Here is a 111,106-nt window from a genome sequence, read left to right on the forward strand (position 1 = left end):
TCGTCGGGCTTCGCCGCCGCGATCGCTGCGCGCCAGCCGGGGCCGGCCGCGGCCAGCACGGCGGGGGCCAGCGCCGCAACGGCGATCGACCCGCGCGAGATTCTGGCGTCGTCGCACAGCTTGGCGAAATGCTCGGCGGCGCGGCCCGAATGGAGCAGCGCCACCGCCTCGCCTTCCCGAAGCGCGGTCAGCGCCTTCTCACCCAGGCGGCCGATCGCGGCGCTGCGATAGACGATGCGCCGATCGATCGTGATCGCGTCATGCCCGACGTCGCGATAATCCTCGCCGGCGAGGTGCAATGCGCGCGCAACGCCATTCTCCGCCGCCGCATCGAGCATCATCGCCGCATCGCCGCGGCCGGTGCGGATATCGGTGAAGCCCGCCGCCTTCAGAGCGCGCGCGGTCGCGGCACCGACGGCATAGGCGGGCATCGCGGTGAAGTGCTTGAGGCCCTTGCCGGCCTGGCGCACGGCATTGGCGCTGGTGACGAACAGCGCGTCATAGTCCTGCGGACCGGGCGTTGCCCAGGCGATCGGTTCGATCTGGAAGATCGGCGATATGATCGGCCGCCAGCCTTCGTCGAAGGCGCTCTTGGCGGTCAGGCTGGCCGCGGGCTCGGGGCGCAGCACGAGGAGCGGGCGGCGGCTCATGCGCCGGTGAACAGCGCGCGCAGGCGCGGCGAGGCTGCGTCGAGCAAGCGGTGGGCCAGCGTCGCCGCATCGGCGGTGCGCAGCAGCAGCGCTTCGCCCGAGCGACATTCGCTGCCGTCCTCGGTCAGGATCTCCGCCCGCAAGTGCAGGCCCGCGCCCGAACGAACCGCGAGCGCGGCAACCGGGGAGCGGCAGTCCGCGCCGAGCGCGGCGAGCAGCGCGCGTTCCGCGGTGACGCAGGCGTCGGTCGTCTCGTCGTCGATACAGCCGAGCAGCGCCCGGATCTCGCTGCTGCGGGCCAGCGTCTCGATTCCGACCGCGCCCTGGGCGGGCGCCGGGAGCATCTCGTCGGTCGAGATCGGATGGCCGATCTCGCTGCGCCCCAGCCGGTCGAGTCCGGCGCCTGCCAGCAGCGTCGCTTCGGCCTCGCCGGCCGCCAGCTTGGCCAGCCGCGTGTCGACATTGCCGCGGAACAGCACGATCTCGGCATCGGGCCGCGCGCGCCGTACCTGCGCCGAGCGCCTCGGCGACGATGTCCCGACCCGCGCGCCGCCGGGCAGCGCGCCGAGCGAGTCCGCACCGATCAGCCTGTCGCGGACATCGGCGCGGGGCAGCATCGCGGCGATGACGATCTCGGCCGGCCGGATCGTCTCGACATCCTTCATCGAGTGGACCGCGAAATCGATGTCTCCGTCGGTCAGGGCGCGGTCCAACTCCTTGGTCCACAAGGCCTTGCCGCCGACCTCGGCCAGCGGCCGGTCCTGGATCCGGTCGCCGCTGGTCTTGATGGTGACGATCTCGATCGCCTCCTCGCCCCAGCCATGCGCCGATCGCAGCGCCGCGATCACCATGCGGGCCTGGGTCAGCGCCAGCGGCGATCCGCGGGTGCCGAGGCGCAAGGGGCGGGAAGGGGCAGGGGTCGTCATTCGCTGTCCTTAGAGAAGAGGCCGGTCGAGCAAAAGCTCTTCCCTGTCATTTGCTTTCAGCGGGTCGAAGCAGCCCCAGCCGCTCGCGCCGCATCCAGCGCCAGACCAGCAGCACCGCCACCACGCCCAGCCCGGAGGCAAGGCCGAGCCAGATCCCCACGCCGCCCATGCCGAGCGGGAAGGCGAGCAGCGTGCCGACGCCGATGCCGATCACCCAATAGCCGACGGCGGCGAAGATCATCGGCACGCGCGTGTCCTGCAGCCCGCGCAGGATTCCCGAGCCGACCGCCTGCGCGCAGTCGACCAGCTGGAACAGCGCGGCCACCGCCAGGAAAGAAACCGCGAGCCGGGTGACCTCGGCATTGGCGGGCGCATGGACATCGATGAAGCCGCTTATCAACAGCCGCGGCGCGCCGATCAGCAGCGCCGCCGAGAGCAGGGCGAAGGCCGTGCCGAGGATCAGTGCCAGCCAGCCGGCGCGGCCCGCCGCCGCGCCGTCGCCCCGGCCATGGGCATAGCCGACGCGCACCGTTGCCGCCTGGCCGATCCCCATCGGCACCATGAAGCACAGGGCGGCGATCTGGATCGCGATGGCATGTGCGGCAAGCGACGCCCGGCCGATCAGTCCCATCAGGAACACCGCGGCGTTGAACACCGTGACTTCGAGCGCGAGTGTCACCGCGATCGGCAGGCCGACCCGCCACACCGTGCGGAACCGGTTCCAGTCGGGAACCCAGAAGCGGCCGAACAGCTGATAGCGGCGGAAACGGCGATCGAGACTGACCACGGCAATCATGCCCAGCGCCATGAACACCGCCGACAGGAAGCTGGCGAGGCCGGCGCCGCGCAGGCCCATCGCGGGCAGCCCGAAATGGCCGAAGATCAGGACCCAGCCTGCCAGTGCATTGAATGGCACGGTTGCCAGCGTGACGATCACGCCCCAGATCGGTCGCTCGAGCGCCGCGACATAATTGCGCAGGACCAGGAACAGCAGATAGGGCAGCAGCGCCCATTGCAGGCTGAGCATCAGCCGGGCGGCGCCTGCGGCTAGCGCGGGATCCTGGCCGAGCAGGACGAGTATTTCCTCGCTGTGCCAGAGCAGCCCCCAGCTCGGCAGGCAGATCAGCGCGCCGGCCCAGATGGTCTGGCGCACGCTGCGGCGGATGTCGCGCACCGAATGGAGCCGCCGCCCGCGTTCGCTGGCGATCAGCGGCGAGGCGGCGGTGGTGAGCCCGATCCCGAAGATGAGGAAGGCCGTATAGAGATTGAGGCCGAGCGCGCCGGCCGCCACCGCGTCGGCACCGAGGTGGCCGAGCAGCAGCAGATCGGTGGCGGCAATGGCCGACCAGCCGAGATTGCCGATGATCAGCGGCACGCTCAGCGACAGGAGCGCGCGCGCCTCGGTACGCCAGGGCGTCTCGGAAGTCACGATTGCGGACATGCCGCGCTCCTTAGCCTTGCCGGCGCAGCGCGGGAACCCTGCCGGCAGTTAACATTCCGGTCCCGCTCGCCTACAGGCGCTGGATGGCCATCATCCTGGGTATCGAATCGAGCTGCGACGAGACCGCTGCCGCGCTGGTGACGAGCGACGGCCGCGTGCTCGCGCATCGCCTCGCCGGACAGGAAGAGGCACACCGGCCGTTCGGCGGCGTCGTGCCCGAACTGGCGGCGCGCGCGCATGTCGAGATGGCGGTGCCGCTGGTTGAGGCGGTGCTGGCCGATGCCGGGCTGAGGCTCGACCAGGTCGATGCGATCGCCGCCACGGCGGGGCCGGGGCTGATCGGCGGGGTCATGGTCGGGCTGATGACCGGCAAGGCGCTCGCCCATGCCGCGGGCAAGCCTCTGATCGCGGTCAACCATCTCGAAGGCCATGCGCTGTCGCCGCGCCTCGCCGATCGCGATCTTGCCTTTCCCTATCTGCTGCTGCTGGTTTCGGGCGGGCATTGCCAGTTGTTGCTGGTCAACGGCGTCGGCGATTATCGCCGGCTCGCCACGACCATCGACGATGCCGCCGGGGAGGCCTTCGACAAGACCGCGAAGCTGCTGGGCCTGGGCTTTCCGGGCGGCCCTGCGGTCGAGGCGGCGGCCCGGCTCGGGGACGCGAAGGCCGTGCCGCTGCCGCGCCCGCTGCTCGGCAGCGCCGAACCCCATTTCTCCTTCGCGGGCCTGAAGAGCGCGGTGTTGCGGGCACGCGATGCCGGCATCCACAGGCCAGAGGATGTCGCCGCGTCCTTCCAGCAGGCGGTGGTCGACTGCCTGATTGATCGCACCACGCGCGCGATCGGCGCTGCCGACGGCGCGATGGCGCTGGTGCTGGCTGGCGGTGTCGCCGCCAATCAGGCGGTGCGTGGTGCGCTCGCGGCGCTCGCCGAGCGATCGGGCCTCGCATTCGCCGCGCCGCCGCTGTGGCTTTGCACAGACAATGGCGCGATGATCGCCTGGGCCGGGGCGGAACGCTTCGCGGCCGGACTGATCGACGATATGGAGGTCCCGGCCCGTGCGCGCTGGCCGCTCGATCCCGGAGCCGAGAAGGCGCGCGGCGCCGGAGTGAAAGCCTGATGATATCTGGAGAGACGATGAAGCTGCAGAGGCTGGGTGTGATCGGCGGCGGCGCCTGGGGCACCGCAATGGCCCAAGTCGTCGCGAGCGACGGGTCGGATGTGCTGCTATGGGCGCGCGAGCCCGAGGTGGTCGACGCGATCAACGAGACGCACTGCAATCCGATCTTCCTGCCGGTGCTGCCGCTCAGCAAGCGGGTGAAGGCGACCGACGATCTCGCGGCTATGGCCCACTGCGATGCGCTGGTCGTCGTCGTCCCGGCGCAGTTCGTGCGCCACCTGCTCGCCGCCCTGCCCGCCGGCGCGCGCCCGCTGGTGCTGTGCGCCAAAGGTATCGAGGCAGGCACGCGGATGCTGATGTCCGAGGTCGCCGAAGCGGTCGTGCCCGGCGCGCCGATCGCCGTGCTGTCGGGGCCGACCTTCGCGCATGAGGTGGCGGCAGGGCATCCGACCGCGATAACGCTGGCCTGTGCCGACGAGGCGGTGGGGCTGGCGCTTGCGGAACGGCTGCGGCGGCCCGGATTCCGTCCTTATCTGTCGGATGACGTGGTTGGCGCCGAGATTGGCGGTGCGGTCAAGAATGTGCTCGCGATCGCCTGTGGCGTGGTCGACGGCGCAGGGCTTGGGCAGAACGCCCGCGCCGCGCTGATCAGTCGCGGCTTTGCCGAGATGGCGCGCTTCGGCCTGGCCCGCGGCGCCAAGGCCGAGACACTGGCCGGGCTGTCGGGATTGGGCGACCTCGTGCTTACCTGCTCGTCGGTCAGCTCGCGCAATTTTTCGCTGGGCAAGGGCCTGGGCCAGGGCATCCCGGCTGCGGAGCTGCTCAGCGACCGCCGCACGGTGGCGGAAGGCGCCTCGACCGCGCCGGTCCTCGCCGAGGCCGCGCGTGCGGCCGGGGTCGACATGCCGATCGTCGATGCGGTCTGCGCGCTGCTGACCGGGGGCGCCAAGGTTGATGATGTCGTGAAGGCGCTGCTGGCGCGGCCGTTGAAGCAAGAGGGAAAGTAGGTGAGGTCCGCCCGGGGTACAGGCGGAATGTGCGCCACGCCAACGTGGTTCGAAGAGACAAGCGCGTGCAGCGCGTCCGAGCGATAGCGAGGATAGCCAAGGCCGACGGACGTCGGCCGCCCGGCGCCTGAGGGCTATATCGAAAAATCCTTAGTTAGGATTATCCGCCGTGCCGCCTGCCTCGCCGACCGACCCGACCCGGCCGATATTGCCGAACAGCTCGCGGAAGAAGCCGCGCTTGCTGCCCAGAGTCGGGGTCTTGTCGCCGTAGAGCGAGACGCTGGCCACCTTTTCGAGACCGGTGCGCTCGACGGAGGCGACGTTGCCGCGCTCGTCGAAATGAATCGCGAGCACCGTCTGGCCGACTGGCTTGGGTGTACGGAAACCGATCTGCTTGGTGTCGCGGGCGACATAATACCAGGTCTTGTCCTTGTCGAACTGCCCCGCGAACGTCGGGCGACCCAGGGTGCGGCCAACCGATTCGCGATTGTCGATGCCGGGCTGGACGGTGCCGATCAGCGTGGAATCGACCACATAGCCCTTATGATCGCGGGTGCGGGCGCACCCTGCGGTCAGGCCCAATATGGCGAGCGCGCCGAGCAGAGCGGCCGTTCGCGACAGGGTCCGGGGCATCAACATCTCCTTGAAACACGCAGTAGCAGCGCCGACCCTTGCGGCGCGCCCGATCCGCCTCAATATGCGCGGGAGCTACCCAGTGGCAAGATGGGCTCGCGCAAGATAGAGGGCGGGGCTTGATGCCCGCTGAACGGGCTGAGGAACAAGACGTGAATTTCCTGAAGACATTGTTCGGGTTCGGGCCTGACCCGCGCGAGGCGTTGATCCCGCTCTACAACTCGGTCGTCGCCGAGGCGCGCCAGCCCGCCTGGTATGCCGAGATGGGCGTGCCCGACACGCTGGACGGCCGCTTCGACATGGTGTCGGCGATATTGTCGCTGGTGCTGGTCCGGATCGAGGCCGAGGGCGATGCAGGCCGCGGTGCGAGCGCGCGGCTCACCGAAGTGTTCATCGACGACATGGACGGACAGCTGCGCCAACTTGGCATCGGCGATGTGATCGTCGGCAAGCATATCGGCAAGATGATGGCGGCGATGGGCGGGCGGCTCTCGGCCTATCGGGCAGCGATCGGCGACCGGATCGCGCTCGAGGAGGCGCTGGTCCGCAACCTGTGGCGCGGCGAGCCCGCCGCGGACGCGAAGCCGGCGCTGGTCGCTGCGCGGATGCAGGCGATCGCCGCGCGGCTGGAGACGCTGCGCTGGGATGATCTTCTCGCGAATGGCCTGCCCCGATGACGCCCGAATTCTCACGGCCGGTGCGGATCGACACGCTCGGCGAAGGCGGACGGACGCTGACGGTGGAAGCGGATCCCGCCGAGCGGGCGGCACTGGCGCGGCGCTTCGAGCTGATCTCGCTCGAGGCATTGTCGGCGGATGCGGCGCTGCGCCGCGAGGCGGACAGCATCTTCGTGGAGGGGCGCATCCGCGCGTCGGTGGAGCAGGCGTGCGTCGCCACCGGCGCGGCGGTCCCGGCGGCGATCGACGAGCCGTTCAGCCTGCGCTTCGTGCCTGCGGGACAGGCGGCGGGCGAGGAGATCGAACTCGATGCGGAGGATGTCGACACGATCGATTATGAAGGCGGCGCGATCGACCTGGGCGAGGCGGTCGCCGAGACGCTGGCGCTGAGCCTCGATCCGTTCCCCCGCGCGGCCGATGCCGATGCGGTGCTCAGGGAAGCGGGGGTGCTGTCGGAGGACGAGGTGGTGGCCGGCCCGTTCGCGGCGCTGCAGGCGCTGAAGGACAAGCTGGGCTAGCTGGGGCTTGTTCCGCCTTTACTCAGCCTCGCGCCACTGAGTGGCGGTTTACGCCCCTCCGTCATGCTGAACTTGTTTCAGCATCCACTCTGCCCCTCGGGAACGCTCCCGCGCCGGAAAGTGGATCCTGAAACAAGTTCAGGATGACGGCGACGGGTGGACGAGGAGGAGCGGAGAATGAATCGATCGAATCGAAATCAACTCTACGCCCTTCGTCCGACCCACCACAGCACGGCATAGCCGCAGACTGCGGACAGCAGCGAACCACCCAGCACGCCGATCCTGACCTCGTCGCCCAGCATTGGACCGTCGAAGGCGAGCCCGCCGATGAACAGGCTCATCGTGAAGCCGATGCCGCAGAGCAGCGCGACGCCGTAAATTTGCACCCAACTCGCACCCTCGGGCGGCGCGGCCAGTCCCAGCGCTGCCGCGAGGCGGATGCTGCCGAAGATGCCGACCTGCTTGCCGACGAACAGCCCCACTGCGATCCCCATCGGTAGTGGCGCGAGCAGATCTTTCAAGCCGATGCCGCCCAGCGACACGCCTGCATTTGCAAAGCCGAACAGCGGCACGATCCCGAATGCCACCCACGGATGGAGCGCCGCTTCGAGCCGCTCGAGCGGGGAGCGATCATCCTCGCCCAGCGGTATCGCCAGCGCGGCCAGCACGCCGGCGATGGTCGCATGCACCCCCGACAGCAGCACGGCCAGCCAGAGCGCAGCCGCGAGCAGCAGATAGGGCCAGAGCACCGCGACGCCGAGCCGCCCGAGCGCGAACATCGCGGCGAGGAGCAGCGCCGCAGCCAGCAGCGCGGGACCGCTGATCGCCGGGGTGTAGGCGAGCGCGATGATCGCGACCGCGCCCATGTCGTCGACGATGGCGACGGTGGTCAGGAACAGCTTGAGCGAGGTCGGGGCGCGCGACCCGAGCAGCGCGAGCACGCCGATGGCGAAGGCGATGTCGGTCGCGGTCGGGATCGCCCAGCCGCGCCACAGCCCCCCCGTCCCGCCGGTCCACAGCGTGTAGAGCAGCGCCGGCATTGCCATGCCCGCTGCGGCGGCGATGAAGGGTAGGGTGCGATCCGACCAGCGCGCCAGATGACCGCAGACGAACTCGCGCTTGATCTCCAGGCCGACCAGCAGGAAGAATAGCGCCATCAGCGCATCGTTGATCCAGTGGAGCAGGCTGAGCGGCCCGATGGACGCCTGGAGCAGGTCGACATATCCGGCGGCGAGCGGGCTGTTCGCCACCAGCATGGCAGCGGCAGCGGCGAAGATCAGGACGACCCCGCCGGCGGCCTCGGTTCCCAGGAATCGGCGGATCATCGACTTCATCGCGGCACGCTAGACGTGCGAACGCGGAAAGTCGAAGCGAGGAGATGTGCCCGTCCGCGGCCCATTCAGGGCACCAGCACCGTGTCCTTCGCCTCATCGAGCAGTTCGGGATAATCCAGCGTATAATGCAGTCCGCGGCTTTCCTTGCGGTGCAGCGCGGAACGCACGATCAGGTCGGCGACATCGACGAGGTTGCGAAGTTCGATCAGGTCCGGCGTGACGCGGAAATTGCCGTAATAGTCGGCAACTTCCTGGCGGAGCAGCGCCACCCTGTGCGCCGCCCGTTCCAGGCGCTTGGTCGTGCGGACGATGCCGACATAGTCCCACATGAACCGCCGTATCTCGCGCCAGTTGTGCTGGACGATGACTTCCTCGTCGGAGTCGGTGACGCGGCTCTCGTCCCAGGGACGGATTGGCGGCGGTGTCGGCATCTCGTCGAAATGGCGCTTGATATGCTCGGCGGCGGCGTCGCCGAACACGAAGCATTCGAGCAGTGAATTGGACGCCAGCCGGTTCGCGCCGTGAAGGCCGGACTGGGTCACCTCGCCGGCCGCGTACAGGCCGGGCAGGTCGGTGCGGCCCTTGAGGTCGATGAGGACGCCGCCGCAGGTATAATGGGCGGCCGGCACGATCGGGATCGGCTGGGTGGTGATGTCGATGCCGAGCTTCAGCAGCTTGGCGTGGATCGTCGGAAAATGCCCGGTGACGAAGTCGGCGGGTTTGTGGCTGATGTCGAGATGGACATAGTCGAGGCCCAGCCGCTTGATCTCATGGTCGATCGCCCGGGCGACGATGTCGCGCGGCGCCAGTTCTGCGCGCTTGTCGAACCGCGACATGAACCGGCGGCCGGTGGTGGGCAGCTTCAGTTGCCCGCCCTCGCCGCGCATCGCCTCGGTGATCAGGAAATTCTTGACCTCGAGATTGTACAGGCAGGTCGGGTGGAACTGCATGAACTCCATGTTGGAGACACGGCAGCCCGCGCGCCACGCCATCGCGATGCCGTCGCCGGTGGCGCCGCGCGGCGATGTCGAGAACAGATAGGCCCGGCTGGCGCCGCCAGTGGCAAGGATGGTGGCGCGGCCGGTGAAGGTCTCGATCGTGCCGGTCGACCGGTCGACCGCGTAGACGCCCCAGATATGGCCATCCCCGGAATAGCGCTCGCCATGCCGGCTGGTGATCAGGTCGATCGCCGCCCGATCGGGGAAGAGGGTGATGTTCGGGTGCGCTTCGGCGGCCTTCTCGAGCGCGAGCTGGACGGCTTGGCCCGTGGCGTCGTCGACATGGACGATGCGGCGGTGGCTGTGCCCGCCCTCGCGGGTCAGGTGCCAGCGGTCGTCGCGTCCGCCGCCGGGATTGAAAGGCACGCCCAGCTTTGCCAGCTTCTCGATCGCCACCGGCGCATTTTCCACGACGAATTCGACGGCGGTGCGGTTGTTGAGTCCCGCGCCGGCAATCATCGTGTCTTCGATGTGCGATTCGAACGTATCGCCCGGCTCGAGCACCGCGGCGATGCCACCCTGGGCCCATGCGGTCGAGCCGTCGGAGATGCCCGCCTTCGCAAGCACCCCGACCTTGAAGCGATCGGCAAGGTTGAGCGCCGCGGTCAATCCCGCAGCACCCGAGCCGATCACTACGATGTCGAAATTATAGGCGGCCATCGCCCGCGCCAGGATTCTGAACGGAGGCGGCGTTGTTCTGGCGCGTGAGATTCAGGAAAACATCCTCCAGATCGGCTTCCTGGGTCGAAACGTCGACGATGCCGAGCCCCTCCCGCTGTACCGCCGCCAGCACCTCGCCGGCGTTCACCTTGTCTTTGGAATAGGTTATGACGAGTGTTCGGCTGCCCTGCAACTCGACCTTGTCGAAGCACACCGCATCGGGCGCCTTGTCGAGATCGCGGTCGACCGTCACCGATACCGCCTTCTCCTGCGCCATGCCGACCAGTTCGCGGGTCGGCTGGTTGGCGATGACGCGGCCATGGTTGATGATCGCGATGCGATCGCACAGCTGCTCGGCTTCCTCGAGATAATGGGTGGTCAGCACGACGGTCACGCCGTCGGCATTGAGCGCGCGCACATATTCCCACAGCTGCTGGCGCAATTCGACGTCGACGCCCGCCGTCGGCTCGTCGAGGATCAGCACCGGCGGCGAATGGACCATGGCCTTGGCGACGAGCAGCCGCCGCTTCATGCCGCCCGACAGCGACCGGGCATAGGCATCCGCCTTGTCGTGGAGATGGACGGCGCGCAGCAGCGCGTCGGTCTGCCGCCTGGCCTTGGGCACGCCATAGAAGCCGGCCTGGTTTTCGAGCGTCTCGCGCGGGGTGAAGAAGGGATCGAACACGATCTCCTGCGGCACGATCCCGATCGACGCCTTGGCGTTGCGCGGGTCCCTGTCGATGTCGAAGCCCCATATGTCGACATGGCCGGCGGTCTTGTTGACCAGCCCGGCGAGGATGTTGATCGTCGTCGACTTGCCGGCGCCATTGGGTCCGAGCAACCCGAAGATTTGCCCGCGCGGAATGTCCAGGTCGACATCGAACAGCGCCTGCTTGCCGCCCTTATAGACCTTGGACAGGCCCCTTATGCTGATCGCCGCGTCACTCATGGCGCGCGGCATAGCGGGTGCGGCGCGCAGGTGCAAAGGGGGAAGGGCTAGTTCCTTTCCGAAGGATCAAGCCCTGGGCGGCACCGGCAGGCAGTCGAGCCCCGCGCCCGCCGCCGCCGCGCAGAGCGCGATCGCGGTCGAGCGGTCGGTCACCGGGCCGATACGCACGCGCACCAGCTGGCCGTCGGGCGTCTCTTCATAAGCCGGCTCGAAATCGGCGGCTCGCCTCATCCGGCTGCGGATCCGGCCCCAGGCGTCGCGCGCGGCGCGGTCGCCCGAATAGGCGCCGAGCTGGATGCGCCAGGGCGGGCCCGCCGCGGGCGGCGCGGCTGCGCTGGTCAGTGCGACTGCCGCACGCTGGGTGATCGGACCGCCCCTCTGCCAGGCGGCCAGCTCGGTCTGGTAGCGCGCATAGGCGCGGTAGAAATCGAGGAACGGCGCCATCAACCGGTCGAGCGCGACCGGGGCGAACGCTTCGAGCCCTTCGGCGGGCAGGGCCGCGGCCTCCGCGGCCACCGCGCCCGCCACTGCGCAGAAGCGCGCCTGAACCGGTGGCTGCGCGAAGAAATTATAGACCTGGGTGACGTGCGCGTCGGTCGCGGCGGCACTGCCGAGGCGCTGGCCTTCGGCGCGATAGGCGGCGGCGAGCAGCTTGCGCTGGCGACCGAGCAGGCGGTTGTAGTTGCGGGCGATGCTCATCGTCCCCGGTCGATCGCAGGTCAGCGCCGCGACGTTAAGCGCCGCGCGCAGGTGCCACATCACCTCGCTGGGCGAGAGATCCGAGTTGATCGTCCGATAGCCGCCCTTGCCGTCGGCGGGTGGCAGCTTCAGGCTGTCGATCGCGCCCGCGGGCGGTGCCGGTCGTGCCGGGGCGTGGAGCTTCGGCGACGGTGCCGGCTCGACGGTCTTCCTGCCGCAACCGCTCGCCAGCAGGGCCGCTGCTCCGGCCGCCGTCCAAAGCCCGATGTTCGATCGCACAGCCGATCCTCCCGCACGGACCATGCGCGAGCCCCATCGCCGTGTCAGGAGCCGCTGCGCCCATCCGAGTCCGTTCCGGGCCGGGTCGAATCGCCGGGCCGCCAGCGCGCGCGCTCCAGCGCGATGCCGGCCAGATTCTGCGCCCGGCCGGCATGACGGAGCCGAACCCGATCGAAGCTTTGCGCGGCTGATCGAAAGCGTTCGAGACAACGCCGCGCTTCGGTCGACGCTGCACGCTGCACGCCGTTCGCCTGCCGGATCACCGACAGCGAGTCCCCGACCAGGATGATGTCGCGCAGGCCATGGGCGGCGGCGATCTCCAGCGCGTGCAGCAAGGCCAGCCATTCGGCCTGCCCATTGTCGCCGTGGCCCAAGTCGCGCCGGATAACGGCGAGGCCCCGCAGCACGACGGCGCTTTCCATCGGCCCGGGATTGGGGCGGCAGCCGCCGTCAAAATATAATTTTACCGCACGGCCGTGCTTTTCGTTCACCTGCGCTTCACTCGTCGGCTAGCATCGTCGCGCCATGACAGCATATCGCCCGCGCATACGCCATGGCCTCGCCTTCGTCGCGCTGCTCGCCGCTTCCGTCGCCGGCGCGGCGGAGACCGTGGTGGCGCTCAGCCCCGAGGCCAAGGCGAAGATCCTCAACGATGCAGCGGCGAAGCCGTCGACCTCGCTGGGCGAATCGGCGGTCAATGCGCCCGACCGGCAGGTTCATGGCGAAGTCGGGATGATGATCGGCACCAACGGCGCGCGCGGCGTGTTCGGATCGGCCGTCGCGCCGCTGGGCGACAGCGGCGCGGTGGCGGTCGCCGTCGAAAATAGCCGCTTCGGGCGGCTGCGCTAGATTGCGCGACTCCGGCGCGCTTGCTAATCGCCGGGCATGAGCACGCAGCCCGCCCCCGAAACCATTCAAGTCGATTCCAGCCGCGTCGTCTGTGATGGCGCCAGCGACATTCCGGGCGGCGGCGCGCTCGGCCACCCGCGCGTGTTTCTTGAGATCGACCCGGACGAGGGCTATGTCGATTGTGGCTATTGTGACCGTCGTTTCGTGCTGAAGGATGGCGCCGGAGCCGGCGGGCACCACTGAGGGGGAGCCTAAAAGCCGTCATGCTGAACTCGTTTCAGCATCCACTCTTCCGTTCGCGAGCGCTCTCCTGCTGTCGGGTGGATCCTGAAACAAGTTCAGGATGACGACAGACGAGATGGCAGCCGCCAAGGCAATTTCGCTCTTGGGGTTCCGCGCCGAGTCCTTATATCGGGCGCATGACGATCCTTCCCGCAGACCCCCGCCACTTCCTCTATCGCGATACGCTCGACCCCGATGCGGCATTGCGGCTGACCGCGCAGACCCTGCAGGGCTGCGATGATGGCGAGCTCTATCTCCAATATATGACCTCGGAGAGCTTCGGCTTCGACGATGGCCGGCTCAAGACCGCCGACTACAACACCCAGGCGGGCTTCGGCCTGCGCGGGGTCTCGGGCGAGACCACCGCCTTCGCCCATGCCAATGAGCTGAGCGAGGCTGCGATCATCCGCGCCGGCGAGACGATGACGCTGCTCGATCCCGCCAAGGGGAGCCGCGCCGCGCCGCCGCGCCGCACCAACAGCCGGCTCTATACCGGCGAAGACCCGCTTGGGCTGATCCCGTTCGCCCGGAAGGTGGCGCTCTGCCAGGAGGTCGACGCCGCCGCCCGCGCCCGCGATCCACGCGTCCAGCAGGTCTCGGTCGGCCTGTCGGGTTCGTGGAGCGTGGTCGAGATCGTCCGTCCCGATGGCTTCACCGCCTTCGACGTGCGCCCGCTGGTCCGCCTCAACGTATCGATCGTGGTCGAGCAGAATGGCCGGCGCGAAACCGGCTTCTTCGGCCTTGGCGGCCGTTATCTCTATGACCGGCTGTTCGAGCCGGCGACCTGGAATCGCGCGATCGACGAGGCACTGCACCAGGCGATCGTCAACCTCGATGCGGTGGCGGCGCCCGCCGGCGAGATGACCGTGGTTTGCGGCCCCGGCTGGCCCGGCGTGCTGCTTCACGAGGCGATCGGCCATGGCCTCGAAGGCGACTTCAACCGCAAGGGTACATCGGCTTTTTCCGGACGGATCGGCGAGCGGGTCGCGTCGCCGGGCGTCACGGTCGTCGACGACGGTTCGATCGCCGACCGGCGCGGCTCGCTGACGATCGACGATGAGGGCACGCCGACCCAGTGCAACGTCCTGATCGAGGACGGGATCCTCAAGGGCTATATCCACGACCGGCTGAACGCCCGCCTGATGGGCGTCGAGCCGACGGGCAACGGCCGTCGCGAAAGCTATGCCCATGCGCCGATGCCGCGAATGACCAATACTTTCATGTATGGCGGCAATGACGATCCTGGCGAGATCATCGCCCGGGCGAAGAACGGCATCTATGCCAAGAGCTTCGGGGGGGGCCAGGTCGATATCACCAGCGGCAAGTTCGTCTTCTCCTGCACCGAGGCGTACAAGATCGAGAACGGCAAGCTGACCGTGCCGATCAAGGGCGCGACGCTGATCGGCGACGGTCCCTCGGTGCTGACCAAGGTCACCGCGATCGGCAACGACATGGCGCTCGACGAAGGCGTCGGCATCTGCGGCAAGGGCGGCCAGTCCGTCCCGGCAGGGGTCGGCCAGCCGACCGTGATGATCTCCGCCCTCACCGTTGGCGGCACGGCAGCGTAGCTGTCGAGATGCCTGTTCGTGCTTTCACGTCCGTCATGCTGAACTCGTTTCAGCATCCACCAGGCGGCGGGGGAACGTCAGAGGCTCTTGCGACGAGCTTTACGCACTCTCTTGGACGTCCCCGAGCGGAAGAGTGGATGCTGAAACAAGTTCAGCATGACGGTATGTCCTTAAGTCCGATGGCGGCCTGAGCCATGGGCATCGCGGTCGCGCTGGGAGGTGGGGCCGCGCTCGGGTGGGCGCATATCGGTGTCCTGCGCGAGCTGAAGGACCAGGGCATAGCCGTGCGCGCGGCGGCCGGCACCTCGATCGGCGCGCTCGCGGCGGTCTGCTTCGCGGCCGGCAAGCTCGACGCGCTCGAAAGCATAGCCCGCTCGACCAACTGGCTGCGCGTCCTGTCCTATCTCGATCTCCACATGCGGCCGGGGGCGATGCTGGGCGGCCGCGGCATCCTGCGCGATCTCGAACTCCACCTCGGGCGGCTGCAGTTCCAGGAGCTGTGGATTCCGTCCGCGGCGGTCGCGACGGATCTTGTCACGGGAAAGCCGCTGGTCATCGATCGCGGGCCGGTCAACCCGGCGATCATGGCCTCGATCGCCATTCCGGGCCTGTTCCGGCCGGTGCAATATGACGGCCATGTGCTGGTAGACGGCGGCGTGGTGATGCCGGTGCCGGTCGCCGCCGCGCGACAGATCGCTCCGGACCTGCCGGTGCTTTCGGTCAACCTGCAGGGCGATTATCATGGCCGTCGCGTCACCGCGGGAATCCGTGCGCAGCCGAAGCGCAGCCATCCTTCGCTGGCGGTGGTGCGGGCCTCGACGATGCTGCTGATGGCCGAATTGGCGCGCCATTCGCTGGCGCTCGATCCGCCCGATCTGGGGCTGACCCTGCCGGTCGGCCATGTCGAGATCCATGATTTCACCCGCGCCGATGAACTTATCGCGATCGGCCGCCGTTCGGTGATCGAGAAGATCGAGGACATCCGCGCGCTGGCGGCGCGCGCTTCGGGGATGAGGGCTGCGCGATGACCGACACGGCAGAGGGCACCGCCCTGGTCCACGATTTCTGGTTCGGCGAGATCGGTTCCGATCGCTGGTGGGTGCGTTCGGCCGACACCGATGCTGCGATCGTCGAGCGTTTCGCGGCGCTCTGGGAGGAATGGCGCAGCCGTGCCCCCGAAAGCTTCCTCGGATCGGCGCGCGAGGCGGTCGCCGGCGTGATCCTGTTCGATCAGTTTCCCCGCAACATGTTCCGCGGCCATGCCGATGCCTTCTCGACCGATCCGCTTGCGCTCGCGATTGCCAGGGGCGCGCTCGATCGCGGCCTCGACAAGGCGATGAGCGAGGATGAGCTCAGCTTCCTCTACATGCCGCTCCAGCACAGCGAGTCGATGGCGGATCAGGAGCGGTCGCTGATCCTGTTCACCGCGCTCGGGAATGCCAATTCGCTCGATTTCGCACGCAAGCACCATGACATGATCGCGCGCTATGGCCGCTTTCCCGCGCGCAATGCGGCGCTCGGCCGCGCAGACCGCCCCGGCGAGGATGTCGCGATCGCGCTGAGCAGGGGCTGGTAAGCGAGCGGGGCCCGGCGCGAACCCATTGCCCGGGCAAGGCGCTGCCCAAAAAAAGGGCACGGCTTAACTTTTAATCAAAGCGCTCCGAGTCGTTTGCGCGGCTTTGCCGCACCCGCGAGGATTGGACCTGTGAATCCAGGCGCGCTCGTGGTTGGCACGCTTATTGCTAAGCACAATCGGGCTAAATAGGGAGGCAGAATGAAACTCGTCATTGCCATCATCAAGCCGTTCAAGCTGGACGAGGTGCGCGAAGCACTGTCCGCGCTGGGCGTGCAGGGCATGACCGTTACCGAGGTCAAGGGCTTCGGGCGGCAGAAGGGCCAGACGGAAATCTACCGCGGCGCCGAATACAGCACCAATATGGTTCCGAAGATCAAGGTCGAGGTGGCCACCACCGACGACCTGGCGGGCCGGGTCGTCGAAGCGATCCAGCAGTCCGCTAACACCGGCGCCATCGGCGACGGCAAGATCTTCGTCCTCGAGGTCGCGCAGGCGGTGCGGATCCGCACCGGCGAAACCGACGACGTCGCGCTCTGATAGAAGGGGGACACATGAAGTTTTCAACCAAGATCGGGGCGGGCCTAAGCGGCCTTGTCCTGTCCGCGCTGACTGCAGCACCGGCCTTCGCGGACCTCGTCAAGGCTCCGACCACCGAACAGATGGCCACCATGGTCAACAAGGGTGACACCACCTGGATGCTGATCTCCTCGGCGCTCGTGCTGATGATGTCGGTTCCCGCACTGGCGCTGTTCTACGGCGGTCTCGTCCGCACCAAGAACATGCTCTCGGTGCTCATGCAGGTGCTGATGATCGTATCGATCGCGGCGCTCGTCTGGGTGGGCTGGGGCTATTCGATGGCCTTCACCTCGGGCGGCGAAAACCATTATTTCGGCGGCTTCTCCAAGGCCTTCCTGGCCGGCGTGAACGCGTCGACCTATGCCGCCACCTTCTCGAACAACGTCTACATCCCGGAATATACGTACGTCGTGTTCCAGATGACCTTCGCCTGCATCACGCCGGCGCTGATCGTCGGCGCCTTCGCCGAGCGCGTGAAGTTCTGGCCGTTGATGCTGTTCATGGTCCTGTGGCTCACCATCGTCTATTTCCCGATGGCGCACATGGTCTGGTACTGGGCCGGCCCGGACTTCCTGGCTGATACGGTGGTCAAGGACGGCGCGGGTAACATCACCTTCCAAGATGTTGGCCTGATTTATGGCTGGGGCGGTCTGGACTTTGCCGGCGGCACCGTCGTGCATATCAACGCAGGCATCGCTGGCCTTGCCGGCGCCCTCGTTCTCGGCAAGCGCACCGGCTACAAGAAGGAGCCGATGCCTCCGCACTCGCTGACCATGACCATGATCGGCGCCTCGCTGCTGTGGGTAGGCTGGTTCGGTTTCAACGCCGGTTCCAACCTGGAATCGAACGGTGTCACCGCGGTCGCCTTCATCAACACCTTTGTTGCAACCGCTGCCGCGGCCGTCGCCTGGGCGGTGATCGAGCAGCTCATCCACGGCAAGCCTTCGCTGCTGGGCGCTGCCTCGGGTGCCGTTGCCGGCCTCGTCGCCATCACCCCGGCTTCGGGCTTTGCCGCGCCGGTCACGTCGATCCTGCTCGGTGTCGTCGTCTCGATCGTCTGCTTCTTCTTCGTCACCACGGTGAAGAACAAGCTCGGCTATGACGACTCGCTCGACGTGTTCGGCGTCCACTGCATCGGCGGTATCGTCGGTGCGCTCGGCACGGCGATTGTCGCCGATCCGGCGCTGGGTGGCCAGGGCTGGTTCGACTACACCGTGTTCCCGGCCGTTGCCGGCACCTATGACATGGCAGGTCAGTTCATCACCCAGCTCAAGGCGGTGGCCCTCACTCTCGTCCTGTCGGGCGGCGTGTCGGCAGTCCTCTTCTTCGTCATCGACAAGACCATCGGGCTGCGCCCTTCGGTCGAAGTCGAGCTGGAAGGCCTCGACATCGCCGAGCATGGCGAGCGGGCCTACAACTACTGATGCAATTGGGGCCGCTCCATCCGGGGCGGCTCCTCCGGGCGTTCCTCCTGCGAACGCACTGGGGCCGGTGGGGCAACCCTCCGGCCCTTTTTTTGTTCATGCCTCTTTCCGCGGCGGTGCCGTTTCACGTGTGAAAGCGTAATGACCGGACTATGATCACCGTCGCGAGCTACAATATCCGCAAGGGCCTCGGCACAGACCGCAGGCGCAGGCCCGATCGCATCCTCGACGTGCTGCACGAGGTGCATGCCGACATCGTCGCGCTGCAGGAGGCCGATCGCCGCTTCGGGGCGAAGCAGAGCGCCTTGCCGACCGAACTGATCAAGCAGGGCGAATATAAGGCCGTGCCGTTCGACATCCGCCCCGGCGGGATCGGCTGGCATGGCAACGCCATCCTGGTGCGCAACGCGGTCGAGATCGGCGATTACCAGCCGATCGAGCTGCCCATGCTGGAGCCGCGCGGCGCCGTGATGGCCGAGCTGAACATCGGCGGCAATGACCTGCGCGTGATCGGCATGCATCTCGACCTGTCGGGGCTGTGGCGGCGGCGCCAGGTCCGCGCGATCATCGACCATATCCGCCGCCGCAAGCGCAAGATGCCGACCGTGATGATGGGAGACCTCAACGAATGGTCGCTCCAGGGTGGCTGCATCCGCGAGTTCGCCGCGGACCATCATATCGCGCCGACCGGACGCAGCTATCACAGCCGCCGCCCGGTCGGTTGCCTCGACCGGATCATCCTGACCCGCGACCTGCACTTGGTCGCCTGCGGAGTGCATGTCAGCGAGCGGGCGCGGCTGGCGTCCGATCACCTGCCGGTATGGGCACGGCTGAAGCACCAGTAGCGGCGGCACCCTCCTTCGAAACGGCGCGGCTTATGAGCTTCGCCCACTGGCGCTCGTCAAACCACGCCGCTACATCGCCGAACCATGGCAAAGCTCAAGATCGCCTCCTGGAACATCAACTCGGTTCGCGCGCGGATCGATATCGTGCGTCAGTTCCTGCTCGAGCAGCAGATCGATATCCTGTGCCTGCAGGAAACCAAGGTTCGCGACGATACCTTCCCGTTCCAGATGTTCCGCGACATCGGCTATTCCCATTTCGAGATCAACGGCCAGCCGATGCACCACGGCGTCGCGATCATCTCCAAGCTGCCGCTCCGCGATCATGGCCGCCACGACTGGCAGGACAATGGCGAGGCACGGCATGTCGGGGTGCGCCTCGATTGCGGCATCCGGCTCGAGAATGTCTATGTGCCGGCCGGCGGCGACATTCCCGATCGGGAGGCCAATCCGAAGTTCGGGCAGAAGCTCGATTTCCTCGGCCGGATGATCCGCTGGTCGGAGGAGCTTGCCGAGCCGACGCTGCTGGTCGGCGACTTCAACATCGCGCCGCTCGAATGCGACGTTTGGAGCCACAAGCAACTGCTCGACGTGGTCAGCCACACCCCGATCGAGGTCGAGACGCTCAACCGCCTTCAGGCCAGCCACGACTGGGTCGATCTCGGCCGCCGCTTCGTGCCGCCGCCGGCGCGGCTCTACACCTGGTGGAGCTATCGCGCGCAGGATTGGGCGGCATCGGATCGCGGCCGCCGGCTCGATCATATGTGGGCGAGCCCGGAGGTCGCGAAGCTCGCCACAGATCATTATATCTGCGAGCCCTGCCGCTCCTGGATCAAGCCCTCCGATCATATCCCGCTCATCACCGAGCTCGACGTGTGAGCGCCGCCCGATCCGCGGCGCGCGCGATCGACGCGCTCAAGCGGGGCTGGCCCGTGGCCGTGAGGTCGGACGGCGGCCGGGTGGTGGTGCTCGCGATCGAGACCGCCAATGACGTGACCCTTGCCGAATTCGATGCCGACAGCCCCGCCGACGTGCTGCTGTCGGCGGCGCGTGCGGCGACGCTGCACCTCGCCAATCAGCGCGAGGCGGCAAGCCCGGCCTGCCCGGCGCTGGTCGAGCGGGTGCCCTGGCTCGACTTGCCGACCGCGACCGCGCTGGCCGATCCGGTCCAGGATCTCGCGACGCCGTTGAAAGGTCCGTTCCGCGCAAAGGCGGTGGCTGCGCCGGAGGCCGCTGCCGCCGCGCTTCGGCTCGCACGGCTGGCCGGGCTGCTGCCCGCCCTGTTTGTGCGATCCGACGGGCCGGTCGAGGCGGAGGTCGAGGCCGGCGCGCTCGACGATTACGAAGATCCCGCCCATCTCGTCATCGCGTCGCAGGCGCGGCTGCCGGTGGCGGTGGCCGACAAGGCCGAGATCGTCGCCTTCCGTCACGTCGCCGATGCGGCCGAGCATGTCGCGCTGATCATCGGCAAGCCCGATGGCACGCCGCCGCTGGTGCGGCTGCACAGCGAATGCCTGACCGGTGACGTGCTCGGCTCGCTCAAATGCGACTGCGGCCCCCAGCTGGCGGGCGCGCTCCAGGCCATGACCGAGGCGAACTGGGGCATCCTGCTCTATCTGCGCCAGGAAGGGCGCGGCATCGGGCTGATCAACAAGCTCAGGGCCTATGCGCTGCAGGACCAGGGCTTCGACACCGTCGATGCCAATCTGCGCCTGGGGTTCGGCGTCGACGAGCGTGATTTTCGGGTGGCGGCACGGATGCTGGCGCTGCTCGGCCAACTCAGCGTGCGGCTGATGACGAACAACCCGCTCAAGGTGTCTGGGCTGGAAGCGGCTGGGGTGGCGGTGGTCGAGCGGGTACCGCACAAGCTGGGGGAAAACCCCCATAACAGCGCCTATCTCGCCACCAAGCGCGATCGAACCGGCCATGTCCTGTGAGCGTCGTCCGCGTCGATAGCGTCGCGCTGACTCTCACCGGTCCGGCCGGCATGACGGTCGCCTGCACGATCGGCCGCTCGGGGGCGTGCCCGGCTGCGGACAAGCGCGAGGGCGACGGCATGACGCCGCTCGGGACATGGCCGATCCGGGCGGTGCTGTTCGGGCCGGGCCGGGCAACGCCCCCGGATGGCATGCGGCTGCCGTGGCGCTGGGTGCGTGAGGATGACGGCTGGTCGGACGGGGTCGGGGATCCGCAATATAACCGGCCGGTGCGGCACCCGCACAGCTTCTCGGCGGAGCGGCTCGTGCGGGAGGATGGGCTCTACGATGTGATCATGGTGCTCGGCCATAACGACGCCCCGCCGGTCGACGGGCGGGGCAGCGCGATCTTCCTGCATTGCGGGGAGGGGCGGCCGACCGAAGGCTGCGTGGCGATCGACAAGGCGGAATTGCTGGCGCTGGTTGCGCGGCTGGGGCCGGGGGATGCCGTCGAGATTGCCTGACTGCCAGTCCTTTCCATCGTCGCCCCGCAGCGCCTCCCGATGATGCGATCGATGGCGACCATTTCGCCGCCCTCACATGGCGGCGAGCATCCTGGTCGTCATGGCAATCGCCCTGGTATCGGATCAGTGTGCGGAAATGATTTTGCCGTCGTCGGCCTTGGGCGCCTCGCGGTTGCGCAATTGCGCCACCTCGGCCGCAGCGACCGGCGCGGCCTTGTTGCCCCAGCTGGTGCGGACATGGCTCAGGACGGCAGCGATCTGCGCGTCGGTCAGGTCGGCCTTGAAGGAGGGCATGCCGCCCCGCCCCTCCAATATGACATGGATCGGCGCGGCGGCCGGCCCGAGCACGAAGGCGTCGCCCGCCAGCGCCGGGAAGGCGCCTTCGATGCCCTTGCCGTCTTCCTGATGGCATGCGGCGCAATTATCGCTGAAGCTCTGCGTCGGATCGAGTGCGGCGGCCGGGAGCGCCGCCACTGTCGGTTCGTGGCTGGTCTGGGCGATGGCGGCCGCTGCGATGGTGGCCATGAACAGCGGCAGGCAAATCCCATAACGCATCGGCATCATCATCCCTTGGTCGCCCCTGCGCGGGGCCGTTCGACCTGCTGCCACGCGTTTTCGAAGGCGTCCGCCCGCCAGCCGCGATATAGCGCATATCCTCGCCGGCAAGATAGATGCGGCCATCCGGTTCGGTCAGCACCGGATTCAATCCGCCTGGGCGATGCGCTCCCGGCATTCGCTGGCAATGTCCCGCAGCTCGCCGAGCGTCTGGTCGAGCGCCTCGCGCTGCGCTTCGAGCGCCTCCATGCGCTCGCTTACCCGCGCCAGCAGCCGACGCGTCTGCTCAAGATGCCGGCTGTCGACCTCGTACAGGTCGAGAAACTCCTTGATCTGGCGCAGGCTGAAGCCGAGCCGCTTGCCACGCAGGATCAGCTGGAGCCGCCCCACCTCGCGCCGCGAATAGACCCGCATCGTACCGATCCGCTGGGGTTCCAGCAGGCCCTTGTCTTCGTAGAAGCGGATTGTCCGGGTCGTTATGCCGAGCTCGGTCGCGACATCCTGGATGGCGCGAAGCTGCCGGCCGTCGTCGTCGCCGGACGATTCCCCCTTTGCCATCGTCTCAGCCTGTCGTTCGGGCGCCGGCGGCCCTGGCGGCTTCCTCGGCCACCAGTTCCTTCTTGGACAGCTTGCCGATCAGCGTCTTGGGCAGGCTCTGGCGGATTTCGATCTCGCGCGGCATTTCGATCTTCGAAAGGCGCGTCGTAAGGAAATCGTGCAAGGCCTCGGCCGTCTCCTGCCGGCCGGGGCGCAGCACGACGAACGCCTTGGGCGCCTGGCCGCGATATTCGTCGGGCACGCCGATCGCCACCGCCTCGAGTATGGCGGGATGATCGTAGAGCGCTTCCTCGATCATCCGCGGATAGACATTATAGCCGCCGCAGATGATGACGTCCTTGATCCGGTCGACCAGGAACAGATAGCCGTCGGCGTCGAGATAGCCGATGTCGCCGGTGCGCAGCGCACCGTCGACGAAGACCTTCGCGGTCTCTTCGGGTTTGTTCCAGTAGCCCTTCATCACCTGCGGCCCGCGTGCGCAGACCTCGCCGCGCTCGCCGGTCGGCATCAGCCGGTGCGGGTCTTCGAGGCTACGGATCTCGATGACGGTGGCCGGGAAGGGGATGCCGGCGCTGTTGTCCTTGACGACGCCATCGGCGGGATTGCAGGTGAGGATCGGCGAGGTCTCCGACAGGCCATAGCCTTCGACGACGCGCGCGCCGGTCAGCCGCTCGAACTCCGTGCGGACGTCGAACGGCAGCGGGGCGCCGCCCGAGACGCAATAATCGAGATCCTCGAAATGGACGGGCTGTTCCGCCGCTGCCTTGTTGATCGCGGTCAGCATGGTCGGCACGGCCAGCAGCTTGGTGGGGCGGGTCCGTTTCACCGTCTTGAGGAACTGCTTCAATTCGAAGCGCGGCAGCAGGATCATCTCGGCGGCGGTGTCGACGCCGAAGTTGAGCACCGTCGTCAGCGCGAAGACATGGAACATGGGAAGCACGCCCATGATCCGGTCCTGCCGCTCGGTGTCGTCGTGGACATGGAGCACCATCTGGCGGCTGTTCGCGGTCAGGTTGGCGTGGGTGAGCATCGCCGCCTTGGGCACGCCGGTGGTGCCGCCGGTATATTGAAGCACGGCGACGTCATCGGCGGCAATCGGCACCGGCCGGAATGTGGCGCGGCTGGTTGCCAGGCTTGAGAACGCGACATGGCGGGCGTCACGGGGCCAGCGCGCAATGTCGCGGCGCTTGACCAGCCGGTAGGCGATCGACAGCAGCGGCGGCATGACATCCGCCATCGGGCAGACGATGATCTTCTCCAGGCCGCACTCGGCAGCGATGGCGGCGACCTTCGCGTGTATCGCCGTCACGTCCGGCACCGCCATGATCGTCGTGCCGGAGTCGCGAATCTGGTGGCGCAGCTCGTGCTCGACATAGAGCGGGTTGAAGTTGACGATCGTCGCCCCGCACCGCAGCGCGGCAAAGTAGAGCACCACGAAATAAGGCGTGTTCGGCAGGCATAGGCCGAACCGCACGCCCGGGCTGACGCCCATCGCCTGCAGGCCGGCTGCGACTTGGTCGATCTGCGCGCCGATCTCGCCATAGCTCCAGCGCCGGCCCAGGAAATCGATCGCGGTCCGCGCGCTATGATCGCGCACCGCGGCCTCGATAAGCTCGGTCAGCCTGCGCGGGGGGATCGGCGGGGACGCTGGCACGTCCCCGCCGATCGAGGGTGCGGCGCCGCGATCGGGGGGAGGGGGATCAACCGCGGTGCCGCCGGGGGACAAGGTCCGATTCTCCTTAGAAGCTCATGCGCCCGCCCAGCGCGAGGATGATCGCGCGAGCGTTGTGCAGCTGGCCGTTGGTCAGGATCGGGGTCTGTACGGGTGTGCCGGCATAAGCGGCCGTAATGCGGTCGATCGATGCGTCCTTGAAATCGACATAGTTTGCCGCGGCGTCGAGCGTGATCGTCTCGGTGATCGCATAGGAGGTGCCGAGCGCGAAATTGATGCGGCTGGCATCGGGCACCCGCGCATCACGGAAGCCGTCGCGCGTCGGGGTCTCGTCCCACTGGACGCCGGTCCGCATCGTCCAGGCCGGGGTTACCGCATAGTCGACGCCGCCCGCGACGCTCCAGCTGTTCTTGTAATTTTGCGGCAGGGCAGCGTTGAGCGGCGCGCCGAGCCGGATCGCATCGAACTTGTTCCAGCCGGCGCGGACGACCTGGCCGTTCAGGGTCAGCGCTTCGGTCGCATGGACGCGCACGCTGGCGATCGCCTGCCACGGCGTCCGGAACTTCGCCTTGATGTTGTTGATCGTGCCGTTCGATCCGGCAAGCGGGCCCAGCAGGCCAGCCGTGGTCACATTGCCCTTCAGGACATGCTTGATCGAGGATTTATAGGCGAAGCCCAGGTCGATCATCTCGCTGGGGTGGATCTGCACGCCCACGCTATAGCCGAAGTCCCAGCCCTTGCCGCGCAGCGTCTGGTGTCCATCCGGAAGCAGCGGCGACAGGTTGGGCAGCGAGTTCGACAAGGACGCCTTGCTGTGCTCGGCATTGAGGGCGATGCCGATCCCGAAGACGGGCGACGGCGCAAAGGCGATCGACGGCTGGACGTCGAAGGTCGTCAGCCGCGTCTTGTCGGCTGTGTAGCGCGCCCAGCTCGTGCCATTATAGTTGGTCATGAAGCTGAACGGTGCGGTGATGGCCAGGCCGACGGCGAACTGGTCGTTCACTTTCCACGACGCCGCGCCCGACGGCAGCACGCCCTTCTTGAGCGGGTTGACGGAAACCTGTTCGCCGCCGACCGGTGCCGGCGCCTGGCCGGGGCGGACGATCAGCGTTCCGTTGTTGCGGACATCGCCCTTGGGCAGGATCGCGGCGACGCCGGCATAGACGGTGCTGGTGGCGTTGCCCGCGCCGGCGGCCGGGTTCCACCACAGCGAAGCGGCGCCCTGGTCGGCGGCTTCGCCCGAAAAGGCGCGGCCGGCGGCGCGCACCGACTGTTCCTGCAGATAGAAGGCCGACGCATGGGCAGCGCCGGCGCCCGCCAGCGCAACGGTCGATGCGGCACCGGCCAGGGCGATGCGGCGAAGGGAAAACATGGTCATCGGGTGTCGTTCCTCTCTTGTCTCGGTGCGTCTCAGCGCACGCGGGTCCAGGTCTGGTTCTTGCACAAGGGCACGAATATGCAGCCCCTCAGCTTCAATGTGTTGGCGTCCACCGGAGTGATCCGCGCATCATAGATCTTGCCGTCCTCGGCATTGTAGATCGTGCCGTCGTTCCAGACTCCGTCCTTGAAGCTGAAGCCGCCCAGGATCTGGAGACCCTTGAGCGCGCGGCCACGCAGCTTCTCGTCCTTGTTGTTGACGTCCTTTATCGCGGGATTGGCGGCGATGCCGTCCGACGTCACCAGCTTCCCGCAGAGGGAGGTGCCGCAGCGGGCAATCTCCACGATGCCGTTGCGGGTCTCGGTTTTCCATCGGCCGACCACCGCGTCCGGGCTCGCACCCGCCGCCATGGCCAACGCCATAAGCATGATCGTCATTGCCCTGCTCATCCTCCTGCGAGCCGCCCGATGCTGCGATCGGGTCGTGCTTCGTGGTGCAACATGGATTGCACAAAAAGATATTAACGTATAGGGTAATCTTCATACCCATAAGGCAATTCATCTGCGGCTGTTGCAGAAAAGCCGCGCCAAGGAGACGGAGTCCGATGCCAAGTGCCGTGATCGCAGGCTATGCGCGTTCGCCCTTCCATCTTGCCGGCAAGGGCGATCTCGCCCGCGTCCGGCCCGACGATCTCGCCGCGCAGGTGATTCGCGGGCTGATCGAGCGAAGCGGCATCAAGCCCGACGACATCGAGGACATCGTCCTGGGCTGCGCCTTCCCCGAGGGGGAGCAGGGGCTCAACGTCGCACGGCTGATCGGATTGCTCGCCGATCTTCCGATCAAGGTCGGCGGCATGACGGTGAACCGTTTCTGCGGATCGTCGATGAGCGCCATCCATATCGCCGCGGGCCAGATCGCGATCGGCGCGGGCGAGGTGTTCATCTGCGCGGGCGTGGAGAGCATGAGCCGGGTGCCGATGATGGGCTATAACCCGCTGCCCAGCCCCGAACTCGCGAAGAAGCGGCCGGGAGCCTATATCGGCATGGGCGACACCGCCGAGAATGTCGCCACCCAGTTCCAGATCCCGCGTGCCGCCCAGGAAGCCTTCGCCCTCGAAAGCCAGAAGAAGGCCGCTGCCGCGCGCGACGGCGGCAGGCTGGCCGACGAGATCGTCCCGATCAGGACGAAGAAGGGCCTGGTCGATCTGGACGGCGTGCTGCGCCCCGGTACCACGGCCGAGGCGCTTGCCGCCCTGAAGCCTGCCTTCGACCAGAATGGCACGGTCACCGCCGGCACCTCGTCGCCGCTGACCGACGGCGCGGCGGCGGTACTGGTGACGAGCGAGGACTATGCGAAGGCCAACGGCCTTGCCATCCTCGCGCGGATCAGGAGCGTCGCGGTGTCGGGCTGCGAGCCCGAGATCATGGGCATCGGCCCGGTCTCGGCATCGCGCAAGGCGCTCGAGCGGGCGGGCCTCGCCGTCGGCGATCTCGGCGTCGTCGAACTCAACGAAGCCTTCGCCAGCCAGGCCCTCGCCTGCAGCAACGAACTCGGGCTCGACCCCGCGACCGTCAACCTCGACGGCGGCGCGATCGCGATCGGCCATCCGCTCGGCGCCACCGGAGCGCGCATCGTCGGCAAGGCCGCGTCGCTGTTGAAGCGCGAGGGCGGCCGATATGCGCTGGCGACCCAGTGCATCGGCGGCGGGCAGGGCATCGCCACCATCCTCGAGGCGGTGTGATCATGGAGCCGATCCGGAAAGTCTGCGTCATCGGCGCCGGCACGATGGGCGCGGGAATCGCCGCGCAGGTCGCGAACGCCGGAGTCCCGGTGCTGCTGCTCGACATCGTCCCGAAGGATGGGGCAAATCGCAACGCGATCGCCGAGGGCGCGGTCGCGAAGATGCAGAAGGCCGAGCCCGCACCGTTCATGTCGAAGGCGGCCGCGAAGCTGGTCGAGACCGGCAATATCGAGGACGACCTCGCCAGGGTCGCCGAATGCGACTGGATCGTCGAGGCGGTGATCGAGCGGCTCGAGATCAAGCAGGGCCTCTACGCGAAGCTCGAGCAGGTTCGAAAAGCCGGCACGGCGATCTCGTCGAACACTTCGACCATCCCGCTCGCACAGCTGATCGACGGCCGGTCGGAGGCGTTCGCCGCCGACTTCATGATCACCCATTTCTTCAACCCGCCGCGCTATATGCGGCTGCTCGAACTGGTCACCGGCCCGAAGACCGATGCGGAGACGGCGGCCATGGTCGCCGGCTTCGTCGACCGGGCCATGGGCAAGAGCGTCGTCCGCACCCACGACACGCCCGGCTTCATCGCCAACCGGATCGGCACCTACTGGCTGCAGGTGGCGATCAACGCGGCGATGGATCTCGGCCTGACCGTCGAGGAGGCCGATGCCATCGGCGGCCAGCCGATGGGCGTCCCCAAGACGGCGATCTTCGGGCTGGTCGATCTGGTCGGCATCGACCTGATGCCCCTGCTTCAGAAAAGCATGAGCGCGACCTTGCCGGCCGGCGACGCCTTCCATGCCAGCGTTCGGCCGACGCCGTTGATCGAAAGGATGATCGCCGACGGCTATACCGGCCGCAAGGGCAAGGGCGGCTTCTACCGGATCAACCGGGAGGCCGGGAAGCGCAAAGAGGCGATCGACCTCGCCACCGGCCAATACCGTCCGGCGATCAAGGCCAGCGTGCCGCGCGCCGGCCTCGCCGCACTCGTTGCCACGCCCGGGCCGACCGGGGATTTCGCCTGGGCCGTACTGGGTCAGGTGCTGGCCTATGCCGCGAGCCTCGCCGGCACGATCGCCGACGATATCGTCGCGATCGATGCGGCGATGAAGCTTGGCTACAATTGGAAATATGGCCCGTTCGAGCTGATCGATCAACTCGGCGCCGCGGCCTTCGCGAAGCGCCTCGCCGACGAGGGCAGGCCGGTGCCCTCGATCCTGGCGCTGGCCGGTGATCGCAGCTTCTACCGGATCGAGGGCGGCAGGCGCCAATATCTCGGGCTCGATGGCGACTATCATGATGTCGTGCGAGCCGAGGGCGTGGTGCTCCTCGAGGACGTCAAGCGTGCGTCGAAGCCGATCATGAAGAACGGCTCCGCGGCATTGTGGGACATCGGCGACGGGGTGGCCTGCTTCGAGTTCAGCTCGAAGATGAATGCGCTCGACGGCGACACCCTCAAGCTGCTCGGCCAATCCGTCGCGCATGTCGCAGGCTCGATGAAGGCGCTGGTGGTATACAATGAGGGCAGCAATTTTTCGGCGGGCGCCAATCTCGGCCTGGCGCTGTTCGCGCTGAACATCGCCGCGTGGGGCGAGATCGACAAGCTCGTCGCGGGCGGCCAACAGGCCTATAAGGCGCTGAAATACTCACCTTTTCCGGTAGTTTCGGCACCGGCCGGCATGGCGCTCGGCGGCGGCTGCGAGATATTGCTCCATTCCGATGCGATCCAGGCGCACGCCGAAACCTATGTCGGCCTGGTTGAATGCGGCGTCGGCATCGTCCCCGGCTGGGGCGGCTGCGGCGAGATGATCGACCGTTGGGTCAAGGCGGGCGTGCTGCCGAAGGGCCCGATGCCCGCCGTGGCCAGGACCTTCGAGATCATCTCGACGGCCACCGTCGCCAAGTCGGCCGCCGAAGCGAAGGAGCTTCTGTTCCTGCGGCCGTCCGACGGCATCACGATGAACCGCGACCGGCTGCTCGCCGATGCCAAGGCGAAGGCGCTGGCACTCGTCGATGGCTATCAACCGCCGAAGCCGCCCGAGTTCCGCCTGCCGGGCGAAAGTGGCCGCGTCGCGCTCGGCATGGCGGCAGAGGGCTTCCACAAGCGTGGCGTGGCGACCGACTATGACATGGTGGTCTCGGACGCCCTGGCGACCGTGCTCACCGGTGGCGATGCCGACTTGGTAGACGTGGTGACCGAGGAGCAGATGCTGGGCCTGGAACGCGCGGCCTTCATGCAGCGAATTCGCGATCCGCGCACCATCGCCCGGGTGGAGACGATGCTCGCGACCGGCAAGCCGCTGCGGAATTGAGCAACAAAAAACCCCTCCCCTTCAGGGGAGGGGTTGGGGTGGGGCCTATCCTCCTCGGGACTGGTGCTTGGGGTGAGGCCCCACCCCCTGCCCCTCCCCTGAAGGGGAGGGGGGTTAGGATGGAGAAGACAGATGCAAGTCTATGAGGCCCCGCTGCGCGACATGCGCTTCGTCATCCACGAGCTGTTCGACGATGCCGACGGCTTCGGCGGCATTCCGGCCCATGCCGAGTTCACGCCCGATCTGATCGACGCGGTGATCGACGAGGCGGCCAAGCTTGCGCAGGACGTGCTGCTTCCGCTCAACGCCAGCGGCGATCTCGAAGGCTGCACCTGGGAAAATGGCGTGGTGCGCACGCCCGCCGGCTTCAAGGAAGCCTATGCCCAGTTCCGCGACGGCGGCTGGTGCGCGCTCGCGAGCGATCCGAAATGGAGTGGCCAGGGCCTGCCCGAGACCGTGAACAAGCTGGTCGAGGAAATGATCAGCGCGGCGAATGTCTCCTTCGGCCTCTATCCGGGCCTGACCCATGGCGGCGCCACCGCGCTGAAGAGCCATGCCACGCCCGAATTGCAGGAGCGTTTCCTGCCCAAAATGGTGTCGGGCGTCTGGTCGGGCACGATGTGCCTGACGGAGCCGCATTGCGGCACCGACCTGGGCTTGCTGCGCACCAAGGCGGTGCCGCAGGATGACGGCAGCTACAGGATCACGGGCAACAAGATCTTCATCTCGGCGGGCGACCACGACCTGACCGAGAACATCATCCACCTCGTCCTCGCGCGCCTGCCCGATGCGCCGAAGGGCGTGAAGGGGATCAGCCTGTTCGTCGTCCCCAAATATCTGCCGAAGCCGGACGGTTCGGTCGGGCCGTCGAACGGCGTGTCGTGCACCGGCATCGAGCACAAGATGGGGATCAGGGCGTCGGCGACCTGCCAGATCAGCTTCGACGATGCGAGCGGCTGGCTGGTCGGTGAACCCAATCAGGGCCTCGCCGCGATGTTCACGATGATGAACACCGAGCGCGTTTCGGTCGGTGTACAGGGATTGGGCATCGGCACCGCCGCCTATCAGAGTGCCGTCGCCTATGCCAAGGATCGGCTGCAGGGCCGCGCGCTCTCCGGTCCCAAGCGGCCCGACCTCCCCGCCGATCCGATCATCGTCCATCCCGATGTCCGCCGCATGCTGATGACGATGCGCGCCTATAGCGAGGGCGGGCGTGCGCTGAGCATCTGGATCGCCCGCGCGCTCGATGCCGAGCGTCATTCGCCCGATCCCGACGTGCGCCAGCGCGCCGAGGACCTCACCGCGCTGATGACCCCGGTGGTCAAGGCGCTGCTCACCGATTTCGGCCATGAGGCGGCGCAACTCGGCGTCCAGGTCTATGGCGGCCATGGCTACATCCGGGAGCATGGTGTCGAGCAATATGCCCGCGATGCCCGTATCGCGATGATCTACGAGGGCACCAACGGGGTGCAGGCGCTCGATCTGGTCGGCCGCAAGCTGCCGGCGCACGGCGGCCGCTATCTGCGCGCCTTCTTCCACCCCGTGTCCGAGTTCATCGAGCGGCACAAGGCGGTGCCCGGCATGGGCGAGCTGGTCGGCGGACTGGAGAAGGCATTTGGCGCGCTCCAGCTGGCGACCGCGACGATCGCGCAGAAGGGCATGGCCGATCCCGAGGAAGCCGGCGCTGCCTCATCGGATTATCTGCGGCTGCTCGGCCTCGTGGCGATCGCCTATCTCTTTGCCCGATCGGCCAAGGTCGCCGGCATGAAGGCTATGACGGGGCAGGATCCCGACGGCTTCTACGCCGCCAAGCTGGTCACGGTGCGTTTCTTCTACGAACGCATCCTGCCGCAGGCGGCGGGGCTGTTCTCCGCGATCAAGGCGGGGAAGGGTTCGATGATGGAGCTGCCGGAAGCGGCGTTCTGAGGGCGCGGCGTAAACCCGAACGTCATTGCTGAACTCGTTTCAGCATCCACCCGTCCCCTTGGGCAGCGCCCTGGATCAAAAGTGGATGCTGAAACAAGTTCAGCATGACGGCGGAGGGGCTCAGCCCGGCTTGCGTCCGCCCCCGCCGCCGAACGGCTTCGGGCTGTAGCGCTTGGGACCGCCCGGCCCACCTGGACCACGCGGCCCGCCGCGGGGCGGACCATTCGGGCGCAGCTGGGCACGCGGCGGCGGGCCGCGGCGGTCGCGCAGCTGGGCGACGGGCGGGGTCKGCGCATCCCCGGCCGGCTCGATCACAACGCCATCCTCTTCGCCCGCGGTGCGCTTCAGCGCGTCGAGGAACTTGCCCGCCATCGCGCGCGGGATCTCGAAGCGGGTCTCGGTCTGGAAGATGCGGATCGCGCCGATGTCGCGCTTGGTGATGTGGCCGCGGCGGCACAGCAGCGGCAGCAGCCAGCGCGGATCGGCGTTGGCGCCGCGGCCGACGTTCATGCGGAACCAGACGGTGTCCTCGAATCCGGGACGCGGACCCTGCTCGCGCTGTGCCTGGTCGCGGTCGCCGCGGGCAGCCGGAGACGCATCGATCAGGTCCTCGGGCGCGGGCAGGCTCTGCCGCTGGGTGCGGACGAAGGCGGCGGCGATCTCCTCGGCGCTGCGCGTCTCGAGCAGCTTGCGGGCGACCTCCAGATCCTCCTCGGAAACCTCGCCGACGGCGAGGCTCTCGAGCAGCCGCTCCTGGTCGCGCGCATAGATGTCGTCGGGCGTGGGGACCGGATCCCAGCTGACGTTTACGTTCGCAGCGCGCAGCAGCCGTTCGGCATGGCGGCGGCGCTGATAGGGGGTGATGAGGACGCAGGTGCCCTTGCGGCCCGCGCGGCCGGTGCGGCCCGAACGGTGCTGCAGCGTCTCCGGATCGATCGGCAGCTCGGCATGGATCACCAGTTCGAGGCCGGGAAGATCGATGCCGCGCGCCGCGACATCGGTCGCGACGCAGATGCGGGCGCGGCGGTCGCGCAGCGCCTGCAGCGCGTGGTTGCGCTCGTTCTGGCTCAACTCGCCCGAAAGCGTCACCGCCGAGAAGCCGCGTTCGGTGAGCGTCGCCGACAGCCGGCGGACATTCTCGCGGGTCGCGCAGAATACCAGCGCGCCCTTCGCCTCGTGAAAGCGCAGCACGTTGACGACGGCATGCTGGATGTCGGCGGGGGCCACGGCCATAGCGCGATAGTCGATGTCGGCATGGCTCTCGCGCGCACTGGCCGTCTCGATGCGCAGCGCATCGCGCTGGTAGCGCTTGGCGAGCAGGGCGATCGGCTTCGGCATCGTCGCCGAGAAAAGCAGGGTGCGGCGCTCGGGCGGGGTGAGGTCGAGGATTTCCTCGAGGTCCTCGCGGAAGCCGAGGTCGAGCATTTCGTCGGCCTCGTCGAGGATCACCGCGCGCAGCGAGCCGGGTTGCAGGGTGCCGCGCTCGAGATGATCCTTGAGACGACCGGGCGTGCCGACGACGATATGGCACCCATAGGACAGGGCGCGCTGTTCGACGCGGACGTTCATGCCGCCGACGCAGCTGGCGACGCGCGCGCCGAGCTTGGCATAGAGCCACTGCAGTTCGCGCTGCACCTGGAGCGCAAGCTCGCGGGTCGGGGCGATGATCAGCGCAAGCGGCTCGCCGGGCCTGGGCAGCGTCTCGGCGCCCTGCAACAGGGTTTCGGCGATGGCGAGGCCATAGGCGACGGTCTTGCCCGAACCGGTCTGCGCGGAAACGAGCAGGTCACGGCCGCTCGCGTCCGCCGTGATCACCTGGGCCTGTACTGGCGTCGGCTCGGTGTAGCCACGCTCGGTGATTGCCTCGGCGACCGGCCGGGGCAGGGTAGAAAAGGGCATCTGATATCCGATTGCAAAAGGTACCGGCGCCTCGCGCGCGCGGCCATGTTGAAGGCCCCTATAGGCAAAGACGCCGCAAAACACCAGTGGCGGTCGGTCCGATCAAATCGCTTCGCCCGCCGCGCGCCCGCTGGCCCATGCCCATTGGAAATTATAGCCGCCGAGCCAGCCGGTCACATCGACAGCCTCGCCGATGAAATGCAGGCCCGGCACGCGCTTCGCCACCAGGCTACGCTGGTCGAGGCCATCGGTCGAAACGCCGCCGATGGTCACCTCGGCCTTGGCGAAGCCCTCGGAGCCATTCGGCGTGAAGGTCCAGCTATTCAGACGCGCGCCGGCCGTGGCCAGCGCCGCATCCTTGTGGGTGACGAGCGGACCGGACAGGCCGAGCCGATCGGCGAGGACGTCCGCCAGCCGATCGGGGAAGCGTTCGCGCAATATCGTGCGCGGTTCGGCGTTGGGCCGCGCGCGTTTGGCATCGGTCAGCAGCATGCGGGCGTCGTCGCCGGGGAGCAGATCGACCGACAGGCTGTCGCCGTGCCGCCAATAGCTGCTGATCTGGAGGATCGCGGGGCCGGACAGGCCGCGATGGGTGAACAGCGCCGCCTCGCGGAAGCGCGCCTTGCCAAGGCTCGCGACCACATCGAGCGACACGCCCGACAGGCTCTCGAACAGCCGATCCTCCGCGCCCAGCGTCAGCGGCACCAGCGCGGGCCGTGGCTCGACCACCTTCAGGCCGAACTGTCGGGCGACATCATAGGCGAAGCCGGTGGCGCCCATCTTCGGGATCGACGGGCCGCCGGTGGCGATCACCAGCGCCTGGGACTGCTCGGTGCCATGCGGCGTCTCGACGCGGAACAGGCCATCGGCGTGCGAGACGCTGGTCACGCGGGTCAGCAGCCGTGTCTCGACGCCGCCCCGGGAGCACTCGTCTTCCAGCATTGCGATGATCTGCTTCGCCGATCCGTCGCAGAACAGCTGGCCCAGCGTCTTCTCGTGCCAGGCGATACCGTGCGCGTCGACCATCGCGATGAAGTCGGCGGGCGTGTAGCGCCCCAGCGCTGACTTGGCGAAATGCGGGTTGGCGGACAGGTAACGGTCGGCCAGCCCCCCGTCGAGATTGGTGAAATTGCACCGCCCGCCGCCCGAGATCAGGATCTTGGCGCCGACCCGGTCGAGATGGTCGAGCAGCAGCACGCGCCTGCCGCGCTGTCCTGCGGTCAGCGCACACATCAAGCCCGCGGCGCCGGCTCCAAGGATGATGACGTCGTAGGGGGTGGGAATGGTGGATCTCCGTTCGTCCCGAGCGCAGTCGAGGGACGTTGGCGCGGGGAACCGTGTCTCGACTTCGGCCGTCCGGCCGAAGCCTGTCCTGAGCGCCTGCAAGGCAGTCGAAGGGCTCGACACGAACGGCGTTGGGCTTTTGCTGGAAGGCTGCTATCGGCCGCCGCGATCATGAGCAAGCAGAACCGCCCCGACCGCCGCACCTTCGCGATCATCTCGCATCCGGATGCCGGCAAGACCACCCTGACCGAGAAGCTGCTCTACTTCGGCGGTGCGATTCATCTTGCCGGCGAAGTCAAGGCGCGCGGCCAGACCCGCCGGGCGCGCTCCGACTGGATGAAGATCGAGCAGCAGCGCGGAATCTCCGTCACCTCGTCGGTGATGACCTTCGAGCGCGACGGCATCACCTTCAACCTGCTCGACACGCCGGGCCATGAGGATTTCTCCGAGGATACCTATCGCACGCTGACGGCGGTCGACTCGGCGGTGATGGTGATCGATGCCGCCAAGGGCATCGAGCCGCAGACCCGCAAGCTGTTCGAGGTGTGCCGGCTCCGCTCGGTGCCGATCATCACCTTCGTCAACAAGGTCGATCGCGAAGGCCGGCCGACCTTCGAGCTTCTCGACGAGATCGCCGACGCGCTGGCGCTCGACGTATCGCCGATGAGCTGGCCGGCCGGCATGGGCGGCACTTTCGAGGGGATCTACGATCTCGCCCGCGACCGGCTCTATCGCCCTGCGTCGGACGCGACCGGTGCCTATGAAGGTGACGCGGTCTCGGTCGCCGGCATCAACGATTCCCAGCTGGAGGATCTGCTGTCCGAGCAGTGCCTCGCCCAGCTGCGCGAAGAGGTCGAGCTGGCCGGGGTCGGCTATGCGCCGTTCGACGAGACCGCCTATCTCAACGGCGATCTGACGCCGGTCTATTTCGGATCGGCGCTGAAGGATTTCGGGGTCGAGCAGCTGATCGACGCGCTCGCCGATTTCGCGCCGTCGCCGCGGCCGCAGCCGGGCGAGCCGCGCGACGTCGATCCGGGCGAGCCCAATGTCGCCGGCTTCGTGTTCAAGGTGCAGGCCAATATGAACCCGCAGCATCGCGACCGGGTCGCGTTCATGCGGCTCTGCTCGGGCAAATTCCGGCGCGGCATGAAGCTGAACCAGGTCGGCACCGGCAAGACCATCGCGGTCCACAGCCCGATCCTGTTCTTCGCCCAGAATCGCGAGCTCGCCGAAGAAGCCTTTCCAGGCGACATCATAGGCATCCCCAATCATGGCACCTTGCGGGTCGGCGATACCCTGACCGAGGGCGAGATGATCCGCTTCACCGGCATCCCCAATTTCGCGCCGGAAATCCTGCGGCGGGTGAAGCTCGCCGATCCGACCAAGACCAAGCAGCTGCGCAACGCGCTGAACGACATGGCGGAGGAGGGGATCATGCAGGTCTTCCATCCCTCGATCGGGTCGCAGTGGATCGTCGGCGTGGTCGGCCAGCTCCAGTTGGAGGTGATGATCTCGCGCCTCCAGGCCGAGTATAAGGTCGCGGCCGGCTTCGAGCCTTCGCCCTGGGACACTGCGCGCTGGATCGCCGCCGATGACGACAAGGCGCTCGAGGAGTTCAAGGGGCTTCACCGCGCCGCGATGGCCGAGGATCGCGACGGCGCGCCGGTATTCATGGCCAAGGATCAGTGGGAACTGAACTATATCCAGGGGCGCTTCCCCGCCCTGCGCTTCTCCGCGACCCGCGATCGGCGGTAACCTCGACGGTAAGCCTCAGCGGATAGAAATAGCGAGACACACGTTCTCCCCTCGTTACGACCGAGAGGAGTTTTTGTGCGCAGCGTAAAATCGATCATCATCGCCGCCGCCCTGTTGCCTGCCATGGCGAACGCGGTGGCTCCCGATCCGGCCGTGCTCGGGGCCCAGGTGCTGCTCGACCGGCTGGGCTTCGGCCCCGGCGTGATCGACGGCGTCAGGGGGCTGAACTTTTCCAAGGCGCTGAAAGGCTATCAGGAGGCCAACGGCCTAACCGTCTCCGGGCAGCTCGACGATGCAACGGTCAGCAGCTTCGATGCCTATCGGGCGATGCCCACCGTCATCGACGTGAAGCTCAGCCCCCAGATCCTCGAAGGGCCCTTTGTCGGGCCGATCCCCGCCAGCGAGACGCAGCAGGCCAGGATGCGGACGCTCGGCTATTCCGACGCGATGGAGAAGCTGGCCGAGCGCTATCACACCAGCAAGGCGACGCTGATTGCGCTCAACTCGCCGCAGACCCAGCTGGTGCCCGGCGTGACGATCAAGGTTCCCAACATCATTCCACCGGCGCAGGATTATGCCGCCGATCTCAAGCCGGACTGGCGCAAGACGCTGTGGACGCTGAATGTCGGTTCGCAGCAGCCGGACGTGGCGAAGGTGGTGGTCGACAGGTCGGATGGCGTACTGCGCGCGCTCGACAGCGCGGGCAAGCTCGTCGCGCAGTTTCCGGCGACGATGGGCAGCAGCCATGATCCCCTGCCGATCGGCACGTGGAAGATCCAGGGCCGCTCCTACAACCCTGTCTTCCATTTCAACCCCAAGCTGTTCTGGGATGCCGACAGCAAGGACCAGAAGGCGGTGCTGCCGGCGGGGCCGAACGGGCCGGTCGGGGTGGTGTGGATCGATCTCGACAAGCAGCATTATGGCATCCACGGCACGCCCAATCCGGACAATATCGGCAAGACCGAGAGCCATGGCTGCATCCGCCTGACCAATTGGGATGCGGCGCGGCTGGCGATGATGGTGAAGCCGGGCACCCCCGCTGTCTTCCAGGACTGATCGAGGCGAGCGGAATGATTCGCAGGATCGCGTTGATGTTGCTGCTGGTGGCGACCGGCTATGTCGCCTGGGTCATCATCCTCAACCTGTCGGACGGGAAGGACGGTTCCGTCGCATCCAGGACGGAGCCGCAGCGCGAGGYGGTGCCGGTCGCCGAGGCCGGCCGCGGCGGTCTCGTGATCCCCGTCGCGGGCGTGCGGGCGGATCAGCTCTCCGATACGTTCGACGATGCCCGCAGCGAGGGCCGCCTCCATGATGCGATCGACATCATGGCACCGCGCGGGACGCCCGTGCTCGCCGCCGCGGCGGGCACGGTCGAGAAGATCTTCGACAGCGAGCGCGGTGGCCTCACCATCTATGTGCGGCGGCCGGGTGGGCAGTGGATCGATTATTACGCCCATCTCGACGGCTATGCGTCCGGCCTGGCCGAGGGACAGAAGGTGAAGCCCGGCCAGCCGATCGGCACGGTCGGTTCGACCGGCGATGCAAGTGTGGAGGCACCGCACCTCCATTATGCGATCAACGCGATGGCCCCCGGAGAGGCCTGGTATCAGGGCAAAGCGATCAACCCCTATCCGCTGTTGGTGGGGCGCAAACCCACGCCGTCGCGCTGACGGCGGAGGGCTTCTTTTGCCTTTGTCCGTCATCCCAGCGAAAGCTGGGATCTCCCTTCGCCTTTTTCTCAGCCCTTCAAGGCAGAGAGATTCCAGCTTTCGCTGGAATGACGGCGTTGGGGGCAGGCAGCAGCACTCAGGCGTAAGGGGTGACATTCGGCCATGTCGTGCCAATATCCCGCGCATGACGCTGATCCGCCGGCTCCTCGCCCTCCTCGCCCTCGCCCTCATCTCTGCACCCGCCCAGGCGGCCGACAAGCTGGTGGTCGCGTTCGGCGACAGCCTGATGGCGGGGTACCAGCTGCCGCCGGGCCAGGGATTCGTGCCGCAGCTCGAAGCCACGTTGCGGCGGCAGGGAGTCGCGGCACGGGTACATAATGCCGCGGTGTCCGGCGATACGACGGCGCAGGGGCGGGCGCGGCTCGACTGGGTGCTCGCGGCGCTGAAGGCCAAGCCGGATCTCGTGATCGTCGAACTCGGCGCCAACGACATGCTGCGCGGCCTCGATCCCGGCAACGCCGAGGCGAATCTCGACGCGGTCCTCGCGGAACTGACCGGGCGCCGCATTCCGGTCCTGCTCGCCGGGATGATGGCTGCGCCCAATCTCGGCCCCGATTATGCCCGCCGCTTCGACATGATCTATCCGCGTCTCGCGAAAAAATATCGTGTCCCGCTCTATCCCTTTTTCCTGCAGGGCATCATCGGCGACCGTTCGCTGCATATCGGCGACGCCATCCATCCCAACAGGGCCGGGGTTTCCGTGATCGTCAGGGGCATATTGCCGCGGGTTAAGCCCCTGCTGACACAGCGGTAATCAGAGCCGTTGCAGCCGATCCGATCAGGCCCTAAGCTCGCCTCCGAAACAGATCGGGGGAGGGCTTCGATGATATGGTCGGCGTCCTCTTCTGCGCGGGGACCGATAGGGCAACCGGCGGGCGAAATCGGCGATGATGCGCGCGAAGCCTTCCTCGATCGTCTGCGCGACGGCGTCGCGAGCGCTGCCGGCGATGGGGGCGAGTTCGTCCTGGATCTTGCCGGCGTGGATCATATTTCGGCAGGCGCGCTGATGGCGTTGACGATTGCCCGCAAGGAGGCGATCACCAGCAATGTGAAGATCATCCTCGCCCGCCCCAGCCCCGCCATCCGCGAGGTGCTTGAAATCAGTCGCTATCAGCTGATCTTCGACATCGTCGATCATCTCGATCCCAACGACGGCTGAGGGGGACGGCTCGATGCTCGTGCGCTTCTGGGGAACGCGGGGTTCCTTGCCGGTCGCCCCCCGCGCCCGCGCGATCGAGGACAAGGTCGTCGGTGCCCTGCTGCGCGCCTCGGGCCGCTCCTTCGCGGACGAGGCGGCCGCGCGCGCCTTCGTCAATGACGAGCTGAGCTTCGCCGAAGCGCACACCTATGGCGGCGCCACCACCTGCCTGGAGATCGAGGGCGCCGACGACAGCTTCTTCATCCTCGATATGGGCTCGGGCCTGCGCGAGCTGGGCAACGACGCCTTCCGCCGCGTCGCCGCCGGCCGCTCGCGCACCTATAATTTCTTCCTGTCCCACCTCCACTGGGACCATATCATGGGCTTCCCCTTCTTCGGCCCGGCCTTCGATCCCGGCGCTACGATCGTGATCCATTCGGGCCATGCCGACGCGGAGGAGGCGCTGCGCCGCCAGCAGGAGGAGATCAGCTTCCCCGTCGCCTTCGACTGGCTGCGCGCCAAGATCGAGTTCAAGGTGCTGACCCCCGGCCAGACCTATCATGTCGACGGCATCGACGTGGATCTGATGCCGCAGGACCACAGCCATGTCTCCTACGCCTGGCGCTTCCGCCGCGACGGCAGGACGATGGTCTTCTCCACCGATGCCGAGCATCGCATGGAGGATGTCGAGGACAAGAAGGCGTTCGAGACCTTCTTCGACAAGGCCGATCTGGTGATCTGCGACACCATGTACTCGCTCGCCGAGAGCATCACTCTCAAGGCCGATTGGGGCCATTCGAGCAATGTCATGGCGGTCAACCTGTGCCATGGCGCCGGCGCCGGAAAGCTGGTGCTGTTCCACCACGAGCCGACCAGCACCGACGCCGACATCGACCGCCTCTACGACGAGACGATCCGCTACGAGGCGCTCAGCCGCCGTGGCGATAGGCCGCTCGAGATCGTCTGCTCCTATGACAGCCTGGAGCTGGAGGTCTGACGACGCCTGGCGTCTGTTTGTTCAAGCTGGACAAGATGCCGTCATCCTGAGGTGCCATTGAGCTTGTCGAAATGGCGTATCGAAGGAGGTCCCCAACAGGGGCCCCTTGTTGGGCCCAGCCGCGAACCCGCCTTCGCATGCCTCGGTTCGCACTCGCTTTCACCTCGGTCATGCTGAACTTGTTTCAGCATCCACCCAGCCACAAACCGCACGCCGAGGCTCCTGGTGGACCCTGAAACAAGTTCAGGGTGACGGCGGAGAGATTCAGGCGGCCGCCTTCACCCACGTCCCTCCCGCCCGTCATCCCAGCGCAAGCTGGGATCTCCCTTGGCCCTTTTCGCAACAAGGGAGCACAGAGAGATTCCAGCTTTCAGCCATTGGCTGAAGTTTATCCTGAGCGCCTGCCTTGCGGGCAGTCGAAGGGCTGGAATGACGGGCCCAGGTTGAATCCAAATACCGCTCATCCAGAGGTGCCATTGAGCGAAGTCGAAATGGCGTCTCGAAGGATCTTTCGAGACAGGCCTTCGCCAGGCTCAGTCCCTCCAGGATGAGCGGAGTCGGGTGCGCCAGATTAAAAGCCGCCCGCTTATCCGGCCTTCACCAGGTTCAGCTGGCCGAGATAGTCGAGCTTGCCGATCGGCATGCCCCGCGCGCGCAGCAGCGCATAGGCGATCGTCACATGAAAATAGAAATTCGGCAGCGAGAAGGAGAGCAGGAAGCTCTCGGCCGAATAATCAACATGATATTCACCGATCACGAAACGCATGTCGCGGCCGACCAACTTGTCGATCTCGGCCGGGCTGATCGCGTCGATCGCCGCGCGGGTCGACCGGAGCTGTTCGCGCAGCGCCGCGAAGCTCTCGCCGGGCGGCGTCCTGTCGGGTGAGAAGCTGCCCCGCTTGACGGCTTCGATCGCGCCGATCGAGTGGACCGACGCCGATTTCACCTGATAGGCGAAGTCGAACATGTCGGGCGCCAGCCGCGCGCCCAATATATCCTGTTCAGCGATACCCTGATCAGCCGCCCAGCCCTCCGCCTTGTCGAGCAGCGCGGCGAGATTGCCGAGCGTCCGCTGGTAGGGCGGTATGACTGCGGCGTAGAGGGAAAAGGTCAAGGCATCTCTCCGAATATGTTGGTCGGTTGGAAATCGGCCTCGATCCTTTCGGTCTACGGAAAGGCCTTTCAATGCGACTATGCGCTATGGAGGATGTCGAGGACAAGACGGCCTTCGACAGCTTCTGCGGCAAGGCCGATCTGGTGATCTGCGACACGATGTACCCGCTCGCCGAGAGCATCACGCTGAAGGCCGATTGGGGCCATTCGAGTTGGAGGATTGACTGTGCCCCGCTCGACATTAGAGGCCTGATCGCTGGAGTTCTGCATGATATGCTGCATAGGCTCGTCCCGAGCGACTGGCGCCTTCCAGATATTCCGCGGGGACAACATGATATGGCGGACGAGGGTCGCCAACCCGCACCCAACCGGCAGCGTTCATCCGCCCCCTTTCGAGCCCCACGGCGAACTTTGAAAATTCCGTGAATTCACCACGCGGGAACAAGCCCTGTTCGCATTGCTGGAAACGGTCGGCGATCGCCTTGGCATTGCTCCAGTCGCCGCTGACTTTGGCCTTGGCCACCGCGTCGCGCAGCGCCAGCGCCGGGCGTGGCCCGCACAGCGCGCTGCTTGACCAGAACGCAGTCATCCTGTCCGGAGCAATACGCGAGGCGGCGTAATAGTCCGCCTCGTGCGTCAGGAAGCGGATATCGGGAGCAAGGTTGAGGTCGGCTGCCAGCAAACCGATTCCGAGGTACTTGCTAGCAACGACCTGCGGCAGCTTGCCGACCTGCGCCCAGAACGGACGGGGGAATTCGAACTTGAATGCCTCACTGTTGGCATAGATCATAATCGCCGTGTCATGGCAGGCTTCGCTAACATCATTATAGAATTGAACAGCTGTCGCGACATCGTTCTTGCACCACATCGGCACGCCCAGCATCGTGCCAGAAACGCCAAGCTCGTGCATCGCCCGGGTCTGGGCAATTACCTCGCGGGTATTGAGTGCTGTCGTACCAGCGAAAAACGGGATGCGTCCGCGAATGGTCTCCAGGACGCAGCCGACGAAGGCCAGCTTCTCATCCCAGGTCAGGCTATGGCACTCACCATAGGTGCCCAGGCTCATAAGCCCATCGACTCCCGCCTCGATCAACGCCTCAACCATTCGCGCTGTTTCGTCGAGGTCGACAGTATCGCGGCTACGCCAGTCCGAAGCGCCTTCCTTCGCCGGCGTGGGTAACATCGGCCACAGGCCATTGATTCCGGCAGATTCAATCCTGAGCTTCGGGGCGGACATTATCTTCTCCTTGAAAGGTCATCCGAGGCGCTAGCGCGGGTAATGCTGTCAGGACAATCGCCATTGTCTCCGTTTGACGTGAAGGGGACCAATGCGGCTGATATTCTGCTTGTTTGTCAGGCTGGTGCAGAAGGCAATGACTGCGGGCGCTCCCGTGGAGAACCTAGCCCCGAGAAACCGGAGCTGGCTGGCTCTCACGACGATGCCGGGAACGATGGTGTTCGAGGACAGCTCCGGCGGCGGTTCAATGCTTCGGTCAGGGCTCTCCGCCAATATGGTGCTGGTCGAACGTCTCGCGCGCGGTCCTGAAGCTGTCGACGTTTTCGACGATCCACGTCCATAGGGGAACCATCCGCACCAGCAACTCCAGGCCGGTTTCCGAGAGGGCATATTCGACATGAGGTACAACCTCGTCGAAATCGTGACGAACGACCAGCCCGTCGCGCTCCAGATGGCGAAGGGTACGAGTCAGCATCCGCTGCGTGATCCCGTGCATGCGCCGGCCGATCTCCGCATGGCGGAGTTGGCCATATACACCGAGCGTGTGAATGACCCCGAGCGACCAGCGGTTGCCGGCATGGGCCAGCACCTCACGGCGGACCCCGTCGTCATCGTCCCGGAGACCATCGCAGACGGTCTGGGAATATTGGAGGACGTCCTCCCGGCTTAACGACCTGACTGCAGTATCACGCATGTACCCATCTTTCGCACTTTCCCCTGAGTTGCCAGATCACCGGCACCAAGGTTAAACGAGTTAGAACGATGAATGATGCTGTTTCCACTGTGAAGTCCCGGAATATCCTGGTGCTGGGCGCCGGCGAACTCGGCATGCCGGTTCTCCGCAATCTTGCGCGTCGCGCGACAGCTGTTGACGGTGCCAGGATCAGCGTCCTGCTCCGCGAGAGCGCTGTCGAGTCCGGCGATCCATCCAAGCAGCGTGACATCGCGGAAATCCGGGAGGCGGGTATTGAGATCGTCCTCGGCGATCTGGTGAGTGACACAATCGATGAGCTGGCGGCGCTCTTCACGCGTTATGATACAGTGATCGGCTGCGCGGGCTATGCGGCCGGCATCAACACGCCGATGAAGCTCGCCAAGGCGGCTCTGCAATCCGGCATTCCGCGCTACTTCCCATGGCAGTTCGGCGTCGATTTCGAGGCGATCGGCCGCGGCGGTCCGCAGGACATCTTCGATGCCCAACTCGACGTGCGCGAGCTGCTGCGCTCGCAAGACAAGACCGAGTGGGTCATCATCTCCACCGGCATGTTCATGAGCTACCTGTTCGAGCCGGACTTCGGCGTCGTCGATCTAGAAAACAGCGAGGTCCACGCGCTCGGCAGCCTCGACACCGCGGTGACGCTGACGACGCCGGACGACATCGGCGTGCTGACCGCCGAAATCCTGTTCTTCGAGCCCACGATCCGCAACGAGATCGTGTTCCTGGCCGGTGACACCGTCACCTACGATGGGGTTGCGGATAAGCTGGAGGCAGCGTTGGGGCGTCCGTTCAAGCGGTCGGTCTGGAGCGTGCCCTTCCTGATGGACGAGCTGGCGAACGATCCGAAGAACATGATGCGCAAGTATCGCGCCGCCTTCGCGATCGGTCGCGGTGTATCCTGGCCCAAGGCGGGCACGTTCAACGATCGCCAGGGCATTCCGGTCACCGACCTTTCGGCGCTGATCAACGCTGATCTGCGAAGCGCACGCGACAAGTGATGTGGGCGGGGCGACTGCCCGAATTCAGGGCATGCGGCCTATCTCCGAAGCCCCCCGCGGAATCGAAAAACAAAAAAACGCACGATCAACCCCGTGCACCCGGGATTTTGTCACATATAAGAGACTCCGTGGCGCTCGTGACGCGAGCAGCCATGGTCCGGAATCCGGGCCTGTCGTCGCGCCGACGCAGGGGCGTATCGCAATGTCAGGCCGGCCGTCCTCCCGCCGCCCCGAGCGTAAGCCCGCCATGCCCGCGCTCGACAGCCATGGCGCGGGGAGAGTAGAGGCGCGCGCCATGCATGGCTGGATCATCATCGACAAACCGCTCGGCCCCGGCTCCACCCAGATGGTGTCGGCGGTCAAGCGGGCGCTCCGGACGGGCGGCTATGGCAAATATAAGGTCGGCCATGGCGGGACGCTCGATCCGCTCGCTTCGGGGGTGTTGCCGGTGGCGATCGGCGAGGCGACCAAGCTGTCGGGCCGGATGCTCGATGCCGACAAGGCCTATGACTTCACCATCGGCTTCGGGACGGAGACCGACACGCTCGATGCGGAGGGGAAGGCGGTCGCTACGTCCGACGTGCGCCCGACGCTGGCGCAGGTCGAGGCGGTGCTGATGCGCTTCACCGGCGCGATCGAGCAGGTGCCGCCCGCTTATTCCGCGCTCAAGATCGACGGCGAGCGCGCCTATGACCGGGCGCGGGCGGGGGAGAGCTTCGAGATCAAGCGCCGGGCGGTGACGGTCCATGCGCTCGCCATCGAGCCACCGTCATCCCAGCGAAGGCTGGGATCTCATGCGGCTGGGACGGATCCGGAGTCGCGAACCTCTGCCGAGATCCCAGCCTCCGCTGGGATGACGATGGGGACCGACGTGGAAGAAAGTTCGAGCGGCGGCCGCCTCGACGAGGTCACCCTCTCCGCCCGTGTCTCGAAGGGCACTTACATTCGCAGCCTCGCCCGCGACATCGCCCAGGCGCTCGGCACCGTCGGCCATGTCACCATGCTTCGCCGCACCAAGGCCGGGCCGTTCACGCTGGATGCCGCGATTTCACTGGACAAGCTGGACGAATTCGCTAAGGCGCACCGGCTTGAAAAGGCACTTTTGCCGATGACGGCAGGGCTGGACGACATCCCGGCTCTCTCCGTCACCCCCGATCAGGCAAGGGCACTCCGCGAGGGGCGCCGGTTGATCGGGATCGCCGCACCCACCGGCCTCAACCTTGCGCTCGAAGGCGATGTGCCTGTCGCATTGGTCGAAGCAGAGGATCAGGAGATCCGGGTGGTGCGCGGTTTCAACCTGATGTCGAAGGAAGATGCATGACTGTTACCGCCGAGCGCAAGACCGCGATCATTGCCGACAACGCCCGTTCCGATGGCGACACCGGCAGCCCCGAAGTCCAGATCGCGATCCTGACCGAGCGCATCACCAACCTGACCGAGCATTTCAAGATCCACGCGAAGGACAACCATTCGCGCCGCGGTCTGCTGATGCTGGTCAACAAGCGTCGCAGCCTTCTCGATTATCTCAAGAAGGAAGACGCAAGCCGCTACGCCGCGCTGATCGCAAAGCTCGGCCTGCGCAAGTAAGAGTTTCAGGACGGCCCCGCATCGCGGGGCCGTTCGTCATTTCCGGCCTGGTGCAATTCGGTACCGGGCAGGAGGGCGGGCACAAGCTCCCGCCACGGCAGGCCGAAGGACGGCCTGCACCACGCGATGGCAAACGGCGACGATGCCCAGCCATCCGCATAGGCCCCGGCCGCATAGGGCGTCCGGAGACAAGGAAATCAGATGTTCGATACCAAGAAAGTTGAAATCCAGTGGGGCGGTCAGACGCTCACGCTGGAAACGGGCCGCGTTGCCCGCCAGGCTGACGGCGCGGTGCTCGCGACCCTCGGCGAGACCGTCGTCCTCTGCGCCGTCACGGCGGCGCGCAGCGTCAAGGAAGGGCAGGACTTCTTCCCGCTGACCGTCCATTATCAGGAGAAGTATTTCTCGTCGGGTCGCATCCCCGGCGGCTTCTTCAAGCGCGAGCGCGGCGCGACCGAAAAGGAGACGCTGGTCTCCCGCCTGATCGACCGCCCGATCCGCCCGCTCTTCCCCGAGGGCTTCTACAACGAGATCAACGTCATCGCCCAGGTGCTGAGCTATGACGGCCAGAACGAGCCCGATATCCTGGCGATGATCGCCGCATCGGCCGCTCTGACGATCTCGGGCGTGCCCTTCATGGGGCCGATCGGCGGCGCGCGCGTCGGCTATCAGGACGGCGAATATATCCTCAACCCGACCGACGAGCAGGTTGCGGCGGGCGAGCTCGAGCTCGTCGTGGCCGGCACCCAGGACGCTGTGATGATGGTCGAATCCGAAGCCAAGGAGCTTTCGGAAGAGGTCATGCTCGGCGCCGTGATGTTCGCGCATCGCGCCTGCCAGGACGTGATCGGCGCGATCATCAAGCTCGCCGAGAAGGCCGCCAAGGATCCGTGGGAAATGGCCCCGCAGGCCGATCTGTCCGCCGCCAAGACCAAGCTCAAGAAGCTGGTCGGCAAGGATATCGAAGCCGCCTACAAGCTGACCAACAAGTCCGCGCGTTCGGCCGCGCTGAACGAGGCGCGCGCCAAGGCGAAGGCGGCTTTCGCCGATGCCACGCCGCAGGACCAGATGGCCGCCAGCAAGCTCGTCAAGAAGCTCGAGGCCGAAATCGTCCGCACCGCCATCCTCAAGGATGGCCGCCGCATCGACGGCCGCGACACCAAGACGGTCCGCCCGATCCTCGCCGAGGCGCATTTCCTGCCCCGCGCGCATGGTTCGGCGCTGTTCACCCGCGGCGAGACGCAGAGCATCTCCACCTGCACCTTGGGCACCAAGGAATCGGAGCAGATGATCGATGGCCTGACCGGCCTGCGCTACGAGCATTTCATGCTGCACTATAACTTCCCGCCCTATTCGGTCGGTGAAGTCGGCCGCTTCGGCGCGCCGGGCCGCCGTGAAGTCGGTCATGGTAAGCTGGCATGGCGTGCGCTGCACGCGGTGCTGCCGACCAAGGAGGAGTTTCCCTACACGATCCGCCTGACCTCGGACATCACCGAGTCGAACGGCTCCTCGTCGATGGCCACGGTGTGCGGCGGTTCGCTCGCGCTGATGGATGCCGGCGTGCCGATCAAGCGTCCGGTGTCGGGCATCGCGATGGGCCTGATCCTCGAAGGCAAGAACTTCGCGGTGATCAGCGACATCCTCGGTGACGAGGATCACCTCGGCGACATGGACTTCAAGGTTGCGGGTACGTCGGAGGGCATCACCAGCCTTCAGATGGACATCAAGATTGCCGGTATCACCGAGGAGATCATGAAGGTCGCGCTGGCTCAGGCCAGCGAAGGCCGCGCTCATATCCTGGGCGAGATGGCCAAGGCGCTCGACTCGACCCGGACCGAACTGTCGGCGCACGCGCCGCGGATCGAATCGATGTCGGTGCCCAAGGACAAGATCCGCGACATCATCGGCACCGGCGGCAAGATCATCCGCGAGATCGTCGCCACCACCGGCGCGAAGGTCGACATCGACGATGACGGCACCGTCAAGATCTCGTCGTCCGATCCCGCGCAGATCGAAGCCGCGCGCAACTGGATCATCGGCATCGTCGCCGAGCCGGAAGTGGGCAAGGTCTATGTCGGCAAGGTCGTCAATCTCGTCGATTTCGGAGCGTTCGTGAACTTCATGGGCGGCAAGGACGGTCTCGTCCACGTCTCGGAGATCAAGAACGAGCGGGTCGAGAAGGTTGCCGACGCGCTGACCGAAGGCCAGGAAGTCAAGGTCAAGGTGCTTGAGATCGACCAGCGCGGCAAGGTTCGCCTGTCGATGCGCGTCGTCGATCAGGAAACCGGCGAGGAACTGCCCGACACGCGTCCGCCCCGTGAGGAGCGTCCGCGTGGCGACCGTGGTGATCGCGGCCCGCGCCGCGACGGCGGCGACCGTGGTCCGCGCCGCGATGGCGACCGTGGTCCCCGTCGCGAAGGCGGCGATCGTGGTCCCCGCGGCGAAGGCCGTGGCGATCGTGGCCCGCGTCGCGAGCGCAGCGAAGGCGGCAATGATGACGGCCCCGCGCCCGATTTCGCGCCGGCGTTCCTGACCCGCGACGACGACTGATACCGCTCGATCCTCCCACGCCCGGCGCGGGAGGATCCGAACAGGAGAGAGGGGGAGCCCGCGCGGCTCCCCCTTTTTTCGTTGTGGGCCGGCCGCTTGCATCAGCTACAGTGCCGCCGTGCAGTCCTCCGAGCTCGCCGCCTATGCCATCGCCGCGCCGATCGTTGCGGCGGCGCTGTTCATCCGCTTCCGGCGCATGGGCAGGTCGCAGCGCCTGCGGCTGTCGACGCTGTGGATCATCCCCACCATCTTCCTCCTGTTCGCCGGCGCGGTGATCGTGCAGTTCCCGCCTTCGGGCTGGGGCTGGCTGTGGATAGGCACCGCGCTCATCCTGGGGAGCGCGATCGGCTGGCAGCGCGGGCGGCTGGTGGAGATCGCCGTCGATCCCGGGACGGGCCTGCTCAACCAGCGCAGCTCGCGCGGCGCGCTGGTGTTTCTCGGCCTGCTGATGCTGCTGCGCTGGGGCCTGCGGTCGGTGGTGGAGGCCAGCGACGCGCACTGGCATCTCGGCGCCATGCTGGTGAGCAGCATCACCATCGCCTTCGCCGCCGGCGTGCTCAGCGCCTACCGCGTCGAACTATATTTGCGCGCGCGGGGATTGTTACGACCCCGTTAACCCATGGCCATGATGCTTCGCTTATGGGTATGTGACGTTGTGCAGAGCAGCGAAAATCTGGCCGGGCCATTCGGGGGAACAGGTTGGCGAGTTCAGGCGTAAAGATGTTGGAACGTCTTCCGCTCGGTCGCGACCGGGTTTTGCCGGTATATGCATGCACGCTTGCGATCTGCCTGCTGTCCTTCCTGGTGAGATGGCTGGCAACGCCGTTCATGCCCAGCGGCTATCCCTTTGTCAGCTTCTTCCCGGCGGTCATCCTGTCGACCTTCCTGTTCGGTATCCGTGCCGGGATCGTGGCGGGCGTGGTGAGCGGCATCGCCGCCTGGTATTGTTTCATCCCACCCTCCTTTTCGGTGAAATGGTCGGGCGCGGCGGCATTCGCGCTGGCCTTCTACACGGGCGTGGCAGCGATCAACATCGGGCTGATTCATTGGTTGCAGCGCATCAATGAAAGGCTAGCCGAAGAGCGCGAGCGCAGCCGCCGGCTCGCCGAGCGCAGCGAATTGCTGTTTCGCGAGCTCCAGCACCGGGTATCGAACAACCTGCAGGTCATCAGCGGATTATTGTCCCTGCAGATGCGCGGCGTGTCCGATGCGGCGGCGCGGCTGGCGCTCGACGAGGCGGCGCGGCGGCTCGCGCTGATCGGCCGTATCCATCGCCAACTCCATAGCCCGCATGGGGAGCAACTCCGCCTTGCGGCCTTTCTCGAGCAGTTGATCATCGACCTGATCGATGCCAGCGGCCGGCCTGGCATCGACTATCGCGTGGAGGCGATGGAGGACGTCGACCTGGCGGCGGATGCGGCGGTGCCGATGGCGCTGATCATCGCTGAAGCCATCACCAACGCGATCGAGCATGGATTTGCGAAGGGAGAGGGCGGCCATATCCTGATCGCCGTGCGACGGGTGGACGCTATGGTCGAGATCAGCGTGAGCGATGACGGCGCCGGCTTGCCGGCGGATTTCGATCTGGCGACGTCGGACAGCCTCGGCCTGAAGCTCGCGCAGATGCTGGCCCGCCAGCTGGGCGGTACTTTCCGACTGGCCGGCGGTGCTGGCACCACCGCGGTGCTGCGCATCCCCTGACGCGCGAGCCTGGCAGACGCTGTTCTCGGGCGACCCGCCGCGCAAGCAGGCGGCTTCAGATATGCGCCCCGCGCCGCCATCCCATCTGTTCGGTGTAGTGGCGCCGGCACAGCGCGACATAGCGCTCGTTGCCGCCGACTTCGATCTGAGCGCCCTCCTTGACCGCGAAGCCTTCATCGTCGACGCGCAGGTTCATCGTCGCCTTGCGGCCGCAGGCGCAGATCGCCTTCAACTCGATCAGATTGTCGGCAATCGCCAGCAATGCCGCGCTGCCCGGGAACAGCTGGGCCTGGAAGTCCGTGCGCAGGCCATAAGCCAGCACGGGAATATCGAGTTCGTCGCACACCGCCGCGAGCTGGAACACCTGCGCGCGGGTCAGCCACTGTGCCTCGTCGACCAGCACGCAATGCACCGCCGTCTCGGCCAGTTCGATCGCGACTTCCTCGAACAGGTCGGTGTCGGAGTCGATCGCCGTGGCATGCGACGCCAGCCCGATGCGCGAGGTGATCTTGCCGGGCTCGAATCGGTCGTCGAACGCCGCGGTGAACAGCAGCGTCCGCATGCCGCGCTCGCGATAGTTGAAATCGGCCTGGAGCAGCGTCGTCGACTTGCCCGCGTTCATCGCCGCATAATAGAAATAGAGCTTCGCCATCGCTGGCCTGTTCCCCCGACATCCGCCGAGTCCGACGCTACAATATTGCCGCGCGACAACCACATCTTTCTGGCGGCGGCGGCTATCTTCCCCGATAGCGGCGGCGATGAAGATGCCTCCCGAAAACGCGCCGCGCGTCCGCTTCCGCTGGTCGCGCTACCACGCAATGACGATCGCGGTGCCGGCGGACAAGGCGATGCGCGATCGGATCATCTCCGGCATCGGCGCGCTGGTCGGCATCATCGCCACCGGCCTGCTGGTCGGCAGCCTCACCGGCGTCGGCGCCCATATGCCGCTGCTGATCGCGCCGATCGGCGCTGCGGCGGTGCTGTTGTTCGCTGTGCCGGCCAGCCCGATGGCGCAACCCTGGCCCGTCATCGCGGGCAATGTCGTTTCCGCCATCGTCGGCGTCAGCGTGGCCCGGATCGGCGCCGGCCCGATGGTTGCGGCGGGCCTCGCCGTGGGCTGCGCGATCGTGGCGATGGCGTTGCTGCGCTGCCTCCATCCGCCCGGCGGCGCGGTCGCGCTTACCGCCGTGCTCGGCGGCCCCGCCATCCAGGCCAGCGGCTATGACTTCGTCATAGCGCCCGTCGCCGTCGATACCGTGCTGCTGCTGGCGATGGCGTGGGGCTTTCATCGCTTCTCGGGCCATAGCTATCCGCACATCGCCAAGCCGATTACGGAGCCAGCCGCGGCGGATTTTTCGCGCGAGGATCTGGCCAAGGCGGTCGCCGACTATCCCGACATCCTCGATGTGGCGATGGAGGATCTCGAGGAACTTCTCCGCGCCGCCGAGCATAACGCAATCGCCCGGCGCGCCCGGGGGCGCTAGCTTTCTTCGCCGTCGTCCTTGCCCAGATCCCGCGCGATGGCGGGATTGCGCAGCAGCGTGTCGATGTGACTGCCCTCGTCGAAGCTCTCATCGACGAGGAATTTGAGCTTGGCGGCATATTTCGTGTTCACCCGCCGGGCGACCTCGCTCTGCAGATAGGCGGTGTTGGTGCGGAGGGCCTTGATCACGGCTTCCTCGTCCGCGCCGAGGAGCGGCTTCACGAACGCCGTGGCGTGCTTGAGGTCGGGCGACATGCGCACCTCGGTCACCGAGACCATGTGGCTCGCCAATGTCTCGTCATGCACGTCGCCGCGCATCAGGACGTCCGAAAGGGCATGGCGAACCTGCTCGCCTACGCGGAGCAGGCGGACGGACTTCCCTTCGGCGGTTTCGTTACGGCGCATTCTGCCTCCAAGACCTTCTCCCTTAGGGGAGAGGGAGGGGCCCATTGCGAAGCAATGGGAGGGGGTGAGGGCACGCCTTGCGGCAATGTCGTGCCCTCACCCAACTGCGACTAGGCGCGTCCCGCGCCAAGTCTCGTATCCCTCTCCCCAACTGGGAGAGGGAAAGCGTTACAGCGTGCGCTCGCGCTCCTCGACTTCGAACGTCTCGACGATGTCGCCGGGTTTGATGTCGGTCGTCGATTCCAGCGTGATACCGCATTCGAGCCCGGCGCGAACTTCGGGAACGTCGTCCTTGAACCGGCGCAGCGATGCGATCTGGCCGTTGTAGATGATGACGTCGTCGCGCAGGACGCGAGCACGCAGCTTCTGGCGGATATAGCCATCGACCACGAGCAGGCCGGCGGCCTTGCCGTGCTTGCCCGCCGAGAACACTTCGCGGATCTCGGCGCGGCCGACGACATGCTCGAGATATTCGGGACCAAGCTGGCCCGCCATCGCGGCGCGGATCTCATCGAGCAGGTCGTAGATCACGTCATAATATTTGAGCGCGACCCCGTCCCGCGTAGCGATCTCGCGCGCCTTGGCGTTGGCGCGGACGTTGAAGCCGATGATCGGCGCCTTCGAGGCCGCGGCCAGGCTGACGTCGCTCTCGGTGATGCCGCCGACGCCCGAATGCAGGATGCGAACCTGGATGAGATCGGTCGAGATCTTGTTGAGCGAGCCAACGATCGCCTCGACCGAGCCCTGGGCATCGGCCTTGACCACCACCGGATATTGCTGCGCCTGCTGCTCGCGCAGCGCCGAGAACATCGATTCGAGGCTGGCCGGGGCCGAGGTGGTCCGCTTCTGCTGGATCACGCTGGCACGGTAGGCCGCGACTTCGCGGGCACGCGCTTCGTTCTCGACCACCGAAAGCTGGTCGCCGGCCGAGGGAACGCCGGTCAGGCCGAGGATCTCGACCGGAAGCGACGGACCCGCCACCTTGATGTTGCGGCCCTTGTCGTCGATCAGCGCGCGAACCTTGCCGCTCTGGGCGCCGACGACGAAGATGTCGCCGACCTTGAGCGTGCCGCGGCTGACGAGCACGGTGGCGACCGCGCCACGGCCCTTGTCGAGCGTCGCCTCGACCACGCTGCCTTCGGCGGCGCGATCGGGATTGGCCTTGAGCTCGAGCAGTTCGGCCTGAAGCTCGATCTTCTCGATCAGTTCGTCGAGGCCGGTTTTCTTGAGCGCCGAAACCTCGACCTCCTGGACGTCGCCGCCCATGCTCTCGACCTGCACGTCGTGCTGGAGCAGCGCCTCGCGCACCTTCTGCGGGTTCGAGCCCGGCTTATCCATCTTGTTGATCGCGATGATCATCGGCACGCCCGCCGCGCGCGTGTGGCTGATCGCCTCGATCGTCTGCGGACGCAGCCCGTCGTCGCCGGCGACCACGATCACGACGATGTCGGTAATGTTGGCGCCGCGCGCGCGCATGTCGCTGAACGCTTCATGGCCCGGCGTGTCGAGGAAGGTGATCTTGGCGCCGCTCTTCACCTGCACCTGATAGGCGCCGATATGCTGGGTGATGCCGCCGGCTTCGCCGCTGGCGACATCGGTGCCGCGCAGCGCGTCGAGCAGGCTGGTCTTGCCATGGTCGACATGGCCCATGATCGTCACGACCGGCGGACGCGTTACCAGCGTCTCGTCCAGATCGACATCGTCGGAGGCGACCAGATCGACATCGCTGTCGGACACGCGCTTGATGTTGTGGCCGAACTCGGTGACCAGCAGCTCGGCGGTGTCCTGGTCGATCGCCTGGTTCACGGTGACGGGCATGCCCATCTTGAACAGCGACTTGACCAGGTCGGCACCGCGCTCGGCCATGCGGTTGGCAAGCTCGCCGACGGTGATCGTCTCCGGCACTGCGACGTCGCGGACCTGCTTCTGCTGCACGGAGCCCGACTGATGGGCGCGGCGATCCTTTTCACGAGCGCGCTTGAGCGCCGCGAGCGAACGGGCGCGGGCGCCGCTATCGTCATCGAGCGCCTTGGTGACGGTCAGCTTGCCCGACTGGCGGCGATCGTCGCCCTTGCGGTCGCGCTGCAGCGGACGGCTGGGCTCGGGACGCTTCGGGCTGACAACGGGGGTGAACCGGCGCGGCGGCGGTACGCCGTCGCTGCGCTTCTCCGCTTCCGGCGCGGCGGCGGCTTCGGCGACCGCGGGTGCCTCGGCGACGGCAGTCGCCTCGGGCTCGGGAGCGGCGGCGGGCGGCGCCGCCGGCTGGGCAGGAGCGCGTTCGGCCTCCTCTTCGGCGCGGCGCTTTTCGTCGGCGCGGCGCTTCTCTTCCTCGCTCGCTTCCATCTTCAGCCGCTCATCGCGACGGCGCGCTTCCTCGAGCGCGGCCATGCGTGCTTCGTCGGCCTCGCGCAGCAGGCGCTCCTGCTGCTCACGGCGCTCGAGCGGCGTCATCGGGCGCATCTGCGTGGGCTGGGGGGCAGGGCGTGGTGCTGCTGCCGCGGGCGCGGGCTGGGCAGGCGCGGCCTGTGCGACGGGGGCGGGTGCAGGCGTCGGTTCATCGATCACCTGGGGCTCGGCCTCGCCCGGGCGTCCGCCGAGCACGCGGCGGCGCTTGACCTCGACGACCACGGTGTTCGAACGGCCGTGGCTGAAGCTCTGCTTCACCTGGCCCGTCTCGACCGTGCGCTTGAGGCCCAGTGGCGCGCGCATTCCCAGCTTCGGCTTGTCGTTATCACTCATCTGGTAACCGAACCCTTCACTTCACGAATTTGTAGCGCCGATGGACCCTGCGGATCGACTCCGCAAGGCTGAAGCGCTCTCAGAACGTCCTATGAAGCCGCACCAGCGGCTCAAAGCGTCAGCCACGCGCACGGCAGATGCCGGCACGGTCAGCCCGATATGTACCACATTGTCCCGGCCTAACGCCATCGACAATATGGTGCGTTCGGCCGGGATTACTACCCCGCGAAGGTCCGATCCTTCGGCGTCCCGGCCCATCCGCAGCGCCTGGTCCAGCTTGCGGTTGCCGTCCTCCGAGGCATCGGCGGCGTGCAGCAGGAGATGCAGCTGGCCGCGCCGGGCGGCATCGCCGATCCGGTCGGACCCGGTGAGCAGTGCTCCCGCCCGCGCTTCCAGGCCGAGCCGGTCGAGCGCAGCCCGGCGCAGGCCGTCCTCGATCCGCTCGGGAAGGTCGGCGGGAATGGTGAAAGAGCCGTCCTTGAAGGCGCGGGCGAGCGCGCCCTTGAGCTTGCCCTTGGCGATGGCGGTCTCGAGCGTTGCGCGGTCGACGCCGATCCATGCGCCGCGCCCGCCGGCTCTGGCGCGAAGATCGGGCATGACGGTGCCGTCGGGCCCGATCGCCAGCCGGATCAGCTTGCCGCGCGCGTCATGCTCCCCGGTCAGGATGCACTTGCGTTCGGGAACATGCTTTTCCGGCCGCGGAGGCCGATCCTCCGAGTCCTGATCCGGTGCTAGCGGAACGTCCTGATGGTCATCGTGTGCCATTCGCGGGAGCGACCTCCTGCGTGGCGGTGGCGGGACGGTCGGCGATCAGCAGCCCGCCCGAGCCATAATTCTCCGTCGAAATCTCGGTGATGTTCACCTGCACCGCGCTCGCGGGCTTGCCGAGATGCGCGCCCAGCGACCGCGTCACGTCAGCGACGATGGCGGCCTTCTGTTCGCGCGTGGCGGAGCCCGCGATCCGGATGTCGACGAACGGCATGGGTGTCAGGCCTCGTCGGCGAACCAGTGGGCGCGGGCGGCCATGATGATCTCGTTGCCCTGATCCTCGCTCAGGCCATATTCGCCGAGCACGCCCGCCTTGTTCTCCTCGCGCTCCGCACGCTCGGGGCGATCGGGCTTGTCGCTGCTCGGCCGGCGGCGCTGTTCGGCCCGCTTCTTCTGGATCAGCTCGTCGGTGGCGAGATCGGCGAGATCGTCGAGCGTCTTGATGCCGGCCTTGCCCAGCGTGACCAGCATCGCCTCGGTCAGATAGGGCAGTTCGGCCAGCGCGTCCTCGACGCCGAGCGCGCGGCGCTCCTCGCGGGCGGCGCTTTCGCGGCGCTCCAGCGCTTCCTGCGCGCGGTTCTGCAGCTCGGCGCCGAGCTCGTCGTCGAAGCCTTCGATCGAAGCGAGCTCGTCGAGATCGACATAGGCGACCTCTTCGAGCGCGCCGAAGCCCTCGGCCACCAGCAGCTGCGCGAGCGTCTCGTCGACGTCGAGCTCGTTCTGGAACATCTCGCTGTTCTGGAGGAACTCCTTCTGGCGCTTCTCGCTGGCATCGGCTTCGGTCAGGATGTCGATGGCCTTGCCGGTCAGCTGGCTGGCGAGGCGGACATTCTGGCCGCGGCGGCCGATCGCGAGGCTGAGCTGGTCGTCGGGGACCACAACTTCGATGCGCTCCTCTTCCTCGTCGATGACGACGCGGGCGACCTGGGCCGGCTGCAGCGCGTTGACGACGAAGGTCGCGGTGTCGGGCGACCAGGGGATGATGTCGATCTTCTCGCCCTGCATCTCCTGGACAACCGCCTGGACGCGGCTGCCCTTCATGCCGACGCAGGCGCCGACCGGATCGATCGAGCTGTCATGGCTGATCACGCCGATCTTGGCGCGGCTGCCGGGATCGCGCGCGGCGGCCTTGATCTCGATGATGCCGTCGTAGATTTCCGGCACTTCCTGCGCGAACAGCTTCTTCATGAAGTCTGGATGCGCGCGGCTCAGGAAGATCTGCGGCCCGCGATTCTCGCGGCGCACGTTGAGAATCAGGCTGCGGACGCGATCACCGACGCGGACGACTTCGCGCGGAATCTGCTGGTCGCGGCGGATGACACCCTCGGCGCGGCCCAGGTCGACGACGACATGGCCGAACTCGACGCGCTTGACGACGCCGGTGATGATCTCACCAGCGCGGTCCTTGAACTCGTCATATTGGCGCTCGCGTTCGGCGTCGCGGACCTTCTGGAAGATCACCTGCTTGGCGGCCTGGGCGGCGATGCGGCCGAACTCGATCGGAGGCAGCGGATCGACGATATAGTCTCCGACCACGGAGCCCTTCTGCAGCTTCTGCGCCTCGGCGACCGAAACCTGCTTGAAATAGTCGTCGACCTCCTCGACCACCTCGACGACGCGCCACAGCCGCATGTCGCCGGTCTTGCCGTCGATCTTCGCGCGGATGTCGTTCTCGGCGCCATAGCGGGCGCGGGCGGCGCGCTGGATAGCATCCTCCATCGCCTCGATGACGATCTCGCGATCGATCAGCTTTTCGCGGGCGACGGCATCGGCGATGGCGAGCAGTTCGGCGCGATTGGCAGTGATGGCGGTGGCCATGACGGACTTATCCTTCCACTTGAGTCTTGCGGGCGCCGCTGGGCGGCGCATCTTCGATCACCGTGTCGACACCCTCGATCGAGAGTGGCGCGGTGGCCTTGATGAGAGCATCGGTCAGGATCAGCTTCGCACTGGCGATCTGTGCCAGCGGGACCGCTACCTCACCGAGTTTATTTACACCGAGCGTCACCGAGTCGCCATCGCTGGCGATGATGCGCCCGTCGAACTGCTTGCGACCGCCTGCCCCGGACCCCGATCCGGGGGCGAGCGCTTCCGCAAGCTTCACGCGCACGTCGAAACCCGCCCAGTCGGTCCAGTCGCTGACCCGGGTCAGCGGCCGGTCGATGCCCGGCGAGCTGACTTCGAGCCGATAGGCTTCCTCGATCGGATCGAACTCGTCGAATTTATCCGAAATCCGGCGCGACAGCGCCTCGCAGTCGGTGATGTCGAGCTGTCTCGTGTCGGGGCGCTCAGCCATCACCTGCAAGGTCGGATCGCTCTTCCCGCCGAAGAACGCGACGCGCACGAGCGCCAGCCCGAGTGCCTGGCACTCGGGCTCGATCAACCTGGTCAGGGCGGCGATGTCCGCCATTCACGCTCCCGTACGATACACAGAAGTTGTTGCCTCGGAGGCTTCCGCCCCCGAGCCCGGCAAAGTTTCCAATGTCGAGAATTGTCCGCGCTATAGGCGAAGCTGCGCCGGGGGGCAATATGCGATCCGCGCATCGGACATGTTTAGACATTGGTCCGTTTTTTTCCCGGCCGTGGTGCTCGGGGCGTGGGCCTTAGCGATATCCTAACCATGTTGACGGCACAGCCAGGGCATGATCCGCAGATTGTCTTACATCATGCAAGCCGGCATGCCGCTGATAGTCCAGCTGGCCCTGTTGCTGATCGGCTTCACGTTCGTCCTCCTCGCGCCGCCGGCGCATGGGGCCATCCTGCTTGTGCCGCTCAGTCGCGATGCGCGGGCGCATGTTGCGGCTTTGGCCGTGGAGCGCGGCGCGCTGTTGATCGGCCGCGGGCGATTCGAAGGATCGCTCATCGTGCGGGGAGATCGAAATCTTCTGGGGGGTGCGCTGCTGCGCCGGGGGATCCTGCCGATCGCGGCGCCGGAAATATCCTGCGGTGTCCTGGCAGGCGAAGGGCAGCCAGCATGAGGATGGCCGAACTCGATCAGGTCCGGATGCGCAGCATAAGGATGATGGCCTGCGCCGGCTGCCTGTTTGGCGTGTCGCTGGCGGCCGGGGTCGCCTTTGGCGTAATGAACGGAGGCTGGCCGCTCGTCGTCCTGGCCGCGCTCTTGAATATTCTACCCGTCAGGATGGCGCTGGCGCGCCGCCACGATCTGCAGGCCCGGCTCATGATGGGCGTGCTTGCCGCGGCGCTTCCGGCGATGTTGACCTATTCGTTCAAGGGGCATGTCTGGCAGATGGACATGCATCTGTTCTTCCTGGTCTCGCTCGCTGCGCTGATGCTGCTGTGCGACTGGCGGCCGATGCTGCTGACGACGGTCCTCGTGGCGCTGCATCATCTTCTGCTCGATTATCTGGCGCCCCAATGGGTCTTCGCAGGAACCGCCACCCCTGCCCGGGTGCTGGTCCACGCGCTCGCACTGGTCGGTGAATTTCAGGTCCTGACCTTGATGACTCTGCGGCTCCAGGCATTGCTCGGCGCACAGGCTATCGCACGGGCGAACAGCGAACGGCTGGCGGCCGAAGCCGAGGCCGCCATGGTCGAGGCTCGCACGGCGCAGGCGGATGCCGAGCGCGCGCTGGCAATGGCCGCCGATGCGGATCGGCGGGCCGCAGCGGAACGCAGCCGTCGTGAAGAAGGCGAGCGTGCCGCGGCTGCGGCGCGATCCGCCGATATGCTCAATCTCGCCGGACAGTTCGAAAGCTCGGTCCGTCGCGTCGTCACCTCGGTGGGGGCCGCAGCGACCCAGCTCGAATCGACGTCTACCGCCTTGAACGACCTCGCCAGTGACAGCGGCCGCCAGAGCGCGGAGGTCGCCAGGCGCGCCGATGGTGCCAGCAAGGCGGCTCGTGCGGTGGCCAGCAGCGTGGCCGAGCTGTCGCAGTCGATCACAGGAATCGCGGCGACCATCGACGAGCAGGCCGAGCTGAGTGCCCGCGCACGAAATAATTCGGCTACCGGGGACGAGGCGGTCCGCACATTGGCGGACCGCGCGACCGACATCGGCGAGTTCGCCGGTCGGATCAAGTCGATCGCTTCGCACACCAACCTCCTTGCGCTCAACGCTACGATCGAGGCCGCGCGGGCCGGCACCGCCGGCCAGGGCTTTGCGGTTGTCGCCGCCGAGGTGAAGAGCCTTGCATCGCAGACGGCACGCGCGACCGCCGAGATCACCGTGCTGATCGATGGCGTCCATGCCGGCGCCCGCGTGGCCGAGGGATCGCTCAATGATGTTTCGTCGGTCGTCGACCAGCTTGCCGATGCCGCCACGGGAATTAGAAAGATGCTTGCCGAACAGCGGCGAACGACGCAGCTGCTCGAGGATAATGCGAAGCATACGGCACAGGGCGCCGACGAGATGGCTGAACGTATCGGTGCCGTCGCAGCGGTCGCCAACGAAGCCGGTCGGCTATCGAGTCAGGTGCGCGGCGCGGCGGGCGACCTCGTTGCCCATGCCCTGGGCCTGGAGGCAGCGACGCGAACCTTCGTGCAGCAGCTGAAGAGAGGGTAGTTTGTCTTAGGCCCTCAGGCGCCGGGCGCAGCACATCCGTGCTGCTTGGCTTCCTCGCTAGCGCTCGGACGCGTTGCACGCGCTTGCCTCTTCGAACCTCTCGAGTTCGACGATGAGATCTGCGTCGGGACATGTCAGTGTCCCGCAAGGCCAAAGGCCGCCCGAGCTTATTGCGAGGAAGCCAAGCGAGGCGGATGCCTCGCGCCCGGCGTTTGAGGGCCAAACAAAAAAAGCGCAGCCGCCCTCAGGCGGCTAAGCGCATCTCCATGCGATCCCAGATCTCGACCAGCGCCTGGGTCAGTTCGCGCATCATCGCCTCGCTGTGCGCCGGGCCGGGCGTGAAGCGCAGGCGTTCGGTGCCGCGCGGCACGGTCGGGTAATTGATCGGCTGCACATAGACGCCATATTCGGCGAGCAGGATGTCCGACACCTTCTTGGCCTTGATCGGATCGCCGACCATGAGCGGCACGATATGGGTGGCGGTGTCCATCACCGGCAGGCCGGCGTCGGCGAACATCTTCTTGAGCGTCGCGGCGGCAGCCTGCTGGCCATCGCGTTCCGCCGAGGACTGTTTGAGGTGGCGCACGCTGGCGAGCGCCCCTGCGACCAGCACCGGCGCCAGCGACGTCGTGAAGATGAAGCCGGGCGCATAGGAGCGGATCACGTCGATGATCATCCGGTCGGCCGCGATATAGCCGCCCATCACCCCGAACGCCTTGCCCAGCGTGCCCTCGATCACGGTCAGCCGCTTGGCGGCGTCGTCGCGATCCGAGATTCCGCCGCCGCGCGCGCCGTACATGCCGACGGCATGGACTTCGTCGAGATAGGTGAGCGCGTTATACTTGTCGGCAAGGTCGCAGATCGCGTGGATGGGGGCGACGTCCCCGTCCATCGAATAGACGCTCTCGAAGGCGATGAGCTTGGGGACTTCGGAGTCTTCGGCAGCCAGCAGCTCTTCGAGATGCTCGAGATCATTGTGGCGGAACACCCGCTTCTCGCAGCCCGAATTGCGGATGCCCGCGATCATCGAGGCGTGGTTCAGTTCGTCCGAGAAGATGATGCAGCCGGGCAGCACCTTGGTCAGCGTCGACAGCGTCGCCTCGTTCGAGACATAGCCCGAGGTGAACAGCAGCGCGCCTTCCTTGCTGTGCAGGTCGGCAAGCTCATATTCGAGGTCGACATGATAATGGGTGTTGCCGCCGATGTTGCGGGTACCACCGGAGCCGGCGCCGACGTCGTGGAGCGCTTCCTCCATCGCCTCGATCACCTTGGGGTGCTGGCCCATGGCGAGATAGTCGTTCGAGCACCAGACGGTAACCGGCTTCGGGCCGTTATGGCCGGCGAAGCAGCGCGCATTGGGGAACATCCCCTTGTTGCGCAGGATATCGATGAAAACCCGGTATCGGCCTTCCGCATGGAGACGGTCGATGGCCTGGGTAAAAACGCGATTATAGTCCAAGAGCCCTGCTCCCCGCCGCCCGCTCTACCAAGGGGCTGAATCGCCCGCCTTTTAAGATGTCGTTCGCGCAAATGCCAGAGCGAACCTCTCGCAACCTTATATGCTAGATATGCTATAAAATCGATATGTCAGCGAGGCCGCGCGCCGCCAGCCCGGCCCGCAGCGTGTCGCCTATGTGCAGCGGCGCGGTGAACACCGCCTCGCCCCGTGCCGCGGCCGGCCATTGCTGTCCGTCTGTCAGAAATGCCACGCGCCGGGCGATTCCGGGTCCGCCGTCGATGAAAGCGAGGGGGCGCGGGGCCGCGGCCGCGAGCTCCTCGGCGACCAGCGGGAAGTGGGTGCAGGCCAGCACCACCATGTCGATCCGATCGCCGCCAGGCTGATCGAGCAGCCCGCGAAGCACGGCGGCATAGTCGGCCGGATCGGTCGCCTCGCCGCGCAGCTTCGCCTCCGCCAGCTCGACGAGTCGCGCCGAGCCGTGGCGCAGCACGATGCAGTCGGACGCGAAGCGGGCGGAGAGATCATCGACATAGGGCTGGCGAACCGTCGCATCGGTACCGAGCACCCCGATCGCTCGTCGTGCCGAGCGTTCCGCCGCCGGCTTGATCGCCGGCACGGTGCCGACCACCGGGAGGTCCAGCGCGGCGCGCACGGCGGCCAGCGCGATCGTCGAGGCGGTGTTGCAGGCGATCACGACCAGGCGGGGCCGGTGCCGTTCGACCAGCCGGCCGAGCAGCGCCGGCACGCGGGCCGCGATCTCGGCCTCGCTGCGGATGCCATAGGGAAAGCCGCCATTGTCGGCGACGTAGACATAGGAGGATTGCGGCAGCAGCGCACGCGTCGGCGCCAGCACGGACAGGCCGCCCACCCCGGAATCGAACATCAGGATCGGGCGTTCGTCTGCCATCGCGCCCCCCATAGAGCCGGATCGTGCGTCGTGGAAGCGCCATGCGCTTCTCCCGGTGCGGCGAAGCGTGCAGGGGTTTAACCTTTATCATGTCGTGCCCGTAACCTTCTGTGCACTTGTGTGTGTTGCCATGCACATTGCATCGATTATGCTGTGGCAGCGCTAAGGGGAGCAACATTCATCCATGGTTTCGCTCACGGGAATCCTCGTGCTTTTTGGCGCTTATCTGCTCGGCTCGATCCCCTTTGGGATCGTGCTCACGCGGTTCGGCGGTGCAGGCGACCTGCGCCAGATCGGCTCCGGCAATATCGGTGCGACCAATGTGCTCAGGACGGGGCGCAAGGGGCTTGCGGCGGCGACGCTGCTGCTCGATGGCGGCAAGGGCGCGGCTGCGGTGCTGATCGCGGCCCAGCTGCAGCCGGAGCTTGCGTTGCTGGCGGGCGTGGCGGCGTTCGTCGGCCATCTTTTCCCGCTGTGGCTCAATTTTCGAGGCGGCAAGGGTGTGGCGACCATGCTCGGGGTGTCGCTCGCGGCGTGGTGGCCGGCCGGTGTCGCCTTCGCGCTGGTGTGGATCGCGATGCTGGCGATCAGCCGCCGTTCCTCGGTCGGCGGGATTGCCGGCGCCACGGCCGCGCCGATCGCCGCCGCGGTGGATGGCCGATCGGCCGTGGTGCTGGTGATGCTCGCGATGGCGCTGCTCGTCGTCTGGAAGCACCGTGACAACATCGCGCGGCTGATGGCCGGAACCGAACCCAGGGTCGGCGAGAGCTGAGCTGGACGCGATCGAGCTGACCGCAGCCGACCTGACCGCGGCGGAGCGCCTTGCCCGGCTGCGGCTGATCCGCACGCCCCGCATCGGCCCCGTCGCCTATCTCCACCTGCTCCGCCGGTTCGGCAGCGGCGAGGCGGCGCTGGCGGCGCTGCCCGATCTCGCCCGGCGGGGTGGTGGGCATGTACCGGCCGTGCCGCCGATGCAGGCCGCCGAGGCCGAGCTGCACCGGATCGATCGGCTTGGCGCGCGCAGCCTGTTTCGCGGCAGCGCGGCCTATCCGGTGCTGCTCGACCAGATCGAGGCCGCGCCGCCGATGCTGATCGTCAAGGGCGATCCCGCCCTGCTCGCGCGCCGCGCGGTGGCCATCGTCGGCGCCCGCAATGCCAGTGGCGCCGCCGTCCGTTTCGCCCGGATGCTGGCGCATGATCTCGGCGAGCAGGGCTGGCTGGTCGTGTCGGGACTTGCGCGCGGCATCGACACCGCCGCGCATGTCGGTTCGATCGCGACGGGGACGGCGGCGGTGATCGCGGGCGGCATCGACGTGGTCTATCCACCCGAGAATGATGCGCTCCAGCGCGACATCGCCGAGCGGGGGCTGCTGATCGCCGAACAGCCGCCGGGCGTCGAGCCGAGGGCGCGGCATTTTCCCTATCGCAACCGGATCATCGCCGGGCTGGCGGCGGGCACGGTGGTGGTCGAGGCCGCGCCCAAATCGGGGTCGCTGATTACCGCCCGGCTAGCCACCGAATTCGGCCGCGAGGTCATGGCGGTGCCGGGCTCGCCGCTCGATCCGCGCGCCCAGGGCTGCAACCTGCTGATCCGCGAGGGCGCGACGCTGATCCAGTCCGCCGCCGACATCGCCGAGGCGCTGGCGCCGATCGGCGGAGTTTTCGCGCGCAGCCCCGCTGGCTTCGAACCGGCGTCGACGGCCGCGGCGGGCGATGCCGACGATCATGCGCGCAGCGCGATCGTCGATCTGCTCGGGCCGGTGCCGCTGCCGGTCGACGAACTCATCCGGCAGGCCGCCATCCCGGCCGGCACGATCCAGACGGTGCTGCTCGAACTCGAACTCGCCGGCCGCATCGAGCGCCATGCCGGCGGGCGGGTCAGCCTGCTTCGATAGCAGGCGGCGCGAAACAGCCCCTTGACGATGGTCGCAACCCCTCTTCACCCTCGTACGTGTACATGCGCGTAAGAGGATTGTCGGAAAGCCTATGAAGCTCGTTGTCGTCGAATCCCCCGCCAAGGCGAAGACCATCGAAAAATATCTGGGGCCGGGGCACCGCGTCCTCGCCTCCTATGGCCATGTCCGCGATCTGCCGGCCAAGGACGGTTCGGTCGATCCCGACAACGGCTTCGCGATGGAATGGGAAGCCTATGCCGACAAGACCAAGCAGCTCAAGGCGATCGCCGACGAGGCCAAGAGCGCCGACGCGCTGATCCTCGCGACCGATCCGGATCGCGAGGGCGAGGCGATCAGCTGGCATGTCCAGGAGGTGCTCAGGAAGCGCAAGGCGCTGCCCAAGGATGTCCAGCGCGTCACCTTCAACGCGATCACCAAGCCTGCGGTGCTCGAGGCGATGGCCAATCCGCGCGCGCTCGACGAGGACCTGATCGACGCCTATCGCGCCCGCCGCGCGCTCGACTATCTGGTCGGCTTCACCCTGTCGCCCGTGCTATGGCGCAAGCTGCCCGGCGCCAAGTCGGCCGGCCGCGTCCAGTCGGTGGCGCTGCGCCTCGTGGTCGACCGCGAGCGCGAGATCGAGCTCTTCAAGCCCCAGGAATATTGGTCGGTCGCCGCCGACATGGAGCATGACGGTATCCCCTTCGTCGCCCGGCTGGTGCGCTGGAAGGGGCAGAAGATCGAGCGGCTGACGATCGGCAACGGCACGGATGGCCAGGCCGCCAAGGCTGATGTCGAGGCGGGCCGCTTCTCGGTCGCCAGCGTCGAGACCAAGCCGCTCACCCGCAATCCGCCGGCGCCCTTCACCACCTCGACCCTGCAACAGGAGGCCGCCCGCAAGCTCGGCTTTTCCGCCAGCCACACCATGCGGATCGCCCAGGCGCTCTACGAGGACGGCGCGATCACCTATATGCGGACCGACGGCGTCCAGATGGACGGCGGCGCGATCAACGAGGCGCGCGGTGCCATCGCCAAGCGCTACGACGCGTCCTACGTCCCGGACAAGCCGCGTCAATATGTCGCCAAGGCCAAGAACGCCCAGGAAGCGCATGAGGCGATCCGGCCGACCGATTTCTCCAGGGATCGCGCCGGCGGCGGCGATCACGCCCGGCTCTACGACCTGATCTTCAAGCGCGCGCTCGCCAGCCAGATGGCGTCGGCGCGGCTGGAGCGCACCACCGTCGATCTGCTCGACGGCACCGGCCAGCACGGCCTGCGCGCGACCGGCCAGGTGGTGCTCTTCCCCGGCTATCTCGCGCTCTACGAGGAAGGCCGCGACGACGAGGGGGACGAAGAGTCCCGCCGCCTGCCGCGCATGCGCGAGGGCGATGCGCCGGCCAGGAAGGCGGTCACCGCCGAGCAGCATTTCACCCAGCCGCCGCCGCGCTATTCGGAGGCGAGCCTCGTCAAGAAGATGGAGGAGCTGGGAATCGGCCGCCCGTCGACCTATGCCTCGGTCCTGCAGACGCTCAAGGACCGCGACTATGTCACGGTCGAGAAGAACCGCTTCATCCCCGCCGAAAGCGGCCGGCTGGTGACGAGCTTCCTCGAACGCTTCTTCGAACGCTATGTCAGCTATGACTATACCGCCGGGCTCGAGGAGAGCCTCGATGACGTGTCGGGCGGGCGGGCCGGCTGGCAGGCGGTGCTCGAAGCCTTCTGGAAGGACTTCAAGCCCAAGACCGCCGAGGTGATGGAGCAGAAGCCGTCGGAGGTCACCAAGGCGCTCGACGAGTTCCTCGCGCCCTATCTGTTCCCCGACAAGGGCGACGGCACCGATCCGCGGCTATGCCCGGTCTGCGCCGAGGGTAGCCTGTCGCTGCGCGGCGGCAAGTTCGGCGCGTTCATCGCCTGCTCCAACTATCCCGAATGCAAATATACCCGCCGCTTCGCCCAGGCCGGCGGCGGCAACGAAGGCGCGGACGCGGGGCCGGTGGTGCTCGGCACCGATCCGGACACCGGGCTCGAAGTCTCGAAGCGCTCGGGCCGCTTCGGCGCCTATGTCCAGCTTGGCGAGGGCAAGGACGCCAAGCGCGGCTCGATCCCCAAGGACGTGCCGGGCGACGATCTCGACCTCGCCATGGCGCTCAGGCTGGTGTCGCTGCCGCGCACCATCGGTGCCCACCCCGAAAGCGGCCAGCCGATCACCGCCTCGATCGGCCGCTATGGCCCCTATCTGGCGCATGACGGCAAATATGCCCGGCTGGGCTCGACCGCCGAGGTGTTCGAGACCGGCATGAACGCCGCGGTGGTCAAGCTGGCCGAGGCGGCTGCCGGCGCCGGCCAGCGCCGCGGCGGCACCGAGCCGCTCAAGACCTTCGGCGAGAGCCCGGTGACCGGCAAGGAGGTCAGGCTGATGGCCGGACGCTTCGGCCCCTATGTCACCGACGGCGTCACCAATGCGACCCTGCCCAAGACCGCCGATCCCGACACGCTGACGCCCGAAGGCGCGCTCGAGCTGCTCGAGGCGCGGGCGGCGAAGGGGCCGGCCAAGGGCAAGAAGCCCGCGCGCAAGGCCGCCGCGGCGAAGACCCCCGCCGCCAGGAAGACCGCTGCGAAGAAGGCACCGGCCAAGAAACCGGCGCCGAAAAAAGCTGCAGCGACAAAAGATTAGTCCGCCATTCGATCGCCGCTGCCATCCTCGCTGGCCAGCTTCCCGCGGAATGGCCACGGGCCCGGTACTCATTGGCTTGGCATCGCCCCAGGCTGCGGCGGGTCATGCGGAACGGATACCGCGCCGCCACCACGGCGAATCATTTAGACAAAAGTCTAAAACCCCGGCGTCGGACAGCGGCATTCGTGCCGCTACCGGAACCTACAGGCGTCTGGAGACTTGTCGGTCCACAGGGCAAAACTCTGTAGGAGAATGGATATGAAGAAGATCATCTTGTGCGCAGTCGCCGCAATCGCGGCGATGTCGGCGCCAGCCACGGCGCAGGGTCGCGGTGGCGGCCATGGGGGTGGTCTCGGCGCGGGCGTAGGCGGCATGGGCGGCGGCCTCGGCGCCGGCATGGGAGGCGGCTTCGGCAGCGACGGCCGGGGCGCGGCCGGCGCCGAACATTCGCTGGGCAGCGGCTTCGATCGCCGCGACATCGCCCGCTCCGATCGGATGTCCGACGACCGCGCGTCGTTGACGGGTCGCAGCCACGCCGACGAAAATGCGGGCTTTTCGGCCAGCACCGACAGGGATCGTCATGACAGCGATCACCGCGATAGCGCCCGCTCGAAGCGTCATGCCTATGAGGCGAGCGACAAGGCCAAGGCGCAAGCCAATGCCAATGCCGGCCTGGCCAACGCGACCGAAAGCCAGGCGCTGGACGAATCCCGCGCAACCGCACGCCTGAACCGTAAGGCCTACGCCAACGCTACGGCGCGATCGCATGCCAATGCCCATTCGGGCCTGGCGACGACGACGGCCAAGCCCGCCAGGGAAACAACGCGGACGGCGGCCCGTTCGAAGCGCCACAGCTATGAGGCAGATGCAAGCGCCAAGCTGAAAGCCAACGCCAACGCTGGCCTCCGCTGAGCTCGTAAACGTCGGGAGGCGCCGGGTATCGGCGTCTCCCGCGTCTCCCGTACCGCTGGAAGGTGACGGCACGGCGCCAGCCGGCGAACACCTCCTGTCGTCCGTGAGCCCCGGGAAGGTCGGAGCCTAGTGTCCGCGGACCTCCTGCGCGGCATCCTCGAAGCTGGCGAGATGATCGGCCATCGCCTTCGCATGGGCCGGCCGCGCCTCGCCGCGCGCGACATAGGCGGCGAGTTTGGGGTGATCGTCGAGCACGCCGGTCCCGCGCAGGCCACCGAGCACCGAGACCATCATCAGGTCGCCATAGGTGAAATCGCCGCCATCGAGCACCTCCTTGTCGCCGAGCGCGTCGGCGAGATCCTTGAGCCGCGCGTGGAGATCGTCGACCACCTTGGGGCGGCGCGCCGTGGACCAGTCGCGATCCGCCTCGAATATGTCGACCACGGCCAGCTGCATCACCCAGGGCTCGACCGAATTGAGCGCCGCGATCAGCCACTGCGTCGCCCGGATGCGCGCCGCCGGATCGGACGGCACCAGCGCGCCCGTCGTCTCGCAGATGTGCAGCACGATGGCGCCGGATTCGAAGATCTCGGTCGTCGCGTCGCGATAGGTCGGGATCTGGCCGAACGGCTGGAAATGGCGGTGCGCCTGGCTTTTCACATAAGCGAAGTCGACCAGCTCGACGGCATAGGCCTGGCCGGCCTCCTCGAACGCCCAGCGCGCGCGGATATCGCGCACGAAGCCGCGGGCGAAGGGCGGCACCCAGGAAAAGGCGGTGATGACGGGGGTCATGATGGCCTCCAGCTCAGGCGACGGCGGCTTCGGGCGCGCTCATCGCGGCGACCGCCGCCTCGACGTCCATCCACATCGGCCCGATGCCGTGGCCGTCAAGATCCTCGAAGGCGCGCGAGTACATGAAGCCCAGATCCTCGGCCGCATGCCCTTCGCAACCGCCCGCCGCCACCGCCTTCGCCGTGATCGCGTCCACCGCCTCGCGGCTGTCGCACGACAGCGCGAACAGCACCGCGCTGGTGCTCCGGCTGTCGGCGATCGGCTTGGGGGCGAAGTCCGCGAAACGCGCATGGTCGAGCAGCATGAAGTTGATCTCGTCCGACCAGCGCAGCATCGCCGCTTCCGGCCCCTTGCAGATCGTCTCGTCCTTCACGAAGCCGATCGCTTCATAGAAGGCGGTCGAGGCCGCCACGTCCGCCACCGGCAGGTTCACGAAGATCATCTTGGCCATCGCTCGGACTCCTCTCTCGAATCACTATTTGCGGATCATGCTGTTGTGAGTTAGAAAAAACAACCATGGAGTTAGAAAAGATAACCAATCCGGTACGATGGTATGACGACGCCTGCGGCACCGCGCTGGCGATGCAGCTCATCGGGGAGCGCTGGTCGCTGCTGATCGTGCGCGAATTGATGTACGGTCCACGGCGCTTTTCCGAATTGCGGAGCGGCCTGCCGGGGATCAGCGCCAACACGCTGACGCTGCGGCTGGGCACATTGGAAGCGGCCGGCATCCTCGGCCGCCGCATGCTGCCCGCGCCCGCCTCGGTTCAGGTCTATGAGCTGACCCCCTGGGGCTATGAGAGCGAGCCCGCCATCATGGCGCTTGGCCGCTGGGCGGCGAGTTCTCCCCTGCACGATCCGAGCCTGTTCATGAGCGGCGCCTCGCTGATGATGTCGATGCGGACATTGTTCGTCGCCGATCGCGCCGCCGGGATGCAGGGACGGGTCGCCGTGCGGCTGGGGCCCGATCGCTTCGTCGGGACGCTGGCGGACGGACGGTTCCAGGTGCGGCGCGGCGAAGCCGATGATGCCGACGTGTCGATCGAGGCGGACACCGCCTGGCCGATCCTCTGCGTGATCTATGGCCATGAGCCGATCGAGCGCTGGGAAGCACAGGGCCTCACGATCCGCGGCGACCGCGCGCTCTTCGAACGCTTCGCGACCCTGTTCCAGCTGCCGCCGAAGATCGGCGGATGAGGACACCGGACGGCGTCGCCCGCGCCGCCATTCCTCCGGTCGGGCACATCGGCGGCCGCCGCTGTGGTAATGCCCGCCGCATCGCGATAGGGGGGCAGCGCAAAATCAGGCAATCAGGCAGACCCATGGGCCGCAGAGATTCGAGACGTGATCCCTATGGCGACGCGCATCGCGAGGAACAGCCTCCAGCGGAGCCGGTGCCCTGCTGGCTCTGTGGCCGCCCGACCGGCAAGGTCATCGTCTGGCACCATCCCGTGCCGAAGAGCCGGGGCGGGCGCGATGTCGTGCCCATGCACTCCATCTGTCAGCAGACGCTGATCGCCAGTTTCACCAATTCCGAACTGCAGCGCCATGGAATGGATGTGGAGGGCCTGCTGGCCAATCCCAATGTGCGCAAGTTCGTCGACTGGGTGGCTAAGAAGGATCCCGATTTCACTGCGACCATCGCCAGGAAGCAACGCTGATCAAGGTACCGCGAATGGGCCACCATCAAAAAACGTCCGCAAAGCGCAGCCTAGATCGCGGGAATCAATTAGTATAGTGTCCCCGGAAATCCCGGCCGCATACGGAGCATATGCCGTCGTCGAGAAGCCCTTATGCCTACCGAGAGTTCGTGACTCTGCTGGCAAAGGCTTGCCGCTGATACGGACCCGGTTGCCAACACAACAGCGCCGGCTTCAGGCATGTTTGTAGAGGCCGGGCGCCTGCAGGTCCCACTCTCCAGCAAGCTAGGCGAGCTGCTCGATCACCTCTTTCATCGCCAGACCGACTAAGGCTTTCGAGTTACACATGAAGGGTTTCACCCTCCGAAGGCACTTCGCGCGTATTCATGCAAGAGAACCATTTTTTGGAGGAACGGTGATGTCGATGGTCATCCGCGGAGCGACTGTGATGGCGGCACTGGTCTCCCTAGCTACCGCACACCCTGCCCTGGCTGAAAAGGGCGGCACGCCTACCGCCAGCGTCGGACCGGCTCCAGGTTATAGCACTGTCGATGTCGGCTCGAACGGTGGGGGTAGCGGCGACCCCAAAGGCACTCCCGCGCCCGTTGCCGGACTCGGAATTGGCGCGTTGGCAGCCCTTGGCTATCTCGCGCGAAGGTTACGGTCTCGCAAGGGCATATGAGCTTCACACCCGGGAATAACAGAGACACAATACCTATCTCTCGCTCCGGCTTTGCCCCATCGGTGCAAGGCTCGCCCTACACCAAGGCGCAATGTCGCGTGACACAGTTACATATCGTGTCCCCTTGTTCCGTTCTATCCGAAACGGTTTAGACTGTTCGGCAGGGGTGAATTGCTGACGGTCTACCTTCCCCAATGAAAGCTGATAGGCATATCGACATCCGACGACATGCTCTTGTGAACCGGGCAAGTGAACGCCGCGGCTTCCAACACCTTCCTGTCGCGATCAGCTATGCGATGGGGGATTTGAACGCGGGTGGTCAGGCGGCCGATCCGACGTGGTCCACTTGCCATTTCCTTGTCGACAGTCACCGTCGAGCCGGTGATGTCTATATCCATCGCCTGCGCTTTGGTGCCCATCACAGTGAGAATGCAGGTCCCGAGGGCAGTTGCGACGAGATCGGTTGGCGAAAAGCCATCGCCTTTGCCCATGTTGTCGGTCGGGGCATCCGTTGTGATTTCCACGCCGGACGGACCGTGTCGCGCTCGACAGTGCAAGTCGCCCAGATACTCAATATCGATCGCTACCATGCGCCCCTCCTGCCAAAGGGGGGTGAAGGAAATCGCCTTCTATGTCGAGCGCCGACGTCTTCGTCACAACCGGCCACAATTCCGGGGATGCCGGGTTCCTGAAGTGCACCCCATGGGTGAGACACTAAAAAAAGGGGTCAGGTCACATTGGTATATGTTCCTCGTTTGTTCTTGCCATTTCAGCGGTTTTGCGCCAGATTGGTCATGCCATCGGCGGGGGCCTCAATGAACAAGACAAGCGGCAACATTACGGATCCAGTCGGCGGAACGGCCGACCCCGCCGCACAATCACGCCAGCCCGAAATATTGGCGAGCGCCCCCCGCTGCGGAGCGCGCACCCGCGCCGGCACGCCGTGCCTATCCCCCGCGGTGCGCGGCAGCGCGCGGTGTCGGATGCATGGCGGCAAGGGCAGCGGCGCGCCGCGCGGCAATCGCAATGCGTGGAAGCATGGCGTCTACTCCGCGCGGTTCCGGGAGATCGCCCGCTATGTCCGCGCGACGAGCCGCGCCGCGACCGCGCGCAGGCTGGCGGAGGCCGGCCTCGCCTTCGGAAAATATAAAAAACGCATAGACAACCCCATGCACCCGGAAATTCGGGCGCAATCGGGCCCCGCCGCCGCCGCGCCGCCGGCAGCGGAATCCCAACCATGTCCCGTCATCCCGGACYTGATCCGGGATCCCGCTTCTTCTGTTTGCGTGCCCTGCCTGCGCGCTCGGCGAAAGGCAGCGGGATCCCGGATCAGGTCCGGGATGACATCGAGGAGGGGAGAGTCCGTCCCGCTACAGCCCCATCGCCTTGTACGCCGCGGCGAGGGTCGGGGCCGCCAGCGCGCGCGCCTTTTCCGCCCCCCGCGCCAGGATCGCGTCGAGCTCGGCCGGGTCGGCGTTGAGCGCCTTCAGGCGTTCGGCGATCGGCCCCAGCTTCCCGGCCAGCAGCTCGCCCAGCGCCGGCTTGAACGCGCCGAAGCCCTGTCCGCCGAACCTGGCCAGCACGTCGGCCGGGGTTGTATCGGTCATCGCCGCGTAGATGCCGACCAGGTTGCGTGCCTCGGGCCGCCCCTCCAGCCCCTCGACCGTGTCGGGCAGCGGCTCGGGATCGGTCTTGGCCTTGCGGACCTTCGACATGATCGTCTCGGCGTCGTCGGTCAGGTTGATGCGGCTCATGTCCGACGGATCGGACTTCGACATCTTCGCCGATCCGTCGCGCAGCGACATGATCCGCGCGCCGCTGGCCTTGCTGATCACCGGCTCGGGCAGGGTGAACAGCTCGACGCCGAAGTCGGTATTGAACTTGGTGGCGATGTCCCGCGCCAGCTCGAGATGCTGCTTCTGGTCCTCGCCGACGGGCACATGGGTGGTCTGGTAGAGCAGCACGTCGGCGGCCTGGAGCACCGGATAGCCATAGAGGCCGATCGAGGCGCCCTCGCGGTTCTTGCCCGATTTCTCCTTGAACTGGGTCATCCGGTTGAGCCAGCCGATCCGCGCGGTGCCGTTGAGCAGCCAGCACAGCTCGGCATGGGCGGGCACGTCGCGCTGGCGGAACAGGATCGCCTTGTCGGGATCGATCCCGCAGGCGACCAGCGCCGCCGCCATCTCGCGGATGTTGGCGGACAGCGTCTTCGGATCGTTGTGGACCGTGATCGCGTGGAGATCGGCCAGGAAGAACAGGCACTCGCCCTCGTCCTGCATCTGCACCCAGCGCCGGATCGCGCCGAGATAATTGCCGAGGTGCAGGTTGCCGGTAGGCTGGATGCCCGAGACTGTGCGCTTGTGGGTCATGATGCGCGGGCTTTTGCGGCCCGGGAGCGGAGAGGTCAAGGCTCGCACGTCCCACACGCCCCACAGGCCGTCATGCTGAACTTGTTTCAGCATCCACCCCGTCACGGGAGCGAGGCCCGAGGGGATGCGTGGATCCTGAAACAAGTTCAGGATGACGGACAGGAGCCGCGCGGTTCACCGCCGCCGCCGCATCTGTCCCTTCAGCGTCGCCAGCGAATAGGCGCCCAGCCCGAACACCAGCCCGAAATAGACCAGCACCGCCACCCCGATCATCGTCGACAGCGCGGCGATCCGCTCGATCAGGCTGCGTCCGGTCCAGGGATCGATCCACGGGTTGAGCGCGAACAGCAGCGCCGCCATCGCCAGGGTCGCCGCGATCAGCCGGATGCCGGTGCGGCGCAGCCGGTCGTCGATCGCGAAATGCTCGCGGCGGTGCAGCGTCCAGTAGAGCAGGATCGCGTTGACCCAGGCCGAGATCGCCGTCGACAGCGCCAGGCCGACATGCGCCATCGGCCAGATCAGGATCAGGTTGAGGACGAGGTTCACCAGCATCGCCACCAGCGCGATCCGCACCGGCGTCCTGGTGTCGGCGCGCGCGTAGAAGCCGGGCGTCAGCACCTTGATCAGCACATAGGCGGGCAGGCCGAGCGAAAAGGCCGCGAGCGCCCGCGCGCTGGCGATCGTGTCCTTCGCGTCGAACGCGCCATGCTGCAGCAGCGCGCGGATCAGCGGCGTCGCCGACACCATCAGCGCGGCGGTGGCGGGCAGGGTGAGCAGCAGCACCAGCTCGATCGCGCGGTTCTGCGTGTCCATCGCCGCGCGGGCATCGCCGCCGCCCAGCTGGCGCGACAGGCTCGGCAGCATCGCGGTGCCGACGCCGATGCCGATCAGCCCCAGCGGCAGCTGGTTCAGCCGGTCGGCATAATAGAGATAGGAGACCGACCCCTCGGGCAGGAAGCGGGCCGCCAGCGTGGTCGAGATCAGCAGGTTGAACTGCACCGCGCCGGCGCCCAGCGCGGCCGGCCCGATCAGCGCGAGCAGCCTCTTCACCTCGGGGCTCAGCCGCGGCAGGCGGATGCGCAGCCGCACCCCGGCCTGCCAGCAGGCGAGCACCAGCCAGCCGAGCTGCATCGCGCCCGACAGCGTCACCGCGATCGCCTGGGTCCGCGCGGTCTCGACATCGCTATGGCCCCGGAAGAACAGCAGGCCGACGATCAGGCAGATGTTGAGCAGGATCGGCGCCGCGGCGTTGACCCAGAAGCGGTTGAGCGAATTGAGGATGCCGCCGAGCAGCGACACCAGCGAGATCAGCATCAGATAGGGGAAGGTGATCCGCGTATATTGGGTGGCGAGCGCGAACTTCTCCGGGCCGCCATCGGGAAAGCCGCCGGTCATCGCCCAGACGATCGGCCCCGCCGCCAGCATCATCACGACGGTGAACAGGATCAGCACCGGCAGCAGCACCGACAGCACGTCCTCGGCGAAGCGCAGCGCGATCGCCAGCCCCTCGCCCGGCCGTTCGGCCTCGCCCTGGGCGACGGTGCGGTTGAACATCGGCACGAAGGCGGCCGAAAAGGCGCCCTCGGCAAACAGCGCGCGGAACAGGTTGGGCAGCCGCCACGCGATCAGGAAGGCGTCCGACGCGAACCCCGCCCCGACGAACCGCGCCATCAGCATGTCGCGCAGGAAGCCGAGCACGCGGCTGACCAGCGTGAGCCCGCCGATCGTGGCGCTGGCGCGCAGCAGGCTCATATGATGCCCTATGCCGTCATCCCGGCGGAGGCCGGGATCTCAATAGAGGTTCGCGACATCAACTCCGTCCCCGACGAACTAGATCCCGGCCTCCGCCGGGATGACGGACCGTGTAGACGTTCAGGCTTCGCCTGCCGGCTGTGCCTCGGCGAGCTGCGCCTGCTGCTCGGCCTGCTGCATGTAGAGCGCGCCGAAGTCGATCGGCTCGAGCACCAGCGACGGGAAGTTGCCGTCACGGATCGCGTCGGCGACCACGCGGCGCGCGAAGGGGAAGAGCAGGCGGGGCGCTTCGGCGAACAGGAAGGGCGGGATATGCTCTTCGGGCACGTTGCGGATGCCGAACACGCCGGCATAGACCAGCTCGACCGCATAGGCGGTGAGCTCGCCCATCTCGGCCTTCACGTCGATCTTGAGCGAAACCTCGTACACGTCCTCGCCGACCGGCTGCGAGCCGATGTTGAACTGGACGTCGATGCGGGGCTGCTCGGGCGCCTGATAGATGCCGGGCGCGTTCGGATTCTCGAACGAGAGGTCCTTCACATATTGGGCGATCATGGCGACCTGCGGCATGGTGTCCTCGCCGTTGGCAATCGTCTCGGCGGCGCCCGTCTCTTCGCTCATTGCACTCTTTCCATCATCTCGTGGGGCCGGGCAATCGAGCGATCCGCTCGCGCCGGGCGATGCGCCACGCGCCTAGCAGGCGGGGCGGGACGGAGCAATGGCGGGTTGGTGGCCGGCAAGGGTGGAGCGTTTCAGCCGGCTTATCGGAGCAACCCGTGCTCTAATCGCGCCAGCAGCATTTGAATATTGAAGCCTTTGTCCCTATGTTGGCGGATAGGCAGGCGCATGGAGGCCCGGTGACCACGATTGTCATTCTTGCGATGGTGTTTCTTTTCGTGGCGTTCCGCCTTTGGAGCGTGCTGGGCCGTCGCACGGGACATGAGCAGACCATCGCGCGTCCGGCCGAGGCTGCGCCCGCGCCGATCGGCGCCGGCCGCTCCCTGCCCGACAACTCGACGCCGGCGCTTCCCGCCCGTTCGCCCGTGGTCGAGGCGCGCGCCGAATCCGGGGTGCGCGCGATCTCGATCGCCGACGGCGGCTTCGATGCCGGCCATTTCCTGGAAGGTGCGCGGTCGGCCTATCGCATGATCCTCGAGGCCTATTGGCGCGGGGACGAAGACGCCTTGCGGCGCCTGACCGACAATGACGTCTATGACGCCTTCGCCGCTGCGATCGCCGAACGCAAGGCGAGCGGGCAGGTGCTCGACAATCGCCTCGTCTCGATCGAGAGCGCGGTGATCGAGCAGGCGCGGCTGGCCGGCCAGACCGCGAGCGTCACCGTGCGTTTCGAAGCAGACATCGCCGCCGTCACCCGCGACACCGAAGGCAATGTCATCGCCGGTTCGCTGACCGACGCGGTGCCGACGCACGACGTGTGGACCTTCAGCCGGAACGTCCGCGCCGACGATCCGAACTGGATATTGGTCGAAACCGACGAGGCAGCGTGATCCGTCGTGTTGGCGCGGGGCTTGTCGGCCTCGCGATACTCTCCGCCTGTACCGTCGTTCCGACCCCCGGAGGTACCGATCGCGCGCCGCCGCCGCATCATGCGCCGCGCGTAGCGACCCCGTCGTCGCCGTCGGCACCGACGACGCCAGCCCCGGCTCCGAAACCGGCGACTGCCATTGCCAGCGGCGTCCAGCAGGGCCCGTCCGTCACCAGCTTCGCGATCGCGCCCGATGCGGCCACGGCCGCGCTCGTCGCCTTCCGCCTGTCCTGTCCTGGCCTGCAGCGCCGCACCGACGCCAGCGGCCTCACCCTGGCGGGGGACTGGTCGCAGGTCTGCGCGCAGGCCTCGGGCTGGCCCGACGGCGACGCGATCGGCTTCTTCGCGAACCAGCTGGCGGTGGTGCAGGTCGGCGATGGCCAGGCTTATGTCACCGGCTATTACGAGCCGGAGATCGCCGGCTCGCGCACGCCTGCGCCGGGCTATGAGGTGCCGGTCTACAGGCGCCCGCCCGATCTGGTCGAAGGCGATCTCGGCGATTTCTTTCCCGAGCTGAAGGGCAAGAAAATCCGCGGCAAGGTGCAGGGCGGCAAGCTCGTCCCCTATCCCGATCGCGGCGAGATCGAGGACGGCGCGCTCAGGGGCAAGGCGCTCGAGATCGGCTATGCCGCCGATCCGGTCGAATTCTTCTTCCTCCAGGTCCAGGGTTCGGGCCGCCTGCGGCTGCCCGACGGCTCGGTGATGCGGATCGGCTATGACGGCCAGAATGGGCGCGACTATGTCGGCATCGGCAAGCTGATGCGCGACCGCGGCCTGCTCGGCCCCGGCCAGCTCTCGATGCAGGGCGTGATGGCCTGGCTGCGCGCCAATCCCGCCGAGGGCGACGCGATCATGCGGGAGAACAAGAGCTTCGTCTTCTTCCGCGAGCTTACCGGCGCCGGCCCGATCGGCGCGATGAACGTGCCGGTCACCGGCCGGGTCAGCGTCGCGGCCGATCCGGCGTTCGTGCCGCTGGGTGCGCCGGTCGTCCTCCAGCTGGACCGCGCCGAGGCGAACGGCCTGTGGATAGCGCAGGACACCGGCGGTGCGATCAAGGGCGCCAACCGTTTCGACAGCTTCTGGGGCGCGGGCGAAGACGCCCGGACCATCGCCGGCGGGATGAGCGGCCGAGGCCGGGCCTGGCTGCTGATCCCCCGCATTTCGGCGGCACGGCTGGCGGAGGGCCATGGCGGGGCGGCGGCTCGATCCTGAGGAAAGCGCGCTCTGGCAGCGCGTCACCGCAACGGTGCGCCCGATCGCGCGGCGGCAGCCAAAGCCCACCCCCGCGACGCTCGCCGAAGCGCCGGCAGTGCCCGCGGCGAAGCGCGGCCGGGTTCCCCCGCCTCGGGTGCCCGCGGCAACGCCGGTCGCCCAGCAGAAGCCGCTCGCCGACAGCCTGGATGGCGGCTGGGACCGGCGGCTCCGGCGCGGCGTCACCCAACCCGACTGGACGATCGACCTCCACGGCCACACGCTCGACAGCGCCCGCCGCACGCTCGACGCCGCGCTCGACCAGGCGTTGGCGGAAGGGGTGCGGGTGTTGTTGCTGATCACCGGCAAGCCGCCGCGCGACGGCGACCATGACATCGACGGCCGTCCTCGGCGCGGGCTGATCCGCGCCTCCGTGGCGAGCTGGCTGCAGTCGTCGCGCCACGCCGGCCGCATCGCGGCGGTGCGCAACGCCCACCCCCGCCATGGCGGCGCCGGCGCGCTCTACATCATCCTGCGGCGCGAACGGGATTTCTGACAAGGAACGGCCGTGCCGCCCTTGAGCAGCACGGCCTCCTTGAAGCTGGCGAGCGCCTAGCCCGGGCTCAGTCGGCTGATTGGCTTCCCGAGCGGGTTCCGGTCTTGCCCTGCCGTCCCGAAGCCTTGGCGTTCTGGTTTTCCGCATGCTGGTTCTGCGACTTGGCGGTGTCCTTGACCTCGCCCTTGCCCATTGCCGACACCAGGACATTGCCCGAACCGCTGAAATTGCTGGCCGGCAGGCTGGCGGTGCTGTCGCCCACCTTCATGACGACCGACTGGACCGTGCCGTTCGCGGTGGAGCGGACGTCCTGCACCGTGCCGATCGCCCGGCCGCCGGCATCCCGCACCACCATGCCGGGTGCGACATCGAAGGTGCCGGCCGCATTGGCGGCGGCGGTTCCTGCCAGCGCGAGCTCGCCGACGCTGCCCGCCGCGCCGCCGGCGGCGCTGCCCGAAGCCGAGCCACTCGACGCCGCCGCACCGGTGGCGCTGCCGACTGCCGAGCCGGCGGCCGAGCGGGCTTGACCAGCCGTCGATCGGGCAGCGGATGCGGCGCTGCCGGCCGCCCCATGCACCGCGTCGGTGCCGATCAGTTGCGCATCGGCGCTGCCGCCAGCCGACCCTGCCGCATTGCCGGTGACGCCGTTGAGGGCACCGCCGACACTGCCCGCGCCGTTGCCGCTGCCCGATACCTTGCCGCTGTGACGATCGACGCTGTGCGAACCGCTGGCCGAGGCGCTATGGTCCAGCGAACCGGTCACGCCCGAGCCGAGCGAACCGACACCACCCAGGCTGCCCGCTCCGCCGAGGCTGCCGCCGATCATGCCGCCCAGACCGCCGCCGAGACCGCCGCCGCCGCCCAGCAACTGGGCCGACGCCGGAGCGGTCATGATCGCGAGCGTAGCCGCCGCGCTGCTCAAAAATAGCTTGTTCATCGCTCTCATCCTATTCCGTCGACGGCGTCATGCGCCGTGCAATGAGGCAACGGAACGGCCCACCCCTTTCATCCCTGAAAACGGAGATTTTTTATTTTCCCTATAGATCAACGCGTTGCGCAGGAGCCGCACACCACGCCACGGCCGTAGAGTCGGGCCGAGCCGCTTTTAGGCGGCATCGCCTCGGCCGCCAGCAGCGCGATGGCACGCGTTCGGGGCAGGGATCCCGAGACGGCCAGGCGCGCCAGCCGCCCGGTCACGAAAGGGGCTGCGAAGGAGGTGCCGCGCACCTTGATCGTCCCGCCGGCCGCGGTGGCGGCGAGCAGGTCGGCGCCCGGCGCGGCAAAGTCGAGATGCGCCGCCTTGCCCGCCTCGATCAGCGCCCGGCCGCGCCCGTCCACGCCCGTGACGGCAATCACCTGCGGGCAGGAAGCAGGAAAGGCGGCGGGGGCGGCAGCGCCATCATTGCCGACCGCGGCGACCATCAGCACGCCGCGTTGGCCGGCCGCGGCGACGACGCGCGACAGCAGCGGATTGGCGGGCCCGGCCAGGCTGATGTTGACCACCTTCGCGCCGCTCGCCGTAAGCCATCCCAGCGCGCGGGCGATCGTCACAGCGTTGCCGCCGCGCGGATCGCGGCCGTAGATGTCAGCGGCGAGCAGCCGGCTCTGCGGCGAGACTCCCCGGATCGCCCCGCGACCGACAAGGATCGAGGCGATGGCGGTGCCATGGTTGTCGGGGGCCGGCGCCCCTTCGGCAAAGCCGCGCTGAACGATCCCGGGTGGAAGGGCGGGGTGTTGTGCGACGCCGCCGTCAATCATGCCGATCGCGGCGCCTGGGCCGGTCGACAAAGCCGCCGCCGAACCACCGCCCGCAACCATCGGCGCGCCGCTTTGCCGGTAGAGCGGATTGGACTGGACGACTGCCGATGGCGCGAGCCTGGCGAGAAGCTTCTCGGCCTTTGCGAGCGGCATGCCGGGGGGTACGTGCAGCCGCACCATGGCAATGTCGAGCCCTTCGACATCGGGGCGGTCGATGACGGCGAAGCCGGCTGCCATGGCCGCCGCTATCATGGCCGGTGTCGGATCGAGGGCGATCAGTTCACCTTTCACGGCGGGATCGCCGCGTGCATCGAACTCGAGCGCCTGCGGATTGCGGCGGACCAGTGCGCCGAGCTGGTCGAGCCGCGTCCGCGCCAGCCGATCGACCAGCCCGCCTGCTCGCTCGGTCGCCTCTGTAACCGCCTCGCCGATTCGGCCGCCCAGCCGGTCGACGCCGCCAGCCGCCTGGCCGAGGCCGCCGCCGAGGGAGGGCAGCAGCTGGGCGATCGCTGCGCCCGACATCGTCAGCAGCGCGGCGAGGGCCAGGGCAGTAGCGCGGCTGCGCATGGGATCGACTTCCTTTCAGGACCGTTATGATCAACGAATTTCAGCTCGGGTGGTTTCATGGGATTAAACGTGTCAGGTCATCCGTTTCATCCTCGAGGACGGCATCGCACGGCAAGCGGGCTGTCGATGGGCGGAAGGAGAGGGCCGGCTTGACCCTGTTCGAACGCGAGTTGCTGGCGTTGCTGCCCCGGCTGCGGCGCTTTGCGCGTGCGCTGGCGATCGATGCCGCCGACGCCGACGATCTGTGCCAGGTCGCGCTCGAACGCGCGTTGAAGGCCGAGGCGCGGTGGGAGCGAGGAACGAGACTGGATTCATGGATGTACAGGATCATGCGCAATTGCTGGATCGATGAGGTGCGCGTCCGCAAGCGCCGCAGCCAGACGTTCGTTGCAGAAGAGGAAGGCGTCGGGGTCGGTCAGGCTGACGACCGCCGCATCGAGGCCCGGGTCGAACTCGGCAATGTCGATCGGGCGATGGCAGCGCTGCCGCCCGAGCAGCGCGAAGTCATTGCGCTGATCCTGGTCGAAGGACTGGCCTATCGCGAGGCGGCCGAACTGCTCGACTTGCCCATGGGTACGGTGACATCGCGGCTCGTACGCGGGCGGCAGGCGCTGATGGAGATGCTGGGAGAAGCGGCGTGACCGAGGAACAGATCATCGCCTATGTCGACGGCGAGCTTGGGCCGCTCGAGGCACTGCGTTTCGAGCGCGCGATGGCGGCCGATCCTGCGATCGCCGCCGGGGTCAGCCGCCACCGCAGGCTGCGCGCCATGATCGAGAGCCATTTTGCGCCGGCCGCCAGCGAGCCGGTGCCGGCGCGATTGACGAACATGATCGACGACAATGTGGTAGCCTTCCCGCAGCGCACGCGCAGCCGGTTCGGCGACAGCGGCCGCTATGCCGCACTGGCGGCGACGCTTGTGGCCGGCCTCGTCCTGGGCCAGCTCCTGCCGAATCGTGGGGCAACTCCGCTCGGGGAGCGCGACGGCACGGTGGTCGCGCAGGGCGTACTTGCCCGCGCCCTCGATACGCAGCTCGCATCGGAGCCCCAGGCGACGGCCTATCATATCGGCGTCAGCTTCCGCAGCATCGACAATCGCTATTGCCGCACATTCAGCGGTGCGGCCGGTGCGGGATTAGGTTGTCATGGCCGTTCGGGCTGGACGGTGGAGCGCTTCGTAGCCGGCCGGCCGCGCGAACAGGGCGGTGCCTATCGCCAGGCCGCAAGCCCGTCCGCGGAAATCCTTGCCGCCGCGCAGAACATGATGGCCGGTACGCCGCTGGACGCGGAGCAGGAGCGAAGGGCGCAGGCACAAGGCTGGGGCGAAAGCGCGAGCGGAAGCTGAACCCGGACTTTCGAAAGGATGCCGATAGGTTTCAGCGATGAAATATTCGGGCAATCTAGGGGTTCGAAAGGAGCGCCACGCCACAGCTGCGGAAGGACTCCGCTTATGCCGCTCCAGCCGGTTTCGACTATCTTGCCCGCGGGCACTCACTTCAAGATCACTGCCGCCGGCTGCGAGAACGGCCGCCACTCGGCGATCGGCAGCAGCAAGGTCGAGATCGGCGGTGTCGTTCACGCCACCTGCCGCCATTGTGGCTGCGAATTGATGCGCCTCGGCGCATCTCGCCGCTGGTTCCGCACCGGCGAGATGGGCGGCTAGTCCTCGTCCGTTAACGCCCTTGGTTGCGCCAGCGGTCTATGACATGCTCGACGAGCGCATCCTCGTCGCCGCTCTGGCGCCACAGCTCCGAGAAGACCGGATCGTTCGACGCGGGGCGAAGCCCTTCCTCGAGGTCGTCGAACGCAACGCGGAACGGGATCGAGACACCTTCGCCGCAGATGATCGCCTCGCGGTTGCGCAGCGCCGGGATGGCATCAAGGAAGCTGCGCGCGCCTTCGGGCATCGCCGCTTTCACGAAAGCCTGGTCGCGCTCGTTGTTCAGGCGCATCGCGATGATCGTGCCGCACTGGGACAGCACGCCTTCGGCGAGGTCCGATGGGCGCTGCGTCACCAGTCCGAGCGATACGCCATATTTGCGGCCTTCCTTGGCGATCCGTTCTAGGATCTTGCGGACCGGGCCATTGTTGGTCGAACGATCCGACGGCACGTAGCGATGCGCCTCCTCGCAGACCAGCAGCACCGGATGCTGCGCCTGGCCGCGCGCCCAGATCGCATAGTCGAACACGCAGCGCGCCAGCACCGAGACGACCACCGAGGTAATCTCGGACGGCACGCCCGACACGTCGATTACCGAGATCGGCTTGCCATCGCCGGGAAGGCGGAAGATGCGCTTGATGAAGCTCTTCATGCTGTCGCCGACCAGCATGCCGGAGAACATGAAGTGGTAGCGCGGATCGGAGCGGATTTCGTCGATCTTCTGCTTGAGCCGCAGATAGGGTGCGCTATTCGACGCCTTGTCGAGCTTGCCCATCTCGGTCTGGATGATGTTGCAGAGATCCGACAGCACATAGGGAATCGGACTGTCGACGGTGATCCGGGCGACCGTCTCGGCGGCGCGGTTCTTCTGCCGTGCCGCGAGCAGGCATTTGGCGAGGATGTCGGCATCGGTCTGGCGCTCGGCGCCGGTGGTGGTCAGCAGCACTTCGCAATGTTCTTCGAAGTTCATCAGCCAGTAGGGCATGGCAAGGTTCGACACGTCATAGGCTGCGCCGACGCTGGCGAAGGCGGCGTCATATTCGCCGTGCGGGTCGATCATCACGATATGGCCGGCGGGCGCCAACTGGCAGATCCGGTGGAGGATCAGCGCGGTGGCGGTCGACTTGCCGGTGCCGGTCGATCCCAGCAGCGCGAAATGCTTGCCGAGCATAGCGTCTATCAACAGCGCTGCGCGGGTCGAGCCGGTCGGGTGGACGGTGCCGATCTCGACATGCGGGACACTGCCGGCGCTGAAGATCGCGTTCATGTCGCTGCTCGACACGGCGTGCACTGGGGTGCCGGGCAGCGGATAGCGGGTAACACCGCGACGGAAGGCCGCGATTTTGCCTGCGGCGTCGAGCATGCCTTCGCCGAGAAAGGCGATCTGCGCGCTTACCTCGTTGCCCTCATGGCCGAGGCCGTGGACCGACGCGATCACGCAACGTCCGGCTACTGTCATCTTGAGCATCGAGCCGATCTCGCCCGCCATGGCGACTGCGGCGTCCGAATCCTGGGCGATCAGCCGGAGCATCGCCGGATCGAGCCTCGTTTCGGCGCCACTGCCGGAGACCGTTTCGATCCGGCCCAAAGCGGCCGTGGCGAGGCCGGCTGCCTGTTCGAACGAAGCTCCGCCGACAAAATCGTTCATCCGACCGCCATTTCCTGTCTCTGACATGAGCTGCCTAGTCGATCGGGGTTAATTCTCCTCTAAATCCGGCCCTATTCTAACTCTTCCCTTCCGCGAAGGCTGAAGTCAGCTCGCTACTCGCGCAGCCGCTTGAACGCGGCGCTCGCCGCCCAGCCGAGGCCCAGCGACAGCAGCACCGCGAACAGGCCATAGAGGAAGCTGTGCCGTACCGCCGCGCGGGCGACGAAGGCCTCCATGCCCGACTTGTCGATGTCGATGTCCCGCGTCGCAGCAGCGATGACGCGGCCCTTCTCGATCAGGAATGTCTCGGCGGTATAGCGGCCGACCGGTACCCGCGCGGGGATCGCGATGCGTGCGCGATAGAGCACGCCTTCGCTGATCTCGACGCCGCGCGCCGTCTCCGAATAATAACCGCCGCGACGCTTGAGATCGATCAGTCCCTGCTCGAACCGTCGGTCCTCGGCCGGATCGCCGCCGCTCGCGGGTGACAGCTGGAGATTGTCGATGCCGAGCTCGTAGATCACCGCGGTGCGGTTATCGACGATCTTGTCGATTTTCCGCGACGAGGCGAGCGCGTAGAAGGAGGGGACCGATCGGAAGTCGGCGCTGTCGGCGTTGATCCACATCCCGGCGATCTTGCGCTTCTCGCGGATCAGCACCGGCTCGGCCGGGCCCTTCACCACCACAGCGATCTGGGCGTCGTCGCTCGGCGCCCGTCCGCCCGGATATAGAATGGCCCCGAACAGCAGAAGCTCGGCACCGGTGAAGCTGTAGATGATCTCGATCTTGCGCTGCGAGACATCGGGCACCAGCCGTGGGCTTTCCGCGGAGACCAGCAACGGCGCCAGCAGCAGGAGCAGCGGCCTTCTCACAGCCCCTGCACCGTGAAGATTTCCGGCGGGCGCCAGGTTAGCCCGAGCAGCATCCGGATGGCCACCACCAGCACGATGAAGGCGAGCGCGAGGCGCAGATATTCAGGCTTGATGGTCTGCGCCATACGCGCGCCGATCTGGGCGCCGGTAACGCTGCCGACCAGCAGCAGGCCGGTGAGGACGAGGTCGACCGCCTGAGTGGTCAAGGCATGGATCAGGGTTGTCGTGGCGGTGACGAACAGGATCTGGAACAGCGAGGTGCCGACCACCACCCGCGCCGACATGCCCAGGATGTAGATCATCGCCGGCACCAGGATGAAACCGCCGCCGACCCCCATCAGCACCGTCATGACGCCGGTCAGGAAGCCGAGCAGAAAGGGTGCGAGCGGCGAGATGTAGAGCCCCGACTTGTAGAAGCGCCAGCGGAACGGCAGCATCGCGATCAACGGGTTGTGGCGCTTGCCCTGCATGCTCGGCCGCTCGCCCCGCCATTCAGTGACCAAGGCATGGATCGCTTCGCGCGCCATGACGAGGCCGATGCCGCCGAGCATAAGCACGTACATGACGTTGACGACCGTATCGATCTGGCCGACATTCTGGAGGACGCGGAACAGGAAGCCGCCCAGCAGCGATCCCAGCGCGCCGCCCGCCACCAGCACCGCCCCCATATGATAATCGACGCCGCCGCGGCTGCCATGCGCCAGCACCCCCGAGACGCTGGCCCCGGTAATCTGCGGCGCCGACGAGGCGACCGCTACCGCGGGCGGAATGCCGTAGAAGATCATCAGCGGGGTGGTCAGGAAACCGCCGCCGACGCCGAACATCCCGGACAGCAGGCCGACCAGCCCGCCCAGGCCGATGATGACGAGAATATTCACCGAGAGGCCGGCAATGGGCAGGTAAAGATCCATGGCCAAGGGCTAGAGCATTTTGGGCGCGCGAGGGAAGGGCGAGCTCATCGAAAATGCGGGCGGAGGACGGAGCCTTGCGCAAGCCCGCTTGCAAAATCCGTCATATCGGCGGAGGCCGGAATGACGCTTGGAAGCGGGCACGATCTGCAGATATCCTCCTCCTGTCTCTGCGGAGCGCGCGGATTGGCCTTGCCGACAGCGCATGTCGCGATATAGCTAGGCCATGGTTCCCTTTTCGTTCTGCGCGGTCGACATGTGCGCCTTGCCTGAAGGCGGGCTGTTCCATAGCGCCTCGCGCAGCCTGCTGCTCGCCGACCTCCATCTCGAAAAGGCGAGCAGCTATGGTCTGCGCGGGCAGATGCTGCCGCCCTATGATTCGATCGAGACGCTGCGGCGGGTCGCCGCATTGGTCGAGCGCACAGGCGCCGTGGCGCTCTATTGTCTGGGTGATTCCTTCCACGATCGCGATGGCCCCGGACGGCTGCCGGACGAAGCGCTGGGCCTGCTCGGGCTGCTGACGGCGAAGACCCGCTGGGTGTGGATCGTCGGCAACCATGACCTGGCGATGTCCAATCCGCTCGGCGGGCACATCGCGACAGTGGTGGAACTCGATGGCATGGTGCTGCGCCACGAGGCCGATCCGCGCGAGACGCGGCCGGAGATTTCGGGCCATTATCACCCGAAATATAACGTCACCCTGCGCGGCCGGCGGGTGTCGCGGCCCTGCTTCGTCGCCGGACGGAGCAAGCTGATCCTGCCCTCCTTCGGGGTGCTGACCGGCGGCATGAACGCTGCCGATCCCGCGATATTGCGCGCTGTCGGTGCCGACGCCCGGGCGCTGATCGCGGTCCAGGAAAAGCTGCTGGATTTCCCGCTGGCGGCGTGATCCGGAGCTACCCGATCGGGTAGACGGTCACCGGCTGCTTCTGGAAATGGTTCGGGAAGGCCACGCGCAGCGCCTCGACCTTCGGCAGGTCATTATAGACGATATAGGGATAGTCGGGCTTCCGGGTCAGGAAATCCTGATGGTATTTCTCAGCCGGATAGAAGCCGCGGTAGCGCACCACCCTGGTCACGATCGGCGTCTTCCACAGCTTCGCCGCGGCGAGCTGGGCCAGATAGGCATCGGCCACCGCCTTCTGCTGCGCCGTGGTGGGGAAGATCGCGGTGCGATATTGGGTGCCGCGGTCGGGGCCCTGGCGGTTGAGCGTCGTCGGATCGGCCACGACCGCGAAATAGATGCGCAGCAGCGTTCCGTAGCTCACCCTGCTGGGATCATAGGTGATCTTGACGGATTCGGCGTGGCCGGTCGAACCGGATCCGACGGTCTCATAGGAGGCGCTCTGGGCGGAGCCGCCAGCATAGCCGGACACCGCCGATTTTACGCCGTCGACATGCTGGAACACGCCCTGCACGCCCCAGAAGCAGCCGCCGGCAAGCACCGCGACGGCGCTATTGCCGGCCTCGGGCGGATCGATCGCGGGCGCAGGTGCGCGGACGATCGGCCCGGCGTCGACCTTGGGCGCGGGCGCAATGGCAGGGCTGCGGGTGGCCATGGTGCCGGCCGCCGCCAGAAGCAGCAGTCCCGCCGAGACCCCGGCGATCAAAGGCCGGTTAGGATTGTCCGTCAAAGGGGCATCCTTTTTTCCATCTTGTGTCGATTATGTCACACAGATGGGCATGCGCCAATCATTATCAATGATAGGCGATTTTGATGAAGCCTCGGCGTCCAACGGCAGGCCTTCGCCTGCCGTTGCTTTACGCGATGGACGCGGCGCCTGCCCTCCGCGCGTCCATGCTCGCTCCTACCGCAGGGCTGCCGTTGCCGTCTGGATACGCTCGCAGGCTTCGGTGAGGATCTTCTCGGAGGTCGCGTAGCTCACCCGGAAGGCCGGCTCCAGTCCGAAGGCCGCGCCCTGCACCGCGGCCACCCGCGCCTCGTCGAGGAAATAGTCGATCAGGTCAGTGTCGTTGGCGATCACCTTGCCAGCCGGGGTGGACAGCCCGATCAGCGCCGAGACATCCGGATAAACATAGAAAGCGCCTTCGGGCTGCGGGCAGTGGATGCCGCGCGCCTGATTGAGCATCGACACAACCAGATCGCGGCGCTTCTGGAACGCATCGTTGCGCTCCTTCAGGAAGCTCTGGTCGCCGTTGAGCGCCGCCGTGGCCGCCGCCTGCGCGATCGAGCAGGGGTTCGAGGTCGACTGCGACTGGAGCTTGGCCATCGCCTTGATCAGCGGCTGCGGGCCGCCCGCATAGCCGATCCGCCAGCCGGTCATCGAATAGGCCTTGGAGCAGCCGTTGATGGTCAGCGTGCGCTCGTAGAGATCGGGCGCCACCTGCGCGATCGTCGCGAATTCGAAGCCATCGTACAGGATATGCTCGTACATATCGTCGGTCATGATCCAGACGTGCGGATGACGGCGCAGCACCTCGGCTATCGCCTTCAGTTCGTCCGCGCCATAGGCGGCCCCGCTCGGGTTCGACGGCGAATTGAGCAACAGCCACTTGGTCTTCGGGGTGATCGCCGCTTCGACCTGCTCGGGCGTGACCCTGTAGTTCTGGGCAGCGCCCGCCTTGATGAACACCGGAGTGCCGCCCGCGAACTGGACGATGTCAGGATAGCTCACCCAATAGGGCGCCGGGACGATCACTTCGTCCCCGGTCGAGACAGTCGACACCAGCGCATTGAACAGGGTGTGCTTGCCGCCCACGTTGACGCTGATCTGCGAGGCCTCATAGTCCAGGCCATTGTCGCGCTTGAACTTCGCGGCAATCGCGGCCTTCAACTCGGCGGTACCGTCGACGTTGGTGTATTTCGTCTTGCCGGTGCGGATCGCCTCGATCGCGGCTTCCTTCACGAAGTCCGGCGTGTCGAAATCGGGTTCGCCAGCGGAAAGGCCGATCACGTCGACGCCCTTCGCCTTCAGCTCAAGCACCCGGCTCGTCATGACGAGTGTGGGCGAGGGCGAGATGCGGTTGAGGGCAGGGGCGATGAGGCTCATTGCGAAGCGCTTTCCTGATTGGTCTATGTGGGAAACGGCCGCGCTATAGGCGAGTAGTCGCCAGCCCTCAACCTTGGTCGTGCGGTCCCGCGACCAGCTTCGCGGCGACAAGGCCGCGCAGCGAGTTGCCGATAAAGAAGCCATCGGCCAGATCATCCACGAGGACATCGCCTTCTACGGCATGGCCGTTTTCGATAAGGCGATTGCGCAATATGCCTGGCATCAGCGATCCGGTAGGCGGCGTTACGAGCCGTCCATGGCGCTTGACGAAGATATTGGTGAAGCTGCCCTCCGTCAGCCGCCCGTCTTCGCGAACGAACAGCACTTCGAAGGTTCCGGCGGCGTGGCGGGCGTCGTCGAGGAAAGCCCTGTCGCTGGTCTTGTGCACCAGGCGCAAATCATCAGGTGCGACCGGCAGCGGCACGATGGCGCAATCGACGGGCCCCTCCGCCTTGGGCGGCATGGCGCGCACCTCGATCGCGCGGGCGCCGCTGGGCGACAGCATCAGGCGGATCCGCGCGTCCTCCACCAGGCGGAAGGTCGCCGCCTGGAGATCGTTGCGGCAATCATGGCGATCGAATGCGAATCCAAGCGCTTCGGCGCTGGCCTTCATGCGCGCGAGATGCGCTTCGAGTTCGACGAAACCGTCGATTGCCTCGAATCGCATCGTCTCGATCAGATCGAATGCCCCTGCCGCCATAGCGACCAACTGCCCCTGTCCCACTGCCGTAATTATCGCCATGCTGCCCGGTTGGTTGCGACCCGGCAATATGTATCAATCCAGTATCTCCCGGATTTCTGGCGTTGATCGTCGAATCCCGCAACGCGCCATGGCTTGCAATGGCGGGTTGCAATCGTCATGTCGAGCCCATGACCAGCCCCGCCGACACGCCGCTCAAAGCCGTCATCATCCCGGTGACCGCTTTCCAGCAGAACTGCACCCTGATGTGGTGCACGCAGACGATGAAGGGCGCGTTCGTCGATGCCGGCGGGGATCTCGACCGGCTCAAGGCTGCAGCTGCCCAGCATGGCGTGACGATCGAGAAGCTGCTCGTGACCCATGGCCATATCGATCATTGCGGCGGCACCGGCATATTGGCCGAGGAACTCGGCGTGCCGATCGAGGGACCGCATCCGGAGGATCGTTTCTGGATCGCCCGGCTCGGCGATGACGGCCGCAGCTACGGCATCGAGGGCAGGCCGTTCGAGCCGGACCGCTGGCTCGACGATGGCGACCAGGTGACCGTGGGGGACCTGGTGCTCGATGTCATCCATTGCCCAGGGCACACGCCGGGCCACGTCATCTTCCATCACGCACCGTCGAAGCTCGCGCTGGTCGGCGATGTGCTGTTCCAGGGCTCCATCGGGCGCACCGATTTTCCCCGCGGCAACCATGGGGACCTGATCGAGTCGATCACGAAGAAGCTATGGCCGCTGGGCGGCGACACCGCCTTCGTGCCTGGGCATGGCGCCATGTCGACCTTTGCGCATGAGCGGGCGAGTAATCCCTTCGTGGGGGATCGGGCGGTCGGCACGTGAGATATCTGTTCTCGAGCGCCGGGCGGCCAGCATCCGCTGATTTTGGCTTTGCGTTATAAGACGCGGCACCCACCCGGTGCTTAAGGGTAAAAGCTACTGCGCCACCCCCGCCGAATCGCTCGTGACGGTCGTGATCGTGCCACTCTTCGTGGTATAGGGAATGCTGATCGCATAGCCGGCCAGCCCGAGCAGAATGATCCAGGTGGTCATGATGCCGACCCCGCGGAGCGGATGCGCTGTCTGCTTGTCCATGCCGAACGGATGCAGCACGCGGCCGAGTATATATATAATGCCTGCCGCCCACAGCCATGTCTGGGTTCCGCGGGCGAGCTCGATCAGGGCAATCAGGATCAGCACCAGTGGTGTATATTCGGCGAAGTTGAGATGGGCGCGCATGCGGGCCACCAGCAGCGTATTGCCGCCGTCGCCGGTGAGCACTTTGGCCTTGAGCCGAATCGCCACGATGCGTACCGCAAGCCAGATGTTCACGATCGCGGCAGCGCCCGCGATAGTCAGTGTGATAGGCAGGATCATCTTCCCCTCCGTGATAGATCGGAGGTTGATCTGGCAGGTCGCACCCATACTTGCAACGCGGAGCGAAATCGCTATAGGTCGCGCGCTCGCGACGAGCCCGGCCATAGCGTGACGGGCGCTCGTCGCTTTATTTATTTTGATTTATCTAGTTAGGAATAGGTGCCGACATGGCCGTCCCCAAGAGAAAGACCTCGCCCTCGAAGCGCAACATGCGCCGCAGCCACGACGCGCTGCCGGTCGAGGCCTTTCAGGAATGCCCGAATTGCGGTGAGCTGAAGCGCCCGCACAATCTGTGCAACGCCTGCGGCCATTATAACGGTCGCGAGATCATTTCCGTCGAGGCCTGATCGGGCCATAGGGGGCAATGATTGTGGACAAGGCGCCGCGAATCGCACTCGACGCGATGGGCGGCGACGGCGGGCCGGCGACGATGATCGCCGGCGCTGCAATCGCCCGTGAACGCGATTCGGCGCTCAGCTTCACGCTGTTTGGGGATGAGGCTGCGATTCGGGCTGAATTGCTGCGCCACCCTATCCTGTCTGACTCGATCGTCGTCCATTGTGACGATGTCATCACCGGGGACGATCGGCCCAGCCAGGCGATCCGGCGGACCAAGTCCAGTTCGATGGGCGCAGCCATCCTTGCCGTGAAGGCGGGGGAGGCTTCTGCTGCGCTGTCCGCGGGCAATACCGGTGCGCTGATGGCAATCGCCAAACTCTCGCTCAGGACGATGCACGGCATCGACCGGCCGGCGCTGGCCGCCTTGTTGCCGACCCTCGGCGACAATGACCTGGTCATGCTCGATCTCGGCGCGAACACCGACTGCGATTCCCGCAACCTCGTCGAGTTCGCGGTGATGGGTGCGGCTTATTCGCGCGTTGCGGTGGGCGTGCAATGTCCCCGCGTCCGGCTGCTGAACATCGGTACCGAAGAGCTGAAGGGCACAGGCGAGCTCAAGGACGCCGCCGCGACACTGCGCGAGCAGACCAGCGGCGAATGGCGGTTCGATGGCTTCATCGAAGCGGACAGGCTGGGCCGCGGCGAGGTCGATGTCGTGGTGAGCGACGGCTTCTCGGGCAATATCGCGCTGAAGTCGATCGAAGGCACGGCGCGATTCATCACCGATCTGCTCAAGCGCGCCTTTTCCAGCTCGATCCGGTCGAAGGCGGGCTTCCTGCTGTCCAAGCCGGCATTCGCGCTGCTGCGCCATCATCTCGACCCCAATAATCACAACGGCGCGGTCTTCCTCGGGCTCAACGGCCTGGTCGTCAAAAGCCATGGCGGCGCCGATGCGAACGGCACCGCCAATGCCATCGGCGTGGCGGTCAAGATCGCGCGGGACGACATCACCCGTCGGATCACCGAGGATCTCGAGCATTTCCGCAGCCGGACCATAGAACGGGAAGACGTAGCGTGACCGTGGAATCGATGCGCCGCGCTGTCATCATCGGCACCGGCTCCGCCTTGCCGCGTCGCTATGTCACCAATGCTGAGCTGGCGGAGATGGTCGACACGTCCGACGAGTGGATCGTCGAGCGCACCGGCATCCATGGCCGCTATATCGCCGGCGATGGCGAGACGACCGCCAGCCTCGCTTCCGAAGCGGCGCGCAATGCGATCGAGGCGGCGGGCATCACCCCCGCCGACATCGGGCTGATCATCCTCGCCACCGCGACGCCCGACCAGACCTTTCCCGCATCGGCCACGATCGTGCAGACGGCGCTCGGCATCGACGATTGCATCGCATTCGACGTGCAGGCGGTGTGCTCGGGCTTCCTCTACGGCCTCACCGTGGCCGACAGCATGATTCGCAGCGGAGCGGCCGACTACGCGCTCGTCATCGGCGCCGAGACGTTCAGCCGCATCCTCGACTGGGAGGATCGCGCCACCTGCGTGCTGTTCGGTGACGGCGCCGGAGCGGTCGTACTGAAGGCCGAGGATGGCGTGCGGGGAATTCTCTCCGCCAAGCTCCACGCCGATGGCCGGCATAATCAGCTGCTCTATGTCGATGGCGGGCCGTCCACGACCCAGACGGTCGGCAAGCTGCGCATGAAGGGGCAGGAGGTGTTCCGCCACGCGGTGACCAACCTCGCCAGCGTGCTGCGCGAGGTGATGGCCACCGCCGGCCTCGAGGTTTCAGATATCGACTGGCTGGTCCCGCACCAGGCCAACCGCCGAATACTCGACGCCACCGCCCGGAAACTGGGCCTCGCCCCGGAGCGGGTGATCGTCACGGTCGACAGGCATGCCAACACCTCGGCCGCTTCGGTACCGCTCGCGCTCGATGCGGGCGTCCGCGACGGCAGGGTCAAGCGGGGTGACTTGCTGGTGCTGGAGGCGATGGGCGGAGGCTTCACATGGGGCGCCGCCGCGATCCGCTATTGAAGCCCTTGTAAAACGCCTTTGATTCGCTTCGCCTTAACCGTAAGGTACGCGATACTCACTGTGTTTGGGGGCTGTATGGCGTTGGATCGGGGGACATTGACGCGCGCGGATCTGTCGGAGGAAGTGCATCGCGAAATCGGCTTGTCGCGGGCGGACTCGGCATCTGTGGTCGAGCAGGTGCTCGAACATATGTGCTGTGCGCTGGCCAAGGGCGAGAATGTGAAGATTTCCGGTTTCGGCAGCTTCATCCTGCGCGAAAAGGGAGAGCGCGTCGGGCGTAATCCCAAGACGGGTATCGAAGTGCCGATTGCGCCGCGTCGCGTGCTGACCTTCCGGGCCAGCCAGATGCTCCGCGATAGGATTGTTGCAGGAAATTAAGGCGGCGTTCCAATGAGTTCGGGCGGAGATAAGGCCGAGGATGCATTCCGCACTATCGGCGAACTTTCGGCTGAGCTCGGCATCCAGCAGCACATTTTGCGCTATTGGGAAACGCGCTTTCCGCAACTGCGTCCACTCCAGCGGGCTGGCAATCGGCGCTATTATCGCCCGGCCGATGCGGCATTGGTCCGGCGCATCCACAGCCTGCTCAACGAGCAGGGCTACACGATTCGCGGCGTGCAGAAGCTGCTCGGCCAGAAGTCGTCCGTCGAGCCCGAGGCGCCTGCGCCGCCTTCGCCCATAGCGCCGCAACCGGTGCTGGTGGTCAGCCAGTCCAGCCTGCCGTTCCCCGTTCGAGCCGAACTGATGGCGATTCGCGAATCGCTGATCCAGGCGCTGGCAGCGGATATGGATTGATCTTGCCCCGCGACCACTTCGGGGCGTGAACGCCTAGTTTCGGTCGGGCCCCAGCGCGGGATCAAGATCCCTGGGCCGCACGAACAGCGACAACTGCCCGGTGTTCGGCCGGACATCTTGCCAATGATCGACATCGAAGCTGATCTCGGCGATGCTGGCGGTAGGGAATTTCTCCTCGACCTGATCGCGGGCGTCGTCGCCCGGCTTGTCAGGCACCATCATCAGCACCAAGTCCTCGAGGCCGGGGTTATGACCAACCAGCAGCAGGAAGTCATGTCGGTCGTCGGCTTCGTGAACGACGTCCAGCAACGAGACGGCCGAGGCGAGATAGATGCGCTTGTCCCAGGCCGGGGCGGGGAGTTCACCGGCGCCCTCGGCCAGATACTCGATGGTTTCGACAACCCTGATGGCCGGCGAGGCGACGATATGATCGAAATAGACGTGATGTGTGCGGAGATATTCGCCGACCCGTTGGGCGGCACGTTTGCCCTTCGCATTGAGAGGCCGATCGAAATCGCGCGATACCGGGTCGTCCCAGCCCGATTTCGCGTGGCGCAACAGCATAAGCTTCTTCACTATTCCGGCGCCCTCCCTCGGTCTCGATCAGGTGATGCCCGAAAGATGCGACGGAAGAAAGGGCGGCGTCGGCGCATTTTCGCGGGCCGCGACTCGCGCCACGGCCTCGTCCAGCGTGACCCTCAGAACCGGTACGCCGCCAGGAAACGCCTCCAGCAGGCGTGACGGCGCGGCAGCGCCGAGCAGCACGAAATGGCCGCGATCGGCGGCACTGCGGATCAATCGGCCGAACGCCTGGCGCAGCCGCGCGCGCACGATCCGGTCGTCGAAGACGGATCCCCCGCCGGCGGCCTTGCGCGCCGCGTGCAGGACGGTCGGGCGGGGCCAGGGAATTCCCTCCATCACCACCAGTCGCAACGAATCGCCGGGTACGTCGACCCCGTCGCGCAAGGCATCGGTCCCGAGCAGCGACGCGTGGGGATCGTCGCGGAAGATGTCGACCAGCGTACCTGTGTCGATCGGATCGACATGCTGGGCGTATAGCGGCAGGCCGTCGCGCGCGAGCCGGTCGGCGATGCGGGCGTGGACGGCGCGCAGCCGCGATATCGCGGTAAACAGGCCCAGCGTGCCGCCGCCTGCTGCCGCGATCAGCCGGTGATAGGCCTGGCCGAGCTGGGCGACATCGCCGCGCTTCAGATCGGTGACGACCAGCACCTCGGCATGATTGGCATAGTCGAACGGGCTGGGCACCGCGACATGGCGGGGCGCATGGTCGAGATGGGCGGCGCCGCTTCGGGCATCGGCAATCGCCCAGTCCTCGCCGTCGCGCAGCGTCGCCGACGTGACAAGCACGCCGTGCGCGGGCTTGAGCACCGTTTCCGCCAGCGGACGGGCCGGGTCGAGCCAGTGGCGGTGCAGGCCGATGTCATATTCGCGGCCCTCGCCCCTATCGACCGCCAGCCAATCGACGAAGTCGGGATCGAGCGGGCCACCGAGTCGTGCAAGCATCGAAATCCACGCGGCGACCAACTGGCCGCGCTGGGTAAGGCCGGCGATGGCGCCCTCGATCCGCGCCCGTGCCTGTCCATCCAGCCAGTCGGGCGCGTCGTCCATCACGGCCGCCAGCCGCTGCTTCAGCCGCGCCATCGGCCGCATCAGCGATTCGAGCGCCTCGATCGCCGGCTGTGCCGCTTCGATCAGTTCGGGGCCGGGCTCCCCGACGTCGGTTTCGAGTCCATAGCCGGCGTCCTGCGCGCTCGCTCGCGCATAGACCGTCGCGCGCACCGCCGCGAGCAGGCGCTCGACCGGCCCGAGCGGCAGATTTTCTGCCATCCGGCCCAGCCAGCCATCGGCCGGCAGCTGCGTTGCGGCGGCCGATGCCACCTCGATCGCCAGCGCGCCTTCGTCATCATAGCTCGCCACGTCTGACAACCGCGCTGCGAGGCCGCGCCGCCGGCCGCGCGCCTTGGACTCCGGGCCGATGATCCAGCGGCGCAGCTCGATGGCTTCCTGGCCCGTCAGCGCGGCGGCGAACGTCGAATCGGCGGCGTCGAACAGGTGATGGCCCTCGTCGAAGATGATCCGGCCAAGCGGGTGGCCTTCATCGGTGCGGCGCTGGGCCAGGATCATCACCAGCGCGTGATTGGCGATGACGATCTCGGCCGACTCCGATGCTCGCGCAGCGCGTTCGATGAAGCATTTCCGGTAATGCGGGCAGCCGGCATAGACGCATTCGCCGCGCCGGTCGGTCAGCGCAGTGGACCCCGCACGGCGGAACAGCGTGGTTAGCCAGCCGGGCAGGTCGCCGCCGACCATGTCGCCATCGCGGCTATATTGCGCCCAGCGCGCGACCAGCTGGGCCAGCACGGCCGCCCGGTTCTGGAAGCCGCCCTGCAGCGCATCCTCCAGGTTCAGCAGGCAGAGATAATTTTCGCGGCCCTTGCGGACCACCACCTTCTGCCGCCGTTCCAGCGCGTCGGGGAACAGCCGCTTGGTCTCCTGGTCCAGCTGGCGCTGCAGTGCCTTGGTGTAGGTCGAGATCCACACCCCGCCGCCGGACTGCTGGGCCCAGAGCGAGGCCGGGGCGAGATAGCCGAGCGTCTTGCCGATGCCGGTGCCGGCCTCGGCCAGCACCATGTTCGGGCGGCCATCACCGGTTCGCGGATCGAAGGCCCGGGCGTTGACGGCGGCATAATGGCGCTGCCCCTCGCGGATCTCCGCGCCGTTGCCGACCAGCGCGGCAAGCCGATCGAGCGTTTCCTCCTCGCCCAGCATCACGTTGCGCGGCTGCGGGCGCGGCGCGGCCTCGTCCCATTCGGGCAACCGGGCGAACAGGCCACGCTCGGGCTTCGCCGGCGCGCGCAGTGCCTGGCTTATCGCGGCCGTCCAGGGCCAGCGCAGCCGTCCGAGCGACAGCGCGCTGTTCCAGGCGCCCTTGCGTTCGGCCCAGCCGTCGGGCTCCGCCATCCGCGCGAGCAGGGCACGGGCCGCTTCGAGCAGGAATGCCGGCGCGCGCGCATCGTCAGTCGGAGGCGGCAGGTTCAACGCGCGGGCGAGCCCGGCCGGAGTCGGTACGGCGAAGCGCGCCGGATGCACGAAGGCGAACAGCTCGAGCAGATCGAGGCCGGAAAACTCTGCGATTCCCAGCCGGGTTGCGGTGACCGCGGCGTTGAGCACGATCATCGGCGTCTCGGCCGCGCGCGCCGCCGCCTCGCCCCGCCCGATCCCGCGAACCTCGCCGTCCGGAGAGGCGATCCATATGCCGCCATGGGTGGCGTGGAGCGCGGGATAGGGCAGGGGAGCGGACATTCGCGGCGAATGTAGGGGATCGGGAACGATAGGGGAACAGGTGTCACGCCCCGTTCGTCCGAAAACGCGGATCTCGCGCTGGCCTGCTGCATCCAACGTCGGCCTTCACGCGAAGGCGGCAAGTCCCGGAGCTGGCCTCCCGCTGGCATGATGGTTGTTTTTTGCCGGCCCATCCCGCTACAGACGCGCGATCATGTCAGACAGCATCACTCCCGCCCAGCTGCGCGAAGCCGCGCTCGTATCCAAGGCCTGGCCCTATGAAGAGGCGCGCAAGCTGCTCAAGCGCTACGATAAGGGCGCGCCGGACAAGGGTCATGTGCTGTTCGAGACCGGCTATGGCCCGTCGGGCCTGCCGCATATCGGCACCTTCAACGAGGTGCTGCGCACCACCATGGTGCGCCACGCCTATGAGGAGCTGTCGGACATACCGACCCGGCTGATCGCGTTCAGCGACGATATGGACGGCCTGCGCAAGGTGCCCGACAATGTCCCGAACCAGGCGATGCTGACCGAATATCTCGGCAAACCGCTGACCAAGATCCCCGATCCGTTCGGGAAATATGAGAGTTTCGCGCATCACAACAATGCGATGCTGCGGCAGTTTCTCGACCAGTTCGGGTTCGAATATGACTTTCGCTCCTCGACCGAAGCCTATGAGGGCGGCGCGTTCGACGAGGCGCTGAAGGGCATCCTGCGCCATTATGACGCGATCATGGGCGTGATGTTGCCGACCCTGCGCAAGGAGCGGCAGGCGACCTATTCGCCGGTGCTGCCGATCAGCCCGAGGACCGGCATTGTCCTGCAGGTGCCGGTCGAGGTGGTCGACGCCGAGGCCGGGCTGATCCGCTTCCTGGACGAGGGTGAAACCATCACCCAGTCGATCCTGGGCGGCAAGGCGAAGCTCCAGTGGAAGGTGGACTGGGCGATGCGCTGGGTCGCATTGGGCGTCGACTATGAGATGTCGGGCAAGGACCTGATCGATTCGGTGACCCAGTCGTCGAAGATCGCGCGCGTGCTCGGCGCGCGGCCGCCCGAGGGCTTCAACTATGAAATGTTCCTCGACGAGAAGGGCGAGAAGATCTCGAAGTCGAAGGGCAACGGCCTGAGCCTCGACCAATGGCTGACCTATGGCCCGCAGGAGAGCCTCGCCTTCTACGCCTATCGCGAGCCCAAGAAGGCCAAGCAGCTCCACATGGGGGTGATCCCGCGCGCAGTGGACGAATATTGGCAGTTCCGCGGCAATTATCCCGCCCAGCCGATCGAACAGAAGCTCGGCAATCCGGTCCACCACATCCATCATGGCCAATTACCCGAGGGTGAACTGCCGGTGACCTTCGGGTTGCTGCTCAACCTGGTCGGGGTGATGGGCGATGCGTCGAAGGAGCAGGTCTGGGGCTATCTGGCCAACTATGTCCCCGATGCGGATTCGGCTCGATATCCGGAACTCGACCGGCTGATCGGCCATGCGCTCGCCTATCATCGTGATTTCGTCGCGCCGACGCTGAAGCGCCGCAAGCCTGCGGACAACGAAGCGGCGGCGCTGCGCGCGCTCGATGCGAAGCTCGCCGAGATGCCGGCCGCCGCATCCGCCGAGGATATCCAGAACGAGGTCTATGCGATCGGCAAGGACGAGACCTATGGCTTCGCCTCGTTGCGCGACTGGTTCAAGGCGCTCTACGAAACCTTGCTGGGCGCCGAGCAGGGGCCGCGCATGGGCAGTTTCATAGCGCTGTACGGCATCGCCAACAGCCGCAAGCTGATCGCCGAAGCCCTCGCCTAGATTTTTGGTATAGGTTGAAACCCTTAGCACTTCCTAAGCGTTTCGCATCCGGTCCATCCCCTTTCGGACTGGCATGGCGTGGCAACGCGCATGTCGGTCGCGCCGTTGCGTATCATGCGGCGCGGCCACGGAGGATGGACACAAAACCTCCCGTTCCGTCATGCTGAACTGATTTCAGCATCCACTCTTCCACAGGAGAATGCTCCCAAGTGGAGGAGTAGATCCTGAAACAAGTTCAGGATGACGAAGGAGGATAACAGCCTCCTGCGGAGGCGGCTACCGAGTGGTCTCGATCCAGGCGTCGATCTTCGCCTCGAACACGGTCATGGGCAGCGCGCCGCTGTCGAGCACCTGGGCATGGAAGGCGTGCGGATCGAACTTGGCGCCGAGCGCCTTCTGCGCCAGCGCTTTCTCCTTGAGGATCGTCAGCGCGCCGATCTTGTAGGCGAGCGCCTGGCCGGGGATGGCGATGTAGCGCTCGACCTCGGCGGTCGCGTCGCTCTTACCGATGTTCGAGTGACTGAGCATATAGCCGATCGCCTGGTCGCGCGTCCAACCCTTGGCGTGGATGCCGGTGTCGACCACCAGCCGCATCGCCCGCAACATCTCGTCTGACAGGCCGCCGAACCGCTGATAGGGATCGGTCTCCATGCCGAGCTCCTTCCACAGCGTCTCGGCATAGAGCGCCCAGCCTTCGACGAAGGCGGTGTTGCCGCCGAAGCGCATGAACGCCGGGAGCGCCTCATTCTCCTGCGCGAGGCTCAGCTGGAAGTGATGCCCCGGCACCGCTTCGTGGAGGTAGAGCGTCTCCATGCCCGGCGTGGTGCGCGATTTCAGGTCGTAGGTGTTGTAGTAGAAGGTACCGGGCCGCGACCCATCGGGCGTGCCCTGCTGGTAGCTTCCGCCGGCTTCGGTCTTTTCACGATAGGGCTCGACCGCCTTGATCTCGAGCGGGGTCTTGGGGATCAGCGAGAACTGCTCGCGGACGCGCTGGTCGACCCGCTTGCCGATCCGGAAATATTCGTCGCGCAACCACGCCGCGCTGGCCGGCTGGAATTTGGGATCGTCGCGGAGGTAGATGAAGAATGTGGCAAGGCTGCCCTTGTAGCCGACCTGCGTCTTGATCCTCTCCATCTCGCCGGTGATCCGCGCCACCTCCTTGAGTCCGAGCTGGTGGACGTCCTCGGCCTTGAGCGGCAGCGTCGTATTGGCCTCGATCAGATAGGCATAGAGCTTGTCGCCGCCCTTCATGCCCGAGAGCCCGACGCTGTCGCGCGCCACCGGCAGATATTCGCTCTTCAGGAAATCGCGGAAGCGGATGTAGGCGGGCCTGATGCCGTCGCGTATGACGGCGGTGGTCTCGGCCCGCAATCGTGCCTGGTCGGCAGGCGGGATCGCCTCTGGAAATTTGGCGACCGGCCCATAGAAGGTCGAGCCTTCGACCCCCTGCGCGATCTGCAGGTCGAGCTGGTCGATCATGTTGCTGACCACCAGCTTCGGTTCGACGACGCCCGATTTCATCCCTTCACGGAAGCGCGCTATCCACAGGTCGATCTTGGCGACATAGGCGCGGTGCCGCTTCAGGTTGTTCTCATAGTCCGCCACCGTCTTGAACGGCGCGGCACCTTCGCCCGAAGCGAAGCCCGGATAGGCGGTGTGGAAGCCGGAAAAATGGTCGACCGGCTGGACTGCGGTGACGGCCAGCAGTTCGGGCGACAGCCCTTCGAGGCCGAGCCTGGTCTGCCATTCGAACACGTCATAGGCGATCTGGTTGGTAGCGGTCAGACGCTTGCGGTCGATCCGCTTGAGCGCGGCGAGGTCGGCTTCCCCGGCGAGGCGCTCGGCCTCGAAATAGGCATCGGTGCCGAAGTCGCCGAGGCGATCGGCATAGCGCATGTCACCGCGGTAGATGGCGCTCAGCGGATTGCGCTTCAGCGAGCCCTCGTCGCTGTCGTGGAATAGCTTGAGGAGGGCGGCGTCCTCGGCGGATGCTGCCGGCATCACCGGCTGTGCGGAGGGCGCGGGAGGCGCGGCGAAGGCGGGCGTGGACATCGCAGCGAGGGCGGTCGCGGCGATGAGAATCGATCTGATCGACATGGGGAGAAAGCATCCTGAATCGGGGGTGTTCCTGTACTATTCTCCCAATACAGTTGATGCAAGAAGCCCGGGCGTTTCCACCCGGGCTGCCTGTGCCGCTCTTACCAGAAGAAGCCGTTGTGGACTTCCAGGACTCGACCGGTGCGAACATTTACCAGCACCACGTCATTGCCGTAGCGCACCCAGCGATTATAGCCGCTCGTGCGCGGCAGGCGATAACGCCACGGGTCCGAAATCACGTAGCGGGCGCTATAATAATGCGGCTGGAAGCGATATCCGGCCGCGACCGGGCGATAGACATAGCCGCGGGGGCCTATATAGGCTGGCCGGCGATAGGCTTCGCGATGCGTGCGACGATAGTCGCGCCAGTCCTCGCGCGCTTCGCGGCGGGCATCTCGCAGGTCCTCGCGCGCCTCGCGCACATCGCGTCGATCGCCGTATCGCTGCGCATCGCGCAGATCCTGGCGCTGCTCACGAACCTCGCGCTGGCTTTGGCGGACCTCGCCCATCGATTGGGCCTGAACCATCGACGGGATGGCGACCGCTGCTATCAGGGCCAATATCACCGGTTTACGCATCGGATCTCTCCTTCACTTCCGAAACTGTGCCGCGGTTCGAACATGGCAGTGCCGCGACGGTTCCGGTGTCGCATGGCCGGCCTGAACCCGACGGGAATGCGATTGTTAGCGAAATGAAAGGATGGGGGTGGCCGTGTCGTAATCCCTGGCTTCGTCCAAACCGAAAGGCCCGGCGACATCGCTGCCGCCGGGCCTCCTCGGCCACTCTCCTTGCCGAACCCTCTAGAAGAAGAAGGAGTAGATGATGTCCACGATCTCGCCGGTTCGGATATCGACCAGCGCTACATCGTCGAAATAGCGGACCCAACGATAGTCGCCATAAGCCGGGGGCAGGCGGTAGTAGAAGGGATCGTCAATCCAGTAGCTCGAGCTGTAGACCCAGGGATCGAAGCGATAGCCGGGCGACCAGCGCCGATAGCTGTAGCCATAATGGCCTTGATAGCGCGGCAGCCGGTAGATGTTGCGATTATGGTTGCGGTAATCCTGCCAGCCGTACCGGCGGTCGTTACGCCAATCCCGGTTCCAGCTGCGATCGTTGCGGCCGTTCCAGTCCCGCCGGTCGGTCGTCCAGCGGCGATTGCCGTCGAAGCGTCCGTCCCGGTCCCAGTTGCGGTCGCGATCGACGGTGCGGACACCATCACGATCGCCGCGGCGGCCATCGCGGTTCCAGTCGCGGCGTTCGACACTGCGACGATCGACCTCGTTGCCTCGTACCACCTCATTGTTGCGGGCCATGGCCTCCCGGCGCTGTTCCCATCCGCGCGCGCCATCCGCACGGGCCGCGCGATCACGCGCCACGTTGTCGATCCGCGCCTCCGCCGCGCGTGGCGACAGGGTGGGCCGTTCGACGGCTGGGCGCTCCACGGCACGCGCTTCGGAGCGCTGCTGGAAAACTTCTCGGCGCGACTCGGCCGGTGCCGCCGCGGGCCGATCGCCGCCGCCGCGTTGCCAGCCGCCCTCGCGGCCGCCGCGCTGCCAGCCACCGCCCTGCTCGCCACCGCGATCACGGCCGCGTTCCTGGGCCTGTGCCGCAATCGGCGTCAGCATCGCCGCGCCCAGCAACAAGCCGATCATGGTCCTCGAAAGGTTACGCATCGGAACTACTCTCCACATGGGCGGCCAGATGCCGACCTCTTTCCGTGTTGCTACGCCTTGTCGACTGAGTCCCGGCTGAACCCGATCGTCAGCAAGCAGAAAGAATCGGGAACTCAGCCACCAGCCTTTCCGGCAAGCGCCGGTATGGCACGCGCGGCGTCGGCGGGATCGATGCCGGGTGGCGGCGCCGCCGCTATCGTCTCGCCGCCGGCAAGGACGCGGCCAGCACGCCGCACGGCGCGGCGAATGCGCGGATAGGTGCCGCACCGGCAGAGATTCGTCATCGCCCCGTCGATCTCGGCGTCGGTCGGGCTATGGTTCTTTTCCAGGAGCGCGGCTGCCGCCATGATCATGCCGGACTGGCAATATCCGCATTGCGGCAGGTTTTCCGCCACCCAGGCCTGTTGCACGGCATGGCTGCGATCGAGCGACAGCGCCTCGATGGTCGTGACGAAGCTGCCTTCGATCGAGCCGATCGGCACCTGACAGGAGCGCACCGCCGCCCCGTCGACATGCACGGTGCAGGCACCGCAGAGCCCGGCGCCGCAGCCATATTTGGTGCCGGTCAGGTTCGATGCATCGCGCAACGCCCAGAGCAGCGGGGTCGCAGGGTCCATCTTATAGTGGATCGGCTGGCCGTTGACGGTGAATCTTGTCATGCCCCGTCATAGCGGAAGCTGGCGGCTGCACAGCGCAAAAAAACGCAGCGAGGCTTGAAGAATCAAAGGGCCACTGGTAGGGGCGGCGCTTCACGGCGCGGAAGGACTTTCGCGGCGACACGCTGTTTTGCGTTGAAGCTGGAGACACCGTCGGATCGGCGGCGTGGATGGTTGGCTCCGCAAATGATTGGAGAATTGGGTTTTTTATGCAGATCATCGTTCGCGATAACAATGTCGACCAGGCGCTGCGCGCACTCAAGAAGAAGCTGCAGCGCGAGGGTGTCTATCGCGAGATGAAGCTGCGCCGCCATTATGAAAAGCCGTCGGAAAAGCGTGCGCGCGAACGCGCCGCCGCCATCCGCCGCGCCCGCAAGCTCGAGCGCAAGCGCATGGAGCGCGACGGCGTCCGGTAAGATAGTGGCGTAACCGGCGCCCGGGCCCGCCGGGCGGCGGCAGTTCATAAATGCTAGAGAGAGCGAGCCGCCTATGTCGGAAGTGACCGCCGTTCCCCTTCGTCCGATCACGAAGGGTTCGCTCGTCAAGCTATGGATCGGCGTAGCGGCAGTGATCGCGATCGCCATTTTCGCGGCCTATCAGGGCACGGCCAAGCAGGTCGCGATGGCAACGTCGCCCGACGAATTTCTCGCGAACAACGGCAAGCAGAGCGGCGTCGTGACGCTCCCCTCCGGCCTCCAGTACGAGATTCTCAAGGAAGGCAGCGGTCCCAAGCCCGGTCCGAGCGACGTCGTGCTCGTCGATTATGAGGGCAAGCTCGCCAACGGCGAGGTGTTCGACTCGAGCGCCCGCCATGGTGGCCCGCAGCCGCTGCCGCTTCAGGGCATGATCCCGGGCTGGACCGAGGGACTGCAGCTGATGAACACCGGTTCCAAATATCGTTTCTGGATGCCTCCGGCACTCGGCTTCGGCGAGACGGGTGCGCCGCCGAAGATTCCCGGCAACGCGCTGGTCAGCTTCGACGTGACGTTGAACGCGATCATGCCGCCGCAGGCTCTGGGGATGGGCGGGATGCCGCCGGGCCATGGCGGGATGTAGTCCGCCAGGTTCCAGGACTAGGATAGGAGAGGATGGGGTCGCAGCGATGCGGCCCCATTCTTTTTGGGCTGGTGGATAAAACGGCCCGTCCATCGCCCCGGCTTCTGCGAGGGTGACGGCCCTGGAGTCGAAACTGCTCACCTTGAATCGCCATCCCAGCGAAAGCTGGGATCTCACTTCTTGCTACCCTGCTGAAGATAAGGGAGATTCCAGCGTTCGCTGGAATGACGCTGCGGTTGGATGTGAATGAACTCGAGTCTAGGCTCGGGGATGATGGCGGGGTGGGCGAGCTTGCAGGATTTCGGGGACGGCCGCTCGCCGTCCAGGCTCGCCCGCTACTCCGCACTGCGCTTGGCGCGCTCCTCCAGGAAAACCTTGATCATCGCCACGATCGGATCGGCCATGGCGAGTCCGACGACGCCGAACAAGGTGCCGAACAGCAGCTGTGCGGCAAGGATGAGCGCCGGGGCCAGGTCGACCGAGCGGCGCGCGACCCACGGAACGATGATGTTGCCGTCGATCATCTGGACCGCGACATAGATGATGATCGCCCAGATGCCGGTGTCGACACCGGCGGAAAAGCCGACCAGGATGATCAGCACCCCCGATATGATCGAACCGATATTGGGCAGGAAGGCGAGGATGCCGGTCAGCAGGCCGAGCAGCGCCGCCATCGGCACGCCCGCGATCGACAGCGCGATGCCGGTGCCGAAACCCTCCACTCCCATGCCGATCAGCCGGCCGAACATAAGCCGGCGCAGGGTGTAGCCCATCCGCTCGGAGGTCGCGTAGAAGTCGGCGCGGCGGTGGATCGGTAGCAGCCAGGCGAAGCCTCGCTCGTACAGCCGGGGTTCCGCGGCGATGAACACGCCGAGGACCAGGATCATCGCCATGCTCGAGACCGCGCCGAGCGCGCTGCCGACCCAGGAGGTCAGCCGGTCGAAGGACCCCATCAACTCGCTGGTGATAGCCTGGCCGCCACCTGTCTTGGGCAGCATGCCGCGGGCCTGCGCCCATTCCAGAACGCGAGTAAGCTGCGACTCGACGACCAGTCGCAGCGCTTCGAACTGCCCGGCGATTTGTGAGCCGGCGAAATACATCGTCCAACCGAGGAAGGCGACGACGCCGACGCAGGTGATCAACAGCCGCCACCCGCGCGGAATCGGCAGGACGCGGCCGAGCAGGCGGGTGCCGCCATCGAGCATGGTTGCGAAGACCACGGCCGCAAACACCAGCAGCAGGGGCTGGACGAGCAGTACGACCAGCGCGATCGCACAGGCCAGACCTAGCCAAACCGCGGCCTTGTGCAGCTCGTGGACGGTCGTTGCCGAGCGGCTGTCTGATGGACCGGGCTGCTCGACCTTGCGGCCCGCCATGGGCTTAGCGTTCCTCGCGCTGCGGATGGAGGCTGGTGCCCGCGCGGCCACCGCGCAGCGCCGAGAACCAGCTCAGCGGGTTCCAAAGCTTGGTCGTGCCGTCGAGCGAGAAGGTGATGAACTCGGCGCGGCCGCCGATATTCTCGAACGGCACCGGGCCGTCGAGCCCGTTGCGATAGGCTGGCACGCGGCTGTCGGCCGACTGGTCGCGATTGTCCCCCATCACGAAAATATGGTCTGCCGGGATGGTGATCGCGGGATAATCGTCGATCTCGGGCATATAGCCCAGATCGATCGTATCGTAGCTGCGGCCGTTGGGTAGCGTTTCGCGGAAGCGCGGCAACGCGCAATAGAGCTTGCCGTCGGGCCCGGTCATCCGGAAGCGGGCGACCTCATATTGGTCGCAGGGCACATTGGCATCGACCGCGATCATCGCCGGCGCCTCGGGCATGCGCTTGACCGGCACGCCGTTGAGCACGACCACCCCGCCGCGGACTTCGAGCCGGTCGCCGGGCAGGCCGATCACGCGCTTGATGAAATCGGTGTCTGCCTGGGGCGGCTTGAGAATGACGATGTCACCGCGTTCGGGCAGGCGGCCGAACAGCCGGCCGCGCAGAAAGGGCAGCACATGGAAGCTGGGCGACACATAGGACCAGCCATAGGGATATTTGGTCACCACCAGCCGGTCGCCGGTGATCAGTGTCGGCATCATCGATTCGGACGGGATGTAGAAGGGCTTCGCCACGAAGCTGTGGAAGCCGAGCACCGCCAGGATCAGCCAGAAGATACCGCGCGCCTCGGCGAGCCAGTCCGTACCCTGTTTCTTCGGGGCGGCCGGCGTTTCGACCGGGGCGGTGGACAGCTCGCTCGCATTGTCCATTTTATCACTCGGCTGATCGCTCACGCGACCCTCTCCTCAGAGCGGACGGGCATATAGGATAACGAACGCCTGCGCCCAGGGGTGATCGTCCGTCATGGTCAAATGTACGTCCACCGCGTGGCCCGGCGGCGTCAGCGCGTCAAGCCTTGCCTTGGCCCCTCCGGTCAAAACCAGGGTGGGGGCACCGCTCGGCAGGTTGGCGACACCGATATCCTTCATGAACACGCCAGCCTGGAAGCCGGTACCGACAGCCTTCGAAAAAGCCTCCTTGGCTGCGAATCGCTTGGCATAGGTGCCGCTACGGGTCAGCGGGCGCCGCTCGGCACGCGCATATTCGCGTTCGGTGAACACCCGATCGATGAAGCGCTGGCCGAATCGATCGAGCGACTTCTGGATTCGCTCGATATTACAGAGGTCGGAACCGATCCCGATGATCATATTATCCCTCCCATCGAGCGGAAAAGGGGATTCACCTCGCCTCGTCCATCAGCGCGCGCATGCGCTTCACGACCGGGCCCAGCCCTTCGAAGATCGCCTCGCCAATCAGGAAATGGCCGATGTTGAGCTCTGCAATCTGGGGGATGGCGGCCACCGGCACGACATTGTCGAAAGTCAGGCCGTGGCCCGCATGCGGTTCGATGCCGTTCTTGGCGGCTAGCGCAGCGGCGTCGGCGATACGGGCCAGCTGGGCGCTGCGCTCCTCGCCTTCGGCATGGGCGTAGCGGCCGGTGTGGAACTCGACGACCGGCGCCCCGAGCGACAGCGCCGCCTCGATCTGGCGGGGGTCGGGCTCGATGAACAGGCTGACGCGGATGCCGGCATCGCCGAGCCGCGCGATCAGCGGCTTCAGGTGATTATGCTGACCGGCTGCATTGAGCCCGCCCTCGGTCGTCAGTTCCTCGCGCCGCTCCGGCACGATGCACGCGGCATGGGGGCGATGCTTCAGCGCGAGCGCCACCATCTCCTCGGTCGCCGCCATCTCCATGTTGATCGGCAGCTGGATCGCGCCGATCAGCCGGCCGATATCCTCGTCGATGATATGGCGGCGATCCTCGCGAAGGTGCGCGGTTATGCCGTCGGCGCCGGCCTCGGTCGCAACCTGGGCGGCGCGAATGGGGTCGGGATAGAGCCCGCCGCGCGCGTTGCGGATCGTTGCGACATGGTCGATGTTGACCCCGAGGCGGAGCCGGTTCACGCCGCCACCGTGGCGCGGCTGCCCGGCTTCATCGCGGGGATCGCCGCCAGCTCGGGCGGCAGCGCATCGGCGGCATATGTCGGCACGTCCAGTCGGATCAGCGGATAGAAGGGCACGCCCAGGTCGGCGGTGCCGTTCGACCGGTCGACCAGCGACGCGGCTGCGATCACCTTGCCGCCAGCCTCCTCCACCGCCTTGATCGCTTCGCGGGACGACAGGCCGGTCGTGACCACATCCTCCATCAGCAGCACCTTCTGCCCGGGCTCGAGCCGGAAGCCACGGCGCAGGCCGAACACCCCTTCGGGCCGCTCGACGAACATCGCGTCGAGCCCAAGCGCGCGGCCCATCTCATGACCGGCGATGACGCCGCCCATCGCCGGGGAGACGACTGCGCCGAGCTGGATCTTGATCTTGTCGGGAATCCTGAAGGCCAGCGCCTCGGCGAGCCGCGCCGCCCGCGCAGGATTCATCAGCACCCGTGCGCACTGGAGATAGCGGGGGCTGCGCAGGCCCGAGGACAGGATGAAGTGTCCCTCCAGCAGCGCCTCGGCCGCCCGGAACTCCGCCAGCACATCGTCGTCCGTCATCATCTGAATCCCGCTTCCCGCTGCCGCTTTGCAGCATGAGGTCCAGATAGAGGTATGAGATAATCGCTTCAACCGCTTGCATTCGGCGCGAAGCGGTGCTTGAGGCACAGCGAAGCCGCGCCTATAAGGCGCTCGATTTCGTAGGGCCCGATAACAGGCAGGCGCGGATTCCAACGCGCTTCACGGGGGTAAGATGAAGACGTTCAAGACAATAATGATGGCGCTCTCGCTGGCTGCCGTACCATTGGCGGTCCAGGCTCAGGAAGCGGCACCGGCTCCGGCGCCCGCCGCAGCCGCTCCCGCTGCGGCGACGGCTCCCGCCGCGCCGGCCTTCGTGCACCGTGCGCCCGAAGCCGATATCGGACAGCCGATTCCCGGCGGCTACAAGATCCAGCCGCAGGTCACCGAGATCGGCGAGGACGCGCAGTGGTTCCATAATGTGCTGCTAGTGCCGCTGATCACCATCATTTCGATCTTCGTTCTGCTGCTGCTCGGCTGGGCTTCGTTCCGCTATCGCGCCAAGGCGCACCCGATCCCGTCGAAGACCTCGCACAACACGTTCATCGAGATCATCTGGACGCTTGTTCCAGTGCTGATCCTGCTGGTCATCGCGGTGCCTTCGATTCGGCTGCTCGCGCATCAATATTCACAGCCCAAGCCCGACCTGACGATCAAGGTGATCGGCAACCAGTGGTACTGGACCTATCAATATCCCGACAACGGCGATTTCGAGCTCGTCTCGAACATCCTGCCGGATGCGGAGGCCAAGAAGCGCGGCGAGCCCCGCCTGCTCGCGGTCGACGAGCGGGTCGTTGTGCCGGTGAATTCCGTCGTCAAAGTGATCGTCACCTCCAACGACGTGATCCACAGCTGGGCGGTCCCCGCTTTCTGGACGAAGATGGACGCGGTTCCCGGCCGCCTGAACGAAACCTGGTTCAAGGCTGATCGCGAAGGCCTCTATTATGGCCAGTGTTCGGAGCTGTGCGGCGCTCGCCACGGGTTCATGCCGATCGCAGTCGAGGTCGTCTCGAAGGACAAGTTCGCTGAATGGGTCCATTCGAAAGGCGGCAAGATGCCCGGCGAAGCGGCAGCCGCTCCGGCGCCCGCAGCCGCGGCACCTGCTGCCGCGCCGGCGTCGGATGCCGCAGCGCCGGGCGCCGCGCCCGCAACGCCAACCACGTCCCAGCCTGCGACCGCGCAGAAGTAAGGCAGACCGATGACAGATACCACCGCATCTCCGTCGCATTTCCAGGCGCATGAGGATCACGCCCATCATGACGCCGATCACAAGCCGGCATTCTTCCAGCGCTGGTTCATGTCGACGAACCACAAGGACATCGGCACGCTCTACCTGATCTTCGCGATCTTCGCGGGCATCGTCGGCGGCGGAATCTCGGGCCTGATGCGCGCAGAACTCGCGCATCCCGGCATCCAGTATCTGCAGACCTGGACCCATCTGATGGGCGGCGCTGCCGACATGGATACCGCGCTCCACATGTGGAACGTGCTGATCACCGCGCACGGCCTGATCATGGTGTTCTTCATGGTCATGCCGGCGATCATCGGCGGCTTCGGCAACTGGTTCGTGCCGATCATGATCGGCGCGCCCGACATGGCCTTCCCGCGGATGAACAATATCAGCTTCTGGCTGCTCGTTCCGGCGTTCACGCTGCTGCTGGGTTCGTCCTTCTTCTCGGGCGGCACCGGCCATGGCGCGGGCACCGGCTGGACGGTCTATGCGCCGCTGTCGACCAGCGGGTCGGCTGGTCCCTCGGTGGACATGGCGATCCTGTCGCTCCACCTCGCGGGCGCCTCGTCGATCCTCGGCGCGATCAACTTCATCACCACCATCTTCAACATGCGCGCACCGGGCATGACGCTCCACAAGATGCCGCTGTTCGTATGGTCGGTCCTCGTCACCGCCTTCCTGCTGCTGCTGGCGCTGCCGGTGCTGGCCGCGGCGATCACCATGCTGCTGACCGACCGCAACTTCGGCACGACCTTCTATGATGCGTCGGGCGGCGGCGATCCGGTGCTCTACCAGCACCTCTTCTGGTTCTTCGGCCACCCCGAAGTGTACATCATGATCCTGCCGGGCTTCGGCATCATCAGCCAGATCGTCTCGACCTTCTCGAAGAAGCCGGTGTTCGGCTATCTCGGCATGGCCTATGCGATGGTCGCGATCGGCGTGGTCGGCTTCGTCGTGTGGGCGCACCAC

At 66.5% G+C, this 111,106-nt stretch carries 111 protein-coding genes and 1 pseudogene (1 of these 112 cut by a window edge); 58 read left to right on the top strand and 54 right to left on the bottom strand.

Annotation, left to right across the window (positions count from 1 at the left end; genetic code table 11):
- The 3 genes from AC1DPF_RS12360 to AC1DPF_RS12370 form a co-directional block, all read right to left on the bottom strand.
- Window positions 1–650: uroporphyrinogen-III synthase (locus tag AC1DPF_RS12360; protein WP_477961634.1), on the bottom strand; the 650-nt coding region annotated here is incomplete at its 3' end.
- Window positions 647–1,576, bottom strand: coding sequence for a hydroxymethylbilane synthase (gene hemC, locus AC1DPF_RS12365; RefSeq protein ID WP_477872740.1), 930 nt, complete (start codon window positions 1,574–1,576; stop codon window positions 647–649). The genes AC1DPF_RS12360 and hemC, both read right to left, overlap by 4 nt.
- A 46-nt stretch (window positions 1,577–1,622) precedes the next feature.
- A complete protein-coding gene (locus AC1DPF_RS12370; protein WP_477961636.1) occupies window positions 1,623–3,017 on the bottom strand; it encodes an MATE family efflux transporter in 1,395 nt (464 codons plus the stop codon).
- Window positions 3,018–3,100: 83 nt separating this feature from the next.
- Between AC1DPF_RS12370 and tsaD the strand changes: the two genes are divergently transcribed.
- On the top strand, window positions 3,101–4,135 hold the full coding sequence (tsaD, locus tag AC1DPF_RS12375; RefSeq protein ID WP_477961638.1) for a tRNA (adenosine(37)-N6)-threonylcarbamoyltransferase complex transferase subunit TsaD: 1,035 nt from the start codon (window positions 3,101–3,103) through the stop codon (window positions 4,133–4,135).
- 17 nt (window positions 4,136–4,152) lie between these two features.
- Window positions 4,153–5,142, top strand: coding sequence for an NAD(P)H-dependent glycerol-3-phosphate dehydrogenase (locus tag AC1DPF_RS12380; RefSeq protein ID WP_477961640.1), 990 nt, complete (start codon window positions 4,153–4,155; stop codon window positions 5,140–5,142).
- A 150-nt stretch (window positions 5,143–5,292) separates the two neighbouring features.
- Here AC1DPF_RS12380 and AC1DPF_RS12385 read toward each other — a convergent pair whose 3' ends face one another.
- Entirely contained in the window at window positions 5,293–5,775 is a 483-nt protein-coding gene (locus AC1DPF_RS12385; RefSeq protein WP_477872748.1) for an outer membrane protein assembly factor BamE, read from the bottom strand.
- A 152-nt stretch (window positions 5,776–5,927) separates the two neighbouring features.
- Here AC1DPF_RS12385 and AC1DPF_RS12390 point away from each other — a divergent pair, with 152 nt between their 5' ends.
- Window positions 5,928–6,452 carry a ubiquinol-cytochrome C chaperone family protein gene (locus AC1DPF_RS12390; protein WP_477961642.1) on the top strand — a complete coding sequence of 175 codons (525 nt, stop codon included), beginning with the start codon at window positions 5,928–5,930 and terminating at the stop codon, window positions 6,450–6,452.
- Complete coding sequence (locus AC1DPF_RS12395) at window positions 6,449–6,970, top strand: YceD family protein (protein WP_477872752.1); 522 nt, start codon at window positions 6,449–6,451, stop codon at window positions 6,968–6,970. Before AC1DPF_RS12390 ends, AC1DPF_RS12395 begins: the two co-directional genes overlap by 4 nt.
- Before the next feature lie 203 nt (window positions 6,971–7,173).
- On the opposite strand, the gene nhaA is transcribed toward AC1DPF_RS12395, so the two are convergent.
- The 5 genes from nhaA to AC1DPF_RS12420 all read right to left on the bottom strand — a co-directional run bounded on the left by nhaA (window position 7,174) and on the right by AC1DPF_RS12420 (window position 12,311).
- Window positions 7,174–8,304, bottom strand: coding sequence for a Na+/H+ antiporter NhaA (nhaA, locus tag AC1DPF_RS12400; RefSeq protein WP_477961644.1), 1,131 nt, complete (start codon window positions 8,302–8,304; stop codon window positions 7,174–7,176).
- 65 nt (window positions 8,305–8,369) lie between these two features.
- The gene (nadB, locus tag AC1DPF_RS12405) at window positions 8,370–9,962 is read right to left on the bottom strand and encodes an L-aspartate oxidase (RefSeq protein ID WP_477961646.1); all 1,593 of its coding nucleotides are present in this window, start codon (window positions 9,960–9,962) and stop codon (window positions 8,370–8,372) included.
- Window positions 9,949–10,911, bottom strand: a complete 963-nt coding sequence (locus AC1DPF_RS12410) for an ABC transporter ATP-binding protein (protein ID WP_477872758.1) — start codon at window positions 10,909–10,911, stop codon at window positions 9,949–9,951. The genes nadB and AC1DPF_RS12410 overlap by 14 nt, the downstream gene beginning before the upstream one ends.
- Before the next feature lie 66 nt (window positions 10,912–10,977).
- Entirely contained in the window at window positions 10,978–11,889 is a 912-nt protein-coding gene (locus AC1DPF_RS12415) for an SPOR domain-containing protein (protein ID WP_477961648.1), read from the bottom strand.
- Between the two features lie 44 nt (window positions 11,890–11,933).
- Window positions 11,934–12,311 (bottom strand): reverse transcriptase-like protein, encoded by a 378-nt coding sequence (locus tag AC1DPF_RS12420; protein ID WP_477961650.1) that lies wholly within the window; start codon window positions 12,309–12,311, stop codon window positions 11,934–11,936.
- 103 nt (window positions 12,312–12,414) lie between these two features.
- Between AC1DPF_RS12420 and AC1DPF_RS12425 the strand changes: the two genes are divergently transcribed.
- From AC1DPF_RS12425 to AC1DPF_RS12475, 11 genes are all read left to right on the top strand, one after another.
- Complete coding sequence (locus tag AC1DPF_RS12425) at window positions 12,415–12,738, top strand: hypothetical protein (RefSeq protein WP_477961653.1); 324 nt, start codon at window positions 12,415–12,417, stop codon at window positions 12,736–12,738.
- A 36-nt stretch (window positions 12,739–12,774) separates the two neighbouring features.
- On the top strand, window positions 12,775–12,981 hold the full coding sequence (locus tag AC1DPF_RS12430) for a zinc-finger domain-containing protein (RefSeq protein ID WP_477872766.1): 207 nt from the start codon (window positions 12,775–12,777) through the stop codon (window positions 12,979–12,981).
- Window positions 12,982–13,157: 176 nt separating this feature from the next.
- Window positions 13,158–14,588 (top strand): metalloprotease TldD, encoded by a 1,431-nt coding sequence (tldD, locus tag AC1DPF_RS12435; protein WP_477872768.1) that lies wholly within the window; start codon window positions 13,158–13,160, stop codon window positions 14,586–14,588.
- A 194-nt stretch (window positions 14,589–14,782) separates the two neighbouring features.
- Complete coding sequence (locus tag AC1DPF_RS12440) at window positions 14,783–15,616, top strand: patatin-like phospholipase family protein (RefSeq protein WP_477961655.1); 834 nt, start codon at window positions 14,783–14,785, stop codon at window positions 15,614–15,616.
- A complete protein-coding gene (locus AC1DPF_RS12445) occupies window positions 15,613–16,164 on the top strand; it encodes a DUF924 family protein (RefSeq protein WP_477961657.1) in 552 nt (183 codons plus the stop codon). Before AC1DPF_RS12440 ends, AC1DPF_RS12445 begins: the two co-directional genes overlap by 4 nt.
- Before the next feature lie 198 nt (window positions 16,165–16,362).
- Window positions 16,363–16,701, top strand: a complete 339-nt coding sequence (locus AC1DPF_RS12450; protein WP_477872774.1) for a P-II family nitrogen regulator — start codon at window positions 16,363–16,365, stop codon at window positions 16,699–16,701.
- 14 nt (window positions 16,702–16,715) lie between these two features.
- Complete coding sequence (locus AC1DPF_RS12455; RefSeq protein WP_477961661.1) at window positions 16,716–18,164, top strand: ammonium transporter; 1,449 nt, start codon at window positions 16,716–16,718, stop codon at window positions 18,162–18,164.
- Between the two features lie 152 nt (window positions 18,165–18,316).
- Entirely contained in the window at window positions 18,317–19,009 is a 693-nt protein-coding gene (locus AC1DPF_RS12460) for an endonuclease/exonuclease/phosphatase family protein (protein WP_477961663.1), read from the top strand.
- Window positions 19,010–19,093: 84 nt separating this feature from the next.
- The gene (locus AC1DPF_RS12465; RefSeq protein WP_477872780.1) at window positions 19,094–19,885 is read left to right on the top strand and encodes an exodeoxyribonuclease III; all 792 of its coding nucleotides are present in this window, start codon (window positions 19,094–19,096) and stop codon (window positions 19,883–19,885) included.
- Complete coding sequence (ribA, locus tag AC1DPF_RS12470; RefSeq protein ID WP_477872782.1) at window positions 19,882–20,943, top strand: GTP cyclohydrolase II; 1,062 nt, start codon at window positions 19,882–19,884, stop codon at window positions 20,941–20,943. Before AC1DPF_RS12465 ends, ribA begins: the two co-directional genes overlap by 4 nt.
- A complete protein-coding gene (locus AC1DPF_RS12475; RefSeq protein WP_477872784.1) occupies window positions 20,940–21,446 on the top strand; it encodes a L,D-transpeptidase family protein in 507 nt (168 codons plus the stop codon). The genes ribA and AC1DPF_RS12475 overlap by 4 nt, the downstream gene beginning before the upstream one ends.
- A gap of 123 nt (window positions 21,447–21,569) precedes the next feature.
- Here AC1DPF_RS12475 and AC1DPF_RS12480 read toward each other — a convergent pair whose 3' ends face one another.
- The 5 genes from AC1DPF_RS12480 to AC1DPF_RS12500 all read right to left on the bottom strand — a co-directional run bounded on the left by AC1DPF_RS12480 (window position 21,570) and on the right by AC1DPF_RS12500 (window position 26,046).
- Entirely contained in the window at window positions 21,570–22,001 is a 432-nt protein-coding gene (locus AC1DPF_RS12480; protein WP_477872786.1) for a c-type cytochrome, read from the bottom strand.
- A 147-nt stretch (window positions 22,002–22,148) separates the two neighbouring features.
- Entirely contained in the window at window positions 22,149–22,559 is a 411-nt protein-coding gene (locus AC1DPF_RS12485; RefSeq protein ID WP_477872788.1) for a MerR family transcriptional regulator, read from the bottom strand.
- A 4-nt stretch (window positions 22,560–22,563) separates the two neighbouring features.
- Window positions 22,564–24,213, bottom strand: a complete 1,650-nt coding sequence (locus AC1DPF_RS12490; RefSeq protein WP_477961665.1) for a long-chain-fatty-acid--CoA ligase — start codon at window positions 24,211–24,213, stop codon at window positions 22,564–22,566.
- Between the two features lie 85 nt (window positions 24,214–24,298).
- Window positions 24,299–25,609 (bottom strand): OmpP1/FadL family transporter, encoded by a 1,311-nt coding sequence (locus AC1DPF_RS12495; protein WP_477872790.1) that lies wholly within the window; start codon window positions 25,607–25,609, stop codon window positions 24,299–24,301.
- Window positions 25,610–25,641: 32 nt separating this feature from the next.
- Window positions 25,642–26,046 (bottom strand): DUF2147 domain-containing protein, encoded by a 405-nt coding sequence (locus tag AC1DPF_RS12500; protein WP_477872792.1) that lies wholly within the window; start codon window positions 26,044–26,046, stop codon window positions 25,642–25,644.
- Window positions 26,047–26,213: 167 nt separating this feature from the next.
- Here AC1DPF_RS12500 and AC1DPF_RS12505 point away from each other — a divergent pair, with 167 nt between their 5' ends.
- From AC1DPF_RS12505 to AC1DPF_RS12515, 3 genes are all read left to right on the top strand, one after another.
- Window positions 26,214–27,350 (top strand): thiolase family protein, encoded by a 1,137-nt coding sequence (locus AC1DPF_RS12505; protein WP_477961667.1) that lies wholly within the window; start codon window positions 26,214–26,216, stop codon window positions 27,348–27,350.
- Window positions 27,351–27,352: 2 nt separating this feature from the next.
- On the top strand, window positions 27,353–29,659 hold the full coding sequence (locus AC1DPF_RS12510; RefSeq protein WP_477872795.1) for a 3-hydroxyacyl-CoA dehydrogenase NAD-binding domain-containing protein: 2,307 nt from the start codon (window positions 27,353–27,355) through the stop codon (window positions 29,657–29,659).
- A 132-nt stretch (window positions 29,660–29,791) separates the two neighbouring features.
- The gene (locus AC1DPF_RS12515) at window positions 29,792–31,585 is read left to right on the top strand and encodes an acyl-CoA dehydrogenase C-terminal domain-containing protein (protein WP_477961669.1); all 1,794 of its coding nucleotides are present in this window, start codon (window positions 29,792–29,794) and stop codon (window positions 31,583–31,585) included.
- 120 nt (window positions 31,586–31,705) lie between these two features.
- On the opposite strand, the gene AC1DPF_RS12520 is transcribed toward AC1DPF_RS12515, so the two are convergent.
- Both AC1DPF_RS12520 and AC1DPF_RS12525 read right to left on the bottom strand, forming a co-directional pair.
- Window positions 31,706–33,484: a DEAD/DEAH box helicase gene (locus AC1DPF_RS12520; protein ID WP_477961671.1), complete on the bottom strand. Its 1,779-nt coding sequence runs from the start codon at window positions 33,482–33,484 to the stop codon at window positions 31,706–31,708.
- 102 nt (window positions 33,485–33,586) lie between these two features.
- Window positions 33,587–34,768, bottom strand: a complete 1,182-nt coding sequence (locus tag AC1DPF_RS12525; protein ID WP_477961766.1) for a BaiN/RdsA family NAD(P)/FAD-dependent oxidoreductase — start codon at window positions 34,766–34,768, stop codon at window positions 33,587–33,589.
- Window positions 34,769–34,939: 171 nt separating this feature from the next.
- On the opposite strand from AC1DPF_RS12525, the gene AC1DPF_RS12530 reads away from it, so the two are divergent.
- The 6 genes from AC1DPF_RS12530 (at window position 34,940) to AC1DPF_RS12555 (ending at window position 40,388) form a co-directional block, all read left to right on the top strand.
- Window positions 34,940–36,523: a peptide chain release factor 3 gene (locus tag AC1DPF_RS12530; protein WP_477872801.1), complete on the top strand. Its 1,584-nt coding sequence runs from the start codon at window positions 34,940–34,942 to the stop codon at window positions 36,521–36,523.
- A 123-nt stretch (window positions 36,524–36,646) separates the two neighbouring features.
- Window positions 36,647–37,579: a L,D-transpeptidase family protein gene (locus AC1DPF_RS12535; RefSeq protein ID WP_477872927.1), complete on the top strand. Its 933-nt coding sequence runs from the start codon at window positions 36,647–36,649 to the stop codon at window positions 37,577–37,579.
- A 14-nt stretch (window positions 37,580–37,593) separates the two neighbouring features.
- On the top strand, window positions 37,594–38,193 hold the full coding sequence (locus AC1DPF_RS12540) for a M23 family metallopeptidase (RefSeq protein ID WP_477961673.1): 600 nt from the start codon (window positions 37,594–37,596) through the stop codon (window positions 38,191–38,193).
- A gap of 184 nt (window positions 38,194–38,377) precedes the next feature.
- On the top strand, window positions 38,378–39,007 hold the full coding sequence (locus AC1DPF_RS12545; RefSeq protein WP_477872805.1) for an arylesterase: 630 nt from the start codon (window positions 38,378–38,380) through the stop codon (window positions 39,005–39,007).
- Window positions 39,008–39,076: 69 nt separating this feature from the next.
- Window positions 39,077–39,412 (top strand): STAS domain-containing protein, encoded by a 336-nt coding sequence (locus AC1DPF_RS12550; RefSeq protein ID WP_477872807.1) that lies wholly within the window; start codon window positions 39,077–39,079, stop codon window positions 39,410–39,412.
- A gap of 46 nt (window positions 39,413–39,458) precedes the next feature.
- Window positions 39,459–40,388, top strand: a complete 930-nt coding sequence (locus tag AC1DPF_RS12555; protein ID WP_477961675.1) for an MBL fold metallo-hydrolase — start codon at window positions 39,459–39,461, stop codon at window positions 40,386–40,388.
- Window positions 40,389–40,974: 586 nt separating this feature from the next.
- On the opposite strand, the gene AC1DPF_RS12560 is transcribed toward AC1DPF_RS12555, so the two are convergent.
- From AC1DPF_RS12560 to AC1DPF_RS12570, 3 genes are all read right to left on the bottom strand, one after another.
- Complete coding sequence (locus tag AC1DPF_RS12560; RefSeq protein WP_477872811.1) at window positions 40,975–41,502, bottom strand: DUF1993 domain-containing protein; 528 nt, start codon at window positions 41,500–41,502, stop codon at window positions 40,975–40,977.
- Between the two features lie 240 nt (window positions 41,503–41,742).
- Window positions 41,743–42,738 (bottom strand): dihydrodipicolinate synthase family protein, encoded by a 996-nt coding sequence (locus AC1DPF_RS12565; RefSeq protein ID WP_477872813.1) that lies wholly within the window; start codon window positions 42,736–42,738, stop codon window positions 41,743–41,745.
- A gap of 256 nt (window positions 42,739–42,994) precedes the next feature.
- Entirely contained in the window at window positions 42,995–43,432 is a 438-nt protein-coding gene (locus AC1DPF_RS12570; protein ID WP_477872815.1) for a winged helix-turn-helix transcriptional regulator, read from the bottom strand.
- Window positions 43,433–43,500: 68 nt separating this feature from the next.
- Here AC1DPF_RS12570 and AC1DPF_RS12575 point away from each other — a divergent pair, with 68 nt between their 5' ends.
- From AC1DPF_RS12575 to AC1DPF_RS12600, 6 genes are all read left to right on the top strand, one after another.
- Window positions 43,501–44,454 (top strand): aromatic alcohol reductase, encoded by a 954-nt coding sequence (locus AC1DPF_RS12575; protein WP_477961678.1) that lies wholly within the window; start codon window positions 43,501–43,503, stop codon window positions 44,452–44,454.
- A gap of 295 nt (window positions 44,455–44,749) precedes the next feature.
- A complete protein-coding gene (gene truB, locus AC1DPF_RS12580; protein WP_477872929.1) occupies window positions 44,750–45,775 on the top strand; it encodes a tRNA pseudouridine(55) synthase TruB in 1,026 nt (341 codons plus the stop codon).
- Window positions 45,772–46,041, top strand: a complete 270-nt coding sequence (gene rpsO / locus AC1DPF_RS12585) for a 30S ribosomal protein S15 (RefSeq protein WP_477872819.1) — start codon at window positions 45,772–45,774, stop codon at window positions 46,039–46,041. Before truB ends, rpsO begins: the two co-directional genes overlap by 4 nt.
- Window positions 46,042–46,242: 201 nt before the next feature.
- Window positions 46,243–48,591 carry a polyribonucleotide nucleotidyltransferase gene (gene pnp / locus AC1DPF_RS12590; protein ID WP_477961680.1) on the top strand — a complete coding sequence of 783 codons (2,349 nt, stop codon included), beginning with the start codon at window positions 46,243–46,245 and terminating at the stop codon, window positions 48,589–48,591.
- 118 nt (window positions 48,592–48,709) lie between these two features.
- Window positions 48,710–49,207, top strand: coding sequence for a CcdC protein domain-containing protein (locus AC1DPF_RS12595; RefSeq protein ID WP_477961682.1), 498 nt, complete (start codon window positions 48,710–48,712; stop codon window positions 49,205–49,207).
- Window positions 49,208–49,311: 104 nt separating this feature from the next.
- On the top strand, window positions 49,312–50,292 hold the full coding sequence (locus AC1DPF_RS12600; RefSeq protein ID WP_477872825.1) for a sensor histidine kinase: 981 nt from the start codon (window positions 49,312–49,314) through the stop codon (window positions 50,290–50,292).
- A gap of 55 nt (window positions 50,293–50,347) precedes the next feature.
- Here the strand turns inward: AC1DPF_RS12600 and AC1DPF_RS12605 are convergent, their stop codons facing one another.
- Window positions 50,348–50,944: a thymidine kinase gene (locus AC1DPF_RS12605; RefSeq protein ID WP_477872827.1), complete on the bottom strand. Its 597-nt coding sequence runs from the start codon at window positions 50,942–50,944 to the stop codon at window positions 50,348–50,350.
- A 112-nt stretch (window positions 50,945–51,056) separates the two neighbouring features.
- On the opposite strand from AC1DPF_RS12605, the gene AC1DPF_RS12610 reads away from it, so the two are divergent.
- The gene (locus AC1DPF_RS12610; RefSeq protein WP_477961684.1) at window positions 51,057–51,776 is read left to right on the top strand and encodes an HPP family protein; all 720 of its coding nucleotides are present in this window, start codon (window positions 51,057–51,059) and stop codon (window positions 51,774–51,776) included.
- Here AC1DPF_RS12610 and rbfA read toward each other — a convergent pair.
- The 6 genes from rbfA to rimP form a co-directional block, all read right to left on the bottom strand.
- The gene (gene rbfA, locus AC1DPF_RS12615) at window positions 51,773–52,180 is read right to left on the bottom strand and encodes a 30S ribosome-binding factor RbfA (protein ID WP_477872831.1); all 408 of its coding nucleotides are present in this window, start codon (window positions 52,178–52,180) and stop codon (window positions 51,773–51,775) included. The two genes, AC1DPF_RS12610 and rbfA, sit on opposite strands and share 4 nt — an antisense overlap.
- A gap of 168 nt (window positions 52,181–52,348) precedes the next feature.
- Window positions 52,349–54,919 carry a translation initiation factor IF-2 gene (infB, locus tag AC1DPF_RS12620; protein ID WP_477872833.1) on the bottom strand — a complete coding sequence of 857 codons (2,571 nt, stop codon included), beginning with the start codon at window positions 54,917–54,919 and terminating at the stop codon, window positions 52,349–52,351.
- Between the two features lie 21 nt (window positions 54,920–54,940).
- On the bottom strand, window positions 54,941–55,684 hold the full coding sequence (locus tag AC1DPF_RS12625) for a DUF448 domain-containing protein (protein ID WP_477961686.1): 744 nt from the start codon (window positions 55,682–55,684) through the stop codon (window positions 54,941–54,943).
- The gene (locus tag AC1DPF_RS12630; RefSeq protein WP_477872837.1) at window positions 55,671–55,901 is read right to left on the bottom strand and encodes a tautomerase family protein; all 231 of its coding nucleotides are present in this window, start codon (window positions 55,899–55,901) and stop codon (window positions 55,671–55,673) included. Before AC1DPF_RS12630 ends, AC1DPF_RS12625 begins: the two co-directional genes overlap by 14 nt.
- A gap of 5 nt (window positions 55,902–55,906) precedes the next feature.
- Complete coding sequence (gene nusA / locus AC1DPF_RS12635; protein WP_477872839.1) at window positions 55,907–57,505, bottom strand: transcription termination factor NusA; 1,599 nt, start codon at window positions 57,503–57,505, stop codon at window positions 55,907–55,909.
- 7 nt (window positions 57,506–57,512) lie between these two features.
- Window positions 57,513–58,097, bottom strand: coding sequence for a ribosome maturation protein RimP (rimP, locus tag AC1DPF_RS12640; protein ID WP_477872841.1), 585 nt, complete (start codon window positions 58,095–58,097; stop codon window positions 57,513–57,515).
- A 295-nt stretch (window positions 58,098–58,392) separates the two neighbouring features.
- On the opposite strand from rimP, the gene AC1DPF_RS12645 reads away from it, so the two are divergent.
- Both AC1DPF_RS12645 and AC1DPF_RS12650 read left to right on the top strand, forming a co-directional pair.
- Window positions 58,393–58,665: a hypothetical protein gene (locus tag AC1DPF_RS12645; protein WP_477961687.1), complete on the top strand. Its 273-nt coding sequence runs from the start codon at window positions 58,393–58,395 to the stop codon at window positions 58,663–58,665.
- Window positions 58,662–60,212 carry a methyl-accepting chemotaxis protein gene (locus AC1DPF_RS12650; RefSeq protein ID WP_477961689.1) on the top strand — a complete coding sequence of 517 codons (1,551 nt, stop codon included), beginning with the start codon at window positions 58,662–58,664 and terminating at the stop codon, window positions 60,210–60,212. Before AC1DPF_RS12645 ends, AC1DPF_RS12650 begins: the two co-directional genes overlap by 4 nt.
- 244 nt (window positions 60,213–60,456) lie before the next feature.
- On the opposite strand, the gene hemA is transcribed toward AC1DPF_RS12650, so the two are convergent.
- Both hemA and murI read right to left on the bottom strand, forming a co-directional pair.
- Window positions 60,457–61,671 (bottom strand): 5-aminolevulinate synthase, encoded by a 1,215-nt coding sequence (gene hemA, locus AC1DPF_RS12655; RefSeq protein WP_477872847.1) that lies wholly within the window; start codon window positions 61,669–61,671, stop codon window positions 60,457–60,459.
- Window positions 61,672–61,783: 112 nt separating this feature from the next.
- Window positions 61,784–62,578 (bottom strand): glutamate racemase, encoded by a 795-nt coding sequence (murI, locus tag AC1DPF_RS12660; protein WP_477961691.1) that lies wholly within the window; start codon window positions 62,576–62,578, stop codon window positions 61,784–61,786.
- A 184-nt stretch (window positions 62,579–62,762) separates the two neighbouring features.
- Here murI and plsY point away from each other — a divergent pair, with 184 nt between their 5' ends.
- The 4 genes from plsY to AC1DPF_RS12680 all read left to right on the top strand — a co-directional run bounded on the left by plsY (window position 62,763) and on the right by AC1DPF_RS12680 (window position 68,059).
- The gene (gene plsY / locus AC1DPF_RS12665; protein ID WP_477872851.1) at window positions 62,763–63,350 is read left to right on the top strand and encodes a glycerol-3-phosphate 1-O-acyltransferase PlsY; all 588 of its coding nucleotides are present in this window, start codon (window positions 62,763–62,765) and stop codon (window positions 63,348–63,350) included.
- 31 nt (window positions 63,351–63,381) lie between these two features.
- Window positions 63,382–64,473: a DNA-processing protein DprA gene (dprA, locus tag AC1DPF_RS12670; RefSeq protein WP_477961768.1), complete on the top strand. Its 1,092-nt coding sequence runs from the start codon at window positions 63,382–63,384 to the stop codon at window positions 64,471–64,473.
- A 91-nt stretch (window positions 64,474–64,564) separates the two neighbouring features.
- Window positions 64,565–67,147 carry a type I DNA topoisomerase gene (topA, locus tag AC1DPF_RS12675; protein ID WP_477961693.1) on the top strand — a complete coding sequence of 861 codons (2,583 nt, stop codon included), beginning with the start codon at window positions 64,565–64,567 and terminating at the stop codon, window positions 67,145–67,147.
- Window positions 67,148–67,405: 258 nt separating this feature from the next.
- Complete coding sequence (locus AC1DPF_RS12680; protein WP_477961695.1) at window positions 67,406–68,059, top strand: hypothetical protein; 654 nt, start codon at window positions 67,406–67,408, stop codon at window positions 68,057–68,059.
- A gap of 126 nt (window positions 68,060–68,185) precedes the next feature.
- Here the strand turns inward: AC1DPF_RS12680 and AC1DPF_RS12685 are convergent, their stop codons facing one another.
- Both AC1DPF_RS12685 and AC1DPF_RS12690 read right to left on the bottom strand, forming a co-directional pair.
- On the bottom strand, window positions 68,186–68,851 hold the full coding sequence (locus tag AC1DPF_RS12685) for a glutathione S-transferase family protein (RefSeq protein ID WP_477961696.1): 666 nt from the start codon (window positions 68,849–68,851) through the stop codon (window positions 68,186–68,188).
- A gap of 13 nt (window positions 68,852–68,864) precedes the next feature.
- The gene (locus tag AC1DPF_RS12690; RefSeq protein WP_477961698.1) at window positions 68,865–69,302 is read right to left on the bottom strand and encodes a VOC family protein; all 438 of its coding nucleotides are present in this window, start codon (window positions 69,300–69,302) and stop codon (window positions 68,865–68,867) included.
- A gap of 65 nt (window positions 69,303–69,367) precedes the next feature.
- On the opposite strand from AC1DPF_RS12690, the gene AC1DPF_RS12695 reads away from it, so the two are divergent.
- Together AC1DPF_RS12695 and AC1DPF_RS12700 are read left to right on the top strand one after the other, a co-directional pair.
- The gene (locus AC1DPF_RS12695; RefSeq protein ID WP_477961700.1) at window positions 69,368–70,048 is read left to right on the top strand and encodes a winged helix-turn-helix transcriptional regulator; all 681 of its coding nucleotides are present in this window, start codon (window positions 69,368–69,370) and stop codon (window positions 70,046–70,048) included.
- Window positions 70,049–70,173: 125 nt separating this feature from the next.
- Window positions 70,174–70,512: a hypothetical protein gene (locus AC1DPF_RS12700; protein WP_477961770.1), complete on the top strand. Its 339-nt coding sequence runs from the start codon at window positions 70,174–70,176 to the stop codon at window positions 70,510–70,512.
- Window positions 70,513–71,355: 843 nt separating this feature from the next.
- Here the strand turns inward: AC1DPF_RS12700 and AC1DPF_RS12705 are convergent.
- Window positions 71,356–71,763: an OsmC family protein gene (locus AC1DPF_RS12705; protein ID WP_477961702.1), complete on the bottom strand. Its 408-nt coding sequence runs from the start codon at window positions 71,761–71,763 to the stop codon at window positions 71,356–71,358.
- A gap of 225 nt (window positions 71,764–71,988) precedes the next feature.
- Between AC1DPF_RS12705 and AC1DPF_RS12710 the strand changes: the two are divergent.
- A pseudogene (locus tag AC1DPF_RS12710) lies at window positions 71,989–72,171 on the top strand (HGGxSTG domain-containing protein); the annotation flags it as partial.
- 372 nt (window positions 72,172–72,543) lie between these two features.
- On the opposite strand, the gene trpS reads toward AC1DPF_RS12710, so the two are convergent.
- The 3 genes from trpS to secB all read right to left on the bottom strand — a co-directional run bounded on the left by trpS (window position 72,544) and on the right by secB (window position 75,915).
- A complete protein-coding gene (gene trpS / locus AC1DPF_RS12715; protein ID WP_477961772.1) occupies window positions 72,544–73,542 on the bottom strand; it encodes a tryptophan--tRNA ligase in 999 nt (332 codons plus the stop codon).
- Between the two features lie 174 nt (window positions 73,543–73,716).
- Entirely contained in the window at window positions 73,717–75,294 is a 1,578-nt protein-coding gene (murJ, locus tag AC1DPF_RS12720; RefSeq protein WP_477961704.1) for a murein biosynthesis integral membrane protein MurJ, read from the bottom strand.
- Window positions 75,295–75,414: 120 nt separating this feature from the next.
- On the bottom strand, window positions 75,415–75,915 hold the full coding sequence (gene secB, locus AC1DPF_RS12725; RefSeq protein WP_477961706.1) for a protein-export chaperone SecB: 501 nt from the start codon (window positions 75,913–75,915) through the stop codon (window positions 75,415–75,417).
- Window positions 75,916–76,151: 236 nt separating this feature from the next.
- Between secB and AC1DPF_RS12730 the strand changes: the two genes are divergently transcribed.
- The 3 genes from AC1DPF_RS12730 to AC1DPF_RS12740 are packed head-to-tail and all read left to right on the top strand — an operon-like array spanning window position 76,152 to window position 78,587.
- Entirely contained in the window at window positions 76,152–76,802 is a 651-nt protein-coding gene (locus tag AC1DPF_RS12730; protein ID WP_477872865.1) for a Tim44/TimA family putative adaptor protein, read from the top strand.
- Window positions 76,799–78,052 (top strand): murein transglycosylase A, encoded by a 1,254-nt coding sequence (gene mltA, locus AC1DPF_RS12735; RefSeq protein WP_477961708.1) that lies wholly within the window; start codon window positions 76,799–76,801, stop codon window positions 78,050–78,052. Before AC1DPF_RS12730 ends, mltA begins: the two co-directional genes overlap by 4 nt.
- Window positions 78,027–78,587: a Smr/MutS family protein gene (locus tag AC1DPF_RS12740; protein WP_477961710.1), complete on the top strand. Its 561-nt coding sequence runs from the start codon at window positions 78,027–78,029 to the stop codon at window positions 78,585–78,587. Before mltA ends, AC1DPF_RS12740 begins: the two co-directional genes overlap by 26 nt.
- 67 nt (window positions 78,588–78,654) lie before the next feature.
- On the opposite strand, the gene AC1DPF_RS12745 is transcribed toward AC1DPF_RS12740, so the two are convergent.
- Together AC1DPF_RS12745 and AC1DPF_RS12750 are read right to left on the bottom strand one after the other, a co-directional pair.
- Complete coding sequence (locus AC1DPF_RS12745) at window positions 78,655–79,524, bottom strand: hypothetical protein (protein ID WP_477961712.1); 870 nt, start codon at window positions 79,522–79,524, stop codon at window positions 78,655–78,657.
- 107 nt (window positions 79,525–79,631) lie between these two features.
- Window positions 79,632–80,912 (bottom strand): S8 family serine peptidase, encoded by a 1,281-nt coding sequence (locus tag AC1DPF_RS12750; RefSeq protein WP_477961714.1) that lies wholly within the window; start codon window positions 80,910–80,912, stop codon window positions 79,632–79,634.
- Window positions 80,913–81,061: 149 nt separating this feature from the next.
- Here AC1DPF_RS12750 and AC1DPF_RS12755 point away from each other — a divergent pair, with 149 nt between their 5' ends.
- From AC1DPF_RS12755 to AC1DPF_RS12765, 3 genes are all read left to right on the top strand, one after another.
- Window positions 81,062–81,553, top strand: coding sequence for an RNA polymerase sigma factor (locus AC1DPF_RS12755; RefSeq protein WP_477872875.1), 492 nt, complete (start codon window positions 81,062–81,064; stop codon window positions 81,551–81,553).
- Entirely contained in the window at window positions 81,550–82,257 is a 708-nt protein-coding gene (locus AC1DPF_RS12760) for an anti-sigma factor family protein (protein ID WP_477961716.1), read from the top strand. The genes AC1DPF_RS12755 and AC1DPF_RS12760 overlap by 4 nt, the downstream gene beginning before the upstream one ends.
- A gap of 105 nt (window positions 82,258–82,362) precedes the next feature.
- Window positions 82,363–82,575: a hypothetical protein gene (locus AC1DPF_RS12765; RefSeq protein WP_477872879.1), complete on the top strand. Its 213-nt coding sequence runs from the start codon at window positions 82,363–82,365 to the stop codon at window positions 82,573–82,575.
- 10 nt (window positions 82,576–82,585) lie between these two features.
- On the opposite strand, the gene AC1DPF_RS12770 is transcribed toward AC1DPF_RS12765, so the two are convergent.
- The 3 genes from AC1DPF_RS12770 to AC1DPF_RS12780 all read right to left on the bottom strand — a co-directional run bounded on the left by AC1DPF_RS12770 (window position 82,586) and on the right by AC1DPF_RS12780 (window position 86,003).
- A complete protein-coding gene (locus tag AC1DPF_RS12770) occupies window positions 82,586–84,220 on the bottom strand; it encodes an ATP-binding protein (RefSeq protein ID WP_477961718.1) in 1,635 nt (544 codons plus the stop codon).
- A 113-nt stretch (window positions 84,221–84,333) separates the two neighbouring features.
- On the bottom strand, window positions 84,334–85,092 hold the full coding sequence (locus AC1DPF_RS12775) for a TIGR02186 family protein (RefSeq protein ID WP_477872883.1): 759 nt from the start codon (window positions 85,090–85,092) through the stop codon (window positions 84,334–84,336).
- On the bottom strand, window positions 85,089–86,003 hold the full coding sequence (locus tag AC1DPF_RS12780) for a sulfite exporter TauE/SafE family protein (RefSeq protein ID WP_477872937.1): 915 nt from the start codon (window positions 86,001–86,003) through the stop codon (window positions 85,089–85,091). Before AC1DPF_RS12780 ends, AC1DPF_RS12775 begins: the two co-directional genes overlap by 4 nt.
- 223 nt (window positions 86,004–86,226) lie before the next feature.
- On the opposite strand from AC1DPF_RS12780, the gene pdeM reads away from it, so the two are divergent.
- Entirely contained in the window at window positions 86,227–86,889 is a 663-nt protein-coding gene (gene pdeM, locus AC1DPF_RS12785) for a ligase-associated DNA damage response endonuclease PdeM (protein ID WP_477872884.1), read from the top strand.
- Between the two features lie 7 nt (window positions 86,890–86,896).
- On the opposite strand, the gene msrA is transcribed toward pdeM, so the two are convergent.
- The 3 genes from msrA to AC1DPF_RS12800 all read right to left on the bottom strand — a co-directional run bounded on the left by msrA (window position 86,897) and on the right by AC1DPF_RS12800 (window position 89,753).
- Window positions 86,897–87,634, bottom strand: coding sequence for a peptide-methionine (S)-S-oxide reductase MsrA (gene msrA / locus AC1DPF_RS12790; protein ID WP_477961720.1), 738 nt, complete (start codon window positions 87,632–87,634; stop codon window positions 86,897–86,899).
- Window positions 87,635–87,808: 174 nt separating this feature from the next.
- The gene (locus AC1DPF_RS12795; protein ID WP_477872888.1) at window positions 87,809–89,011 is read right to left on the bottom strand and encodes a pyridoxal phosphate-dependent aminotransferase; all 1,203 of its coding nucleotides are present in this window, start codon (window positions 89,009–89,011) and stop codon (window positions 87,809–87,811) included.
- A 67-nt stretch (window positions 89,012–89,078) separates the two neighbouring features.
- On the bottom strand, window positions 89,079–89,753 hold the full coding sequence (locus tag AC1DPF_RS12800) for an aminotransferase class IV (RefSeq protein WP_477961722.1): 675 nt from the start codon (window positions 89,751–89,753) through the stop codon (window positions 89,079–89,081).
- A gap of 128 nt (window positions 89,754–89,881) precedes the next feature.
- On the opposite strand from AC1DPF_RS12800, the gene AC1DPF_RS12805 reads away from it, so the two are divergent.
- Window positions 89,882–90,550, top strand: a complete 669-nt coding sequence (locus AC1DPF_RS12805) for an MBL fold metallo-hydrolase (RefSeq protein ID WP_477872892.1) — start codon at window positions 89,882–89,884, stop codon at window positions 90,548–90,550.
- 93 nt (window positions 90,551–90,643) lie between these two features.
- Here the strand turns inward: AC1DPF_RS12805 and AC1DPF_RS12810 are convergent, their stop codons facing one another.
- Complete coding sequence (locus AC1DPF_RS12810; protein ID WP_477872894.1) at window positions 90,644–91,084, bottom strand: MAPEG family protein; 441 nt, start codon at window positions 91,082–91,084, stop codon at window positions 90,644–90,646.
- A gap of 167 nt (window positions 91,085–91,251) precedes the next feature.
- Here AC1DPF_RS12810 and rpmF point away from each other — a divergent pair, with 167 nt between their 5' ends.
- The 5 genes from rpmF (at window position 91,252) to AC1DPF_RS12835 (ending at window position 94,264) form a co-directional block, all read left to right on the top strand.
- Complete coding sequence (gene rpmF, locus AC1DPF_RS12815; protein WP_340314678.1) at window positions 91,252–91,431, top strand: 50S ribosomal protein L32; 180 nt, start codon at window positions 91,252–91,254, stop codon at window positions 91,429–91,431.
- Window positions 91,432–91,454: 23 nt separating this feature from the next.
- The gene (gene plsX / locus AC1DPF_RS12820; RefSeq protein ID WP_477872939.1) at window positions 91,455–92,501 is read left to right on the top strand and encodes a phosphate acyltransferase PlsX; all 1,047 of its coding nucleotides are present in this window, start codon (window positions 91,455–91,457) and stop codon (window positions 92,499–92,501) included.
- An 11-nt stretch (window positions 92,502–92,512) separates the two neighbouring features.
- Window positions 92,513–93,469 carry a beta-ketoacyl-ACP synthase III gene (locus tag AC1DPF_RS12825; RefSeq protein ID WP_477961774.1) on the top strand — a complete coding sequence of 319 codons (957 nt, stop codon included), beginning with the start codon at window positions 92,513–92,515 and terminating at the stop codon, window positions 93,467–93,469.
- Window positions 93,470–93,544: 75 nt separating this feature from the next.
- The gene (locus AC1DPF_RS12830) at window positions 93,545–93,847 is read left to right on the top strand and encodes an integration host factor subunit alpha (RefSeq protein WP_340314674.1); all 303 of its coding nucleotides are present in this window, start codon (window positions 93,545–93,547) and stop codon (window positions 93,845–93,847) included.
- Window positions 93,848–93,859: 12 nt separating this feature from the next.
- Complete coding sequence (locus tag AC1DPF_RS12835; RefSeq protein ID WP_477872897.1) at window positions 93,860–94,264, top strand: MerR family transcriptional regulator; 405 nt, start codon at window positions 93,860–93,862, stop codon at window positions 94,262–94,264.
- A 33-nt stretch (window positions 94,265–94,297) separates the two neighbouring features.
- Here the strand turns inward: AC1DPF_RS12835 and AC1DPF_RS12840 are convergent, their stop codons facing one another.
- Together AC1DPF_RS12840 and AC1DPF_RS12845 are read right to left on the bottom strand one after the other, a co-directional pair.
- Entirely contained in the window at window positions 94,298–94,840 is a 543-nt protein-coding gene (locus tag AC1DPF_RS12840; protein WP_477872899.1) for a SixA phosphatase family protein, read from the bottom strand.
- A 27-nt stretch (window positions 94,841–94,867) separates the two neighbouring features.
- Window positions 94,868–97,588 (bottom strand): ATP-dependent DNA helicase, encoded by a 2,721-nt coding sequence (locus tag AC1DPF_RS12845; protein ID WP_477961724.1) that lies wholly within the window; start codon window positions 97,586–97,588, stop codon window positions 94,868–94,870.
- Between the two features lie 193 nt (window positions 97,589–97,781).
- Between AC1DPF_RS12845 and AC1DPF_RS12850 the strand changes: the two genes are divergently transcribed.
- Entirely contained in the window at window positions 97,782–99,368 is a 1,587-nt protein-coding gene (locus AC1DPF_RS12850) for a lysine--tRNA ligase (RefSeq protein ID WP_477961726.1), read from the top strand.
- Between the two features lie 276 nt (window positions 99,369–99,644).
- Here AC1DPF_RS12850 and AC1DPF_RS12855 read toward each other — a convergent pair whose 3' ends face one another.
- The 4 genes from AC1DPF_RS12855 to AC1DPF_RS12870 all read right to left on the bottom strand — a co-directional run bounded on the left by AC1DPF_RS12855 (window position 99,645) and on the right by AC1DPF_RS12870 (window position 103,797).
- Window positions 99,645–101,465 carry a DUF885 domain-containing protein gene (locus AC1DPF_RS12855; protein WP_477961728.1) on the bottom strand — a complete coding sequence of 607 codons (1,821 nt, stop codon included), beginning with the start codon at window positions 101,463–101,465 and terminating at the stop codon, window positions 99,645–99,647.
- Window positions 101,466–101,566: 101 nt separating this feature from the next.
- Window positions 101,567–102,043 (bottom strand): RcnB family protein, encoded by a 477-nt coding sequence (locus tag AC1DPF_RS12860; protein WP_477872907.1) that lies wholly within the window; start codon window positions 102,041–102,043, stop codon window positions 101,567–101,569.
- A gap of 222 nt (window positions 102,044–102,265) precedes the next feature.
- Window positions 102,266–103,138, bottom strand: a complete 873-nt coding sequence (locus tag AC1DPF_RS12865) for an RcnB family protein (protein WP_477872909.1) — start codon at window positions 103,136–103,138, stop codon at window positions 102,266–102,268.
- Window positions 103,139–103,251: 113 nt separating this feature from the next.
- On the bottom strand, window positions 103,252–103,797 hold the full coding sequence (locus tag AC1DPF_RS12870; RefSeq protein WP_477961730.1) for a (2Fe-2S)-binding protein: 546 nt from the start codon (window positions 103,795–103,797) through the stop codon (window positions 103,252–103,254).
- 206 nt (window positions 103,798–104,003) lie between these two features.
- Here AC1DPF_RS12870 and rpsU point away from each other — a divergent pair, with 206 nt between their 5' ends.
- Both rpsU and AC1DPF_RS12880 read left to right on the top strand, forming a co-directional pair.
- Entirely contained in the window at window positions 104,004–104,210 is a 207-nt protein-coding gene (rpsU, locus tag AC1DPF_RS12875; protein WP_029548939.1) for a 30S ribosomal protein S21, read from the top strand.
- 73 nt (window positions 104,211–104,283) lie between these two features.
- Window positions 104,284–104,850: an FKBP-type peptidyl-prolyl cis-trans isomerase gene (locus AC1DPF_RS12880; RefSeq protein WP_477872913.1), complete on the top strand. Its 567-nt coding sequence runs from the start codon at window positions 104,284–104,286 to the stop codon at window positions 104,848–104,850.
- A 335-nt stretch (window positions 104,851–105,185) separates the two neighbouring features.
- Here the strand turns inward: AC1DPF_RS12880 and AC1DPF_RS12885 are convergent, their stop codons facing one another.
- From AC1DPF_RS12885 to pyrE, 5 genes are read right to left on the bottom strand one after another with little or no spacing between them, the layout of a single operon-like run.
- Window positions 105,186–106,226, bottom strand: coding sequence for an AI-2E family transporter (locus AC1DPF_RS12885; RefSeq protein WP_477873190.1), 1,041 nt, complete (start codon window positions 106,224–106,226; stop codon window positions 105,186–105,188).
- A gap of 4 nt (window positions 106,227–106,230) precedes the next feature.
- Complete coding sequence (lepB, locus tag AC1DPF_RS12890) at window positions 106,231–107,106, bottom strand: signal peptidase I (protein ID WP_477961776.1); 876 nt, start codon at window positions 107,104–107,106, stop codon at window positions 106,231–106,233.
- A gap of 36 nt (window positions 107,107–107,142) precedes the next feature.
- On the bottom strand, window positions 107,143–107,544 hold the full coding sequence (gene acpS / locus AC1DPF_RS12895; protein ID WP_477961731.1) for a holo-ACP synthase: 402 nt from the start codon (window positions 107,542–107,544) through the stop codon (window positions 107,143–107,145).
- Window positions 107,545–107,575: 31 nt separating this feature from the next.
- Window positions 107,576–108,301: a pyridoxine 5'-phosphate synthase gene (locus AC1DPF_RS12900; protein WP_477961733.1), complete on the bottom strand. Its 726-nt coding sequence runs from the start codon at window positions 108,299–108,301 to the stop codon at window positions 107,576–107,578.
- A complete protein-coding gene (gene pyrE / locus AC1DPF_RS12905; RefSeq protein ID WP_477873184.1) occupies window positions 108,298–108,888 on the bottom strand; it encodes an orotate phosphoribosyltransferase in 591 nt (196 codons plus the stop codon). The genes AC1DPF_RS12900 and pyrE overlap by 4 nt, the downstream gene beginning before the upstream one ends.
- Before the next feature lie 193 nt (window positions 108,889–109,081).
- Here pyrE and coxB point away from each other — a divergent pair, with 193 nt between their 5' ends.
- Both coxB and ctaD read left to right on the top strand, forming a co-directional pair.
- Window positions 109,082–110,095, top strand: a complete 1,014-nt coding sequence (gene coxB, locus AC1DPF_RS12910; protein WP_477873182.1) for a cytochrome c oxidase subunit II — start codon at window positions 109,082–109,084, stop codon at window positions 110,093–110,095.
- 9 nt (window positions 110,096–110,104) lie between these two features.
- On the top strand, window positions 110,105–111,106 hold the 5' portion of the coding sequence (gene ctaD, locus AC1DPF_RS12915) for a cytochrome c oxidase subunit I (RefSeq protein WP_477873180.1). Its footprint extends 687 nt past the window's final position; only the first 1,002 of its 1,689 coding nucleotides appear in the window; its start codon is at window positions 110,105–110,107; its stop codon lies beyond the right edge, outside the window.

The sequence above is a fragment of the Rhizorhabdus sp. P4_G6 genome (genome assembly GCF_056401045.1).

What these genes read in the sequence shown, in the direction of transcription:
- pyrE (WP_477873184.1), bottom strand. Translation starts at nt 108,888, where the DNA reads ATGACGGACGACGATGTGCTGGCGGAGTTCCGGGCGGCCGAGGCGCTG.
- AC1DPF_RS12410 (WP_477872758.1), bottom strand. Translation starts at nt 10,911, where the DNA reads ATGAGTGACGCGGCGATCAGCATAAGGGGCCTGTCCAAGGTCTATAAG.
- AC1DPF_RS12860 (WP_477872907.1), bottom strand. Translation starts at nt 102,043, where the DNA reads ATGCGTAAACCGGTGATATTGGCCCTGATAGCAGCGGTCGCCATCCCG.
- AC1DPF_RS12465 (WP_477872780.1), top strand. Translation starts at nt 19,094, where the DNA reads ATGGCAAAGCTCAAGATCGCCTCCTGGAACATCAACTCGGTTCGCGCG.
- AC1DPF_RS12395 (WP_477872752.1), top strand. Translation starts at nt 6,449, where the DNA reads ATGACGCCCGAATTCTCACGGCCGGTGCGGATCGACACGCTCGGCGAA.
- AC1DPF_RS12545 (WP_477872805.1), top strand. Translation starts at nt 38,378, where the DNA reads ATGACGCTGATCCGCCGGCTCCTCGCCCTCCTCGCCCTCGCCCTCATC.
- AC1DPF_RS12865 (WP_477872909.1), bottom strand. Translation starts at nt 103,138, where the DNA reads ATGCGTAACCTTTCGAGGACCATGATCGGCTTGTTGCTGGGCGCGGCG.
- infB (WP_477872833.1), bottom strand. Translation starts at nt 54,919, where the DNA reads ATGAGTGATAACGACAAGCCGAAGCTGGGAATGCGCGCGCCACTGGGC.
- plsY (WP_477872851.1), top strand. Translation starts at nt 62,763, where the DNA reads ATGGTTTCGCTCACGGGAATCCTCGTGCTTTTTGGCGCTTATCTGCTC.
- AC1DPF_RS12800 (WP_477961722.1), bottom strand. Translation starts at nt 89,753, where the DNA reads ATGGCGATAATTACGGCAGTGGGACAGGGGCAGTTGGTCGCTATGGCG.
- topA (WP_477961693.1), top strand. Translation starts at nt 64,565, where the DNA reads ATGAAGCTCGTTGTCGTCGAATCCCCCGCCAAGGCGAAGACCATCGAA.
- AC1DPF_RS12505 (WP_477961667.1), top strand. Translation starts at nt 26,214, where the DNA reads ATGCCAAGTGCCGTGATCGCAGGCTATGCGCGTTCGCCCTTCCATCTT.
- nhaA (WP_477961644.1), bottom strand. Translation starts at nt 8,304, where the DNA reads ATGAAGTCGATGATCCGCCGATTCCTGGGAACCGAGGCCGCCGGCGGG.
- AC1DPF_RS12450 (WP_477872774.1), top strand. Translation starts at nt 16,363, where the DNA reads ATGAAACTCGTCATTGCCATCATCAAGCCGTTCAAGCTGGACGAGGTG.
- tsaD (WP_477961638.1), top strand. Translation starts at nt 3,101, where the DNA reads ATGGCCATCATCCTGGGTATCGAATCGAGCTGCGACGAGACCGCTGCC.
- AC1DPF_RS12630 (WP_477872837.1), bottom strand. Translation starts at nt 55,901, where the DNA reads ATGCCGTTCGTCGACATCCGGATCGCGGGCTCCGCCACGCGCGAACAG.
- rimP (WP_477872841.1), bottom strand. Translation starts at nt 58,097, where the DNA reads ATGGCGGACATCGCCGCCCTGACCAGGTTGATCGAGCCCGAGTGCCAG.
- AC1DPF_RS12880 (WP_477872913.1), top strand. Translation starts at nt 104,284, where the DNA reads ATGTCGGAAGTGACCGCCGTTCCCCTTCGTCCGATCACGAAGGGTTCG.
- AC1DPF_RS12650 (WP_477961689.1), top strand. Translation starts at nt 58,662, where the DNA reads ATGAGGATGGCCGAACTCGATCAGGTCCGGATGCGCAGCATAAGGATG.
- AC1DPF_RS12685 (WP_477961696.1), bottom strand. Translation starts at nt 68,851, where the DNA reads ATGACCCCCGTCATCACCGCCTTTTCCTGGGTGCCGCCCTTCGCCCGC.
- AC1DPF_RS12425 (WP_477961653.1), top strand. Translation starts at nt 12,415, where the DNA reads ATGACAGCATATCGCCCGCGCATACGCCATGGCCTCGCCTTCGTCGCG.
- AC1DPF_RS12750 (WP_477961714.1), bottom strand. Translation starts at nt 80,912, where the DNA reads ATGCGCAGCCGCGCTACTGCCCTGGCCCTCGCCGCGCTGCTGACGATG.
- AC1DPF_RS12605 (WP_477872827.1), bottom strand. Translation starts at nt 50,944, where the DNA reads ATGGCGAAGCTCTATTTCTATTATGCGGCGATGAACGCGGGCAAGTCG.
- AC1DPF_RS12855 (WP_477961728.1), bottom strand. Translation starts at nt 101,465, where the DNA reads ATGTCGATCAGATCGATTCTCATCGCCGCGACCGCCCTCGCTGCGATG.
- AC1DPF_RS12530 (WP_477872801.1), top strand. Translation starts at nt 34,940, where the DNA reads ATGAGCAAGCAGAACCGCCCCGACCGCCGCACCTTCGCGATCATCTCG.
- AC1DPF_RS12765 (WP_477872879.1), top strand. Translation starts at nt 82,363, where the DNA reads ATGCCGCTCCAGCCGGTTTCGACTATCTTGCCCGCGGGCACTCACTTC.
- AC1DPF_RS12485 (WP_477872788.1), bottom strand. Translation starts at nt 22,559, where the DNA reads ATGGCAAAGGGGGAATCGTCCGGCGACGACGACGGCCGGCAGCTTCGC.
- AC1DPF_RS12700 (WP_477961770.1), top strand. Translation starts at nt 70,174, where the DNA reads ATGGGCCGCAGAGATTCGAGACGTGATCCCTATGGCGACGCGCATCGC.
- tldD (WP_477872768.1), top strand. Translation starts at nt 13,158, where the DNA reads ATGACGATCCTTCCCGCAGACCCCCGCCACTTCCTCTATCGCGATACG.
- AC1DPF_RS12805 (WP_477872892.1), top strand. Translation starts at nt 89,882, where the DNA reads ATGACCAGCCCCGCCGACACGCCGCTCAAAGCCGTCATCATCCCGGTG.
- AC1DPF_RS12680 (WP_477961695.1), top strand. Translation starts at nt 67,406, where the DNA reads ATGAAGAAGATCATCTTGTGCGCAGTCGCCGCAATCGCGGCGATGTCG.
- trpS (WP_477961772.1), bottom strand. Translation starts at nt 73,542, where the DNA reads ATGACCCACAAGCGCACAGTCTCGGGCATCCAGCCTACCGGCAACCTG.
- AC1DPF_RS12780 (WP_477872937.1), bottom strand. Translation starts at nt 86,003, where the DNA reads ATGGATCTTTACCTGCCCATTGCCGGCCTCTCGGTGAATATTCTCGTC.
- AC1DPF_RS12385 (WP_477872748.1), bottom strand. Translation starts at nt 5,775, where the DNA reads ATGCCCCGGACCCTGTCGCGAACGGCCGCTCTGCTCGGCGCGCTCGCC.
- AC1DPF_RS12515 (WP_477961669.1), top strand. Translation starts at nt 29,792, where the DNA reads ATGCAAGTCTATGAGGCCCCGCTGCGCGACATGCGCTTCGTCATCCAC.
- murI (WP_477961691.1), bottom strand. Translation starts at nt 62,578, where the DNA reads ATGGCAGACGAACGCCCGATCCTGATGTTCGATTCCGGGGTGGGCGGC.
- AC1DPF_RS12460 (WP_477961663.1), top strand. Translation starts at nt 18,317, where the DNA reads ATGATCACCGTCGCGAGCTACAATATCCGCAAGGGCCTCGGCACAGAC.
- AC1DPF_RS12565 (WP_477872813.1), bottom strand. Translation starts at nt 42,738, where the DNA reads ATGTCCGCCCCGAAGCTCAGGATTGAATCTGCCGGAATCAATGGCCTG.
- murJ (WP_477961704.1), bottom strand. Translation starts at nt 75,294, where the DNA reads ATGAGCCTGCTGCGCGCCAGCGCCACGATCGGCGGGCTCACGCTGGTC.
- AC1DPF_RS12695 (WP_477961700.1), top strand. Translation starts at nt 69,368, where the DNA reads ATGGAGTTAGAAAAGATAACCAATCCGGTACGATGGTATGACGACGCC.
- AC1DPF_RS12830 (WP_340314674.1), top strand. Translation starts at nt 93,545, where the DNA reads ATGGCGTTGGATCGGGGGACATTGACGCGCGCGGATCTGTCGGAGGAA.
- AC1DPF_RS12430 (WP_477872766.1), top strand. Translation starts at nt 12,775, where the DNA reads ATGAGCACGCAGCCCGCCCCCGAAACCATTCAAGTCGATTCCAGCCGC.
- AC1DPF_RS12480 (WP_477872786.1), bottom strand. Translation starts at nt 22,001, where the DNA reads ATGCGTTATGGGATTTGCCTGCCGCTGTTCATGGCCACCATCGCAGCG.
- AC1DPF_RS12870 (WP_477961730.1), bottom strand. Translation starts at nt 103,797, where the DNA reads ATGACAAGATTCACCGTCAACGGCCAGCCGATCCACTATAAGATGGAC.
- AC1DPF_RS12495 (WP_477872790.1), bottom strand. Translation starts at nt 25,609, where the DNA reads ATGACCATGTTTTCCCTTCGCCGCATCGCCCTGGCCGGTGCCGCATCG.
- AC1DPF_RS12445 (WP_477961657.1), top strand. Translation starts at nt 15,613, where the DNA reads ATGACCGACACGGCAGAGGGCACCGCCCTGGTCCACGATTTCTGGTTC.
- pdeM (WP_477872884.1), top strand. Translation starts at nt 86,227, where the DNA reads ATGGTTCCCTTTTCGTTCTGCGCGGTCGACATGTGCGCCTTGCCTGAA.
- rpsU (WP_029548939.1), top strand. Translation starts at nt 104,004, where the DNA reads ATGCAGATCATCGTTCGCGATAACAATGTCGACCAGGCGCTGCGCGCA.
- AC1DPF_RS12570 (WP_477872815.1), bottom strand. Translation starts at nt 43,432, where the DNA reads ATGCGTGATACTGCAGTCAGGTCGTTAAGCCGGGAGGACGTCCTCCAA.
- nusA (WP_477872839.1), bottom strand. Translation starts at nt 57,505, where the DNA reads ATGGCCACCGCCATCACTGCCAATCGCGCCGAACTGCTCGCCATCGCC.
- AC1DPF_RS12600 (WP_477872825.1), top strand. Translation starts at nt 49,312, where the DNA reads ATGTTGGAACGTCTTCCGCTCGGTCGCGACCGGGTTTTGCCGGTATAT.
- AC1DPF_RS12885 (WP_477873190.1), bottom strand. Translation starts at nt 106,226, where the DNA reads ATGGCGGGCCGCAAGGTCGAGCAGCCCGGTCCATCAGACAGCCGCTCG.
- AC1DPF_RS12845 (WP_477961724.1), bottom strand. Translation starts at nt 97,588, where the DNA reads ATGTCCGCTCCCCTGCCCTATCCCGCGCTCCACGCCACCCATGGCGGC.
- AC1DPF_RS12770 (WP_477961718.1), bottom strand. Translation starts at nt 84,220, where the DNA reads ATGAACGATTTTGTCGGCGGAGCTTCGTTCGAACAGGCAGCCGGCCTC.
- AC1DPF_RS12835 (WP_477872897.1), top strand. Translation starts at nt 93,860, where the DNA reads ATGAGTTCGGGCGGAGATAAGGCCGAGGATGCATTCCGCACTATCGGC.
- acpS (WP_477961731.1), bottom strand. Translation starts at nt 107,544, where the DNA reads ATGATCATCGGGATCGGTTCCGACCTCTGTAATATCGAGCGAATCCAG.
- AC1DPF_RS12705 (WP_477961702.1), bottom strand. Translation starts at nt 71,763, where the DNA reads ATGGTAGCGATCGATATTGAGTATCTGGGCGACTTGCACTGTCGAGCG.
- secB (WP_477961706.1), bottom strand. Translation starts at nt 75,915, where the DNA reads ATGAGCGAAGAGACGGGCGCCGCCGAGACGATTGCCAACGGCGAGGAC.
- AC1DPF_RS12745 (WP_477961712.1), bottom strand. Translation starts at nt 79,524, where the DNA reads ATGAACAAGCTATTTTTGAGCAGCGCGGCGGCTACGCTCGCGATCATG.
- pnp (WP_477961680.1), top strand. Translation starts at nt 46,243, where the DNA reads ATGTTCGATACCAAGAAAGTTGAAATCCAGTGGGGCGGTCAGACGCTC.
- AC1DPF_RS12690 (WP_477961698.1), bottom strand. Translation starts at nt 69,302, where the DNA reads ATGGCCAAGATGATCTTCGTGAACCTGCCGGTGGCGGACGTGGCGGCC.
- rbfA (WP_477872831.1), bottom strand. Translation starts at nt 52,180, where the DNA reads ATGCGCCGTAACGAAACCGCCGAAGGGAAGTCCGTCCGCCTGCTCCGC.
- rpsO (WP_477872819.1), top strand. Translation starts at nt 45,772, where the DNA reads ATGACTGTTACCGCCGAGCGCAAGACCGCGATCATTGCCGACAACGCC.
- AC1DPF_RS12455 (WP_477961661.1), top strand. Translation starts at nt 16,716, where the DNA reads ATGAAGTTTTCAACCAAGATCGGGGCGGGCCTAAGCGGCCTTGTCCTG.
- coxB (WP_477873182.1), top strand. Translation starts at nt 109,082, where the DNA reads ATGAAGACGTTCAAGACAATAATGATGGCGCTCTCGCTGGCTGCCGTA.
- AC1DPF_RS12370 (WP_477961636.1), bottom strand. Translation starts at nt 3,017, where the DNA reads ATGTCCGCAATCGTGACTTCCGAGACGCCCTGGCGTACCGAGGCGCGC.
- lepB (WP_477961776.1), bottom strand. Translation starts at nt 107,106, where the DNA reads ATGGACAATGCGAGCGAGCTGTCCACCGCCCCGGTCGAAACGCCGGCC.
- AC1DPF_RS12795 (WP_477872888.1), bottom strand. Translation starts at nt 89,011, where the DNA reads ATGAGCCTCATCGCCCCTGCCCTCAACCGCATCTCGCCCTCGCCCACA.
- AC1DPF_RS12740 (WP_477961710.1), top strand. Translation starts at nt 78,027, where the DNA reads ATGGCGGGGCGGCGGCTCGATCCTGAGGAAAGCGCGCTCTGGCAGCGC.
- AC1DPF_RS12500 (WP_477872792.1), bottom strand. Translation starts at nt 26,046, where the DNA reads ATGACGATCATGCTTATGGCGTTGGCCATGGCGGCGGGTGCGAGCCCG.
- AC1DPF_RS12575 (WP_477961678.1), top strand. Translation starts at nt 43,501, where the DNA reads ATGAATGATGCTGTTTCCACTGTGAAGTCCCGGAATATCCTGGTGCTG.
- AC1DPF_RS12440 (WP_477961655.1), top strand. Translation starts at nt 14,783, where the DNA reads ATGGGCATCGCGGTCGCGCTGGGAGGTGGGGCCGCGCTCGGGTGGGCG.
- AC1DPF_RS12550 (WP_477872807.1), top strand. Translation starts at nt 39,077, where the DNA reads ATGATATGGTCGGCGTCCTCTTCTGCGCGGGGACCGATAGGGCAACCG.
- AC1DPF_RS12825 (WP_477961774.1), top strand. Translation starts at nt 92,513, where the DNA reads ATGCGCCGCGCTGTCATCATCGGCACCGGCTCCGCCTTGCCGCGTCGC.
- AC1DPF_RS12420 (WP_477961650.1), bottom strand. Translation starts at nt 12,311, where the DNA reads ATGGAAAGCGCCGTCGTGCTGCGGGGCCTCGCCGTTATCCGGCGCGAC.
- AC1DPF_RS12510 (WP_477872795.1), top strand. Translation starts at nt 27,353, where the DNA reads ATGGAGCCGATCCGGAAAGTCTGCGTCATCGGCGCCGGCACGATGGGC.
- AC1DPF_RS12535 (WP_477872927.1), top strand. Translation starts at nt 36,647, where the DNA reads ATGGCGAACGCGGTGGCTCCCGATCCGGCCGTGCTCGGGGCCCAGGTG.
- AC1DPF_RS12850 (WP_477961726.1), top strand. Translation starts at nt 97,782, where the DNA reads ATGTCAGACAGCATCACTCCCGCCCAGCTGCGCGAAGCCGCGCTCGTA.
- hemC (WP_477872740.1), bottom strand. Translation starts at nt 1,576, where the DNA reads ATGACGACCCCTGCCCCTTCCCGCCCCTTGCGCCTCGGCACCCGCGGA.
- AC1DPF_RS12380 (WP_477961640.1), top strand. Translation starts at nt 4,153, where the DNA reads ATGAAGCTGCAGAGGCTGGGTGTGATCGGCGGCGGCGCCTGGGGCACC.
- AC1DPF_RS12810 (WP_477872894.1), bottom strand. Translation starts at nt 91,084, where the DNA reads ATGATCCTGCCTATCACACTGACTATCGCGGGCGCTGCCGCGATCGTG.
- AC1DPF_RS12610 (WP_477961684.1), top strand. Translation starts at nt 51,057, where the DNA reads ATGCCTCCCGAAAACGCGCCGCGCGTCCGCTTCCGCTGGTCGCGCTAC.
- nadB (WP_477961646.1), bottom strand. Translation starts at nt 9,962, where the DNA reads ATGGCCGCCTATAATTTCGACATCGTAGTGATCGGCTCGGGTGCTGCG.
- truB (WP_477872929.1), top strand. Translation starts at nt 44,750, where the DNA reads ATGCATGGCTGGATCATCATCGACAAACCGCTCGGCCCCGGCTCCACC.
- AC1DPF_RS12625 (WP_477961686.1), bottom strand. Translation starts at nt 55,684, where the DNA reads ATGGCACACGATGACCATCAGGACGTTCCGCTAGCACCGGATCAGGAC.
- rpmF (WP_340314678.1), top strand. Translation starts at nt 91,252, where the DNA reads ATGGCCGTCCCCAAGAGAAAGACCTCGCCCTCGAAGCGCAACATGCGC.